Source organism: Sphingobacterium paludis (genome assembly GCF_004364125.1).
GTDB classification, from domain to species: domain Bacteria; phylum Bacteroidota; class Bacteroidia; order Sphingobacteriales; family Sphingobacteriaceae; genus Sphingobacterium; species Sphingobacterium paludis.
In genome coordinates, this window is sequence record NZ_SNZV01000011.1 from 1 (window position 1) to 110,375 (window position 110,375).

The 110,375-nt window shown below is 41.7% G+C and carries 77 protein-coding genes and 2 pseudogenes; 19 read left to right on the forward strand and 60 right to left on the reverse strand.

Features of this window, described 5'->3' with window-relative positions; genetic code table 11:
• The 3 genes and pseudogenes from B0I21_RS20210 to B0I21_RS17775 form a co-directional block, all read left to right on the forward strand.
• On the forward strand, positions 1–305 hold a 305-nt coding region (locus B0I21_RS20210), incomplete at its 5' end, for a hypothetical protein (protein ID WP_166637894.1).
• A 10-nt stretch (positions 306–315) separates the two neighbouring features.
• Positions 316–975: a hypothetical protein gene (locus B0I21_RS17770; RefSeq protein ID WP_133641843.1), complete on the forward strand. Its 660-nt coding sequence runs from the start codon at positions 316–318 to the stop codon at positions 973–975.
• Positions 976–1,603: 628 nt separating this feature from the next.
• Positions 1,604–2,857: pseudogene (locus B0I21_RS17775) on the forward strand (IS3 family transposase).
• A 390-nt stretch (positions 2,858–3,247) separates the two neighbouring features.
• Here B0I21_RS17775 and B0I21_RS17780 read toward each other — a convergent pair.
• From B0I21_RS17780 to B0I21_RS17805, 6 genes are all read right to left on the reverse strand, one after another.
• The gene (locus tag B0I21_RS17780) at positions 3,248–3,628 is read right to left on the reverse strand and encodes a hypothetical protein (RefSeq protein ID WP_133641844.1); all 381 of its coding nucleotides are present in this window, start codon (positions 3,626–3,628) and stop codon (positions 3,248–3,250) included.
• Positions 3,625–4,473 carry a thiol-activated cytolysin family protein gene (locus B0I21_RS17785; RefSeq protein ID WP_133641845.1) on the reverse strand — a complete coding sequence of 283 codons (849 nt, stop codon included), beginning with the start codon at positions 4,471–4,473 and terminating at the stop codon, positions 3,625–3,627. Before B0I21_RS17785 ends, B0I21_RS17780 begins: the two co-directional genes overlap by 4 nt.
• A gap of 102 nt (positions 4,474–4,575) precedes the next feature.
• Positions 4,576–4,770 (reverse strand): hypothetical protein, encoded by a 195-nt coding sequence (locus B0I21_RS17790; protein WP_133641846.1) that lies wholly within the window; start codon positions 4,768–4,770, stop codon positions 4,576–4,578.
• Positions 4,770–5,780, reverse strand: a complete 1,011-nt coding sequence (locus tag B0I21_RS17795; RefSeq protein WP_133641847.1) for a thiol-activated cytolysin family protein — start codon at positions 5,778–5,780, stop codon at positions 4,770–4,772. The genes B0I21_RS17790 and B0I21_RS17795 overlap by 1 nt, the downstream gene beginning before the upstream one ends.
• Positions 5,767–6,894: a thiol-activated cytolysin family protein gene (locus B0I21_RS17800; protein ID WP_133641848.1), complete on the reverse strand. Its 1,128-nt coding sequence runs from the start codon at positions 6,892–6,894 to the stop codon at positions 5,767–5,769. Before B0I21_RS17800 ends, B0I21_RS17795 begins: the two co-directional genes overlap by 14 nt.
• Positions 6,891–7,847 (reverse strand): hypothetical protein, encoded by a 957-nt coding sequence (locus tag B0I21_RS17805; RefSeq protein ID WP_133641849.1) that lies wholly within the window; start codon positions 7,845–7,847, stop codon positions 6,891–6,893. Before B0I21_RS17805 ends, B0I21_RS17800 begins: the two co-directional genes overlap by 4 nt.
• A 1,208-nt stretch (positions 7,848–9,055) precedes the next feature.
• On the opposite strand from B0I21_RS17805, the gene B0I21_RS17810 reads away from it, so the two are divergent.
• Together B0I21_RS17810 and B0I21_RS17815 are read left to right on the forward strand one after the other, a co-directional pair.
• Positions 9,056–12,292: a SusC/RagA family TonB-linked outer membrane protein gene (locus tag B0I21_RS17810; protein ID WP_133641850.1), complete on the forward strand. Its 3,237-nt coding sequence runs from the start codon at positions 9,056–9,058 to the stop codon at positions 12,290–12,292.
• A 16-nt stretch (positions 12,293–12,308) separates the two neighbouring features.
• Positions 12,309–13,844, forward strand: a complete 1,536-nt coding sequence (locus B0I21_RS17815) for a RagB/SusD family nutrient uptake outer membrane protein (protein WP_133641851.1) — start codon at positions 12,309–12,311, stop codon at positions 13,842–13,844.
• A gap of 195 nt (positions 13,845–14,039) precedes the next feature.
• On the opposite strand, the gene B0I21_RS17820 is transcribed toward B0I21_RS17815, so the two are convergent.
• From B0I21_RS17820 to endOF3, 8 genes are all read right to left on the reverse strand, one after another.
• Complete coding sequence (locus B0I21_RS17820; RefSeq protein ID WP_133641852.1) at positions 14,040–14,483, reverse strand: DUF3347 domain-containing protein; 444 nt, start codon at positions 14,481–14,483, stop codon at positions 14,040–14,042.
• Between the two features lie 11 nt (positions 14,484–14,494).
• Positions 14,495–15,247 carry a hypothetical protein gene (locus B0I21_RS17825; RefSeq protein WP_133641853.1) on the reverse strand — a complete coding sequence of 251 codons (753 nt, stop codon included), beginning with the start codon at positions 15,245–15,247 and terminating at the stop codon, positions 14,495–14,497.
• Between the two features lie 58 nt (positions 15,248–15,305).
• The gene (locus B0I21_RS17830; protein ID WP_133641854.1) at positions 15,306–15,524 is read right to left on the reverse strand and encodes a heavy-metal-associated domain-containing protein; all 219 of its coding nucleotides are present in this window, start codon (positions 15,522–15,524) and stop codon (positions 15,306–15,308) included.
• Positions 15,525–15,685: 161 nt separating this feature from the next.
• The gene (locus B0I21_RS17835) at positions 15,686–16,030 is read right to left on the reverse strand and encodes a four-helix bundle copper-binding protein (RefSeq protein ID WP_133641855.1); all 345 of its coding nucleotides are present in this window, start codon (positions 16,028–16,030) and stop codon (positions 15,686–15,688) included.
• A gap of 115 nt (positions 16,031–16,145) precedes the next feature.
• Positions 16,146–18,563, reverse strand: a complete 2,418-nt coding sequence (locus B0I21_RS17840; RefSeq protein ID WP_133641856.1) for a heavy metal translocating P-type ATPase — start codon at positions 18,561–18,563, stop codon at positions 16,146–16,148.
• An 85-nt stretch (positions 18,564–18,648) separates the two neighbouring features.
• On the reverse strand, positions 18,649–19,212 hold the full coding sequence (locus B0I21_RS17845) for a helix-turn-helix domain-containing protein (protein WP_133641857.1): 564 nt from the start codon (positions 19,210–19,212) through the stop codon (positions 18,649–18,651).
• 348 nt (positions 19,213–19,560) lie between these two features.
• Positions 19,561–19,998 carry a toxin-antitoxin system YwqK family antitoxin gene (locus tag B0I21_RS17850; protein ID WP_133641858.1) on the reverse strand — a complete coding sequence of 146 codons (438 nt, stop codon included), beginning with the start codon at positions 19,996–19,998 and terminating at the stop codon, positions 19,561–19,563.
• Between the two features lie 277 nt (positions 19,999–20,275).
• Entirely contained in the window at positions 20,276–21,253 is a 978-nt protein-coding gene (endOF3, locus tag B0I21_RS17855) for an endo-beta-N-acetylglucosaminidase F3 (RefSeq protein ID WP_133641859.1), read from the reverse strand.
• A gap of 568 nt (positions 21,254–21,821) precedes the next feature.
• Between endOF3 and B0I21_RS17860 the strand changes: the two genes are divergently transcribed.
• On the forward strand, positions 21,822–23,600 hold the full coding sequence (locus tag B0I21_RS17860) for a hypothetical protein (RefSeq protein ID WP_133641860.1): 1,779 nt from the start codon (positions 21,822–21,824) through the stop codon (positions 23,598–23,600).
• Positions 23,601–24,030: 430 nt separating this feature from the next.
• On the opposite strand, the gene B0I21_RS20610 is transcribed toward B0I21_RS17860, so the two are convergent.
• The 25 genes and pseudogenes from B0I21_RS20610 to B0I21_RS17985 form a co-directional block, all read right to left on the reverse strand.
• Positions 24,031–24,414 (reverse strand): DoxX family protein, encoded by a 384-nt coding sequence (locus B0I21_RS20610; protein WP_166637895.1) that lies wholly within the window; start codon positions 24,412–24,414, stop codon positions 24,031–24,033.
• A gap of 1,033 nt (positions 24,415–25,447) precedes the next feature.
• Positions 25,448–25,552, reverse strand: a pseudogene (locus B0I21_RS20615) (transposase); the annotation flags it as partial.
• Positions 25,553–25,577: 25 nt separating this feature from the next.
• A complete protein-coding gene (locus B0I21_RS17875) occupies positions 25,578–26,702 on the reverse strand; it encodes a DUF1735 and LamG domain-containing protein (RefSeq protein ID WP_133641861.1) in 1,125 nt (374 codons plus the stop codon).
• Positions 26,703–26,726: 24 nt separating this feature from the next.
• Positions 26,727–27,737 carry a glycoside hydrolase family 18 gene (locus tag B0I21_RS17880; RefSeq protein WP_133641862.1) on the reverse strand — a complete coding sequence of 337 codons (1,011 nt, stop codon included), beginning with the start codon at positions 27,735–27,737 and terminating at the stop codon, positions 26,727–26,729.
• Between the two features lie 68 nt (positions 27,738–27,805).
• Complete coding sequence (locus B0I21_RS17885) at positions 27,806–29,419, reverse strand: SusD/RagB family nutrient-binding outer membrane lipoprotein (protein ID WP_133641863.1); 1,614 nt, start codon at positions 29,417–29,419, stop codon at positions 27,806–27,808.
• Positions 29,420–29,436: 17 nt separating this feature from the next.
• Entirely contained in the window at positions 29,437–32,664 is a 3,228-nt protein-coding gene (locus B0I21_RS17890) for a SusC/RagA family TonB-linked outer membrane protein (protein ID WP_243836231.1), read from the reverse strand.
• A 768-nt stretch (positions 32,665–33,432) separates the two neighbouring features.
• A complete protein-coding gene (locus tag B0I21_RS17895) occupies positions 33,433–34,017 on the reverse strand; it encodes a hypothetical protein (protein WP_133641865.1) in 585 nt (194 codons plus the stop codon).
• Between the two features lie 222 nt (positions 34,018–34,239).
• Entirely contained in the window at positions 34,240–35,949 is a 1,710-nt protein-coding gene (locus B0I21_RS17900; RefSeq protein WP_133641866.1) for a hypothetical protein, read from the reverse strand.
• A 58-nt stretch (positions 35,950–36,007) separates the two neighbouring features.
• Complete coding sequence (locus B0I21_RS17905; RefSeq protein ID WP_133641867.1) at positions 36,008–36,193, reverse strand: hypothetical protein; 186 nt, start codon at positions 36,191–36,193, stop codon at positions 36,008–36,010.
• A gap of 772 nt (positions 36,194–36,965) precedes the next feature.
• Positions 36,966–38,453, reverse strand: coding sequence for a hypothetical protein (locus B0I21_RS17910; RefSeq protein WP_133641868.1), 1,488 nt, complete (start codon positions 38,451–38,453; stop codon positions 36,966–36,968).
• Positions 38,450–39,220, reverse strand: coding sequence for a DUF4843 domain-containing protein (locus B0I21_RS17915; RefSeq protein ID WP_133641869.1), 771 nt, complete (start codon positions 39,218–39,220; stop codon positions 38,450–38,452). Before B0I21_RS17915 ends, B0I21_RS17910 begins: the two co-directional genes overlap by 4 nt.
• A 9-nt stretch (positions 39,221–39,229) precedes the next feature.
• Complete coding sequence (locus tag B0I21_RS17920) at positions 39,230–40,678, reverse strand: RagB/SusD family nutrient uptake outer membrane protein (RefSeq protein ID WP_133641870.1); 1,449 nt, start codon at positions 40,676–40,678, stop codon at positions 39,230–39,232.
• Positions 40,679–40,685: 7 nt separating this feature from the next.
• On the reverse strand, positions 40,686–43,994 hold the full coding sequence (locus tag B0I21_RS17925) for a SusC/RagA family TonB-linked outer membrane protein (RefSeq protein WP_133641871.1): 3,309 nt from the start codon (positions 43,992–43,994) through the stop codon (positions 40,686–40,688).
• A 63-nt stretch (positions 43,995–44,057) separates the two neighbouring features.
• Positions 44,058–45,188, reverse strand: coding sequence for a FecR family protein (locus tag B0I21_RS17930; protein WP_133641872.1), 1,131 nt, complete (start codon positions 45,186–45,188; stop codon positions 44,058–44,060).
• A 9-nt stretch (positions 45,189–45,197) separates the two neighbouring features.
• The gene (locus B0I21_RS17935; protein ID WP_133641873.1) at positions 45,198–45,821 is read right to left on the reverse strand and encodes an RNA polymerase sigma factor; all 624 of its coding nucleotides are present in this window, start codon (positions 45,819–45,821) and stop codon (positions 45,198–45,200) included.
• Positions 45,822–46,667: 846 nt separating this feature from the next.
• A complete protein-coding gene (locus B0I21_RS17940) occupies positions 46,668–47,426 on the reverse strand; it encodes an SDR family oxidoreductase (RefSeq protein WP_243836233.1) in 759 nt (252 codons plus the stop codon).
• Between the two features lie 345 nt (positions 47,427–47,771).
• Positions 47,772–48,593: a DUF4302 domain-containing protein gene (locus B0I21_RS17945; protein WP_133641874.1), complete on the reverse strand. Its 822-nt coding sequence runs from the start codon at positions 48,591–48,593 to the stop codon at positions 47,772–47,774.
• A gap of 7 nt (positions 48,594–48,600) precedes the next feature.
• The gene (locus B0I21_RS17950) at positions 48,601–49,485 is read right to left on the reverse strand and encodes a zinc-binding metallopeptidase (protein WP_133641875.1); all 885 of its coding nucleotides are present in this window, start codon (positions 49,483–49,485) and stop codon (positions 48,601–48,603) included.
• Between the two features lies 1 nt (position 49,486).
• Positions 49,487–51,076: a RagB/SusD family nutrient uptake outer membrane protein gene (locus B0I21_RS17955; RefSeq protein ID WP_133641876.1), complete on the reverse strand. Its 1,590-nt coding sequence runs from the start codon at positions 51,074–51,076 to the stop codon at positions 49,487–49,489.
• A 22-nt stretch (positions 51,077–51,098) separates the two neighbouring features.
• Positions 51,099–54,674 carry a SusC/RagA family TonB-linked outer membrane protein gene (locus B0I21_RS17960; protein WP_243836235.1) on the reverse strand — a complete coding sequence of 1,192 codons (3,576 nt, stop codon included), beginning with the start codon at positions 54,672–54,674 and terminating at the stop codon, positions 51,099–51,101.
• A gap of 496 nt (positions 54,675–55,170) precedes the next feature.
• A complete protein-coding gene (locus B0I21_RS17965) occupies positions 55,171–55,554 on the reverse strand; it encodes a hypothetical protein (RefSeq protein ID WP_133641878.1) in 384 nt (127 codons plus the stop codon).
• A 362-nt stretch (positions 55,555–55,916) separates the two neighbouring features.
• Complete coding sequence (locus B0I21_RS17970; RefSeq protein WP_133641879.1) at positions 55,917–56,294, reverse strand: hypothetical protein; 378 nt, start codon at positions 56,292–56,294, stop codon at positions 55,917–55,919.
• Between the two features lie 219 nt (positions 56,295–56,513).
• Positions 56,514–57,017, reverse strand: a complete 504-nt coding sequence (locus B0I21_RS17975; RefSeq protein WP_133641911.1) for a DinB family protein — start codon at positions 57,015–57,017, stop codon at positions 56,514–56,516.
• Positions 57,018–58,238: 1,221 nt separating this feature from the next.
• Complete coding sequence (locus B0I21_RS17980; RefSeq protein WP_133641880.1) at positions 58,239–58,580, reverse strand: hypothetical protein; 342 nt, start codon at positions 58,578–58,580, stop codon at positions 58,239–58,241.
• A 408-nt stretch (positions 58,581–58,988) separates the two neighbouring features.
• On the reverse strand, positions 58,989–60,095 hold the full coding sequence (locus B0I21_RS17985; protein ID WP_133641881.1) for a TlpA disulfide reductase family protein: 1,107 nt from the start codon (positions 60,093–60,095) through the stop codon (positions 58,989–58,991).
• 1,309 nt (positions 60,096–61,404) lie between these two features.
• Between B0I21_RS17985 and B0I21_RS17990 the strand changes: the two genes are divergently transcribed.
• The 3 genes from B0I21_RS17990 to B0I21_RS18000 are packed head-to-tail and all read left to right on the forward strand — an operon-like array spanning position 61,405 to position 67,978.
• Positions 61,405–62,868 carry an alpha-L-fucosidase gene (locus B0I21_RS17990; RefSeq protein ID WP_133641912.1) on the forward strand — a complete coding sequence of 488 codons (1,464 nt, stop codon included), beginning with the start codon at positions 61,405–61,407 and terminating at the stop codon, positions 62,866–62,868.
• 38 nt (positions 62,869–62,906) lie between these two features.
• Positions 62,907–65,378, forward strand: coding sequence for a glycoside hydrolase family 2 TIM barrel-domain containing protein (locus B0I21_RS17995; RefSeq protein WP_133641882.1), 2,472 nt, complete (start codon positions 62,907–62,909; stop codon positions 65,376–65,378).
• Between the two features lie 5 nt (positions 65,379–65,383).
• On the forward strand, positions 65,384–67,978 hold the full coding sequence (locus B0I21_RS18000; RefSeq protein WP_133641883.1) for a glycoside hydrolase family 95 protein: 2,595 nt from the start codon (positions 65,384–65,386) through the stop codon (positions 67,976–67,978).
• Between the two features lie 434 nt (positions 67,979–68,412).
• On the opposite strand, the gene B0I21_RS18005 is transcribed toward B0I21_RS18000, so the two are convergent.
• The 5 genes from B0I21_RS18005 to B0I21_RS18025 all read right to left on the reverse strand — a co-directional run bounded on the left by B0I21_RS18005 (position 68,413) and on the right by B0I21_RS18025 (position 77,855).
• Entirely contained in the window at positions 68,413–70,134 is a 1,722-nt protein-coding gene (locus B0I21_RS18005) for a RagB/SusD family nutrient uptake outer membrane protein (RefSeq protein WP_243836237.1), read from the reverse strand.
• A 16-nt stretch (positions 70,135–70,150) separates the two neighbouring features.
• Entirely contained in the window at positions 70,151–73,297 is a 3,147-nt protein-coding gene (locus B0I21_RS18010; protein ID WP_166637897.1) for a SusC/RagA family TonB-linked outer membrane protein, read from the reverse strand.
• Between the two features lie 607 nt (positions 73,298–73,904).
• The gene (locus tag B0I21_RS18015; protein ID WP_133641885.1) at positions 73,905–75,512 is read right to left on the reverse strand and encodes a pectate lyase family protein; all 1,608 of its coding nucleotides are present in this window, start codon (positions 75,510–75,512) and stop codon (positions 73,905–73,907) included.
• 386 nt (positions 75,513–75,898) lie between these two features.
• Positions 75,899–77,611, reverse strand: coding sequence for a hypothetical protein (locus tag B0I21_RS18020; RefSeq protein WP_133641886.1), 1,713 nt, complete (start codon positions 77,609–77,611; stop codon positions 75,899–75,901).
• Between the two features lie 58 nt (positions 77,612–77,669).
• On the reverse strand, positions 77,670–77,855 hold the full coding sequence (locus B0I21_RS18025) for a hypothetical protein (protein WP_133641887.1): 186 nt from the start codon (positions 77,853–77,855) through the stop codon (positions 77,670–77,672).
• Between the two features lie 651 nt (positions 77,856–78,506).
• Here B0I21_RS18025 and B0I21_RS18030 point away from each other — a divergent pair.
• On the forward strand, positions 78,507–80,090 hold the full coding sequence (locus B0I21_RS18030; protein WP_133641888.1) for a Na+/H+ antiporter: 1,584 nt from the start codon (positions 78,507–78,509) through the stop codon (positions 80,088–80,090).
• A 160-nt stretch (positions 80,091–80,250) separates the two neighbouring features.
• Here B0I21_RS18030 and B0I21_RS18035 read toward each other — a convergent pair whose 3' ends face one another.
• The 11 genes from B0I21_RS18035 to B0I21_RS18085 form a co-directional block, all read right to left on the reverse strand.
• The gene (locus tag B0I21_RS18035; protein WP_133641889.1) at positions 80,251–82,524 is read right to left on the reverse strand and encodes a multicopper oxidase family protein; all 2,274 of its coding nucleotides are present in this window, start codon (positions 82,522–82,524) and stop codon (positions 80,251–80,253) included.
• A gap of 12 nt (positions 82,525–82,536) precedes the next feature.
• Positions 82,537–82,992: a heme-binding domain-containing protein gene (locus B0I21_RS18040; RefSeq protein WP_133641890.1), complete on the reverse strand. Its 456-nt coding sequence runs from the start codon at positions 82,990–82,992 to the stop codon at positions 82,537–82,539.
• Positions 82,993–83,042: 50 nt separating this feature from the next.
• Positions 83,043–83,294 (reverse strand): hypothetical protein, encoded by a 252-nt coding sequence (locus B0I21_RS18045; protein WP_133641891.1) that lies wholly within the window; start codon positions 83,292–83,294, stop codon positions 83,043–83,045.
• A gap of 11 nt (positions 83,295–83,305) precedes the next feature.
• Complete coding sequence (locus tag B0I21_RS18050) at positions 83,306–83,962, reverse strand: DUF3347 domain-containing protein (protein WP_133641892.1); 657 nt, start codon at positions 83,960–83,962, stop codon at positions 83,306–83,308.
• 272 nt (positions 83,963–84,234) lie between these two features.
• Positions 84,235–84,387, reverse strand: a complete 153-nt coding sequence (locus B0I21_RS20215) for a hypothetical protein (protein ID WP_166637898.1) — start codon at positions 84,385–84,387, stop codon at positions 84,235–84,237.
• A 36-nt stretch (positions 84,388–84,423) separates the two neighbouring features.
• Positions 84,424–85,344 (reverse strand): DUF3347 domain-containing protein, encoded by a 921-nt coding sequence (locus tag B0I21_RS18055; RefSeq protein ID WP_133641893.1) that lies wholly within the window; start codon positions 85,342–85,344, stop codon positions 84,424–84,426.
• 984 nt (positions 85,345–86,328) lie between these two features.
• A complete protein-coding gene (locus B0I21_RS18065) occupies positions 86,329–87,837 on the reverse strand; it encodes an alpha-L-fucosidase (RefSeq protein ID WP_243836239.1) in 1,509 nt (502 codons plus the stop codon).
• Positions 87,838–88,031: 194 nt separating this feature from the next.
• Complete coding sequence (locus B0I21_RS18070) at positions 88,032–88,733, reverse strand: ABC transporter ATP-binding protein (protein ID WP_208292389.1); 702 nt, start codon at positions 88,731–88,733, stop codon at positions 88,032–88,034.
• A gap of 5 nt (positions 88,734–88,738) precedes the next feature.
• Positions 88,739–90,910: a TonB-dependent siderophore receptor gene (locus B0I21_RS18075; protein ID WP_166637899.1), complete on the reverse strand. Its 2,172-nt coding sequence runs from the start codon at positions 90,908–90,910 to the stop codon at positions 88,739–88,741.
• A 27-nt stretch (positions 90,911–90,937) separates the two neighbouring features.
• Entirely contained in the window at positions 90,938–92,371 is a 1,434-nt protein-coding gene (locus tag B0I21_RS18080; protein ID WP_133641896.1) for a DUF3526 domain-containing protein, read from the reverse strand.
• Positions 92,368–93,798: an ABC transporter permease subunit gene (locus B0I21_RS18085; protein WP_133641897.1), complete on the reverse strand. Its 1,431-nt coding sequence runs from the start codon at positions 93,796–93,798 to the stop codon at positions 92,368–92,370. Before B0I21_RS18085 ends, B0I21_RS18080 begins: the two co-directional genes overlap by 4 nt.
• Positions 93,799–93,884: 86 nt before the next feature.
• Here B0I21_RS18085 and B0I21_RS18090 point away from each other — a divergent pair, with 86 nt between their 5' ends.
• The 4 genes from B0I21_RS18090 (at position 93,885) to B0I21_RS18105 (ending at position 101,594) form a co-directional block, all read left to right on the forward strand.
• The gene (locus B0I21_RS18090) at positions 93,885–96,089 is read left to right on the forward strand and encodes a peptidase domain-containing ABC transporter (protein WP_133641898.1); all 2,205 of its coding nucleotides are present in this window, start codon (positions 93,885–93,887) and stop codon (positions 96,087–96,089) included.
• 74 nt (positions 96,090–96,163) lie between these two features.
• Positions 96,164–98,797: a lantibiotic dehydratase gene (locus tag B0I21_RS18095; protein WP_166637900.1), complete on the forward strand. Its 2,634-nt coding sequence runs from the start codon at positions 96,164–96,166 to the stop codon at positions 98,795–98,797.
• Between the two features lie 8 nt (positions 98,798–98,805).
• A complete protein-coding gene (locus tag B0I21_RS18100) occupies positions 98,806–99,651 on the forward strand; it encodes a thiopeptide-type bacteriocin biosynthesis protein (RefSeq protein ID WP_166637901.1) in 846 nt (281 codons plus the stop codon).
• A complete protein-coding gene (locus tag B0I21_RS18105; RefSeq protein WP_133641901.1) occupies positions 99,648–101,594 on the forward strand; it encodes a lanthionine synthetase LanC family protein in 1,947 nt (648 codons plus the stop codon). Before B0I21_RS18100 ends, B0I21_RS18105 begins: the two co-directional genes overlap by 4 nt.
• 48 nt (positions 101,595–101,642) lie before the next feature.
• Here B0I21_RS18105 and B0I21_RS18110 read toward each other — a convergent pair whose 3' ends face one another.
• Positions 101,643–101,834, reverse strand: a complete 192-nt coding sequence (locus B0I21_RS18110; protein WP_120258748.1) for a pinensin family lanthipeptide — start codon at positions 101,832–101,834, stop codon at positions 101,643–101,645.
• A 2,730-nt stretch (positions 101,835–104,564) separates the two neighbouring features.
• On the opposite strand from B0I21_RS18110, the gene B0I21_RS18125 reads away from it, so the two are divergent.
• Positions 104,565–104,984: a DUF1810 domain-containing protein gene (locus B0I21_RS18125; RefSeq protein ID WP_133641902.1), complete on the forward strand. Its 420-nt coding sequence runs from the start codon at positions 104,565–104,567 to the stop codon at positions 104,982–104,984.
• Positions 104,985–105,080: 96 nt separating this feature from the next.
• Positions 105,081–105,833: a hypothetical protein gene (locus tag B0I21_RS18130; RefSeq protein ID WP_133641903.1), complete on the forward strand. Its 753-nt coding sequence runs from the start codon at positions 105,081–105,083 to the stop codon at positions 105,831–105,833.
• Positions 105,834–105,990: 157 nt separating this feature from the next.
• On the opposite strand, the gene B0I21_RS18135 is transcribed toward B0I21_RS18130, so the two are convergent.
• The 4 genes from B0I21_RS18135 to B0I21_RS20625 form a co-directional block, all read right to left on the reverse strand.
• Positions 105,991–107,259, reverse strand: a complete 1,269-nt coding sequence (locus B0I21_RS18135; RefSeq protein ID WP_133641904.1) for a type II toxin-antitoxin system HipA family toxin — start codon at positions 107,257–107,259, stop codon at positions 105,991–105,993.
• Positions 107,260–107,261: 2 nt separating this feature from the next.
• On the reverse strand, positions 107,262–107,528 hold the full coding sequence (locus B0I21_RS18140; protein ID WP_166637902.1) for a helix-turn-helix domain-containing protein: 267 nt from the start codon (positions 107,526–107,528) through the stop codon (positions 107,262–107,264).
• A 403-nt stretch (positions 107,529–107,931) separates the two neighbouring features.
• Complete coding sequence (locus tag B0I21_RS20620; protein ID WP_394346369.1) at positions 107,932–108,105, reverse strand: integrase core domain-containing protein; 174 nt, start codon at positions 108,103–108,105, stop codon at positions 107,932–107,934.
• The gene (locus B0I21_RS20625; RefSeq protein ID WP_208292390.1) at positions 108,024–108,302 is read right to left on the reverse strand and encodes an integrase catalytic domain-containing protein; all 279 of its coding nucleotides are present in this window, start codon (positions 108,300–108,302) and stop codon (positions 108,024–108,026) included. The genes B0I21_RS20620 and B0I21_RS20625 overlap by 82 nt, the downstream gene beginning before the upstream one ends.
• Positions 108,303–108,348: 46 nt before the next feature.
• On the opposite strand from B0I21_RS20625, the gene B0I21_RS20485 reads away from it, so the two are divergent.
• The 3 genes from B0I21_RS20485 to B0I21_RS18160 form a co-directional block, all read left to right on the forward strand.
• Positions 108,349–108,483 carry a hypothetical protein gene (locus B0I21_RS20485; protein WP_262708496.1) on the forward strand — a complete coding sequence of 45 codons (135 nt, stop codon included), beginning with the start codon at positions 108,349–108,351 and terminating at the stop codon, positions 108,481–108,483.
• A 108-nt stretch (positions 108,484–108,591) separates the two neighbouring features.
• A complete protein-coding gene (locus tag B0I21_RS18155) occupies positions 108,592–108,837 on the forward strand; it encodes a hypothetical protein (protein WP_133641906.1) in 246 nt (81 codons plus the stop codon).
• Between the two features lie 1,157 nt (positions 108,838–109,994).
• Positions 109,995–110,375 (forward strand): hypothetical protein (locus tag B0I21_RS18160; RefSeq protein ID WP_133641907.1); only part of this gene is annotated, 381 nt, incomplete at its 3' end.

Genomic DNA, 110,375 nt, shown 5'->3' on the forward strand with positions numbered 1-110,375 from the left:
ATATTTACACCATTACGATAAAGGATGCACAGCTATTCGCATATATGACAAAAGAACTTTACGGGGAAAGGCAAATTGCTGAAAATATTCGATATACCGATTATTCACTCGAAGCTTTTGACAATTTGCATGGTGACCCGAACAGTAACTTGGATATTCAAAGAAGTCAAGAATCGGCACTACTTCAGTTGTTTGGAAAAATGTTCAATTTAAATAAGCAGAAACTCGGAGATACGGATCAGAACGAAGCGGTAAAACGTGATTCAGAAGGAAATATACTCGTAGAAGACCCGTGCAAACCTTAAATACAAATTGATGAAAAAGATTGCAACAAGCTTGTTACTACTATTGTTAAATTTGGCAAATTCATTTGCACAACAGGACATCTTAAAACATGTAAACAGCTATCACATAAAGCCGGAAGGCTACCTTACCGATCTTGATACGATCATCGCATTAGATAATACTATAGCAAGGCAAATTTATGCTCCTGGCTACGAAAGCATGATTGAAAAGTTAAATCCAGGGCGTGCTTATTTTCGCACGCAATATCCTTCGACAGGGTTGGTTCAGCCTTATGGGTTGGCTCAACCTTGTCTAATATCCATATCATGGTATCCTCAATCTTCGCGATTATCGACAACCACCATCGAGGAACAGACCACGAAACTTTTTAATGCATTTACTGTACCAGAATTTATGGATACACGGGTCATACGGTACATTAAAAATGATACTAAACATGCCGGCTATATGTACAATACCAAACACCATATTGTATTTTTTGTCATCCTTTCGATGGAAAAGCGGGAGCTGGTTCGGGGGACGATAAAGATCAATCCAACCAGTGAGCAAATGAGGGAAACATTTGTTAATGCATTCATCAATAACCTACAGTTTGAGCCTTATTCTCCTACTGTAGCCAACCCAGAACCTCCAATAAGTTCAGGGGTAAACAGCCGTAAAAAAAGGTAGAGATCTGCAAATATTAATACGTTACATCGGTCATTTTTATACGTATCTGATATTGGATGTTAGTTATCAGCTGTATTCACAAATAAGAGATAAAGCTGATGATGGGCTAAAGAATAATCTAAATAACGTTTTTAAGGGACAAACGGAATATATGAACGTCCTAACTAGGAGTGCAATTACATGTTCAAAACAAAATAGTAGAAAAAAACCTCCTATATGGGAGATCATTTGGTTGATTGAGAAAGGGTGCGGATTTATTTTCGCCCCTTTTTTTTGTCGCATACTTCCTATTCTTTGCGCGTGACTATCCCGAGCTCAAAGCATCCTTCGAAAGCAAAACATTCACCTCTCCGATACAACTAACTATTACCAGATTGTTTAAATATTCAGAAAATTGGAGATATAGATCAGAATGAAGCGGTAAAACGTGATTTCTAAGTAAATATAAATGCATAAGACCCCTGCAAACCATAAATACAAAATGATGAAAAAGATTACAACAAGCTTCTTACTATTATTATCTACTGTGGCAATTACATTTGCGCAACACTGTAAATCGTCAGCAAAAAGTGGACACGTTATTTTAAAAACATAAGGAGTGTTTTCATCAAAAACATTAGATTTAAATATGGGAACATCAAAGAAAAATAGCACAGAATCCTTTGTAAAAGATATTCGTAAAAATACGCGCAGTATCTTTACCGCTAAACAGAAGATTTTGATCTTTATGGAGGGTCTTAGAGCCGAGACCTCTGTGGCAGAACTATGCAGAAAGCACAGTATTGCCCAGTCTCAGTTCTACGCCTGGAACAAAGAGTTTATGGAAGCAGGCAAGAAGCGTCTGAACGGGGATGTGACCAGAGAAACATGCTAGATTAATCCATAAATACGGAAAATATATGAGATTATCAGCGGCAGAAAAATACGAGATCATACAAACCGCCACCAGTAGTGAGATCGGTGTGAAGCGGACACTGGAAAGCTTCGGCATCCATAGAAGTACATTCTACAAATGGTATCAGAAGTATCTTCAGAACGGTTATGACGGCCTAGAACAAGGCCATAGAGTATCTAGAAGACAATGGAACAGCATTCCGGAAGAACAGAAAGATCTAGTTGTTGAAGTTGCTTTGGACCATACGGAGTTATCCTCCCGGGAACTGGCCCACAAAATCACCGATGAACAAGGTGTGTTCATATCAGAATCCAGTTTCTATCGGATATTGAAGCAGCGGGATCTGATCCCTGCGCCGAATCATATCCTTATCTCAGCAGCAAATGAGTTCAAGGATAAAACCAGCTTTGTGCACCAAATGTGGCAGACCGACTTTACGTATTTTAAGATTATCGCTGGGGATGGTACTATCTGAGCACGGTTTTAGACGATTACAGCCGCTACATTATCCATTGGGAGTTATGCGATTCAATGAATGCAGAAGATGTGAAAAGAACAGTAAATACCGCTATCGAGAAGGCAAAATTAAAATCTAAAGCAAAGCCAAAGTTACTTTCTGACAACGGCCCCTGTTATGTCTCAAACGAGCTCAAAACATACATGAAAGAGGATCTGAAGATGAAACAGGTTCACGGAAGACCGATGCATCCGCAAACGCAGGGGAAAATTGAACGGTACCACAGAACGATGAAAAACGTAGTGAAATTAAACCATTTTTATCATCCAGAAGAACTTGTCGAAGCCTTGGGAAAGTTTGTGGACAACTATAACAACCGACGTTATCACGAATCGCTCAATAACCTGACACCAGCGGATGTTTATTATGGACGATCTGGGCAGATCATCGAAAAAAGAAAACGTATAAAAGCCGAGTCAATACAGCAAAGAAGAAAATTGTACAATCAACAAAAATTAATAAATTTATAACGCAAAATACTCCTTAAGGAATTCGACTTATGTGTCTAATTTAGTTTGAAGACATACAGATATAATCAGTCGGAATGTCAAGCCACTCCGTGTGAATTCTGGGTTTGATATAATGCTGATAGGTTTCTTGCTCTATTTTGTCTAAAAATCTATTTCCATTCCCTTTGCCTGGATGTTAATAAATAATCCTATTTGATCTTCAAATTCATCGGCTTGGGTCAATAAAAGCTGACCTGATTCAATTTTTAAGTCAATTTCTTGACCATTATACTTTATTCAAAAATAGTTACTTTCCATATTCAAACTTCAAATTTTAAAAATTTATACAAAAATCTGTAACTTTCAGAGCAGATCATTAGGGTCAATCTCGCTACTTGCCACATATTTATATTACAAGCCCTTTTTATAACTTCCATCTGCTGGTATGCTTAAATTATTAATTAACAATACCGGTTTTCGAACCATTGTATGGCTAGGCACAGTATTATAAAAGGGCTTGGGGGCAGTCACTGGAACCATGGTAAACCCCGTACGATTGGAGCCATCCCTTTCATGCCGGATTACTTGATTAATAAAAATTGGCGTTGCGACAGGCAATTGAATAGGAATGCGTGCTCTAGCGTCTGCAAAGAATGTCAAATGTAACTCATGTCTTGGAGCACTTGGAATTTCCGGATCTAGTCTAAACTCTTCTTTTACAAAGAAAGGCTTAAACGGAATTTGAATTGAAAAATTGTTAGTTATTGCTTGGTTCGTATTGGCAGACCTCATCTTAAATGAAATCGGCCCCCCCGGTGTTGATGGGGAAAATGTGTTCCCGTTTTGATTAGGCTGATAAGTTCATCGAAAGACCCTATTTTCCTTCTAACACTTTCACCAGTTATACCTGTAAAGAAAATTTGCAAATCAGCGTTCTGGATGATATTTTTTTCATCGGAAGCTAATGATTGACTTCCACTTACCAGCCCTCCCATTACAGAGAAGGCTTTATTAAAAGTTGTTTGCAAAACTTCTGCATCCTGTTCACTTTCTATCAGTAATACGCCTTTTGAACCATACGCCACTGAATTGATATAAGCGGGATATACATTTCCCAACAGATCCAAATTTAAATTTTGATACAGTTCGCCTGATTCTGGAATGTCCATATCGACGGTAAAATTTGTTTGCGTAAAGGAAGCTATGAGCCCATTTGTTTTTTGGATACGTCCAGAAAAGGCAGTTGCACTACTATTCGAAGCATAAAATAGTGCTCTTACATCTACGTTAGATCCGAATACAGTTTTTACTTCATTATAATAACTGAATTCTTTAATTTCGTAACGGAAAGTGCTGTTTTGCATATCGGAGAGATTATTTTCCTGCATGATATTACTGAAAAATTTAGTAGTAGCCATAATGTCCGGCAAATAGCTGCCGGACACAGTCTTGGCAGGAAAAGATACAGAGGCAAATATCGGCCTGCTTTCGTAGTGGCCTTCCCGTTCCGATAATGGCGTAAAGGAAAGATTCTGCAATGTGTTCCCCTGTATCAGACTTCCTAAATGAAAAACATCTCGTCTACCTAACCATTCGGGAATAATTACGAACTCGTCAGCATAGCCTTCAATTGTCATCCCAGGTTGAATTCCTTCTGCCCAGAATTGACTATCCGTAATATAGACTGCCCCATTCCTGTCGGATCTCCTGGCTGCTAGTAGTCCTCCGTTTGAAAAAAGTTATTGTGGCGCCTTATACTGATTTCCTATATTTTGATGAACCATACCGGTAGAACCAGTTAGCAATACATTATCGAACTCCGGCTCTGTACTTGTTTGGTTTGACAGCTGTTGTTCAATTTCTTTCGTGCAGGAGAATGTCGCGAATACAAACATACAAGCTATAAACGACTGCATTTGATGTCTTTTTTTCATTAATATTCAAATTTAAAGAATGAATAATCGGGTAGATGGCGACATCTAAAAGATATCGGGAAGCCGGGATTTTCAGCGCTGAATGTTCCTAGATCTTTAATGTAATTAATGAAGCTATCATAACCTTCCACACGCGTGACGGATCCTGAATTGCTTCCGCCGACTAAGTAGACTTGGATAGTCGAATTGTTGATAATATGTATTTCCCGCTCCGTTAAGCTTTCCGTTGTTTTTTTGAAGATCTTCCTTGTTACCTTTTCGAAAGCCTTATTTGTTTCCTCTGTAGTGTAATCAGACTCTATTGCAAGAATTCCTTTTTGACCATACGATATAGAACTGATATATACAGGAGTTGTCGTCTCGGCAATCAGCTTTTCAGCCGAATTCAGTGCAATCAATTCATTCGCGCGCGGCAATGACATGTCGATAGTAAAATTAATAAGCTCGAAGCCCATAACGATGTCATATGTTTTTTCGATGACAGTCAATCGGTTTATAACAGAGGTATTGCTAGTTGAGAATAGACTACGCGTATTCACTTCATAACCAAATTCTTTTTTGATCTCGTTATAATCAAAAAAAGGTCTCTGAAAAAATAAAAAAGACGATACTTCGGTTCCGGCTGTAGAGCTCTCCCGCAAAATGTCCTGAACGGCTTGTCTGAAAGTGGATAACCTAGGTACGGGAATTTCTTTTGACAATGTACCTGCTATGGAAGTGCTAACAGTTATTGGTAGCTTCGGATATCCGGTGAGCGGTGCAAATATGCCGTTATTGATAATTTGTTGCCCATTCAGCATAGAGCCCAGATAGACCAATTCATAATTGTGATCCATAACCGTCATTTCGGAAGAAGAATAGGTCGTAACATCTTCCACAGATGCTTGTGACAAACCTTCGGTAAATGAAGTTGGATCTAAATCAATCTGACTACAGCTTTGAAGTAAAAAAAGTAGCATCGTTGCTTTTAGGAAAAATAGGCCGAAAGCAACATTTTTAGTTGCTAACATCGATCTTAAAGACTGACTTGAACAAAGAAAAATCTTTTAAGTTCCTCATACGAAAAGAAATGGGGCCACCATAGGAATTAGAAGCGACAGCTGCTCCTTCCAGTATCGCCGCTTTAAACGCCTCGTATCCTTCGACCGTTCGTGCGTACGCAGGACCCGGACCAAATTTCATATAAATTGTGATCTTAGCTCGGTCTAAAATTGCTTTTTGCTCGGTCGTAACATGGGCGTCAGCTTTGACAACGCCAATATTTACACCAGCTTTGAAAGCAAGATTGAATTCTTCGTACGATACGTCAGTCTCTGCCATAAATACCCCCATCCGTCCATAAGTAACAGAGCTGATGTAGGTGGGAACATATTCATCTTGCAAGGCATTGGCATCATCTATTCCGATAAGCTCCGTTTTCTTGGGCAGAGACATATCCAAGGTGAAGTTTTCTTGTACAAATTTAGCAATGACCCCCGTTCTATTACTAATCTTTGTCCCTCCGCCAGTAAGCGCTGCATTTGCAATTTTGGCAACATCAACATTCGCACCGAATGAATACTTCAATTCATTATAATCTTTAAATTCGCTCGATGTATAGGAAAAGCTATTTATCTGCTCGATGTTTCCTTGACGTCCCAATACCTCCCCTAAAAAATTCCGTGTTTCATCAAGGCTGGGATAGTCGTTCGTTCCGGAAACGTTCGATCCAGGTATCGATAGGCTTGCCCGTATAGGTAAAGGATCATAGTCTCTAGCCGATAGTGGGACGAACGGATATTCATCGATGATGTCGTTACTCCTCAATATTGCACCAGGATAGATGATGTCGGCAGTTTCGTCAGAAACCATAATATTGCTCGATTCCACAAAATAGGTTTTTCCTTGCTGATTGGCCCATGCGCTATCCCGTACAGTGCTATTTGATTTTAAAGACTTAGAAGTTTGCTTGTTCGATATACCGGATAGGTCTATCATCGGGTGATCTGCAATTTTTCGGTTCTGAAAAACCTGCAAGAGATCGTCTTGATCGCTTTTATCAAAACCGGAATAGGAATCTTTTTGACAGGATGCTATACCCAATCCGAGTATAACTAAAGACAGCATTTGAATTTTCATTTTCATTGGGAGAATTTTAAACTATTTAAATATTTGGTTTTTCTGAATTGATCATTATTTGCGCTATGTGTACTTAATTCGAATTGGATGGGTCTACCGTAGGAATTTTCATCAAATTTAAGCTTCTCAACGTCGATGGAAAGCTGTATATATACTACTATTTTGTTGTAATTATCCTCAGCCTTATTAAATTTTTCCAGTTCGAGATCGGAATGCCCATAGAAATAGAAATGTACAATAGCCTTGCTTATCGCGTCACGCTCTGGGAAAGACAAATCAATATTTTTTGATATTTTCAAAACAGCCAATTTCACCATTGCAGCCTCACCGTCCACTGCCATCAGCGCTATTTTGCCGTAGTCGACAAAATTTATTCGAGAAAAATTTTCTGCCAAAACATTCTCCAAAGGCACGTAATCTGTATAATCCCGTTCCATAAACGTAGACCTGAATCTAAGTGTCCAATTAAAGGCATAGTAAAGCAATCCTTCTCCACTTAAATTTGGATAATTAGACGATTTGATCTGGAAAAGCTTTTTAATATCCACGTCCCTGCCAAAAAGTAGCTTTAGATTTTCGTAGTCGTAAAAGGAGTAGATATAGTCCCGGTGGCTGTAGTATCGAAGATCTCCTGCTCGCTGCAGAAATGTATGGATATGCTGTTCCTGAGTTTTAAAATCAGGCAATAGGAAATCTTGAAGTACATAACTTTGATCATAGGCATTTAGCGCAAATCGCGGTATCCGGCGACTATTGACCGGTAATAGGTTTTTTTCTGCATACAGACTATCGAGAGATTTTGACGAAACCAACGCACCCGTAATAGGGTAGACATCGCCTTGCTGATGCGGATACAAAAACCAACGATCTGCAGCGTGGCTAAGATTGAATCCTGTAATCCTTGTCCTATCCGTATTCCATAGCGTATCTTCGATTGCGTAACTACCTATAGCTGCCATTTGCCCAAAATCAAATTTCTTGTAGTCGACCGACACTGGGACAGTATTTACTTTTCGGGAAACTTGAGATATGGGATCATCTTTTGCACACGAGCATAGAAGGCAATTTACACACACAAAAGCGATGCTAAGCGATATAATGACTAAGATCTTCATACTCTATCATACAATATATTCCAAGGTGTATCTTTTAAAAAAATTTATTACATATCAATCGATTGCATAACGCCACCGGGAGAATAACTTTGTAAAAATCTATATATCAAATGGTTAAATAAACGAAGTCGTGCTTCGAAAATTAGCATCATAATAGTCAAGCTTGGATTTTCCTGCCACCACCTACAGGAAATCTTCGTGCTCTAGTCTACCAAGTGATTTCTTATAAGACGGTAAGTTCTGACTTTGTCCTGACATTTCATTTTAACGTATTATATCTATGAGCCGTTATTAATTGCTACATCAATATTTGCTTTGTAAGTAGACCACTTTTCCAAAAGCTGTGATTGGATGGAGGATTATCTGTTGGTATTTCCCGGATCTGGAGTGTACCGTTTCCACCTGATATTCGTAAGGCCATCTATTGACCTACTTGGAGATAAACTCCGATCCTGTATCCACTTGGATTTCCCTACACATGGCGGCAAACTTTATAAATCGAACATCAATAATATAAAATCACTTTTCCGTAATCTCTCTGGCCACCAGACCTTTTACCCCAGCGAATATGAAATGCCAGAACAAAGGCCGTGACAACAAAGTTAATTTATAATTATCTCAATATCAATCTTTTAATATATTCATATAAATGAATTTAATAATTATTAGGGACATTTAATATTTTGAATCGTCCTAGATACAAGAGTTCTGAATAGAATAAGAAGAGGTTAAAGCATTCTTGGAAGAAGGTTGGTGTAACGTTCATTTTTCCTTTAGCTGTGATTCTTAAAAATTATGAATGAAATAACTAATCTACTATCGGATGGACACAATTTTAGCGGGGATTTTCAGCCTTATGTTGGAGATAAATTCATATTCCTGAACACAAGAACCGTATTGCTCGTTTAGAATATCCCAGCGAAGATGTTGCCCGGAAATGGACAACTCCATACAGAGGAAACCAAGAAATAAGTTGATTGTCCGATACTGTTCTATCGCCTGACTACATTCCAATAATTTTTTGACGTCTTATATAATAGCAAAATCAAATAATGAGAAATAGTAGAATTTTCCTACGTTACTTTTGCACACTGGCTTTTGTTTTTTTGATTGCAAACAGTCTCTTTTGTCAACAAGATGAATCGGATTTACAATTCTCGTTGAAAGGTAGGGCTGTTAATGCGGCCGGTGATCCACTCAAGGGAGCATCCATCTTCGTTATAGACAAAGCTGGAAAGCGGACGGGCATGCAAACGGTAAGCAAAGAGAATGGTGAATTCGGTATTGCAAAAGTGGCCGAAGGGGCCGTTATCGAAATATCATATGTCGGATATCTCGTCCAACGTCTCAGGGCTAAGCCTGATCTGGGCACGATCACCTTAATACCCAAAGCAAATCAACTGGATTCTGTTGAAGTCGTAAGTACGGGATATCAGCAGATTTCCCGAGAACGCGCAACCGGCGCATTTGGAATTATTAAACCGGAGGCATTGGAGAGTAAGCTTTCCTTAACGACGCAGAATCTTATAGAAGGCCAAGTTGCCGGCCTAGTGGTCGATAAAGATGGTGGCATGGAGGTGCGTGGTATTGCAACATTTCGTGCTGAGCGCAAGCCACTGCTGGTCGTGGATGGATTTCCTTTCGAAGGAGATATCAATAATATAAATCCCAACAATATTTCGCAGGTAACGGTTCTCAAGGACGGCGTGGCAGCATCGATCTATGGTTCCAGGGCGGCAAATGGTGTCATTGTAATCACCACGAAAAAGGGATCAGGCGCCAAGCCGAGACTATCCTATAACGGCCTGGTCAACATTGTGTCCAAGCCGAACCTCAATGGTTTGAACAGAGCCTCTTCGAGCGATTACATTGATGCGGAACTAGATCTATACCGACAGGATATCAATGCTCCCTCAACCGTTTCTTTATCCAATATGAGCCGGGTGACCTATCTGATGATGCAGCTACGCGAAGGGAAAATATCGGAAGAAGAAGTCTCGAGGGAGATTGAGTCTTTGAAAAGTGTAAACGGAGTGAAACAAATCGAGGATCATTTTTTTCGGAATGAAATTAACCATCAGCACAATTTTCGTTTGGATGGTGGGGCAGAACGTTACAACTACAACATTGCCATGAATTTACAAAACGGGAGGGATAATTTTATAGAAAGCAGCAAGGATAGATTGTTACTTGACATCAAGAACCAGATTCATTTAACTTCTTTTCTATCGACCGAACTATATGCAAATGTCGTCTACAACCGATCAAAAAGCCCCCTTCTACAGTATGGTGATTTGATGAGCTACTCGAGGTCTTCTAATTTGCAGCCTTACACCTCCTTGGTCGATGCACAGGGAAATCCTGCAGCGGTTTGGGGCATAAGCCAGTATAAAGCGGGAATATATGCCAATACACCCGGTATGAAGGATTGGTCTTACGTACCGTTGGATGATATTGGAAAAGAAACCGTGAACACGGGAAATTTCCAGACTAGAGTGGGAGGAACAGTTCGTGCACAACTTATCGAAGGATTATCTTTAGAGATTGGTGGAACTTGGCAACGAGGAAATTACAACAGCGTCCAACTCCGAAGTGCAGAAGCCTATATCTTGAGAACAGGCTACAACGATGGCACATCTATTTCAAATAACGCTTATCACTATCTACCTGACGGCGATGTTATTAATGAAAGCAGAAACATCAATGAAGATTGGACGATCCGTACGCAGGCGTCATATATCCGGAATTTTCACGGGACAAGGCACCGAATCAATATGATGTTCGGTAACGAGGTGCGTAAGGCCACATTCAATAACAATGCTATCGGTACCAGGGTAGGATATAATGCAATAGCAGGATCTTTCATTCCCATGAACAATCGTGACTATAATGCGGGGGTTTACGATTCGGATATGCTCGTTGGACGTGTGCTAAATTTGTCTTCAGGCAAATATTCATTTAGGGACGATCGCTTTGCTTCCTGGTATGGCAACGGCTCCTACGAGTATGATAACAGATTTATAGTCAGTGGAAGCATCCGTTTGGATTTGACCAATTTCTTTGGGACCGATGATCGATACAGGTATCGTCCTTTATGGTCCGTAGGTGGAACCTATAAGCTTTCTGATGAAAAGTTTTTCGATACATCTTGGATAAATAAGCTGTATTTAAGGTCATCATATGGTATCAATGGGAACATAGCCCTGACGGAAGGACCCTTCCTCATTCTTTCTGTATATGATTTTGACAAGGTCACAGGAGGTGTACCGTACGACGTAGAATCTCCCCCAAATAACCAGTTGAGATGGGAGAAAACCGAAAACATAAATTTCGCTGCCGATTTTTCTTTCTTTGGCAATAGACTGAATGGCAGCGTTGATTATTATCTTAAAAATAGTTCCGAGCTGTTGGCGCCGGACGCAAACGATCCTACATCCGGTTTTTCTTCGATGACCCGAAATGTAGGCGCGATGTTGAATCGGGGAATCGAGCTAAGCCTGGATATTGCGGCGATAGGGAAAGAAGATTTCCGTTGGAACATACTTCCCAATATTACCTACAATTATAACCAAGTAAAGTCATACAACGTCCGTCGTGATTATGCGGGCAGCTACGTTAGATCTTATGGTATATTGGTAGAGGGCTATCCCGCCGACGGGCTATGGGGATATCGATTTGCAGGTCTGAACGAGCTCGGGGAAACGCAGGTATATTCCGCCGATGGAAGGGTCATAAGACCTGGAAATGCGACACCTGCCGATGTCGTTTACCAGGGAACACTGCGGCCGAAATTTGATTTATCGCTAACCAACAGGATTCACTACAGGGGGTGGGACTTGAGCATGATGTGGATTGCAAAATTCGGAAACAAATATCGTAGAGATGCATTTTCGGGTACGAACTATATAAATAGACACGTCTCGGAGAGATGGCGGAATCCTGGCGATGAGCTGCATACGATCTATCCCGTATTACGAAATTCCAATTCAGATAATTCATACTTCCCTTACATTGATAAGCTTATTGGCAATGCCAATTATGCCAAGCTCAGAGATATAACGCTATCCTATAATCTGGGCAGATATTTTAAAAGGATCGGATTAGGCGATGCAAAAGTTTTTGTCCAGGGAAGAAACCTGGTCACCATCACAGCAAAGGGAGTCGACATAGATCCGGAGACAGCTCAAGTTAACGAGAGTGGTGCTACAAGTCAAATGCGCGAGCAGGGGTTTACCTCCCTGCCCTTGCCCCGTTCTTATTTTATGGGGATTTCTGTATCATTTAATTAAACAGTAAGTATTAGTCATGAAAAATATATTCATATTTGCCCTCGTTTTTCTCCATGTTTCCTGTAAGGAATTTCTGGATGTAAAGCCAGTTGGACGTCTTATTCCCTCCCAGGTCGAAGATTTTGAAAATATCCTGAACAGCAGCACTACATTGGACTATCATTTTTTTGACAATAACAGGGGCAGCTCTTATGCATTTTTAGGAGATAATTTCACAATCAGTGATAACCAGGCTCGATTTCTTTATGTCAGTACGCATCCAAATATTGACCGTTATGCTGCATTTACATTCTATCGGCCTTATTTGGATCCCAATAAGCCACAATACACTTGGGAATGGGGTATATATAGTGCAGTAGGTCTATTCAATACCGTGATTTCCGGTGTAGCTGAGCTAAAAGCTACAGAAACTGAGCTGGGTAAGACCGTCGTAGCCCAGGCCAAAGCTGGAAGAGCTTGGTCATATATGGTCGCTACAATGGGATATGGACCTATTTACGATCCCAATGGTGATAACAGCGCAAAGGTGCTTCCATTTAGGGTCTCTGCGGATCCATCCAGCGCAAATCCCCAGCTATCGACCACCCGGGAGCTATTTGATCTTATCGAGGAAGATCTCCAGGCAGCGCTGGACGCCCCCGCTCAGGTTTCTAATCCTAGCCGTGCCGACAAGACAGCTGTTTACGGGTTAAGGGCAATGTTTTACATGTATAAACGTGATTGGGCTGCGGTGGTCCAAAATGCAAACGAAGCTTGGGAACTGGCCATAGCACAAAAAGGAGGACCGGACGGACTGATCTATGACTACAACACCTTTTCCTACAACGTGCGTACGGGGGCATCTCCCCCACCTGGGGTCGATGTGGAGGTCAGCTCAGAACTGGTCGGTCCCGACCAGAACCTGCAACAGACTTACCATAGGGAAAATTTATTTTACAGAATAGCTCCCCAAGGAACGGAAGCATATCCTTCTGATGATTTTTTGGACAATTTTGATAAAGAAAACGATCGTAGATATCAACTTTTTGCACTTAAATCGTTGGGCTACAATACCAAACAAGGTGTTAACACATACAGTGACGGCGTGGTAATAAAGTACTATAAAGGCGCCAAGATGAATATCAACCAGGGCCTAACTTACCCCGAGCTGATTTTGATGCGGGCGGAAGCAAATGCGAGGCTAAACAATCTTCCTGAAGCGCTTGCCGACATCAATCTATTGCGAAAGTATAGGTATTCCGGGAACAACAGAGAATTGGCCAATGGGACAGAACTAAACCAAGACCAGCTGCTGCAGGAGATCCTAAACGAGCGTCGTCGCGAGTTACCAATAGAATCCTTTCAACGTACTTTTGATATAAAGCGGCTTGCTTTGGACACGGGTAAACCTTGGTGCAAGAGCACAGTCGTGCATAGGATTGGCGACAGGGAATATACCGCGCCGGTCAACAACGAATTTTTCAGTCTGCCAATTTCCAACATTATCATACAATTTAATCCGCAATGGGGCCTGCCCTTGGACAACAGGCCCTACTTGCCAAAAGATCAATAAATATGAGAAAATTGCCATTCCCTACGCGCCGGGTTTGGTGCTTGTTTTTATACGGAACAGTAGAGCTTAGCAAAAATTAACACGCATGACAGCAAACAAACTCCGTATATCGGTGCTCTATCTCCGATTCATAGAGATCAGGTGCGGTAAACCCCGACTTCAGGTATTCAGGTTGCTAGGCAATGCCGGTTCCAATTATTTTTTCGTTTCTGATACTTTGCCGCAGGTAAGCATCGATGCACCGTAATAAGGGTTTTTGATTTCTTTTTCGTTGCTCAACCAATAAGCGTTCTTCATCGGACAGTATTGGTAGTAAATGGTGTGATTTACCTTATCGGAGTTTTTTAACCATTTCCACATTATCATCGAAACATTCTTGAATTCGGCTCTTTGTTTTTCTATGCCATTGGCTTCGTTTAGCCTCTCTGCTGCTTCCAGCAATTCGGCTTTTTGTGTGAAGTTTTCCTCGCTTTTTAAGGACTGGTACAGTGTATGAACAGCTTCAGAGGCTGCTTTACCGTCACCGTTTACCAACGCATTTTTTACGCCGATGTAATTGCCTAATAATTTGTCTGTATTTTGGGAAAACGCTGAAAATACTAACAGCGACATTGCCAATGCTAAAAATGACTTTTTCATATTTTTTAATTTTAATGATCATGTGCGTGATGCGGATTTTTTCCATCGTCTTTTGGTTTACCCTCTGTTACTTCAACGGTAAAATCAGCGATATGTACCTGTTGCGCTACTTTGAACTGGATCCACATCCTATATATACCTGATTTCTCAATATGCGTTTCTGCATAAATTGGATAATTTCTTTCTGAAATGGAGTGGATATGCAAAAACTCCTTGCCAACTTTGCGAATCATCACAATATGAGCAAATGCACCCAAAAACTGTTGCAGGTCACTTTGGTGCATTTTTTTTCCATTCTCTTCAACTGATACTTCCAAAGGCTGTGTTCTGTTCGTTTTAAAATTGCTTCCGTTTTCGAGGGTTATTATGTAACCGCTTACTTCCGACACCAACTTACTTGAAATTTCTTCATGATTTGACATCGTTTTCCCTTTTACTAGAATTTCGAGCTTCTTCACGGTCTGCTCAGCTCCAGATGGCTTGAAATCAGCAAACAGAAAGAACTTCCCGCCGTGAGGAAATACTTGTGTTAAGGTAAATATTCCATCCTTCTGTTCCACGGGGTGCGCGTGGCAGAACCAAGTTAAATCCTCATCGACAGCCAATAGGTGTATTTTCATTTCGTGGAAAACATCCAAAGGAACGACTTGACCATCTTGTTCAATAGAAAATTTAAGGTTTACGCTCTTTCCCGCTTCAACTGTTTGTGGCGAATTAGTTAGCTTTACCTGAAATTCAGCTGAAATATGCTGTTGGTTTCCCATATCTGATGATTTGTTTTTGATTGTCTTTTAAACAGTTTATCTCTATCGGAAATAGTTGTTAGTTTAAAGGCTCCGCTTTAAAGCCTTTACTGTTAATAATACTTATTACTTCATCTTCAGTAATGCCCTCCGATTTTACGGTTAGGATCTTATCTGCATTGGTGGTATCTACGTCCCACTCGCAAATGCCGTCCGCATGATCCAAATCCGCCTGCACTTTAGATACACATCCACCGCAATTGAGGTTGGTCTTAAATTGAAATTTTTTATTTTCCATTTTCTTGATATTTTATTTAATTAAAAAGTTATTTTGGATTTTATTTCTGACTTTTACTGATTTCTATTTCAACTAATAAAGCCACTTTTACCTTTTTTATCAAAACGGTTTAAAAGATAAAAGTGGCGCCGTTAGCGATTTTTTCCTACAGGATTTTTTTGCTATACGGTTGCAAGCATTTCTTCACAAGCCTTTGCACATTCACGGCAGGCATCAGCACACTGCTTACAATGTTCCATACCCATTGCTACGTGTTTTTCGCATTCATTGGCACAGGCATTGCAGATTTCTATACATGCCTTGCAAAGCTCTTTACTGAATTTTCCGTCAAGGCTCAATACATTTACTGCTGCCGAACAAATGGCTGCACATTCCAAGTTGAGCTGAATACACTTTTTCAAATGTTCAATATCTTTTTCGTTTAAACAGGCTACTGCACATTGATTACAGATGACCACGCACTGTTGGCAAGCCTCAATACAATTTTGAAATTTTGTCTGTATCATAATACTTATTATTTTGTGATATGTAAAGTTCCCTATTCTTACAGCGATAGGCATTGTGTTATTTTGGATTTAATTTGTGATTTTTACGGATTGTATTCTACAGGTTGCTACAAGTTTACTTTTTCCACTTCAACCTCAAACTATTACTTACTACACTGATGCTGCTCAATGCCATTGCCGCACCTGCTATCATCGGATTTAATAGAAAGCCGTTTATTGGATACAGAATACCTGCGGCAATGGGGATACCAATCAGGTTATAGATAAATGCCCAGAACAGGTTTTGCTTAATAGTGATTACGGTCTGCTTTGACAATCTTATCGCCTGCGGTATCTTGGTCAGGTCTGATGAAATAATGGTCATTTTAGCCACGTCCATTGCAATATCCGACCCCTTTCCCATAGCGATACTTACATCGGCTGTTGCCAAAGCTGTACTATCGTTGATGCCATCGCCTACCATGGCTACGACTTTACCTTTGCTTTGCAACTCCTTCACAAAGTCGGCTTTGTGCTGTGGCAATACTTCCGCTTTGTAGTGGTTGATGCCGGTCTGTTCTGCAATGGCTTTGGCTGTCGCCTCATTATCGCCCGTGAGCATATACAAATCAATTCCCATCGCCTGTATTTCCGTTATAGCTGCTACTGATGTTTCTTTAATCTTGTCAGCTATAGCTATTACGGAAAGCGCGTGCTTGCTGTCTGCAAACCAAATAACGGTTTTCGACAAATGTTCCCATTCATCGGCTTGCTGCTGCAATTCCTCTGCAATATTGATGTTGTTTTCAGCCAATAGATTTTTATTGCCTACATAATAGGTTTCGTTGTTGTGATTGGCTGTGGCTCCCTTACCTGTAATGCTGTCGAAGTTTGATAAAGCGATGGCCGATATTCTATCCAAATGTTTTACCACCGCTTCTGCTAATGGATGTTCGGATTGTTTTTCTATACTGTACAGAATTTGTTTTTCCGCATCATTTTCATTCAACCATTTTTCGCCTGAGACTTCCGGTCTGCCCGCTGTTATCGTTCCAGTTTTATCGAGGATAATGGCATCTACTTTTTTGGCTAATTCCAAACTTTCGGCATCTTTTATCAAAATCCCTTTTTCTGCACCTTTGCCTACCCCCACCATTATAGCCGTTGGAGTAGCCAGTCCCAACGCACAGGGACAAGCTATAACCAATACGGTAACCGCAGCTAATAATCCCTGTACTATGCCCTTATCGCCGCCAAGCACAAACCATAAAATAAAAGTAAGAAGAGCAATGCCTATCACGACAGGAACAAAAATCCCAGCAATCTTATCTACTAATTTTTGTACCGGAGCTTTGCTTCCCTGTGCATCCTGTACCATTTTGATAATGTTGGCAAGCATTGTTTCTTTACCTACCTTGACAGCTTTAAATTGAAAGCTGCCTTTTTGGTTAATTGTTCCTGCGAAAACTTTTTCATTTTCTTTTTTCAATACCGGAACAGGCTCTCCGCTTAACATACTTTCATCCACGTAAGAGCTGCCCGATGTAACCATCCCGTCCACCGCAATTTTTTCGCCTGGCTTTACGAGGATAACATTGCCCGCATTTACATCTTCAATAGGAGTTATTTTTTCCGCCCCGTCCGCCTGTACCACGATCACGGTTTTTGGCTGCAAGCCCATCAGCTTTTTAATGGCTGATGAGGTATTGCCTTTGGCTTTTTCTTCCAATAATTTGCCCAACAGGATGAATGCGATAACAACGGCTGCTGCTTCAAAATAAACGTGAGCATGTAAATCTCTCCGATGCCAAAAATCAGCAAACAACATATTGAACACGCTGAAACCATAGGCGATGCCTGTACTCAACGCAACCAGTGTATCCATATTGGCAGAACGGTGCTTTGCCTGTTTCCACGCATTTACAAAGAAATCCCTGCCCAACCATAATACCACAGGTGTGGAGAATGCCCACATTATTTCATTGCCGTAGGGCATATCCATAAAGAACATACCAATGACAACTACAGGCAAAGACAGGATAGTTGCCCATAAGGTTTTAGTTTTTAGCTTTTGAAATTTCTGGGCGTGAATTGCTTCTAATGTTTCCTGCTGTTTGGTTTCATCTTCCAGCAATAAATCATAACCTACGGACTGCACGGCTTTTTGTAGTTTAGCAGCATCGGTCATAGTGGGCAAATATTCCACCGTAAGATTTCCGGTAGCAAAATTTACCGATGCGTTTACTACGCCGGGTTGATGCTTTACAATGCTTTCCGCACTGCCTGCACAGGATGCACAGGTCATACCCAATACAGGAAAGGAATTTTTTACGGTGGAAATTCCATAGCCTAAATCTTTAACTGCTTTAACCGCTTGGCCTACTGCTTTGTTGTTTTTTACGGTGATAACCGCTCTGCGGTTATTCAGCTCCACACTGTGGGTGTCTATACTTTCTATCTGCGCTAACCCCCTGTCAACGATTAACGCGCAATGCTCGCTTTCGACATCTTCCAACGGAAGATAAATGATTTCTTTATTATTATTCGTTGCCATATGCTGTATCCTTTGTTAAGTACTGCAAAATTGACAATTATATCAGGGGCGTTTATTGTGGAATTTTGGATTTGATTTGTAACATTTACAATTTGTCCAATGGTTTTCTTTTATCCTCTTTTATTTGCTTGAAATGGCTAGGTGTCAGTCCTGTTATTTTTTTGAACTGATTACTCAAATAGGCTACACTCGAATAGTTCAGGCGAAAAGCAATCTCACTTAATGAAAGTTCATCATATACCAATAGTTCTTTTACCTTTTCAATCTTTTGAGCGATGAAATATTTCTCGATGGTTGTTCCCTCTACTTCAGAAAACAGATTGGACAAATAATTATAATCATGATGTAACTGCCTGCCTAATATATCAGAGAGATTGGTTTTGGTGTCAGTTTCCTGATAATGTACAAGGTCAATGATGATGTTCTTTATTTTTTCAATAATGCGGCCTTTTTTGTCGTCTATAAGCTCAAAGCCCAAGGAAAGCAACACATCTTGCATTTGTTTCTTTTCTTGGTCTGTAAGCTCCTTGTCTACTATGACTTCGCCGAGACGGATATTTTTAATATCTATACTTAGTTTGTCGAATTCATTTTGCACCACCATAATACAGCGGCCGCAAACCATGTTTTTGATGAAAAGTGTTATCATAGCTGTTGTATGCTCGCACCGTATATTGAAAGAATTTTAATATTCAAATTTACGATTTTCAAATTGCCAAAATAGCGACAAAAAGAAAATTGGTATTGCAGTATTTTGGAAATGATTTGTAAAATTTACGGCTTGCCACTACTTTCTTTCTGTATTATAGCTATTTGGCCATCATTATAAGCCAATACTGTAGATTCCCGATCAACTGACAATACGTTTCGGCCGATAATTCGGCCAGAAAAAAAAGGATCAAAGTTTCCGTTATGCGAGATTTCGTGTGTAGGTTTAACTTCAGAAAACAATAAAAAAAGTGATACCAACAAGGTTAGGGATATCTGCTTTGAAAAATTAAATTGTTTTGATATTATCTACATAATACTCTACCAGCAACATGTGTCCATTCAGGTCATAGATAATGAAGTTCCCATTTTTTTTTCCATTTCTGTAGGTCATTGTTACTCTGTGCACACCACCTATGAAAACTTTCGTAACACCGTCCAGCTTGCCGTTTTTTAAGTTATTTATCACACTGATGTTTCCTTCATCATCAAAAAGGCTGACGTTTTCGCTTCCATCGGATCTATAAACGACGTCACTGACCAGACGATTTTCTTCGTAAATCTTTTGGTTTAAACGGATTCCATTTTCGTAAATAGACACGACGTCACAGTTACCTTCGGACCAGTTAAAAGTTCCGGAAAACGGCTCCTTCAAGTTATCTTTTCTGTAGCTTAAACCGTTCAGAACAATCAATTCGAGTGGAGCGTTCGTTAATCGATCGGACATATGTGAATAAGATATTTTATAAAAGGGATTCATAGTCGTTCATCTAATGACTGATGCAAGAGCCGTGTCCCTATAGATTATATCCAACCAAGCGAAGTTATATCCAACCAAGCGAAGACTTCTATAAAAAGAAATCAATTAGAACTCATATAAAGCTCTCAGAAGTTAGACAATTCTTTATCGCTTCATAAAAAAATTATCTCTAAATCTGTGCGAACGTGTAAGACAGTGGTTTTTTATATATTTCTTTGAGTAAAATGTCCAACCTTTCGTTATCTTATCGGTTCGCCGAAATAGCGTTTAACACCAGTTTGGCATCTTGAGGTTTAGAATTGTAAGTATAAACCATCATTCCACCTTTTTTTCCTTGTGTTGGCGTCCATTCGGCAATCTTTAAATCCTCTTTAAGGGACCTGCCCCCTTCGATATAGGAACCAAAAACTATTTTGGAAGCAGGTATTTTATTGACACTGGTCACATAGTTCATCATAAGTTGACATTGCTCTAAGGTGCGATCATACGATTGTATTTGAAAATAATTGAATGCATCTCCAAATTGTTCTGCAATCTTATTCCACGAATAGATATCCAGTCCGCTGGCCGTATGCAATTGCTTATTGCCAGGGGCTTTGAGCCCAAAATATTTGGTCAAAGCTGCTACACAGGACATAAATTCAGGATTGGCATCCATCGCACTACTATACCAACCACGATAACCAATTTCTTCATATTTTGGAAATGGCGGAACAGGGTTAGGTCTTCTTCCACTATGTTCGATATCAAGACTGATTCCATCCAATTTGTGTTTGTCCAGTAATAACGTCTTCAAGTTGTTTGCCCAAATCTCTGGTGTAGCATAACCATCGGGTTTTGCGTCTTGCCAACTAGCGTCATCGTCCACGTTCTGCAGTACTTTTATGCCTCTTTTTTGGAGTGTTTTGATATCGTCAAAATAAGCTCCATATGATTTATAGCTACTCATCATCCCCGTGCCGGCAGGATACTTTAAGGTATCTTGATATTGCCAATATTTAACACCAAAAAGGATAACCATGTCGACACCATCAGGTATATCCTTTAGTTTAAAATCTGGATTACGGCCATCAGTTATATAGTAGGCAATAAACTTTTGCTCGTTGTTTATCACCGCGGTATTCGCTTCTTGAAGTTGAATAACTTCACTCTTGCAGCCATAAAATATGGAAAGAAACACGATAGCCGTAGCAATAATTTGACTTTTTTTTATATTTTTCATATCATTTTGTTGTTTGTGAAAAACCGAGTAGCTTGTATTATAGACGGCCGAAATAACAAATTGTCCCGATATAATTTGAACCTCTCCGTATATTTTGCAATTTCGGCTTCCCTCCTAGATATGTAGGGCTAAATGCGTAGGTCTGTTGCAAATACCAAAGCCCGTTTTTCGGGATTACAAGTTTTAACTACCTACCCTTTTTTGGCGCATCTCCATAAGAAAGGGCAACGAGCGACTCCAAAACATGATAATAAAATAATTTATAAAAAATTACAGTGGCGGATGTCGCTTACCAAACTAATCCCGTTGCGCACCAAAACAATACATCAAGAAGTTATAATAAAAAATTTAAGGACAATTTCACCTTTCAACCGACCTATTTAAAGTAGGTAATCTAGGAACAGTTAATCTGGCGTCATACAACAGCTCCAAGTCATAAAGCTGCTCGGAGATTTTAGAAATGAAAACTTAATCGAAAAATCCATCTAAACGCGGAGTATCCTAATTTAGAAAACTTACCAATCAATTATACTTATATAAAAGTAACAATCAAATTAAGCACAAACAAATGGAGAGAAGTACCCCGATCATCTTATGCCTTCTGACAGGCTTGTTCGTATTAATATCATGCAGAAAAGAACATCTACAAACGCTGAGTGAACGTCAGGAAAAGTCCATTCAGATATTAAGTTTTTCTAATGCAGAATTAAGGAACTATTTAGACCAGGCCGAATACCCAAAGCCGGCAAAAATAGAGTTGAAGTCCTCGACCGCAGATTCGGGCTTACCGAATGTTCCAGACGACTTTAATTCACTGAGTTCTGTAGCAAATGTTGACCCGTATGCCGAGTTGCTTACTTCTGTAATTGATAATAATTACGTAGAAGCGATATTAAATGCTAATGGTGAGATTATTGTAAGTGACGTATTGTATAAAGTTACGCCGTATGGAACCTTCTTTGCTGGTAAAGATAATGCTGAAAATCTTACGAAACTTTACGAATCAATAAATAAATCCTATCCTATCAAAACAGATGAGGATTCTTATAAACGAATAGATCTATCCGCATTTATAGATGTTAACGCAGACCTGGGACTTGGGGAAGATATGGTTTTTTTGAAAGATAATATTGGGTTCATACCGACCTTCGTGGATGACAAATCGCTCAATCTACCAACGAGACCATCAAGATTAGACGATTTTATGACGGAGGATGACCAACATACCGGACGCCCAAGTCGCGAAGGAAGAGAGCCCATAGATAGCACCAGTCGTGGCGATGATGGTTCGATAGTTACGAACGGACCCCGCCCCAGCCGTGGAGGTGATGGTTCCACAATTACGAATGGACCTCGTCCCAGTCGTGGAGGTGATGGTACATCTCGACCTTCTCGTACCGGCGAAAACCTTATCACCTCAGGATCAGAGCTTGATCCGGCAATGTTTGAAAACCTCTTGGTACGACAGATGAACAATCCAGAAGGAAAACTACTAAAAACCATTTTTGAAAATAGTACCGAGTACAACTACTTTGATGACAGTGATTATAGAACGAGTGTTTTACTGTATAATCGAAATTACGGCTTCGCAAGAAGTGTTGGAATTAAAGTGAAGCAACAAAAAGCCGGCGGCTTTTTTCAGCTAGGCATCTGGGGAAAGGTTAATGCCGAGGAAATCGTTGCTGGCTGGACTGCGGTAGAATTTGAGACATTAGATCTTATACCTCCAATGAGTTTAACGTCTGATGCTTGGCGTAGCTTCACAGATCCGACATGGAATAAGCCTGATTATATTCCGGTATATAAAGCTGGTGATATCTTTCAAATTCTTGTCCCTTACGATATTCCAAATATCTTCCCAATCGGTCCAGATAATTTCTCGGGAGAGTTTAAGATCAATGAAAAGACTGTAAAGCCACTTTTAAAGCAAGGATGGGATGCGCTTAAGAAAAAATTAGAAACACCCATTGGAACGAAAGTAAAAACCATCAACGTTAAAGATGGGACTATTGAAGAAATTTCGTTGGCAGAACTGGATAAGGCTCAGTTAGGCTTAATATACAAAAAGGTAGAAACAGCGGGTTCGGACGGTAAAGTGAGATGTGTGTTGATGCCTTATGTGACAAGAGAGTTTAATCAAGATAAGATCGAAAAAGAGTTTGCTTTCGCTATTCAGGATTTTGAAATTAAAGTCTCCACCGATTTTAAAAGTATAAATTTCGATCCAAAAACACTTGATAATCTTAAAAAATCAATCAAAAATGGGTTTCGGTTTACTCGAGCCGACGTTTTCGGTGCATCAAAGAGAAACGGCATCTGGCGAGGTGTTCGAGTCTATACAAAGTAATATACCTACATTTAGTCACTATCGATATATATGGTGAAAGACCCTGCTGGATATGACCGTTGGTTGTCTTTAAAAACGTCAATTCGCCTATTTCCGTATAATAAGGTATCGGCAGAATCTATAGATGCAACTTGTTACTTATTCTCATATGTTGGATAAGTAACAAGTTGATCTTCATAATAAATCATCCGCTGATCTGTATAAGTTGCAGCCCCTGAACTGTACGATATGCCTTCTTTCTGAAAGCACTGCACAAGACCCACCTTAAATAGTTCGATGAAAAAGTTCACAGATACCGTTTGCGTGAGCGCTTTTTAATTTATTTTAGGAGGTAAAGGCTGCCTTGGAATAAGTAGCTATGAGAGTCTGTTGGCTTCTAGATCCAAATCCCTCTGATAGTATTCCATCAATCTGCTATTTTCTTGGTATATCAACAGCTCATCTTATCAATACTCCAATCCCCTTCACCGTATTGGACGAAAGAAAAAAGTATTATAGTATACGGAAACTTCGGAAGATAAAAAAAATAACTATACCATGATAGAAGAAAGTCAAGATTACTTGGCATAGTATGCATATCGACCGCTGCAAGTGCAGCAAAGAGCATACAAATTAACACCGAAGCACATATACGAGTAAGAAATCCCACACAGAATAACAAACCGAATATCAATTCATCTGTAGCCAAAAAACCTGAAACAAAAATGGGATGAGGTACCCCTATTGCTTTCATAGCTGTATCCATTGATTCAATAAATACAGGATCAAAAAGCTTTTTGTAGCCACTTATTGCAAAAAAATGCTGCGATGGCAATTCGCATAAAAGTTGGCATGATATTGAACTTGCATAACGAAAAACTTAAAAATGGATTATTTCTGTTTGATTTCATTGAATAATATTCGTATAACAGTGGACGATTTCGGATGCTATTTGTCCCATTGAAATAATAGGAAATAAGAATATGACCAATTCAGTTTGGTATTTGTGAAATTATTTATGTTTCAAACTATCAAGCGTTCAAGATTTGCAGGTCCAAAAAGTTGACGGTATAATCAAATAATATGCGAGCTATAGAATCAATCCTTGACCATTCCTTTTGAGCTGCGAATGAAGCGGCCTGCGAAGCAGAATGAAAAAGAAAATTATGGATGTAATTAGTTTTTCCAGTTGCCGGGTTACCCGTTGTGCGTGAACGCTGGTATCCAATGTAATGGAAAGCGTCTCTCACTGAAATCGTCCATGACGTTCAATGTACATATCGTTTTTCCACTGGCCAGCGTGTCTTGCATGAAATCAAGACTACGGGTGATGTTCGGTGCTTTAGGACAGCGTAATGGTGCTTCTAAGCGTGCCAAAAAACGTTTCTTGCGTTTGTTCCTCAGATTGGCCCCCATAGTTGTACAAATACGGTAGACACGCTTATGTTTCCAGACATGGTGCAACTTTTTGAGCCGGTGATGCATCATCCACAAACCCCACGCCCGGTGGAGTTCTGACAGTTTGGAAAGCCTAACGATGACTTCCGTGTCATTGTTAGGCTTTGCTCGGTAGTAAAAAACAGATGTAATTAGGCAGAATATTGCAAGGGTCTACCGTAGGCTCATCCCGAAATCTTCGCGCGGCAACCTACGAGCTCACGCTTTTGGTCAGACCCTAGAGCTTTTTATTCGTTTGTGTTTGTATTAGTGGCACGATGAACTCACTCCGATCGGTCTTCGATAACGTCTTTTAAAACGGCGATCCGTAAAGTCTGCGCGGCAACAATCTTTTTGTACCGGGCCAACCACTTTTCCATTTCATTGAGCTACTTGAGTTGTGAGACCTCCATGTCCGAACATTTGCTCTTTCAGGAATAGAACGTTCCTTGACTGATGCCGCGCTCACGGCAGATCTCCGAAAACGAATGACCCGACTCCTGGCGTGATAAAATTTTGATGATCTGTGATTCGCTAAACGTGCTTTTTACAAATTAATTCCTACTCGCAGCGTATGCTTGGTGTCCATTGTATATTGCTTGCCGCAACTGCATCTCTGTTATGTCCACTTATATCCTTTATTGAACGACCTTCTGCTGCATTAAACTTCCAGTAACCAACAAGTCCAGCACTTGAGGGATCGACACCACATATACCATTGGTTATCTCAGCCTGAGATAAAGCCCTTGACCAAATTCGAGCCTCGCTTATAGCGCCATTTAAACCACGCCCTTGCGCTGATCGACCGAAATAAAAGCCGTCCTTGGTATTGGTCAAATCAAATACTCTATTAGCAGTAGTAGTTGCTAATAGCTGTCCATCGACATAAACGCGAAGCTTGCCGGCATCATAAACTGCAGCGATATGATACCATGTTCCAGTGTTGAATGCGAAATTCACATTGGTAGCCGTTACCCCACCTGCAGCTTGAAGTTGATTAGGCTGTACCGTAACATCACCGAAACGCAATAAAAATGCTTCTTCAATCCCCATTATACTACTAATAAAAGGAGAGCTTGTCTGAAAGCTATTCGCCATCACGCGCGTCTCCATGGTAATATTTGACATAGCCCGAAGAGATTCGTTATTTTTTGAAAAATCGACTTTAAAGTAATTATTGGTCAGCACGGCAGCGTTAGTTATAATAACCTGCTTGATGATCAAATAGAAGGTTTTAGATGCCTCAATAAGTGGCAGACCAGATACCTCACGTATGGTGATCGGCATCATGTATGCTTTACCGACTTCAAATTTATCGGTGCCGGTGATTCGGAATGTTACTGAGTTAGACAATGTGGTTCCTGGCTGTATTGAAACCATGCCTGAGGAAAAAGTATATGCACCATCGGGAACCGCCTCATATGAGGTTCCAAAACGTTCATTATAGGATGCGATCAAAGAAGGGTCGGCAACAATCTCAGCGCTTACTGAACTTTCGGCAGGTTGCGTAGCTGTAATGTTAAATGCTTGTTCTCCGCCACTATTATCAACTGTCAGCTGGCCGGTATTACTAACCTCAGCTGATGTTAAGTAAACACTGCTTGCATTGAGGCTTTCATTTTTGCAACTGCAAATAGAGCACACAATAAAAACAGCATACAACAAACTATATATTTTATTTTTCATACTTCTAAAAGTTATAGAACAGTACTACTGTACTGCCGGATTCAAAATTTGTATCGCCTCCCTAGTCCATTTGTAATCTGGGTTTAGCGGATACTCGTATTCGGTATGATAGCTTCCGATACCGCCCTTGGGGCCCTCGATGGGATTCCAGTATGCGAATCCCAATAAAGATGGAATTCTTCCATAACGAGGGTCAGAAAAAGTGACCCCGCCATTTCGCCAGTTTGCCTCAAAATTCTCGCATGGAACAAATTTGTGCGGTGGACATTCACCAAGCCCATAAGTGCGAAGGCGATTTTGAAGCACTGTTGGAGAACTTGAGTTATAGGCCTGTTGCATGAAATAATTATAATAGGGCTCAATTTCGGTATGGCTGTAGCCGTCAATAATCAATAGCTTATCCGTGCCCGATTTTGGCCCCAAATATTTGCCCAAAGCTTCAAACAAACGCAAAACGTGAGGGTTTCGACCGTTAACTGCATATCGGCTACCGAATATTGAATTGAACTCTGCTGATTCCGAGGGTTCGTAGTCCAAGTCAAATCCATCAATATTGTATAATGCGATGGTATCAGCAATCGCCCTGGCCACATCGTCTATAGCCTTCATGACATCTGTTTCCACTAACTGTGGATCATTTCGTCGCATAATCTGCTCTACGCCACTACCAAAACTCGTTATTACGAATCTAGTACCCTTCGTTTTACGTATCTGTTGCATCGTCTCCCAGTTGTGCGATCCCAAAGGCGGCATCCCACCCCAGAAAGCGACTATATCGACACTGTCAGGAATTTGGTCTATTACGCTCATAGTTTCCGGACTTCCAGGTGTGTTTAATCCTCCCCACCATCCAAAATAGATTTGATGGTCGCTACGTTTGTAAGCTCGAAGATTTTCGTAGTACACATCATCTCGCTGGGGAGTTAATCTCTCTACCGCTTCGGCGAGAGGATCATTATGCTTTTTGCAAGCTGCTGAAAAACATAATGACGTTATTAAAATTATAACGTACAATTGAAATTTGATTGCATTCATGTTATATCTAATTTTCTAATATCTGGTTGACTGTATTAATAATCTGATTTTCATATTAATCTTTAACACTATAAGGGACGTGCATCCCACCAAAGGCGCGTTCCTCCGTTATCTGGGCCACCAAGTAGAGATATCGCTTGTTCCACCTGAGCGCCATTCTCTTGATATTGCTGAAGTGGATATGGCAATCGACGAACCTGAACAGCTTGGTCAACTGTGCCGCCACTGCGGTTCAGTGCAACAGGAAACAGCCTAGGGTATCCTGTACGCCTAAATTCTGTCCAAGCTTCCTGACCGTTTGGATATGTCGCTATCCATTTTTGAGTAATTATACGTTCTAGATTTACTTGGAAAGTATCTGAGTTTCTCCATCTGATAGACACACCTCCCATAGACGTACGGCTGTAGGCACCGCCTGACGTGTAATCCGTGTAATCGGCGGGCCGCAATATTTCATCGTTAAGGTATCCGGTTGGCATATTAACACCAAGTTCCGCAAAAGAAAGCTGTACACCAGCCTCATATAGTTGTTGAGCATTACCATTCATATTCCAGCCACGTAATGCACCTTCAGCACGTAGAAAATATACTTCAGATGCACGCATCCAAGGAATCCCGGTATCGTCTGATACATTGAGTCGAGAGAATGGTTGATACAGTGCCGGTACGACATTAATTCCTGTACGAACACCGACATATTCATCGGGTCGAATAACAGAAGGTAGAAAGAAGCTGGCGATCCGAGGGTCTTTGTACCCTCTAAGATAGGAATCCATCGATGCTCCCATTCTAGCCTCATTATAGTCTTGGGTTAATGTTCTCAAAGGATTTTTGAAGTTCAGTCCTGCTGCAGGTTTCTGGAGAGCTCCATCTGCAACGATGTCCAGCAGTCCGGCAGGATGTCTTACAGCTTCTTCCGCTAAAAGGCGTGCGTTGGCAGGATCAACATAGACCATACGTATAGCTAGCCGAAGTTTTAAGGAATTAGCGTACTTCGCCCACTGCATATAGTCACCGGCATAAATCTGGTCATAAGGTGCCAAAGTTTTACCTGCCGAAGCACCCTTTTTATGAAGCACATCAGCTGCCTCCCCTAACTCCTTAATAAACGTCCGATATAGACTCTCTTGGCTGTCATAGGCCGGTGTAAAGGTACCTGTTGGAATCTGAGAATAGGGCACAGGACCATAACTATCCGTCATCCGGATCATACCGGTAATTTTAATAAGCTGTGCAACAGAAAATTGCAGTGAATCGCCCGAAAGGGCTGTCGCTTCCTCCACCTGCTTCCAGGCATTCATCAACCGCCCAGACAGACTGAATTGCTCATTGACCCACTGAAGATTAAACCCATACGTCAGGTTGTTCGTATTTCCATTCCAGTTGTTGGCTTGGCCCATATAACCTGAATAGCAATCTGCAGCAAGGTTAAAAGCAACTTGATAGCTATTTACGAAAGTCGTGCCCGCTCCAGCATCTGCAGCCGGAATTACCGCATTGATCATGATCGGAAAATTCCGACCGATTAAATAGCCATCTGCTTCCATTTGCTCACGCGTAGCGTTGTAAGGGTTGGTGTTGTATTCAGCATAGTTTTTAGTACAACTGGCTAAAAAGAAGCTGACCATTCCAGTACCGAGGGTAAAAAACCAAAGTCGGCATATTATATTTTTACTTTTCATGAGTGTACACGTTGAATTTAAAATTGGGCTCTGATACTAAATCCAAGACTCCTATAACTGGGTTGGCGGAAGTAATCGACACCTTGATCGTAGGTGCCGGTGGAGGATGTAGATTCAGGATCGAAAGGTGATTTATTGTAAAACATAAATAGGTTTCTGCCGGTTAACGACAGCCGTATGGCAGGACCTTTGTCATCAAACCAAGCGGTTGGAAGATTATATCCTAGCGCCACCTCTCGCAGACGTACGTTGGTTGCACTGTAAATGTAATAACCAGCCATACCACTCGTTCCAAGGCCAAGCGTATTGTAATAGCCTTGCACATCGGGATACAAGCTGCCGTAAACCATTACACCACCATTATCTCGATCCAGCGCAGATTGTTCAGAAACACCGAATGCATCCATCATCGACTGCGTATAGGATACTCCAATTCCTCCAACACGCGCATCAATAAGAAAGGACAAATCGACGCCCTTGTAGGAAAACTGGTTATTCCACCCTAAATTAAAGTCGGGCATCGCACTCCCCACATAGCGACGAGGAATCGTCACTTGCGCAATGGATCGATCCATCGGATTAACCCATAAGTTACCTTGATTATCTTCTCTCAAAACTTGAGAGATATAGAAATCAGCCATCGTTCCTCCTACGGTTAAAACGTTCTGGAAATCACCCAAGCCGCCAACAAGACGTTGTTCATTCTCATAAGGCTCACTGGTAGCTGGGTTTATAAAACCATCCGAAAGACGCATCACACGGTTTCTATTCAGAGAGAATACGAGTCCCGATGTCCAATCCAACTGATTGAACTTACCATGATGCGACAAGCTTGCTTCAATACCGCGGTTGCGGATGTCACCAGCGTTGTAAAAGAAAACCGTATAGATACTACTGCCCAAAAGTGGCTGTTCTAAGAGCTGGTTCGTGGTGTTCGATTGGTAGGCCGTAGCATTCAGTGTTAAGCGATCTTGCAAGAAGCGAAGTTCGATACCTGCCTCATAAGACCGCGTACGCTCGGGTCTGTAATCAGCGAAAGGTGCTGGACGAAAAGAATCGTCTACTAAAGAGAACACCGGATTGGCGATTCCAAAGCGTGGAGGATTTCCTACTTCAGCATAAGAAAAGCGCACTTTAGCAAAGGAGATTGCTTCCTTTGAAATATTCCACTTATCGCTAATCACACCGGACACACCTATTGATGGGTAAAAATAAGACGAGCTTGTCGCAAATTCCTTTGGCAATTGAGAGGGCCACTCATATCGTCCTGTCAGATCCATAAACAACCAATTTTCATACCCGAATTGGGTCGTAGCAAATGTAGATTGTAGTTGTGTACGACTGTAGTTTTGTGTCGCTGGATTATCTGTATTCTCCTCAACAGAATAGAAATTGGCTAGCCGAAGAAGATTTCCCCCTGCACCCAATCCATCCACAAGGTCATCTTGATAGCTCGCTCCAACATTAGCACGCAATGAAAACCTATCAGAAAACTGGTGCTGCGCACTAGCTATCAAATCGAGGTAAGTATTCTTACTGCTTGTTTTGCCGGTGAGGTAATACCCGAATTCAGAGGCAAATAATCCCCAAGTTCCTGCTGGTCTTTTTGTTTCGTTATGCGCAATGCTGTTATCAATACGAACACGTCCAGTAATGTTTAACCAACTAGACAATTTATAATTTGCTGTGGCGCTCATCATGTAGCGATCGATCGTATTGACACGCGTTTGTGCATCGGAAATCCAATAGGGGTTCTGCATACCAAGTCCTTGATCTTGATATGGCCAAAATTGGGTAGAAATCAATCTATTCGGATCATACCTCGAAAACACCCGATACTTCCTAAAGTCATCTCCTGGAGGAAAAAGATATACCGGCACTATCGGATTCTGGTATTGTCCCTGTGCCACCATATTGTTATCGTCTAGTCTCACATACATGGCGCTAAAGTCTGCTGTCAACCGGTCAGTAAGCTGGCTATTATGCCGTAGATAAAAGTTATAGCGGTTAAATGTATTGTTCCGGATAAGTCCCTCTGCATTGTTTGCTCCTGCCGAAAACAGTGTTTGGCTCCGTTCTGTACCTCCCGAGATACTGGCAGAATTAAAAACGTTGAATCCTGTTTGGAAAAATTCGCGCGGACTATAGTTCGAAGCCTGGGGTAGTCTTGCTCCCCAACTCGCATATTCCTGTGGATTTGCCTGTCCATATGTATTCTGGAACCTTGGCATGACAAAAGGTGAGAAGAAATCAGAGCTGTGTGAAAGACTGACTTTTATCTTGCCACTGGTACCTTTTTTTGTATTCACCAATAATACCCCATTTGCTCCCTGATTACCATAAAGCGCAGTAGCAGAGGGCCCAGTGAGCGCAGTAATGCTTTCAATATCTTCAGGGTTGAAACTGGATATTCCCTCTCCACTTACCACGCCTTCAAATGGGCCATTCGCGGCGCCTGCATTTGTGTTCGGGATTGGAATTCCATCAACGACATACAATGCATTATTATTACCAGCAATCGATTTGGTCCCCCGCATCACGACGCGGGTAGCGCCCCCAATGCCGGACGAACTTGAATTAATGGTAACGCCGGCAATTTTTCCTGTTAGGCTGTTGACAAAATTGGCATCTTTGTTTCGGGTAATCTCTTCAGCTTTAAATTCCTGCACATTGTAGGTCAATGCTTTTACGGATTGCTTAATCCCCAAGGCCGTTACCACGATAGCCTCCAATTGTGCTTGCTCCGCCAGCAACACGATATCAAGCTGGGTTTGTTGGCCTAATCGCAGTTCTTGGCGAAGGTATCCCATAGATGAAAGTACGAGAGTGTCTCCGAATTCGGCCTCCAGTCGGAAGCGTCCGCTGATGTCAGTGGACGTACTTCCTCCTCTGCTGCGATTGACAACAGAAACGCCTGCCAGCGCCCGCCCCAAACTGTCTCGCACAACTCCCTCAATAGGTTGTATACTAATGTTTTCCGACTTAGTTTTCTCTAGTTCATGATGCAGTACGTTGTACGAAGCTAGTGCCTGAGCAACAGGTGCATTGCTAAGATTGGCCATCACTTTTGGGCTTCTGGATACTAAATTGCCATCGTGAAAGAGATCATATCCACTTTGCTGTCGGATTTCCTTTAACATGGATCCTAACGGTGCATTACCCTGATCAATAGTGATCCGGTGTGCCATCGTAACAGCACGAACTTGTATAAATGATACGAAAAGTAATAAGACAGTTAGTCGCATAACCACTAATGCTTTTGGGTATAGGGATCCCACCAGATCCATTTTAATTAGATATTTTATATACATTTGCTTAATGTAGTGTGTGATACAGTCTGCCTAAATATTCCAAAGTACAGACATCTAGAGTAATAATATTCATTTTTAGAGCGTGTCCGCCAAATTTTAAACAGCGTCATAAGCTATCTACGTATAACTGTTTTTTAATCATTTATCTGTTTGATTTTCTTTCATATTACAGGTTGTTTTGGGTTTATATTATGTTAATTTCATCAAGCTCATTATTCCGATTGACATAAACTTTTCGTCCACGAACCTCAAAATTTACGAGGTCGAATAGTTTGATCAGGCTTAATAGTTCGAATAGCCTTTTATTCCGGAAAACCCGGTCCCTCTTTGCACGCTATCGTAAAAAGACGAGAAGTAGATCACTTCTATGTCGTATCATCGGATTATTTCCTTCATCACTGTTCGGAAATACAATTGGTTAAGGGAAAAATCACCTTCAGTTTAAAACTTTAGCACGTTCATATCATATACAAGTTAGACGACTGAAATTTCAAATTGTCCCTAATTTTAAAAAAAAGCTAAATCGATCAGCTATTTAATTTATCCGTTAAAGTTCGCTGGTCTTGTGACAAATAATGGTTAGCCATTCAGCAGCGAGTATGTAAGCTTCCCTTAAAACAGCTATGGATATTAATGGAGCCTACTATTCTTGGACGAGTAAATACTCGGGCATGGAGGTTCTAATTTCAAGTCTACCAAGTTTTAGTAACTCTTATATTCCATCAAAATCCTTTTTAAAGTTAATCCGGAAAATATCAGAGATAAAGTTCCATCGGTACTCTCGCCAGCATAATTTAAAGCTTTATCGACGTAAACTTGATTCACATTGCTCCCTTCATACTTTAAATATTTAGTAAGATTCGCGCCATTAATTGACCTGGTTGCAACGCGCCCAAAAAGAGGGTGATTTTTAGGATATCTAGTATCGGTTACGGTCTGCCCAGTCGTGATAACATAAACGTTCTTTTGACCAAATCCTATTGTCGCATCTTGAATATCAAAGCTCTCTAAATGGTAATCATCTTCATTATCAGGTTTGATAAAGTTGATCACGCAATTGTTATATCTTAGAGATTGTACTGTCTCTCCCGAAAATTCATCATATCGAGAAGATTTACTCGTAGGTAGTCCAAAGACATTTTGGAAATCGACAGGCTTGCCCCCAATTTTAACTCCTACTGTATTATCGCTGGGTTTAAGTAGGTACATTTTGCTGGCATCCGTTAAATCCTGCGCCGTAGCCCATGCACTGCAAAATAACACAAGAGCTGTTAAAACTGTTTTCATATTTATCTCTGTCTATTTATTACGAGGATTGATTGGTTTTCCGGTGGAATCACACTTGGTTTTTAATTTTTTTCGGGGTCAACTAGGTTTGCACGTTCAATTTTTACTGGTATTAAATCTGTATCTATCTATTCAGTCGAGAAAAACTGGAAGTAAGCTCGCTATAAGGACGATGGAAATTATTAAATTGCAGCATTCTCCATTAGTCCGAAACATATGATTCTAATTCGCTCGGACACATCGAACAGAATACCTGACATCGTTGATTTCGTCAATTATCGACGTTTTCCAGTCGCTGATGGTCGCGCCGTTCTTCGATACATCGATCGAAAGGGCCTTCACCCTGCCGTCTGCATCACGCGCCCAATACCTCCCCCGAGGTGATACTACTGTGCTCTCCGTAATTGCGTAGCCATAGCCCAGTAAGGCGTCCGAACGGGTATAGCCCGCCAAAGGGAAGAATAGTTTTTGGGAGTACCGGGGATAATTTAACTGAACCACCGTACCGGCATCCAAAGGGTATTCAAGGCCAAAAAGTCCGACATCGTTTTTTTCGACCGTAGCGAACCGTACCACCTTAGCGGTTTCGTTAAAGTATCTTGCCTGTGTCAACAATGTCACTTCGTTCACCGTGGGCAGCCGCCAGGTGCCTTTCGGAACTAACCCAAGGCAGGGATCGGAGCCCGAAGGATTGCTAATAGAGAACACGGTTGAAAAAGCGGCAGCGCCAGCATTTGGATATTCACTTGAAGACTCCGGATTGGCTTTTAACCTACTACCAGAAAGTAAAAAAACGACGTTCGTCCTTGCCCAGCGCACACCGGCAACTGTCACGGGCGACTCAATCATCTGAATGGAGAGCTTATAGGAACTTCCGATCGTGCTCTTGAATGCCACATGTGAAAATGGCAATGTGGAGGCCGGAAAGTCTACCGTGGCTTCGCTCGAAAAAGCACTCGATTTGTTTATCCTTATTTTTGCTGACTGTAGTGCAAGCGTATTTGCCCCCAGGTTGGTCGTATTGTCCACGGAGTAGAGGTTGTACGTCCATGTCTGAGGGCTTGTGGATGTCGGAAGCACACCTGTAAGGTCGTAGTTCTTGATGTTCGAGTAGTTGCCCGTAAATATATTGAGGTCGCCGTACTTGAGCACTCCGGCCCCCGAGGTGTTGACAACGTTCCTTATCGTTGTGCTCACATCGATCCCCCCGAACATTCCCGAGGCATCGAGCACCACCTCATATCTGGCGGTCTTCCGCTGGAAAGTTATGTTCAGCAGGTTTTCTCCGAAAACCGTGTTGATCGTGCCGGAGCTCAGCAGCACGTCCCTAGCTTTGGTGTCATTCCCGGACACTACTCCTCGCACAATTTGCGGAACAACATTCGCATCGTTAACCGAAAAAGCAAACCAGTCGTACGACTTGCCCGCATCGATGTTGATCTGGGTGGCTGAACCAACGCTCGCAACAATATCCACAACGGGCGTGCTCCTGCTTTTATCAGCGGTATTGTAGATCTGCAGCCTGTACTTGACACCGGACGGCAAGGGTGAGCTCGAGGCCGATTGCAGCGTCTTCTGCGGACTGGACATAGCCACTTCCTTTCGAAGTGCTCCACCGCCATGCACTCCCGAAGGCATGTCCCGGATTTCCACCAAGCCCCGGTATTCCAGACCAGATGCCCTATCTTCCAGCACGGGCGCTGACGGTTGGGGGAAAGAACCGGAAGAAGGTACGACATCGCTGCGCAGCAAACCCTGCCCACTACCCGTATGCATGCCCTGCATCTGAACGTCATCACCGTCTACGCCGTTGACCTGTACACTGAGCAACGTACCACCAACCGCTGTACCCTCTGCACCATCACGCGTGCACGACTGCAGCAGCAACGCAAAAAATGCCGCGCAGAAAAACAAATTTATCTTCGAAATCATAAAAAAATCAAAATTAAAGCATTGCAAAGCAATCGTCCGTCCCGGATGATCTTTCGAATTAAAAATCGATCTTCGAGGTACCCCCGATCTGTTGATCGTCCCAATCTTCGACCTGTGGAACATCCTGTGAATCTGCAGATCCCACCTTAACCATCGCTGAACCGACAGGGACTCCATCTTCCATCTCGACCAACGTCATTTTGATAACCGGTGGCACATAAAGTTTTTTGATTTTTTTATCCATTTTTTTAGTATTACTCGATACGCTACAGATCAAGCTGTAACTTTTGCGATCATTTAACGCTTAAGGATAATTAGCTATCAATAACTAAATGTCTTCCCTATCGCGTTCACATTATAGACGATCGTTAACCGCTATTGTCCCTTAAAAAAATTTAATCTGCATTGAAATTTATTTGCCTATCTTTTTTTCCTAAAATACCCAAACAAACCTCTTTTAGAAGTAGATTGTATGGAACATCGTATTTCCTTGCAGCGTTATAAGTTTCTGAATAGCTGAACTATCACGATAACCAATTTACCTTGTCGGTTATGCAATTAAGCTCGGCAGGTGTATTACATTTTATCATCACACGATTAACCATAAATTTTATTCACATCTTTTGTAAACAACAAGGTCAAACCTTGTTTTAAAAAAATATACCGCCCCATTTGAGGCGGCACACAAACAACTACGGTAAAAGGAAACATCTTAACTTATTGCGTTACAACAAGAACAATGTAATAGACGACTTGAAAGCACTATTGTCCCATACTTTTTTGAAAATTGCTGGTCATAAGTATTTTTAATACACCCGCCGAAATCAGTGTAAGAATTACTGGGACAATATAGATAGATGGCCGTCATTAAATACAGGATCATGACATTCTGTGTTCAAATTTTCAGCAGGAGCCGCCGGCGGCGGCTCCTAAATTTTAGTTACGCGACCAAAAAATTAGCTGATCAAGTATGTATCCTATTGAAGATGGACAGTAGGATACAAAACTAAGATTTCTTATTCGCCGTTAGATTCATTTGAAATCGCAAATTCGATCTTAGTCGCGCGGTTTAGTTGATAAAGGTATTTCTTTTCCAACACATTTCCCTTTAGGTTATAGAGATAGTAGGATCCTTTCCTATCGGTTTTCGCATTTGGGTTGAATGTTGCAATGCCTATTTTATCATCCAAATCATGACTGAAGTTCCATGTTACAATATCACCGGAATCGTCATTGGGAAGAGTTAAGAAGGTTTCAAATACTCCGTTTTTGGAAGAGAGCCTGTACAAGGACCGATCAATAGCAAAGAACCAACTACCTTGACGATATAAAAAATGCACGGATCTGCGCATAATCCCGAACGGATCAATGATATTGACCGGTTCAGCTTTGTATGGCGAAAGAATAGCATCATTGGATTTAACCACTGAAAAACTATCTTGATCTCTTGTGATAACTTCAACATCCGAATAGTCATTCTCACCTGCTAAAGCGACGAATTCCCTATCTTTGAAGTACAACGAGTCAAATCTGAGAAAAACTTGATTCGGAAAGCCATTCACTGTATTGAAATAAATCTCCTCGAAGACCCGAAAACCTAGCCCTTTTTCAAACCCTACGATAGGAGTTGAATTATTCTCAGAGACGATTAAACCCGATTTACCAAAATTATATTTATCTTGTTCGTATATATTACCACTTACAACGCCATTGGTTACCATATGTGCCTGCCCGTCTATCAAAATGATATTGTACAGATTACCGTTCAAGAATTTGTCTGAGCTGGACCAGCTATACGTTGGCACTAATGGTTCTCCGGTAATCACTGCTGTATATTTTGCGTAAAGGCTTTGTATATTCAGACTTTTGTAGTCAACATCAATTATCGGATAGTCTCCAAATTTACTTACCACACGCATGGTTATAAAATTCTTCGCTTTGTTTTCAGTATTTAAGTAACTTAGGTGTAGATTGATTGGTTCACGGCCTAAGGCGAGACCTGCAAAATTTCTGTAACGTATAACTTTATCATCATCGACACTTTTGTATCCGAAAACTTCAATTTGTGTGCATTTTTTTTCATCACTACTCAAAATAAAAGAACCTTCTTTAACGCCGGCTAGCGCGTAAATTTTGAAATCGGACGTGTACACAACATCTCGGGTGACATCCTTGATAACCAGTCTACAGTCTGATATGCCTGTAGGCAATTTACTCACCTCATAGCTAAAATCTTTCTGTCGTCCTAAGGTATCTCCGCTCACTGTCCAAAAATACGACAATGAATTAGGCAAAGAACTTCCATTTTCAATATCGATAAAAGCTTCAATCCTTACGGTATCGAATAAGCTATAATAGAATACTCGATTTTGCAAAAGCTCACCGTTGGCCATCTTGATAATTGGAACCATTCCCAAGCCCCGCCCATCTTGCTCTAAACTGTCTTTGCATCCAAATAGCAATAAAACAGTTCCTATAAATATAAGCTTGATCGTTTGCTTCATAATCTGGGCAGTAATATTCTTTGCTCATTAATATTTCCGTCAGGATAAACGATATTTTGCTCAAAATATGCACGTAGCCTTTGTATATAATAAAAAGTCACCGGTACCTCATTAAATGCTGTAGTGCTTGGCATATTATACCAACAGTATCCACGCTTATCCTTACCAACAGGATCTGAAGGATCAGATCCTGGATAATATATTTCGATCCACTTCCTATATACTTCCTGATGAAATTGACCAAATTTACTTCTCCAACTAAACCACCAATCTGGTTCTAAAAGTTTCTCTGTAAATTTACAGCGAAAGTGCCGAGAAATAACCGACTCATTGGTAAATCCCTCGCTATTATCAAGATATAAATCTATGTTAACGAAATCTTCTTTATGTACAAGCGATCGGGAAACTGTTAGAAAAAGTGTATCGGAGGAACTATTTGATCGTAGGATCGTTTCTGAAATTCTTATTCCATCTTCCAAACCATTTTCGCAGCAATGTTGAACACGAACATTGTACCTTCTATCCTGTGATTGGGGCTGTCCGATTAATTTGATAGGAATAGCAACAACCGCTTCGTCTATATGATTTGGTACAGCGCCGAAAGAATATATCATACTATCTAAATACACCTCAGCTATATCAGTAGATTTCAGGGAATCCCGGAAGGCAAACTGTAGATAAGCGTTGTTTGTGATAAAAACCAAAGGATCAGGCTTGCAACAGCTGAACGCTATTAATATGTATATATAGTTAATTTTCAACATCATTATAAACCGTTACTTTCTCAAAACAGACTCTTGTTCGGGTTGTGGAAAAACATACACAGATTGACTGGGTTGTAGATTTCCATTTAACCGAAACAAAGGCAAGTTACGGCGTTTATTGAAGAAAAATAAATATCCTTCCCCAATATACTCTTGCTGTACCTCCAATGCAATTTGATCTTCTAAAGCGGCGCTACTGGTAAGATCTTCGTGGTTGAGATTGCGTGATTTTAAAAGGATGTTAAAATAATGAAGTGACTTAGCTTTATCGTATGCGAGAAATGCCTCTGCAGCGATTAAGTATAATTCCGGCAAATTTATCAGTTGGATCTCAAAAAATCTTGACCTGTCCAGTTGCGAAAGTGTATCTAATCTGCTTTCTTCAGGGATATCAAATTTTATAAACAGACCACTTGGATTAGCATACCAGTGCTGATTTCTAACATTAAGCTTAAGTAAATATTCAAATGCGTCACGTTCATTCGATCGTAACACTTGGAAAATTGCGTTTGGTTGATTGACAGTGCCGAAATATCCGGATACATATTTCCGGTGGTCAGGGACATAAAGTCCAAAAATATTTTCAGTAGAAAACCTAGGGTCATTAAACCCAGGTGAATAAATATCCCAGAAGGATATCAATTTAAATACCGCCCTACTTTCTATTTTGCGAATCAAGGACTCGGCTCGACTTCCCGCTTGCACTGCATCACCTTCCCATTGTGATTTCCGGGCGAGAAGCGCTAATACCGCATAGTAATTCATTCGAACGCTTCTATGATCCAAAAGTGTGGTATAATTTTCTTTGCTCTGAACTTCATACTTCGCATGGAGATTGCTAATTAGCGGATCGTTCTCCAACAATGCACCGGCCTCCAAGAGATCTAGCTCAATCAAATCAAGCACTTCACCGCTAAGTAACGGGTTTTGTGGCACTTTGCTAGCCTGTTTGTAATAAGGTATGGAGGGAGATTGCAATCCGTCCTTTACAACTATAGGTCCGAAGAGCTTAAATAACTCGAAATGCAGATATCCTCTCAAACCGATTGCCTCCCCTTCAATCAAATCGCGATAAGCATCTTTTTCAAGCTTATCGATATTTTCAAGAATGACGTTGCATTTACGTATTGCGCCATACAACCCCGACCATATGGCGTTAATTTGATTAAGAACATTAGGATTTTCATAATCCACATTATATACGGATTGATAAAAACCTACATCAGGGACCTGCCAATAGCCAGCTATCGCGTCCAACATGCCAAATTTTAATTCGCGACCGTAAAGCTCAGGTTTTCCTAAATCTAAATATATTGAAGATAATAGTTTTTCAAATCCCTCCCTATCTTGTAACAGCTCTTCCTGGGTGACAAAACCGCTTTCGTTAACATTCAGCCATTTTTTACAGCTAGAAAAGACAATAAGCAAGAGCGAAGAACAGATTATTAACGCTGTTTTCATAGTAGTTTTAAATTTTTATCGTTGCCCCAAGCACAAAAGTTCTAGCGAATGGATACGCTATTCCGCGCTCCATACGTAAATTGCTATATCTATATAAGTTGCTCATGGTGAAATTTATCCTCAATTGTTTCATCCTGTATTTGTACAGTTTGTCAACTTTGAAGTCGTAGTGGAATATCAAATGAGAAAGACTAGCACAATTTTCCGTTTCGACAAAGCGGTTAGATAATAATGTCGGAGGGGAACCGATTTGCTTAAATGCTGCTAAATCCCCCACCTGTTCCCAATGAACTCCGTCAGCCTTTTTGTCTGTATTTGTCCTCGGATCAATATTATCGATCCGATCTACCAAAAAACTGTTATATACGTCCGCTCCTAAGCTATAATCAAAAAAAACTTGAACTGTCCAACGTCCGATACGTATCTCGGAGTTCAATCCGCCAAAAATTAGCGGTTCCAGGTTACCAACAACGCCAAGATCATTATAATTCCAAAAACTTCCAATCTTGCCTTCTTTATTTAAGAACATCTCTCTTCCCGAAGATGGATCGATCCCGATAGACCTAACCCCTTTTATATTTCTTAGTGGTTTGCCTTCTTCATAAAAGACTGTCTGCAAATATTCACCGTTTATATTTTTTTTTAAATTTGCAAAATTAATATGTGATAGTTCGCTGTTTATTCCTGAAAGTTTACCCTGGTTACTGTTTACGAAGATTGTAGTGGACCAATATCGATGCCGAGTGGGATTATCTACTGCTCTAACGGTCATAGAAAATTCAATACCTTTGTTAATTGCAGTCCCGATATTCTCAAAATAGGCGTTCTGAGCTAAGCCCACAGACGGTGGCGTGCTCATTAGGGTAATCATTCTCTCGGTTCTCCGGCGATACATAGAAACATTCAATTGCAAAAAGTCCTTCCAAAGACTACTTCTAAAACCATAGCTATACGAAAAAATTTCAGGCCATTTCAGATTACTGTTCCCTTCTCTAATGTAAACAACGCCAGGGCCTTGATAGTACCCTCTATTGAAATCGTTCATAAACAAGGTGTTTTTCATCTCCGTCGTGTAATTTGTGATACTATTTTTGCCTACATTAAAGAAGAACTGCAATCGTTCGATAGCATCAGAATGGAAGAAATTTTCTTGATGTAAATTGTATCCCATTCCAACTGTCCAAAAGAGGCCATAAGGATCAGCGTTTCCAAATCGTGATGAACCATCATTTCTTATTGAAAAATCAGCAAAGTATTTTGCATTATATATATAGTTTAGTGTACCGAGCAACGAAAGTAACCTTTTATGCTGAACCAAGTTGATGGCATTATTGACAGCGCCGTCAGAGGCTCTGAAAGAGTTGATATCGGCCCTAACATCGTCGATTCCCAGTCGCTTCACAGTATCCAATCTACCTTTCATGTCCATAGCCTCCAATACAACCCCGCCGTTAACAAGATGTTTTCCCATCTTTCTTTTATATGACACATTCAGATGTGCAAACTGCGTGGTCTGGTTGGTTGTACTCTTTATATATTCACCTTTAAGCCCCTCCCCTAAGTTTTGGTAATTGCTGTGCATAGGCGATCTTAAAATTATCGCTTCGGCATTTTCCGTTTCCATCACCAACCTTGCCCTTACTTTCAAAAAGGAATTCGCTTTCCATTCCAAAAATATATTCGGATTGAAAGTCTGATATTTTTCACGATCGACATATGGAAGGGAAGCGTTATATAGAGGATTGTAAATTAAAGAATCCGCGCCATCGAAACGATAAGTTTTCTTTAATTCACCAAAATTGTCGTAAAGAGGCCAGTAGGGATTTAGTTTAGTATAGGTGTCAAAGGAGCCAAAGGGCGAGTTCTCCGCTAACGATATTTGATAAAATATATTGCCGGAAATCAGGATTTTTTCATTAAATCTATGGGATACCATGGCCGAAAGGTTCAAACGCTCCCTACTGGATTTTTTTAACACACCTTGCTCGTTGTTATCGCTTGCAAATATGCTGTAGGATCCTTTTTTTAATTTGCCAGACAGCTCCAAATCATTGGAGATTGAAATTTCTTGACTCAAGGCCTTACCTAACCAATCCGTATTGACGCCATCTTTCACGAGCATCTCTTTTTCCAAAAACCAAGAATTTAATAGGTCCTGAGAGAGATTCGGAACAGGGTTTTTGGTGTAAAAAGGAGATCTAATATCGTTCAAACCCACATTTTTTTCGAATTGTAATTTTTCGTGCGCGTCCATCAAATTGTAACTACTAAGATCTGAAACGGACAATTTAGTTCTCATTTCGTAGCTTAGAGAGAATTTTTCTTTCGGTTCTTCGACAGTTTCGATCACAACCACCCCATTTCCTCCCCGAGATCCGTATAATACCGTGGCACTCGCATCTTTCAAAAGAGATAGGCGTTTAATTTGGTTAGCTGGCAGATCATAGATCCTACTCAAGGGAACCTCAAAACCATTCAAAATAAATATCGGATTATTTGCTACGTATCCGCCAATGTTCGATACACCTCTTACACTAATATCTGGTAAAATATTGGGATTGGAACCATTGATATTGTTTTCAGTTATACGAAATGCAGGATCCAAGTTTTGCAAAGTAGACAAAATATTGCCTCCACTCAAATCACGTAAATCTTTAACAGATATGGAAGAATAGCTTCCTGTAAAGGACTCCAAATCTTTTTGGAAATATCCGGTGTTAACAACAGCTGCGGGCAAATTTGTTTGTATTGGATGAAGCTTAATGTCTATTTTGCTTCTTTTAAGAATCGGTAGTGTTAATGGCTCGTAACCCAACAGTCTGACGTGGAGATATCCGGTTCCATACCCTTGGATAGTGAAATTACCAGAGGCATCAGAAGCGGTATGAAAATTAAATAGATCGCTTCTAGATTCAATAGTTGCTCCCTGTAAAAAGTTGCCTCCGCTGTCACGCACGTTGCCTTTTATAAGGTATTGTACGTTATTGATTCCCGACCGCGAGGGCGTTACCTTCGGATAACTTGTGTTTGGGTTTCTGCTAATTATTATCGTACTATCAACCAATTTGATACTGATATCCTGCGTTGATTCCAAAATTTTCAACACCTCGGACAATGGCTTATTTTCTGCAACTATTTGAAGAGGTTTCATTTGTTTTAGAATGGAAAGATCTCCCATATAGCCGAAACCGGTCTGCTTCTTTATCTCGTTTAACAGGTCAATAACTTTGACCTGCTTGCGCTTTAAATTGACGACCTGGGCTAAGGTTATCTGGCCGCCAATAATAAAACAAACTACTAAAATAAAACAGCGCATACATTACAAACTTACACTCTACCAAGCTTTATATTTTAGCCGCACAAAGAATTGGCTTTTCCCTTATCTCTGCTTCGAAATCCAGATCACGTCATCACGAAGCTCATAATGAATAGGTATTATTTGTCCAACCATCTTTAAGATGCTAGCTAAATCTTTCCGCCGATCTACTTTTCCCACCAGTTTTGTAGCAGGGACATCCTGCTCCAAACGAATCGATATACCATACCAAGTTGACAAAATCTTTGAAAATTCCTGCAAATTCAAATCGGTTAAATCAAATTCATCATCCTTCCAACTGATGTAGCGATTAACGTCACTGTCTGTGAAGACATTCTTACCATCATAAACCTGATTATCACTCAAAATAATTGAGCTATCTCGATTTTTTGCCGTATTGGATCCCGCGCGGTGGTCGACTAAAGATATCTTTCCCTCGAGTAGAGCAGAGCTTATTCCATCCATAAATTTGGCATTGAATTTAGTACCCAATACATTTATTTCCCCGGCTTCACCGATTACTTGAAATGGAACCCTTCTTTCGCCTAATAGCAATGAATTTACTTCGAAATACGCTTCACCATTTAAATGAATTTTCCGGTTTAAGTCTTGATTTCTTACGTAATATTGCAGTTCGCTGTCCGAATTTATCCAAACCGAAGATCCGTCCATCAACTTGACGTAAAAGACGCCACCCCTCGGGACGGTGATGGAATGATAATAGTCGACATCATTACGTATATGACTGTCTTTCAAATAAGCAATCTTATTCTGTCCTATTTTGGTGATCAGAATTCCGTCTACCGTAACAGTATCATATAATTTCCAACCATCGAAATTGATATGCGTAGATGGACCAACCCTTAACATCGCACCTGTCAAATCAGGTGCCTTTATTTGCGCTATGTTATCGTAATGAACATTCGCCCCCGCATTCCTTTGATAAAAAAAGATGGCGAAGAAAGATGATAAAATTATCACAATTGCCGCCGCCCCCCATTGATAAATAGTTCTATTTAAAGTTTTCTGGGGCTTTATTCGTCGATCAAGGCTTTTTAAGCGTTTTTCAAGCTCGTTATCATCTGGAACATTTTCCTCTCCGAGCCTATTGAACCAATCCTCTACTAAATTGGTTTCGTTGTCGGTTGTCTCGCCACGATTATATCGGTTTAGTATGTCTCTATCAATATTCATATTTGCAATTTAACACGATGTAATAATTAAGGGGTAAAAGGCTAGCGCACAGAACAGCGGAAGCCAAAATAAAAAGATTCGTAGGATCGACAACTTCGAACGTAGGTATTTAATGATAGCTGATTGTTGATTTCTTATTGTCTTTTCCGACAAATTCAACTTTTCAGCGATTTCGTGGTTATTAAATCCTTGCATACGCAACCTAATGATACTGTTAGCCTTTGGTCCGTAATGATCAAGAAGAGCTTCGATTTGAAGCCAAAAGAGCTGTTCTCTTATTTGGTGATCTGCCCCGTCACTATGTTGATATATTGAACTATAGCTTTTCAAATGGTCAACGTACTTGTCAGCATGATCAACCTTGGACATATGGTCTAAAATTCGGTTTTTCAATCCTCCAAATATATAACTGACGAAGCTGCGTTCAAGCTTTATCGACGACCTGTTATGCCATAACTTTATCCACAAATCGTGCACCAGATCCTCTGCCTCGTCCATGCCAACCTTCTTGTATGCGAATACAAGTAAAGGCTTTTTGAATCGATCGTAAAGTTCCGTGTACGCGTCTCTATCATCATCTTTTACAAGCTCATAAAGTTCCTCATCGGATTTTGTTTTATAAAAGTTGGACATGCTATTTCAAATTTATCAGTCAAATATACCACCATTTTCCAAAAATTTAGCTATGGGTGAGTTTTTTAGGCTGACAATCAACCAAATGGCTTTAGAACAAAAATTAATATATTGTGATGATCTTTTTACTATTTGTTACCTACTAACCATAATAAAAAAATGAAAAACTAAAAAACGTTTGGAAATTACCTATTAAAAATTCAATTAACATTTGGAGTTTATTTATTTTATCTATTAAAAAAATTAAACGTGTGTTGAATACATATACATACCTCGGTAAGACATGATGCCGGAACTATGATGCACAAAAAAATTGATTCGTAAATAGACACGGTTCTGAGTAAAGTGACCACTGCGAAGGATAATAAATTGAGTTTACAATATTCATCTTCGCTTTCTTTGCAGCATAGCCTCCTTGGATGGATCTACACAATTTTCCAAGTTCTGATGGTAACTACATCAAACGAGAATACGAACCCGTACTTTTCATCTGATATTATTTTTTTTGACACCGAACCTCCAGATACGTACACTTGAATGTATTCTGCCGCTTAGTCTGATGAAAAGGGAATTGGAAAGGAATCTAGTAAACGGATAAATAATTAAAAATAATGAATATAAATTCCCTGCTGATATTTGCGCCATATTGTGAATACGACAAGCAATAGATGCTCTTTAAATCCCAAAGCTCTTTTACACAAAGCAAATTTGTTGTCGTTAATGAACAGTTGGTGAAAACCTTGTTACCACTAAAGTTTTGACCAACTGTTCAACCGACCGGACCGTAAGCTTTAACAGCTCTACAACCAATCCATAAAAAACTAGTCTGAAGCACACTGATTATCGTTATCTGGTCGTGTATCCTCCATTGGCAAAAATAGTCTGTCCCGTTATCCACCATCCTTTACTTACCAAAAAGAGCACTAACGGAGCAATATCTTCAATATTGGTCAAACCTCCCAAGGCAGATGCGGTTTTGTGAAACGACACTGCATCCGGGCTTTCCTGTCCGTAAAAAAACGGTGTATCCATCGGCCCGGGAGCTACCGCTGTAACAGAAACGCGGCGATGTCCAAATTCTTTTGAGGCGGCTCTTGTGAAGTGCTCAACTGGAGCCTTCATACCTTCATAAGTAGAGTACAACCCTGTGTAAGCAGCGAGCAACGAAGTAACGATCGTACAGATTTTCCCGTTATCATTTATCTTTTTACCAGCTTCTTGAATAAAAAAATAAGCGATTTTGGCATTTATATTACTCATCACATCATATTCCTGTTCGGTAGTTTCTATAATAGGCTTCTTCAATACCTTTCCAACCGTATTGATCGCGATATCAATGCCTCCAAATTTGTCTATAGCGCGATCGAAAAGTTCAGCGATATTTGCTATTCGTGAAAGATCGCCTTGCACCAAAATCGCCTCAGCACCGAATTCGCGAACAGCTTGCAACGTAGCCTCCGATTCAGCTCTGGAATCATCGCTATTATAATGTATAACCAATTTTGCACCGCATTGCGCAAAATTTCTACTCAATAGACCGCCCAAATTCTTTCCGCCCCCAGCAATCAAGACTACTTTGTCTTTTAATTCGTCATTTGAAATCATATTTTTATTTTTATTGGTAAAACTTGTCAAATAAATTACGTGATATCAGTCCGCTCCTAGCCTCGGAACTTATTTAACTTTAAAACGCCCGACAATATCCATTTGTCCCTGATGTCCACGGAATATTTTGTTGTAACGTAGAAACACCAAGAGAATACAGAGCCGATATCCGCTTCCACTAATCAACGGAAGAAGTTCGAGTTTCGATTCCAGATCGAAATCTAATAAACTTTATTGCCCCAACAATATCTACACCCCACACATAAAAGTAATCGGTAGTACGTATCTTAGTAGGCCTTAGTTTAGATGGCCTAGAAGATATGTACTAAACCGAACTACTACCTATTAGAAAATTTTAAATGTACGTTCATCGTCGGAATAGTAACCATTCGGATAATTAGGCGCGGGTTGATTGAAGGTCAAAAAATCCACCGTCACACCTTCAATCTCATAAGGCTTTTGAAATTCTAGCCCAATGGGCGTTATGCGAAAAGATAGCAATTGCCCGCTATTATCTTTAGGATTCTGAAAAACACGCATTTTTGGATTGTATATCAAGGATTGGGTTTTTCCGTCCTTGCCTTCCAATTTCAACACTCTCAATTTACTAAATTGACGCGCCGCATCCCGGTATTCTGTCGCCACAGATTCAAAATTTTTATCTTTCAATGGCAACATGATCACTTTCGACTTGCTTTGCCGGCCTTTTAAAACTATAGAATCCGCGCTAGCCGTTAATACGATAAATTCAAAATCGCCACGCATTCCTGTATCATCAGCACCTATGCCGCCGTTATCCTTTCCGGGTTCCGAAAACCAATGTATATTCTTGTTAAATCCATTGAATGTCAACACTGGTCCGGATTCCTGAATTACAGCGTAGTCACTTGTTTGTATCCCATCGAAAGGATCCGAAGCAATAGACACTTGTGCATTCGATATAAATTTGGTAAAAACTGTATAGCCACCAAATTCTTGATTCAATCCTGGATATACTTTCATCATCCATCCTACTTTATTCTCCATTAATACGGAATAGGCATTTTCAATAGCGTCCTTCAGTCTAATGGTAGCATTCTCTTCAAATACACGATCAGTTTCTCTTTTACAAGAATGCAGGAGTAGTACCGGAATAGCTAGAAAACATATTGCTTTTTTAATTTTCATACAAATTTTAGTTTAGGGATAATTGATCGAATTTTGATAAATCAGCTTGTCTAGCTAAGATTTCTTCTCTTAACTGATCCAAATCAATATTCCAAGCATTTTTAAAGTAGTTGCGCACAATATCAAGTTTGGCATCAATTTTATTTTTCCCAACAGTTCCCGCATCACGAAGTCGCTGATCCCAGGCCTCCGGGGAGAGCGTGATGTAGAAACTATAGGTCTCCACAAAATCTTCATTCGCCTCCTTAGAGGCATATGAAGAAATAAAACCCTCTTCAAGTGCCGATATATCATTATAGATATCACTCCAAGAATCTCCAACATATCCTGATCCTGTTATCTGATCAAAGGACGAAGGGTAGTCTTTTGTTTGATGCAATATATGGGCAAACTCGTGGTGTATGGTATGAAAATAAAATGAATTTAAAAATTCGACGTCTTTCCCCGTGTTGGCGTTAAGACTATTTAGTGCATACATCGTAATTTTTGTACCACCTTCTGCAGTACCCAACACAAACGTGCCATTATTTTTATAGGCAGGTGACCCGATATAGTTCAAAAGCTTTGGAAAATAAGATCGGATAAACATCTTGCTGCCGGTAATTTTATCATAGGGTTCGACACCGAGATAATGCAATAGTTTCGTCATCCTTACCGAGCTTTCATAAGTGGCTGGACTGAGGTTATAATCGAGATCGGATTCAGCTTCAACAAATTTATAAACGACAGCAATATTATAGTCCTTCGTAAATTGCCTTTCTATGTAGCTATCCAACTCATTTTGTTCAATATTTCCATCAATGAGCACACTCTTTGGATCAAGATCTTGCTCCGAACAAGAGAACACAAGGAATAAAGATAATAAAAGTGTGAAATTTAATCTTCTTTTCATTTTATCTAGGATTAGGGGTTAAGCCAGCCGTTATGACGTCCGATGGCAATTGCAATGCTTGTCTATTATCTCGGGCCTTTAATTTTGTAGCAGTCTCGACGGAGGATACGATGTTCGAGGACGTAATTAGGCGACGTTCGATTTCAATTCCGTAGCGCTTGACGTCAAACCAACGCAGGCCTGTATGCATGGTCTCAAAACGTCTTATGAAGAGCAGCGCGTGAAGCATATTTTCCTGCGTGCCTTTTTCAAAGGGAATCATATTGGGATCAAGGTTTTTCTTAGGAGTGGGATTCGAGGCCGTATAATATGCCAAGCTATTAGCCCATGCATTCACAAGGTCAACGGTGAAAGTGGTGGGCTTGCTAACTAGCGTATTGTCTACCCAACGTTTCATGTCGACAATAGCTTCATTGTACCGCTTCAAATGAATCAAGGCTTCAGCGCGCACAAGCATCGTCTCTTCGGTCGTAAAAGGAGCATATACTCCCCGACGCAAACCGGTCCGTGCAACTGGATCCGTAATTTCGAACATATAAGAAACACGAGGCACCAAACATTTATCTAAGTTTGTTCCATTATATACATATACCCTCGGTTTAAATTCATTCGATCGCTTACGACCATATGGTGCATTAGCTAGTAATGTCTCCGTATTTGCAAGATATCCACCATGCGAAAAGCGTGCACCAGCATAAAACGCACCAAAATATGTACCATGATCCGTTACTGCTGTAGACAACATTAGATTGGCATTGATCGAACTGCGGTTGTAGTAAATCGAAGCATCAGTAACTTGACCCACCGCATTTGAAGATATTTCCTCGTTATTGCGCAGTAAATTCATTGGATTTTCTCCAATGGCAGTATTTGCATAACTTACTGCCTTTTCCCAATCTTGCATATAAAGTGCAACACGTGCAGCCAGCGCATTCGTGGCACGGGTATTCATATGATATTTTGGAGTTGCGCCATACGAAGAATCATCAATCAATGGAATAGCTTCCTGTAAATCTTTCACGATATAATCGTAAACTTCCTGCACCGTTTGGCGATCATATTTTGGATTAAGCACATCTTCTGGTTTAAGCATATAAGTTACGCCGAGATCCCTTGCGGCATGATCTTTATGATAGTGCTGCGCAAATATATTTACTAAAATAAAGTGTGCATTTGCGCGAGCCGCCAAAGCCTCGCCCCGCTGTGGATTCAAGCTCGATGGGCTGCCGGCTTCGTCGATAGCCGCTAAGGCAGCGTTAGCGCTAGCAATCGCATTATAGCAAGCTTCCCAAAGACTTTTGGGACTGTCATTCGAATCCTCAGTCACATCTTCCCAGCGAAACAATTGCTCCAGATCACGTTGACTATATGGATTACTTATACCATAATCATCCACATTATCCGAGGAAAACTCGGCGGAAACCAAATAGGCATTTTGTGGATATGCCGATACCAAGAGTTTGTCAATCTTGCTTTCAGTGTTCAATGTCGCCCGATTATCGGGAAGTTCATCTAAAAATTTGTTACAAGAATGCAGGCTAAGACCACAGGCCAGTATCATTGCGATGCATAGTTTATTTGTTCTTTTCATTTTACTCAATCTTAAAATTTCGTTATAGTCCCAAACGCAATGTTAATGTGTATTGCCTAGCGATTGGCGCCGCAACTCCACCGGCGTTTATAAATTCAGGGTCTTGACCGTTAAGCTTTTTATCTGCATAAATCAAAAAAAGATTTGTAGCATTGAAACGCAAGCCTAACGAGCTAACGTTCCAAGCATTCACCCAATCTTTTGGAAATTCGTATGATAGGGAAACGTCTTTCATCCGAACAAAATCACCTTTCGCTGTGCGTACAGATGAGTAATTATAGGTATTATAAGCGAATGCCAACTTGCTGCTGTATGCTCGATTTTGCCCGACAGATGCAATAGTAGGAACGTTCGTAAATTCTTCATCACCTGGGACCATCCATCGATCCGCAAATTCTTTAGTGGATGCCGTAAGATCGGAATACTGACTGCTAAAAACCGGACTTAGGCGCACGACATTACCAAAGGAACCGGTCAAAAATACGTTCAAGCTGATGTTTTTGTAGCTGAAGGTATTTCCCCATCCCCCTGTATGTATTGGATCTATCGATCCTTCGTATTGTAAGTAATCTAGTTTGTCCCGTTCTTGGAAATCAATATCGGTAATGGTCTCATTGCCATCTGGACCTTCAAAAACCGGCAATCCCTCCTCATTCAAACCTAGAAAAGGAACAGAATACAATCCCCTTACAGGCCTCCCCTCCACGGCAAACCCGTTTCCTGTAATCAAGTCGATGACGCGACTCCGAGTGTCCAAACGTGTAACTTTCGTTTTAACATAGGAATACACCAGGTTCGAAGTCCATTTGAATGCGCGATCCCGCAGGATGTTACCGCTAAGCGTGAACTCTGTGCCGCCCGACTTCATATCTGCAACGTTTCCAAATTTGGAAATCGATCCACCTAGACCTTGTGTATTAATGACGCCGATGAGATCAAAATTATTTCGTCTAAACCAGTCAAGATCTATATTGATACGATTATCCCAGAAACCTATAGAGGCGCCAACATTGAGTTCGTGTTTCTTCTCATATGTTAATTCACTATTTGCCAGATCAAAAATTTGAAGCCCTGATTCTGCATCCGCAGCGGTAGGCCTCCAGGGTGTATAAGAACCATATACAGCAAAAGAGTTAGTGACCGTCGATGGCCCACGGTCCCCTGTCAAGCTATATGATGCTTTGAGCATCATATGAGAGAGCGCAGGTGATAATGTCTCAAAAAAACTTTCTTCGTGTGCATTCCAGGCACCCGCAATATTATAACTTGGCATCCAACGAGCAGACTTTGCCTCACCCAATTTGTTGGCCCCCTCGTAACGAAATGTACCATTTAATGTATACTTACCGGCGTACGAGTACGTTAAATTGGTAAAAAAAGCAGCCTGCTTGTAACGGATAGTGGAAGGTTCGTTAGACGAATTTCTATTTACCCCATAATATTGTGTATTTTCCTCCTGTGCACGCTTAAACACACGGTAATCGGTAAAAGGACTTTCCCCGAGATCATATTGTAAACCCCAACCTCTAAACCAAGTGCTATTCCTGTCTGAGGCGGTGATTTCCGAACCAGCGAAAGCGCTGATAATATGATTTTGGTTTAATGTTTTATTAAATTGAGCCGTAAAGCGCAACAACTGTTCAAACAAGGTATAATCCGTACGATTGTAGATTCCCCCCTCCGGCAGGATAGATATTGGTAGGGCATATGGATTATCCGGATCCTTATACAAAAACGGATTTCTGTCTCTAATTGTTGCGTTCTCTGGACTTATTCCCGCTCTATAGGCCATGGATTGGTTCGACTGATCTTTTATATAGTGATGTTGGGAAGTAGATTGATAACGTACAGATCCGAATGCTCCCAATTCCAGGCCAGGAATAACCTTCCATTTTAAGTCGCCTTGGAAACGCAAATCTGCAACATTAACATCCATGTAATTATTTTCGAGCTCGTGCAAAATATTGAACGGGGCATAGTTCCGCGTATAGAATCTATTCGGATCCAACGTCCGTGATGTGTTCATGGCATAAGCGTAGGGGTTAATATCAAAATCACGTTTTACTGCACCGTAAACAACATCGGTAGACTGCCCTAATGTACCCGGAGCTTGCTGCTTTCGATATGACCCATTTGTTATGATATTTAGTTTTATTTTATCTGAAATATTATAATTAGCATTTAAATTTCCAGTGTATCTGTTGACACCACTTCTTTTAGCCCAGCCAGGATCAACTAATGCACTTATAGAAGAATAATATTGTGACTTTTCCGTACCCGAAGACATGCTGACAGAATGATTATGTTGCAAACTAGGTTGAAATAATTCGTCGAACCAATCCGTATTTCGGTATTCCGCTTCTCTGAGAAAGTTATTTACATTTTTTCTGTCGCCAAATAAATCGTTAGAGACCTCGCCCGTTTGAATATTTCTATACAGATCTCCATATACGCCGCTATTGCTTGCTACTCTTAAATCGGCAAAACGTATATAGCCCTTTTCATACATATCCTGATAAACGGACATCTGCTCGTGGGAATTCATAATATTAAATTCTGAGTAACGTGGCGTCGCCCTTGATGTATACTCCCCTGTGTAATTTAGTGAGTTGCGTCCGGCGGCACCTTTCTTTGTCGTTATAACAATAACCCCGGCCATAGCGCGTGCACCGTAAATAGAAGTGGCGGAACCGTCCTTTAAAATTTGAAACGATTCAATATCATGTGCATTTAAACCTGCGACTGCAGAACTGATTAAGGTCAATGCGTCTCCAGAGGAAAGCGCGTCAGCATTAACATCTGCAACATCTTCTATGATTACACCATCAACGACCCATAGCGGCTTTGAGCTACCGTATATTGAAGTTGATCCACGTACGCGAATTTTGGGAGCCGTGCCAAAAGTTCCTGTCACATTCTGTACGGACACGCCGGCCACACGTCCTTCCAAACCACGACTTGGATCGATTTGTCCCCCTATCTGTGCGGCCTCGCCCGATAATTGCGATGTGGCACCGGTAAATAAGCGCTTGTCGACACGTTGGCCCATACCAGTAACAACCACCTCCTCTATCGTTTGATCGGTTAATGTCAATTGAACATCAATCCTTTTTTCCGACTTTACCGATACCTCACGAGCGATGTAGCCAATGTAACGAAAAGATAAAGTGCTTCGTTCCGGCACCCTAATCGAATAGGTACCATCATTTGCCGAGATGGTACTGACTGTCGTACCTTTCACCTCAATCGAGACGCCAGCTAAAGCAGCCCCGTCATGGCCCGTAACTTTTCCTGAAATTAAAATTTGTTGGTTTACATAAGTTTCTTCAGCAAGCTTGTTAACATCTCGAAAAGATACTGCATCATTTACTATGGGAGAAGAGGCGTTACCGTCATCTATTCGCGAACCTAACATATTCATGGATTCCCGCTCACTATTATCAATAATTTCGGAAGGTGAATCTGTAAGTACTAGATCGCTATAGGCAACCCAGCTTCTACTTTGTTTAGCCATATCGCCCGGAACAATTCCGTAAATTGCATTTTTCAAAGATAGCGTTGCATCATTCTCCATTGCGGTCGCAAAACCTAATGTCATAAAAAACAAACAAACAAAACACTTAATTTTTTTTATTAGATTAAGTGTAGCTGCCGATAATCCATGAGCTTCTGCGAGCCATTCTTTAAAAGGTAAGTTGTTCATATATTTGATTTAGTTAATTTTTCACAATTATATGAATTAGACCAAAGCATTGCTTCCAAGTTATTTTGATCTAATCAATTTAAACAAGACGATGAACTCCCGTTATTGTCCCGAATTTTTATTTTTTAGACCTTAATGGTTTCCAATACATGCATAATATAAATAAGAAAAATTATTTCATAATAAACTTCTATATATTTACTATTGAAATAAATATTTCAAATAAATATATAAATAAATTTAAAAGAAATTATGGCTTATAAATTGTTCTATACAACGGCCAATTGTAAATTATTTAAAGATTTAACAGCGTTTAAGAGAGTGGATCATCCATTATCGCTTCTGTATTGTTTGGAGACCATTCTGTAGTATTTGCTTTTTGTTGCCTCTCCTACCAAAGCTTGATAACAGTTTTTGTATTTTTAAACTCTCTATGGTTAAACAACTGATAAAAAAGGAAGAAGGTAGACACCGGACTACTTTTAAACTGTTTAATCTTTGCTTGAATCTGTTGATCCAACATCTCATTCTTCAGAACGTTATTTTTAATATCCTCCATTTCTAGAAAGGCATCTTTACCCTTTTGTAGATCTGAAGCGTCGATGTGCGCATAGTATACATTCTTGACACTATCCAGCAATCGTTGTTTCCGGGTAAAAAAGGCACTAAACAATTGCCAGTATTCATCCGCCAAATCGCAGTCCTTACAATTCACATTTTTGAACTTCATAATTTCTGCGTCCTCGGTCTCGACTTCATCCCAGTAAGCGATCATTTGTGTAAACGAACGTGTGGTCACCAAAAATCATCATCTCTAGGATAGCATACATGATCCCTAATGTTATTCGGGGAATGTAAAAGTAATCATTGCTGGTAAAGAAACTGATCAACAGAAAAAGCCATTGCCTTCGTTCTCTCAGGTTTATTGGAATGGACGCCTTGCACCTTAAGGATAGAAAATATCCGATGCACTTCATTACAGATATCGAGATCCCAATCGTCAACTAATTCGACAACAGGAGCTGAAACACTAAAGCCGCTTCATTCAATGCAAAGTTGAGGGGCTTAAGATACGTTTCTGTAAAGTCAGGGGTTCCGATTCTTGCTGTACCGCGTGGCAAAATTGTACGCTTCAACTTATCGACGCCTAAAAATCCGGGATGAGCCAACATGCCATAGATATCTTAAGAAAAAAACAGTCGTTGACAGCATATATCTAAAGAACAAAGGCAGTAAACAGATAAGAAATATTAAAATAGAGACACTTAACTTTGTCAGAAAATCAATAAAAACAAGCAAAGTTTGAGTAAATGGGGCTACAGCTACAACACCTGATCTAGCCGATGCCGCCGCACACATGGCACCTTCCATGAGTTCAGTGAAAGGAGGATCAAAAATTACATTATAAACGATTAGCGTTAAAAATGCTGAAGCAGCAACTTTTAGAACAATTAAGATCGATTCTAATTTAAAAAAATAAATATAAACAAGGCGACTTCCGTTATTTGATTCCATTGAAAAAATGATTTCAAAATAAGACGATTTGCGATCCTGTTTGTCCCGATAAAATAAAATTTATATGGACAACCAGGACCAGAAAATGTAATAGTGTACATCGGCGTCAATTACTCTTCACCAAACAAGATCCTTTTTATATAGTATTCCATTTTACATAACTAAGTATCTCGCTGGTTATCAAACCACTACTATTATTACCTCGTTAGCAAATGCATTTTACTTAGTCTGTCGATGCAACACATTCCAAAAGTTGTAATCCAACATTGGGGGATTTGGAATTCCGACATTATGTGCAATAGTTACAATTTGACCTCGATGATAGGTCGTGTGTAGAATTAAATGAAATAAATATTCGTATTTCGGAAAATTTGACGAAAACCATTCGGAGTCGATCAAATAGCGTTTGCACATATCGTCACCGTTATCCTTTACATAATCAGCCAGCAACTTCGCTTCATTTAGCAATTTATCCATTTCACTCCTCACGTCAACTTCCATAGGATTATAGTCGAAATTTGGCGTGGGCGATTCACGGATCATTGAAGACCAGTATAATTGAGTGTCACTAATGTGCTTGAGTGTCCTTGCTATACTGGTGAAGCTTGATCGGCATTCCTCATATAACATTTCATCACTCTGCTCCCAAAGCCAGTCTACCAATTGTGTTGTAACCCAGATATTATAATCTACGTAATTTACTAATGATGCTTTTATATTCACTGCTATATAATTTTTGTTTTCTCTATATCCTATCAAAAGAACACATGTTACGGCAAACAACCGAATTTTGTTGCTAAAAAGTGTTGTTAAACTTTTACAGGTTCAACATCCCAGTTAATTACTCATAAAAAATCAGCATAATATACTTGTTTCATATTTCGTGTGTATTTATTTTAAAATACGGTTGAGAAATGATTATGTCCCTAAAAAAGAGCAAATAAATTTGCTCCCTATCGCTTTCGGAGGCAGAATACCATACAGATTGGCTTTAAAGACATTGTTCTACATCCGAAAGCAGCCCGATTTATCTGCGCAGATCCGACCTCTGTATAAAAGCGGCTCGCTGATCACGGCAAAGCTATAGGCAATAGACCTGATTTTCCTATTCTTGCAATGACGTTAGCAGACGATTGTCCTGCTGCTGATCAGCGAGCCATCATGATCTTCCGTAGGCTCGCTATATCGGCCCATACACATTTCCCAAGCCGCCAAACTATCGTTTTGTTACCTCGTCAACGACATGTGTTACAAAACATTCGAATTCGATATCCTCCAGATTTAATTTGATTTTATTTACGGAATCTCTCACGATATCAAATTGAATTTTAATACCTACTATGGTAATCGGTTTTCGGCTTATCCTCGATTAAAAAATTACTAAGCCAATACTATCGCAATATAGTTGCGATAAAAAATTATGATCTTTCAATATGCAAAAATTAATATCTTAAGATTTGTACGTGACAGACCTAAATTATATTATCACTATCTCATCAAAAGAAAGGTGATTAAACATCCTACTGCAAAACTGACAACAGGAACCACCAGCACCAGCACAATCAAACGATCAGTAAAACGCTCGTTTTCCGGGTTATAATTATTCATTGACATGGTTATAAAATTTAAAAAAATGACGGTGTATGACTGCTTTTTCATCATTATTGCCAGAACCTTCGCCACACTTCTGCTCAGGCTCTTTACAATATAAAAGCACTATTACAGAAGACGGCCCGATTTGAGGTTTGTCCCTCATTCGTTAAAAGAATAATCACATCATTATTAAACTTTCAAAGTTCCATATTGCCAAAACATTGTGCCTGCGGCATAAAAATTTCTAATCAATCCTAATACCCGACAAACAATAGGAAACCGGCAACTACCCAAACGGGTAGCTGATCTGCAGCGTGCACCATATATCCATTGCTTTAATCAATTAGCAATCTAACCTACAGTGCTATGTATTTTGCGTTCACAATAGTGGCCAAGGAAGTTGATGATGTGGTCAAATAATAAGCTGTCTATAGAATCAATCCTTGTCCATTCTTTTTGAGCTGTAAATGGAGCGTCCTGCAAAGCAGCATGAAAAACAAAATTATGGGGGTAAAGCTCCAGATCCGATCTTTTTAAAAGAATGAAATTGTAGTCCGTGTCGACAACGAATATAGGTTTCAAATCCGTCGCATAGATAAAATATAATGAGTCATGGTAGGACAGCTCCTTCACCATAAAATTTGTTTTAACTTGATCCTGCAAATCCTTGATCGTGTTATTGATGATACCCATAAAGTCGTTGATCTAGTGTTAATCTCTATTTCAATTATAATAGACGTCAAAACACATCTTTTGTCCCTATCTATTTACCACAGTTACACACCTGCCTGTTCAATTTGGTAAAAAATATGATGAATGAACGGTGGACCTAAAACACGGCATATCCTCGCAGACACTTTATCGCCCGCCCCGTGGCTGAGAATTAATATAGCTTACCCTAATAGATTTCCGAAGATAACATAAAGCAGACGATCCATGTATATTCCGTTCTGAAGCGTATACCTACATGTTTAGTCGAGAAAAACAGTACCTAAGCTCGCCAAATGCACGAGGTCAGTTATCCATAAAAACGCTTTTAACAAGGATCTGTTCGCTAAAGAACGGCAACTTCCCCTCACTATCGGACTGAAGGTCGGGATTTTAAAATATTTCCTCAAGCTTCTTTATTAGATCGTCTCCGAAAAGATCCTTTGCGATAATTTTTCCGGATGGATCAATGAGATAATTCGTGGGAATACCCTTTAATCCATACATTCTTCCTGCAGCATTCTCCCATCCCTTTAAATCCGAAAGCTGCGTCCAGTCTCCCAATCCATCATCGTGTATCGCGTTCAGCCATTTGTCATGACCTTTCTCATTGTCCAACGAAACGCCCAACACGGTAAAGTCCTTATCCCTAAAGGCCTGAAACGCTTTGACCACGTTTGGGTTTTCGGCACGACAGGGTGGACACCAGCTCGCCCAAAAATCCAGCAAAACATATTTGCCGCGAAACTTTGCCAGAGAGATATCCTGACCCGTAGTATCCGGCTGTACGAAAACCGGTGCCATGGCTCCAATACGTGTTTTGCGAATGGTCTCTAAGGCCATTGCATATTTTTTTCCGGCATCGCTAATTTTCACCTTATCATCGAGGCCCTGGAAAAGAGATTCCAGAAACTCAACATCAGATTCATCAACAATGCTTTCTATAGCACGTATGCTAATAATGGAATTTGGGTGCGATTTGGCAAACGCCGAAAAGATGTTTTTTCCAACGGTGGCAACATTTTCAGTTCTGACTTTCACTTGCGCCTTAAAAGCCTCCGTGTTCCTTTCCTCTTCCCCAGCTTGTCCATACCATTCCCACATATCATTGGTAAGGTTCTGTACCTCTTGAGCGACTTTTAAAAACTCAAGGTAATCTTCGTTTACCTTACCGGCAAGCACATTTGCTTTGGACAACTCGGTTTGCTTTCCGGCGATCGTAATATTGCCGGGCTCTACATAGAATGATAAACGTGGATTACTTCTTGACTGCCCAAGCGATTCACCCACCAGGAGAACAGCGGGCGTTGGTTCGTACAAGTCAAAAGAAAAAATAAAATTACCATTTTCCAGACGCAGGGAATCCGATTTTTCCCCATAATGCAGAAATACTTTTTCATTCCCTGAAGTCCCGGCTATAGTACCCGAGATCTTAACGCTCTCCTGCGCATAAAGTGCAAGTGGCAAAATTGCAGATAATCCTGCTATTAACTTTTTCATTTCCTTTCAAATATTTATTTTATTTTTTAATAAATAGATTACACTTTACATCGGGATTTTGCTATTGATTCGTCGGTTCCATATAACGAATGCTCAACGTAAAAAACTCATTAACAATCGAATTCAGAGCCTTTGAGTGAGTCAATGATCAAAATTCACATTGCCCCCGATATAATTCGCCTTTTTAATAAAATATATGCTGAACGACGCTGATCGATATGAAAGCTTCGAAAAGTCGGAAGACAACCTATCACCTTTGCGATCATTTTATATGCTTGAGGACTATTGTTCATCGACAACCAATAAATCTTTTATCTTGCGTTAGACATAGTGACGATCGTTAACAGTAATTGTCCCATGAAAAAATCAGAAGTATCTAAATAACGCTAACGAATATGAACACATTGCCTTCCATATTTCAGTTAATAAAGGACGAACTATTGCTCACAAAAAAAATGTCAGCTTTAAAAACAGCCGATGGATCTGTTCGCTTTATTTTTTTAAACTCGATTTTCGTAGAACTCTATATAATAAATGTGCACCATCCTGATTAGGGCAGTACACATTCATATTTATTGAAACAACGAACCCCAAGGTTACAAACAGAATTTTTAATAGTTATTATTTTAGACGGTCGAGGTATTATATTGTCCCGGAATATCAAAAAAAATAGACAAACAGAATGTAGATTTATTGTACAAAATGATTTCCAGCCTTGATATCATATTGAAGGTTTCGCGGTAAATCAAAATTGATTTCATTAACTCATTCAATTTTATGATGCTATGCTGATCAAATAACGCTAGTTCTGAAAACTGCGGGAAGCCTATATCGTTAGGTTTACGAAACTATTTAATTTAAGTTGCTCCACAGCATAAAATGCCGCTTGGGATTAAAAAATTTCCTTGAATTTTGATTAAATAGTAAAACAAAGATGCCATGTACCATCGTTACAACCGTACTTTTGATATTTATATCAGATATATAGGACCGAGCCTCCTTAACTCATTAATCTCTGGGGACAATTTCCTATTTCGAACGTCTTAATACCACAGCCGCATTTAAATATAGCATATAAACCAGATATTAAGATCGGAGAAAGTTGACACGGAAGGCCTGATGGTTTATGATGCAGCTTATAGCTCGGAGCTACAAAGGAGCTAGATATAAAATATTGGTCAGTTTTCCCGTGAAGAATATTTAATAAAATGTTGATAATAACGCAATAAAAAAACCATCAATAAATATGAAAACATTCATCTCTAGCGACGAATGGGCGGAAACGCGCGTTAAGCAAAAAAAAAATCAAATGTTACACATAATGAGCTTGAAAAACTATTTAATATTATTTTTAATTGTTTGTTTTTCGTTCTCCAACGTGCATGCTCAATCCCCAACTAGCACCAACCAAGATCGCTTGCAATGGTGGAAAGAGGCCAGGTTCGGACTTTTTATCCACTGGGGCGTCTACGCCCAATGGGGAGGGGTCTATCACGGACATCAGCAAGCGAGATATGGTGCCGAATGGATCATGAACCGGTCGAAAATACCAGTGCAAGAATATCAAGACACCGCTAGATCATTTAATCCCATCAACTATAACCCAGAGTCCTGGGTACTTTTGGCTAAGAATGCCGGAATGAAATATATTATTATTACGGCCAAACACCATGATGGCTTTGCGCTGTTCAAATCACAAGCTAGCAATTTCAACGTAGTGGATTTTACCGCGTATGGGAAAGACCTGCTAAAACCGCTGGCAGAAGCCTGCCGGAAACATGGAATTAAATTGGGTTTTTACTATTCTCAAGCACAAGATTGGAACAACCCCGGCGGTACCGCTGCGCGAAAGCTTATGAGAGAAGGGTGGCCTAATCCCGACTCAGTGAAGGTAGACGCCTACACAGCTGCTCACAACGGGCATTGGGATCCCATACAGTACAGTAAGAGCTTTGAGCAATATATCGATTCGGTGGCCGTACCCCAAGTTCGCGAGATCTTGTCCAATTATGGCGATGTTGCTGTATTGTGGTGGGATACCCCGGTCGGAATGACCGATGAGGCGGCCCAGAAACTCCATGATCTGTTGAAATTGCAGCCGAACATCATCACAAATGATCGATTGAAAAGACCTAATTTTCTAGGCGATAGCAAGACTCCAGAGCAAAGTATTCCTACAAGAGAAGAGCTCGACGGCAGCAATTGGGAAACATGCATGACGATGAATGGCAGTTGGGGGTACAAAAGCTGGGACCACAACTGGAAATCCACAGAGACGCTGATCCACAACTTGATCGATATTGCGTCCAAAGGAGGCAACTACCTTTTAAACATAGGGCCGAAGCCGGACGGAACCATTCCAGAGGAAAGCATAGAAAGACTAAAGCAGATTGGCGAATGGATGGCCGTTAACGGCGAGGCGATCTACGCCACGCAACCTAGTCCTTTAAGGCCTTTAAAATGGGGTCGATGCACAGCAAAGCATAACCAAGAGAATACGATTTTGTACCTATCTGTCTTTGACTGGCCGAGTGACGGAGTATTAAGAATACCGGGGCTATCACATGAAGTCGTTTCAGCAGAATTAATCTCCGATCGAAAAAGACTGAACACGAAATTAGATGGTAATCAAACCCTTATCGATATCCCTCAAAAAGCCCCTAACGACATCGCATCCGTTATACGACTTGAAGTGAAAGGTCACGTTCAAGATGCGAACGTACAGAACCCCAAAAAAAGTATGAACAGCGGCGCGCTGGATGAGGGAAAATAGCGACACTTTAATCGAGAAAAGTATATTATATTACTCTTATGTTAAAAATTGGACTACTCCTATTCATAACATCACTGTTCCTACAGATCCATGTTGCCAACGCTCAACATACAGAACGGCTCAGCGATGACTGGTCTTTTTTACGCAGCGATCTTGGAGGGATATGGGAAGCGGTGAGACCAGTCGAATCGGGCAATCCTGAATCACTTCCAATATGGGATACGATAGATCTCCCCCATTGCTACAACGCATTCGACGCTGTAGACCCCGATTTGAACTATTATCAAGGACCAGCGTGGTACCGGAAATCTGTAAAAATCAGAAACCCTTACCAAAATGGTCGCACACTACTGCATTTTGAAGGCGTTGGACAAAAAGCTGAGGTATACGTCTACACAACCAAGGTTGGTGAGCACGTAGGTGGCTACGACGAATGGTCCGTGGACATTACGGAAGCGGTAAGGAACTTTAGTCAAACTAGGGAATATGTAGATCTTTTCAAGGGTCATATCCCCATTTCGATTCGAGTGGATAATTCAAGAGATTTAAATATGATACCCTCAAATTTATCCGATTTTAATCTCTACGGGGGGATATACCGCCCGTTGAACCTGCGCTACGTGCCGGCAATAGGCATCGATAAAATTTTTGCAACGGCAATGTTCGATCAAAATACGAAAGAAGGAAAGGTGTCGTTGAAGACCAGGATATACACGGCAAATGCTATACCTGCCAAGGCAGAGATGCAAGTAAAGCTGATCGATCCAAATGGCGAAGAGATCACTTTGCCGGCTCCTTCCATGAATCTTGTCGAAGAACAGGTTATTGGAGATTTCATCGTCAAAGAGCCTGTCTTGTGGAGCCCGTCTAAGCCTGCCCTCTACACATTGATTACGACGATCAAAGCTGGCGGGGATACCTATACCGAACGTACTAAAATCGGTTTTAGAAACATTGAATTTATTAAAAATGGACCTTTCCATTTAAACGGCGAACGTCTACTTCTTAGGGGAACCCATAGGCATGAAGACCATGCCGGGGTTGGGGCTGCTATGACCGACGAAATGATCCTCAGGGAGATGAAAATGATCAAAGATATGGGCGTCAACTTTATCCGGCTTGGTCATTACCAACAATCCAAAACCGTACTAGAAGCTTGTGACAGCCTAGGTATATTGGTTTGGGAAGAGATACCATGGTGCCGTGGCGGTATCGGAGGTGATGTTTACAAAGAGCAGGGTCGGAGAATGTTAACCAATATGATTGAGCAACACTACAATCATCCATCGATCATCATTTGGGGGATCGGCAATGAGAATGATTGGCCGGGTGATTTTTCAGAATTTGACAAGGAGAAAATCCGCATGTTTATGAAGGAGCTCCACGATCTCTCGCATCAACTGGACCCGCTTCGAAAAACCGCTATTCGACGTTGTGAGTTTTGTAAGGACATCGTCGATGTGTATTCGCCCTCTATCTGGGCCGGTTGGTACCGAGGTGTATACACAGACTACAAAAAAACGTCTGAGGATGCAATGAAAGACGTAGCACATTTTCTTCATGTGGAATGGGGTGGTGATAGCCACGCAAGAAGACATGCCGAAAATCCGGACAAAGAGCTAAGCAACATTAAAGGTGGATACGGTAACGACGAAAGAGCTGGCGATGCATCGCTGACCGGTGGCGCACCGCGCGTATCGAAAGACGGTGATTGGAGCGAAAGCTACATTTGCAATCTAATCGATTGGCATTTGAAGGAACAGGAAACGATGCCATGGCTTACCGGTACTGCATATTGGCCATTCAAGGACTTCTCGACACCTGTTCGCCCAGATAATCCCGTGCCTTATGTAAACCAAAAAGGCGTAGTTGAACGTGACTTTAAAAAGAAAGAAAGCTATTACGTATTCCAATCATATTGGGCTACGGAACCTATGATACACATATATGGACACTCTTGGCCCGTACGCTGGGGCGAAGCCAACGAAAAGAAGATGATTAAAGTGTACTCGAATGCCTCAGAAGTCGAACTTTTCGTCAATGGTCAAAGTCAAGGCACACGTAAGAGAAACTCACAGGACTTTCCCTCGGCAGGACTACGATGGATGGTTGATCTAAAAGAAGGACAGAATCATATAAAGGCTTTGGCAAAGATTGGTAACGAGACAATAGTCGATGAAATAGAGCAAAACTACCAAACAAAACGATGGAGTAGTCCAACGCAAGTTAGATTAGGTGAAATTGCCAGAGAAGGTGACTTGATTACCCTGGAAGCGACCCTTCTTGATAAAGACGGGAACATTAGTCTTGACACAAAGAAATGGTTGCATTTCGACGTGACCGGCGATGCAGAGCTTTTAGATAACTTGGGAACGTCGGATGGAGCCCGCAAGGTACAGGCATATAATGGTCGAGCTCGGATAAAGGTTCGAACGTTCTCCGATGATTGGAAGGCCTCCGTAAAATCAGCAGAGATACCTACTGCGATCCTCTCTACCCAAAACCACTAATGAGCATGGAATTCAGAAATATTTCGACAATAGTATTGGTCGCCACAGTCGTACTTTTGAGCAAGATCAGTGTGTTCGCTCAAAAAACCATGCCGGATAACTTATTTAAGTTGTGGTATGAAAAGCCAGCTGCTATTTGGGAGGAAGCGTTGCCATTAGGTAATGCAAAGTCGGGTGCAATGGTTTTCGGTGGAATAAAATCCGAACGATATCAGTTAAACGATAACACGCTGTGGTCCGGATTTCCAGACCCGGGAAACAACCCAAATGGACCCACAATCTTACCTGAGGTGCGGCAGGCTATCTTCGACGGAAGATATCTGGACGCTGAAAAACATTGGAGGAAAATGCAAGGACCATACTCTGCACGCTATTTGCCGCTCGGTGATCTATTACTGGATTTTCCTGACCACAATTCTTCGGTTTCCTCATATTACCGTGATCTGGACCTAACCAAAGCCATAAGCACTGTACGTTACACAATAGATGGGACGATATACACGCGAGAATCCTTCATAAGCCACCCCGACAAAGCGCTTATAATTCGTTTGAAATCCAATAAGAAAAAGAGGATTTCCGTTGATATATCATTAACGAGTAGGCTACGTCACAGGACAACCTCAACGAATAAAAACCACTTAGTACTTTTTGGTAAAGCACCAAAATTTGTAGCCAACCGTGCTTACGAAAGCGAACAGATTGTCTACGATGACGATAAGGGCGAAGGGATGAATTTCGAAATCCATACAACAGTAAGTCTGAAAGGTGGCAATAGCAAATACAGAAATGGAAAACTATCTATTACAAATGCTGATGAAGTCGTTATCTCGCTTACTGAAGCTACTAGTTTTAATGGATATGACAAATCTCCAGGCTTTAATGGCAAAGATCCTAGCATCGAAGCCAAAACGAATATGAGACGCCTGAAAAAATTCAACTATGATCAACTAAGGTTACGCCATATCAACGATTATGCAAAACTCTACAATCGAGTAAAAATTGATTTAGGAACCGACAACAACCTCATTAAACTACCGACAGATCAAAGGATCATCCATTTTGGTAAAAGTGGTAAAGACAATGCGCTTTTAGCCTTGTACTATCAATTTGGAAGATATCTACTCATCTCGAGCTCTAGACCCGGAAGCCTACCTACAAACCTTCAGGGTATATGGAATGACCTCATTCAACCTCCCTGGGGCAGTAATTACACCACCAATATAAACACCGAGATGAACTATTGGCTGGCAGAGAATACCAATCTTTCCGAATGTCACTATCCTTTATTTGATTTTTTAGATGATTTAGCGATCAATGGAGCGGTTACCGCGAAGGTAAACTATGGAATAAAAGAAGGTTGGACGGCCCATCACAACTCGGATATTTGGGCCAAGACATCTCCTCCCGGCGGATACGATTGGGATCCAAGAGGAATGCCCAAATGGTCGGCTTGGCCAATGGCAGGAGCTTGGCTGTGCACCCATCTGTGGGAACATTATCTTTTTACTGGGGACACCGATTTTTTAAAAAACAGAGCATATCCATTGATAAAAGGATCTGCACAGTTCATGATAAATTGGCTGATTGATGACTTGAAATCCCCTCATCTTGTAACTAACCCGTCAACTTCTCCAGAAAATACCGTTAAAATACAAGGCAAAGAATATCAGTTATCAATGGCTTCTACCATGGATATGTCTATCATCCGGTATCTATTCGACATCTATATCCGCACGGCCGATCTGCTAGATGTAGATGGGGAGTTGAAAGAAAGAATTTTGCAAGCCAAAACAAGGCTTTATCCCTATCAGATCGGACAATATGGGCAATTGCAAGAATGGTATCAAGATTGGGACGAACCTAATGATAAACACAGGCACCTATCACATCTATACGGTCTGTATCCGGGCAATCAGATCGATCCTAGGCATCAACCAGCATTAGCCGCAGCAGCCAAACAATCGCTCGTTCATCGCGGCGATATGAGTACGGGATGGTCAATGGCCTGGAAAGTAAACTGGTGGGCAAGGTTACTAGATGGCAACCACGCCTACAGCATATTGAAAACTGCAATTAATTATGTTGATCAGAGTAAGCAGGGAGAGCAACTCAGCGGTGGAGGTGTATATTTGAATCTATTGGATGCACACCCACCCTTCCAGATCGATGGCAATTTTGGGGCAACAGCAGGTATAACAGAAATGCTTTTGCAGAGCCACAATGGTGAAATTCATCTCCTCCCTGCGCTACCAGACGCATGGAGAAAGGGAAGCGTACAGGGGCTCAAGGCCAGAGGTAATTTCACGGTCGATATAGAGTGGGATAAAGGTAAATTGACTAAAGCTGTTATACGATCCAATTTGGGAGGCGATATTAAAATTAGGACAGCTGAAGTGGTAAAGGTTGTTGAAAAGACAACTCCACTGTCTGCTGGCGCAATTAAAAATCCCCTGTTGATTATTCCGGAAAAAATTACCTACAAAAATAATGCAGTTGTACCGTTAAACGAACTGGATATAGCCGTTGGTTATTCGATTGGTCTTACCACCGAGAAAGACAAAATATATACCTTGACGCCATTAGATCAAAGCCGAATGTAATTTACGATAAATCATCTATCTACATGGGCTTAATCTTGCCGTTTTGCTTCTCCAATGCCATCTAGCAAAACGAATGTATAGTGAAGAGTTCCATCACAAATCCAAACTGATAACAATCAGAATTTTCCCTATTTCAACAGGAATTATGTCGGCGTTAAATGCCGCAAAGAACAATGAGGTCTTTCATTGTTGTACATCTATGGCTACGCATCTGCATATTTCCTTGTCCCGGGCAAGCTGTCAAACATTTAGCAACTCATCATCCTAACTGAAAGTTCGGTTAGACCACTCCTATCAAATTGTTTTGGGTAGGCTTGCCCAGCTGGATAAACTCCCCTTGTATGTTGTTCTGCCCGGACCACTCCCGCGCACAATAAAGGCCACCCGAACGAGATGGCCTAAATAGATGCGATGGGAAATAAAACAATTAAATACTAATTTCGATAACCCGGATTCTGATCGATAACGGCGTCCGTATTTTGAGTTATCTCATTTTGTGGAATCGGCCAAAGGTTATGGTATTCTTTTATGGTCAATCCAGAAAGCGGATTGTATCTTGACACCCTATTATACCTCCTATTCAGCCTCCCCAAGGTGACTACTCTAAATTCCTCTGCGTATAATTCGCGGAGGCGCTCATCTAAAATAAAATCGATATCTATTTGTGCTGCCGCCACCGAACCTGCTTTCGATCTAGCTCTTATAAGATTTATGTCTTGGGCTGCTAATCCTGTATTGCCCATAGCTAGATAGGCTTCGGCCCTTAACAAATAGGTCTCGGCCAGCCGTGCCACGTATTTTGCGCGCCAGGTGAAGTTCTCGTTGCGCAATTGGCTTCCACCAAAAGGAGCCGGTGTCCCATTCAGATACGGTGCTGGAAAATCACCTCTAGATACAGTTGTTTTTCGGATAACCGGATAGAAACTACGGATCGTATCTCTGAATTCCACCGGAAGCACTTGAGCTTTATATCCATCAGCAACATACCATTTACCATAATGCGGAGAAGAGGTCGGTACTCCCTCTATGCGAAAGTCGCGCACAATATTCGCTGGAGAGTTTCGGATATCATTTTTGTCCGACCAGACTGTATATAAGAAATGTGAGGTAGGTCTTATCCAACCTACGCCTCTTAACGACACTTCGTCGTTGAACAATCCATTTAAAAATAAACGTGATGTTCTACCTGGATCGACAGAGGAAGGCAAAGCCAAACTACCTAAAGCTGGGACAATGGCCCATACCAATCGATCGCCGACAGATGCAGTATTGTTAAAAGTAGACTGAAGGGTCCAAAGCCCTTCCCTATTCCCAGAACTATAATTCTGATTGCCATATTCAAAAAGATCTCTGTATACATCGTTTTTGGGCAGATCATTGAGGCGTCTGCCGAAACGCTCCGTCATTAAGTGCAAACCGCTATGATTGATCACTTCTGTTGCTGCGGTGACCGCAGCTTCATGATCCCCTAGGGAAATCAGGGTTTCTGCAAGATAATGTTGCGCTATCTGCTTGTTGACCTCTCCATCTCGAACCTGTTCTATGTTTTTAAGCATTGATATCGCGGTTTCAAAATCTATACGGCACTGCTGGTACACTTCCGCTCTGGTAGCCCGAGTATAATCAAATCTTGGGACCGTCTGCCCGTCGAGTTCCAAAGGCACTCCGCCATACAAATTCGCCAACATGTTATACGAATATGCCCGAAAAAACAACGCCTCACCCAAGAATTTGTTCCGTTCATCGTCGGAAAGACTTTCGGACGAGCCTACCCTATTAATGACTACATTAGCATTTGTTATGATCTTGTACATCAACGTCCAAATTTCCTGTGGAACGGTATACGAGGGTAACATTGTTGCTTCGTATTCATTTAATTTTGCAGCGGGCGCGTAATCCGTTGCATTGTAAGCAAAGTCAGTTGCATAGAATAATCCGAAATAGGCGTCTAAATTTATATCATTCCCGTAGTGGATATTTCGCACACCATTGTAAAGATTGTTTATTGCCGTCTGAAATTGGCTTGCATTCTGAAGGGAGTTTTCCGGTGTGTAAATCGTGATTGCCTCTTCGTTCAGGAAATCACGATTACAGGAAGAAGTAAATACTCCAGTGGCCAAGCCTAAATAGATAATAGATTTAGATACTTTTATCATTTTAAATTTTTTTACATTAAAAACTAACATTGATACCGAAAGAATAGGTTTTCATAACAGGCGAACCATTTAGATCTAAACCAACTCCAATCGGTGTTCTCCCTGTTGAAGAACCAAAGCTCCCACGATCGATAGAACGCGTTACAGCTTGTTCGGAGCTGCTATCAAATTGATTGCTTTCGGGATCCCAACCATCCCATTTTGTCCAGGTTAAGAGGTTTTGTGCATTGACAAACACACTGGCATTGGCCAATTTTGCGCGACCGGCCCAAGACTCCGGTAAGCGATAAGTCAATGTGACATCTTGCAGACGGATAAAACTTCTGGATTGATAAGGGTGGAAGTTCTCAGCATATGCACCGTACGCCGGAGTATAATAATTAATCGCTCTATAGGTGGCATCCGGATTTTCCGGCGTCCAATAATCGAAGTCAAAAGAGTTGTTGAATCGCGAGTTGTCTGGATTCCGCAGAAGCATACCGGGAGTACCCAGATAAGAATTTTTCCCGCCTTGTATGGAATTGATGAAAAATTTGAATTCTAAATTTTTATATTTGAAATCGTTGCCCACACCGAAACTGTAAGATGGGTCCAAGCGACCTAATATCTGTAAATCGTCTGCAGTAATTCGGCCATCACCATTGACATCTTCCAATTGGTATTGTCCCGCTCTGAAGCCCTGATCGATCAGCGATTGCGGGATTACATCCGCTTCTTGATAGATGCCCAAAATGCGGTAGTCGCGCACCACCCCGAGTGGCTGTCCGACGATTAAACTTTGCGTTTGATCCGGTTTCAATACGTCATTTCCCGTTCCATCTGGATCCACTATTTTATTTCTGTTTCGAAAAAGGTTTGCACTGATACGCCAAGTAAAATTCTCCGTCTGGATAGGGATCCCCGTGATACTTAGCTCCTGACCTGTATTTTCGATCAAACCGGTATTGATCGATATGGATGAAAACCCTGTTACCGTTGGCAGTTCTCGCTCATTCAAAAGATCTCTTGTTTTGGAATTATACAGCTCAAATGATCCGGAAATCCGATTTTCCAGTAGCGCAAAATCTAACCCGACATTGAAAGATGTTGTTCTTTCCCATCTCAAGGACGTATTTGCCATCGTGCTGATAAAGGACCCTATCTGAGGAGCAGCGCCATCACCAAAGTGGTAACCCTCTTGGATGGTACTCGTTAATTGCGATAATGTAGCGTATCTGCCTACTGTCCGATTACCGGTGGTACCATAGGAAATGCGTAATTTCAAATCATCGATTACCCGGTTAGACTTCAGAAATCCTTCTTGGCTGATACGCCAAGCAACGGCCGCAACAGGAAAGACAGCCGTTTTGCTGAGTTCTGAGAAACCGGAAAACCCGTCCCTACGTATTGTTCCAGTAAAAATGTACCTATCATCGAAGTTGTACGATAATCTAGCCATTTGATAAAGCATCTGCTCTCTCCAACCGGTGTTGACCACTGTTAATAGTGCGGGGTTTCCCGCATCTAGACGATTGAAACCCAACACATCATTTTCAATACCTTCCGCATTAGTACGTGTTCCAAAATTGCTATTACGCTCCATACCATACAACAAGGTGGCGTCGATGCCGTGTTTACCAAAACGGCGGTTATATGTCAAAATGTTGTCCAAGGTCAAATAATAGTCATACGCATGGGAATTGAACGCTTTTCCCAAAGGTTCAGTGCGTTCATAATTGAACTCCTTGTATTCGGTGTAGTTATTCCCAAAGTTGATCCTGTAATTCAAACCTTCCACTTTTGGAATATTGACTGTGGCAAAGAAGTTTCCAACGAAATTTTTGTTCAAATCTTGATTTCTGTTCCTTCTCATAACTTCAAGAATTGTTGGTACTGTGGTGTTTTTATAAACTTCTAACTGGTCACCGGTTTGCGGATCAAATGGCAAATTGTAAGGATTCAATTGTACGATATCGGCAAAGCTCGGTGGATTTCCACTGAAGTCATTTGCCGTAAACGAAGTCTGACCACCTACTGTAATCCATGGTAATATCTTTGACTCCAGATTGAGTCTAAGAGTATGGCGTTTGTATTTGTCTTCTTTGATCAGGTTATTTTGATCAAAATATCCGTACGAAAGAAAATACCTACTCTGTGGCGTATTGCCGCTTATCGACAGATTGTGGGTATGAATTCGCGGGTTAGGATTGGTTAGTAGATTCCACCATCCGGCTTCATGCCCATTACGGTAGTTTTCTTGGATTATTGGATCGAATTTCAAACCTGGATCCCATTCAGGATCCAACATGGTGCGGTCGCTGGCTAGCCGACTTTCGTCCAAAAACCAATCGCCTACTTTTTTCATAAAACCTGGTCCGTCGAGCGGAATCATATGTTTGTTAGTCATTTCCTGTATCGAGAAGCCTCCAGAATAGTCAATGCTCACGCGTTCACCACCCACCGTACCACTTTTAGTCGTAACGATAATAACACCATTGGTAGATTGAGAGCCATAGACCGCCGCTGCGCTCGCATCTTTCAGCAGGTCAATGCTGGCGATATCGTTAGGATTAATAGAGGATAGGCTCCCTCGATAAATCATTCCATCAACAACGATCAATGGCGCTGTCGACCCATTTATAGAGTTGGTACCTCGGATCGATATAGCAGGGTTCTCGCCTGCTCGAGTAGTTTGCCCAATGTTTAGACCAGGGGTAGTACCCCTCAAAGAAGACATTACGTTGCCATTAGGGGCCTCTTTCTGGAGGTTAAGATCAGGAGAGGCGATGGCCCCAGTAACGTCTTTACGGCGGCGTGACCCGTATCCGACTATAACCACATCGTCAAGTTCGTGTACGGCTGAGCTTATGGTGATATCGACGATAGTCCGTCCCTCTATAGCTACAGAACTTGTTTTGTAGCCTACTGCACTTACTTCCAAGACAGCATCTTTTGGGGCTATCAACTTGTATCGTCCAAATTCGTCTGTAGAGACGCTGTTGGAAGTGCCTACTGCTGTCAATGTTGCTCCCTTCACAGGAGCTCCGTCCTGGTCCAGGACGCGGCCTGTGATCTCAACTTGCACTCGCAAATACGAACTATTTATGATTGCTCCTGGTCTATTTCCTACGCCAGCAGATCCATCTGCCATTAGATGGCCTAAGCAGGAAAAAAAACCTGCCATTATCAAGGTGGACCTGCGCAATACATGAACATTTAACAGTTTAAAATTTTCAGATCGTTTGTTTTGCATATAAATTTTCGGTAAAAAATAATTAAGTAGATAATTGTGGTGGTTATTATTAAGATGATGGACGATAGAAAGAATTACCGCCAAAGAAGCGATTTGATCCACAAGCTATTTCGCACGAATAAGACCTATACTATAGTCGTAAAAGAAATCATTCGACCTCATCATTGTATTATTACAAGCTTCAGATATGATCGACATTATCAATTCCGATTTACAAGCGTCGCTTAAAAATAGTACATCTGGAACCTGATTTTAAGAAACCCTATGCACTACCGATATTTTAAAAGTCACCTCTTGCGTGATAAATTGCTTTGCAGTCTTGACTCCAAATGCACATAGAAGATGGGATATTTATCAGTATGAACTAGCGAAATTACAATACGCAGTTTTTGTCCTAAAGATGCAATAAAAACCGATATTTCATCCAACTTAGCGGATAAGGGTCAAAAAGCTATGACAACGCTTATGAATTTTCGGATTCTAGGCAGTAACTAAGTAGTGCCCAGAATCCGAAATCTAAAAAAAAGAGTAGGTTAGCTTAAAATACCATGAAAACACCTCCGGGATATCTAGCTTTGCGATAATTGTATTGAGCTTCATACAACGATTGTGGTTCAACGGGTATGTTTTGGCTGATCCAGACACCGTCAGGCCTGCTAAAAGAGCCGCGTACCTTATTACCTTTGGTTCCGATGGAAAAGTTTGTGCCCGAAGAATCCGGACGCTGTACAACAACCTGTCTAGCGGAAACGTTCCATAAAACCTGGTTGATGCCCGCCCAACCATGCCCAGTCCCGGCATTTTGACGATCCTGTACAAATAGTGTCCCTCCATTTCCTCCCGAGAGGGTTAGTGCATCCCACAATGTCCCCATGTTCCAACGGTGGTGCGGACCAGAATCATAGTGCGATTTTTCAGCTATGGACTGTGTAAATACATTCGGCCCTGCTTGTTTTGAGCCAGTCACATAATCGTGTCTACCCTCGGTAGACCGGCAATTCTTTACCAAATTCAAGGATCCATTTACCTCAAAGTTATACCGTCGGCCACCATTGAGGGTAGACTTCGGCGTAAGGCACTCACTATCTATCACCGTAACATTTTTCGAATTGACTTTTATCGACACCAGACTGTAGCCGAAGTGTGCGCTTTGCACATTGCGCATCCAGCTATGCTCCACACAGTTAAATTGTACCGCTTCCCAACCGTGGTTTTCGTTTGCATTACTGACGTATGCAGACTGCAGCCGCATATTTTCAATGCCACATTCGCTCAGCCGCTTTTCATAACTATATTTGTAAACGGCTGCGCCTCCATAGTCCTCGGTCAAAGCCATAACATTCGGATTTTCAAAATGGAGGGTATCCCCGGAAATGTGCGTGATTACCCTTTGCTGTCGGATAATGTAATCATCTGGCTTCCAAGGATTGGTAAGCTTGTTCATTTTTATGTCATTGATCCATTTCTGGGATCCCGGCCTATGTAGAATTACATCATCGCCCACCTGAAATTCATCAGGATTTGACACCGTTACCCAAAATCGTCCCACCGGAACATATTTGTCTTTTACATTCATTCTGTTTCCGGCGGGTGAACCGTTCAATTTTGCGTCACCAGCGAACGTAATAAAATTATGCTGGGTAGTAGCCGTCGCTATCAACACCGTACCGGATGTTGAAGCTCCCTCTCCCCTTAATACTATGCCACTTTCGTTGATGATAAGTGGGCCAGAAACATTATAAGTTCCCGCTTTGAACAGGATGGCTCCGCGATGACGCCCAACCAAAGGGAATTTTGATAGCGAATCGATTGCTTTCTGAATCATCTCTTTTGCATCGACTCCACCGGCGGGTGCCTGCAAGGTTATCGCCACCGGCACTGTAGGAATCGATTCATCGCCCCAACGATATCCGACCCGGCTGAAATCTGGTATGATATCACCTCTATTGTATCCAGCAGCGGCCTCAGCTTCAATAATAGCTGCAGATTCAAAACGATCGTAAACAACAGGTTTTCCAACGCTTGGTAAAATTTCGCTGTCGGCAGCTACATTACTTTGCAAAATGGTTTTCTGACACGCATTAAGCGACAGGATAGCCAATCCGCTGACTATTACCCTCGAATAGTTGATTAATTTAATTATCATAACCGAATAAATTAATTAGCAAATAGTTTATAATAGGTATTTTAAAAAAAAAGTTTATAATTATAAAAGATCAACATCATTAAAAAGAAGAACCATTGAATCACATATTTTTACCTATGAAAAAAAATACATTTTGTTAAAACAACGTCAGCGAATACCTAGTTGATTTTTAACTGAAGTTCATTTCGTCTTTTTTATGCTATTTCAAATGTTTATTATAAATCCTTCTGTTAATCAGTTGAGGTGAGACAATATTAACCTCTTTATTTACTTCGTGTAATGATATGATGAACGATAGATATACAACAGCCACGTGAAATCCTCAAGATATGCTCGTGAAATATTTACATGATGCTATCACACCCCATTCCGAACCATTATTGATCCTACAGCGCCCGAACACATCGAACAGAATACCTGATATCGTTTATCTGGTCAATTATCGTGGCTTTCCAGTCGCTGATGATCGCGCCGTTCTTCGATACACTGATCGAAAAAGCCCTCACCCTGCCGTTTGCATCACGCGCCCAATATCTTCCTAGGGGCGCCTCATTGCTGCTCTCCCTGATTGCGTAACCATATCCTCCTATGCCTCCCGCAGTAATATAAGATACTCCTGCCAAAGGGAAGAACAGCTTTTGGGAGTACTGGGGATAATTCGACTGAACCACCGTGCCGGCATCCAACTTGTATTCAATTCCGAAAAGCCCTCCGTTGTTATTGGCCGATGTAGCAAAACGAACCACTTTAGCGGTTTCGTTAAAATATTTTGCTTCGGTCAACAACGTCACTTCGTTCACCGTGGGCAGCCGCCAAGTGCCCTGCGGAGCCAACCCAAGGCAGGGATCGGAACCCGATGGGTTTCCAACTTGAAAAACTGTTGTAAAAGCAGCAGCGCCAGTGTTCGGCCTATTGCTCGGAGATTCCGGATTGGCCATGAGTGACCGAGGACTTGAAAAAACCAAATTCGTCCTTGCCCAACGCACACCGGCAACTGTCACCGGCGACTCAATCATCTGAATGGAGAGCTTATAGGAACTTCCGATCGTGCTCTTGAATGCCACATGCGAAAATGGCAATGTGGAGGCCGGAAAGTCTACCGTGGCTTCGCTCGAAAAACCACTCGATTTGTTTATCCTTATATTTCCAGACTGCAGAGCAAGCGCATTTGCCGCCAGGTTAGTCGAATTGTCAACCGAATATAGATTGTACGTCCAGGTCCGGGCGCTCGTGGTTGTCGGAAGCACACCTGTAAGGTCGTAGTTCTTTATGTTCGAGTAGTTGCCCGTAAATATATTCAGGTCGCCGTACTTGAGCACTCCGGCCCCCGAGGCGTTGACAACATTCCTTATCGTTGTGCTCGCATCGATCCCCCCGAACATTCCCGAGGCATCGAGCACCACCTCATATCTGGAGGTCTTCCGCTGGAAAGTTATGTTCAGCAGGTTTTCTCCGAAAACGGTGTTGATCGTGCCGGAGCCCAGCAGTACGTCCTTAGCTTTGGTGTCATTCCCGGACACTACTCCCCGAACAATTTGCGGAACAACATTCGCATCGTTAATTGAAAAAGCAAACCAGTCGTACGACTTGCCCGCATCGATGTTGATCTGGGTTGCTGAACCAACGCTCGCAACAATATCCACAACGGGCGTGCTCCTGCTTTTATCAGCGGTATTGTAGATCTGCAGCCTGTACTTGACACCGGACGGCAAGGGTGAGCTCGAGGCCGATTGCAGCGTCTTCTGCGGACTGGACATAGCCACTTCCTTTCGAAGCGCTCCACCGCCATGCACTCCCGAAGGCATGTCCCGGATTTCCACCAAGCCCCGGTATTCCAGACCGGATGCCCTATCTTCCAGCACGGGTGCTGACGGCTGGGAGAAAGAACCGGAAGAAGAGCCTACATCACTACGCAGCAAACCCTGCCCGCTACCCGTATGCATGCCCTGCATCTTGCCGTCATCACCGTCTATGCCGTTGACCTGTACATTGAGCAACGTACCGCCACTCGGCGTACCATCTTCACCATCACGCGTGCACGATTGCAACAGCAACGCAAAAAATGCCGCGCAGAAAAACAAATTTATCTTCGATATCATAAAAAAGCCAAAATTAAAGCATTGCAAAGCAATCGTCCGTCCCGGATGATCTTTCGAATTAAAAGTCGATCTTCGAGGAGCCGCCAATCTGTTGATCCTCCCAATCTTCGACCTGTGGGACATCCTGTGAATTTGCAGATCCCACCTTAACGATCGCTGAACCGACAACGATACCCTGTTCCATCTCGACCAACGTCATTTCGATAACCGGTGGCACATAAAATTTTTTGATTTTTTTATCCATTTTTTTTAGTATTACTCATACGCTACAGACAAGCTGTAACTTTTGTGATCATTTATACGCATAAGGATAATCAGCAATCGATAACTACATCTCTCTCCTGTGGCGTTAACCGTAAAGACGATCGTTAACAGCAATTGTCCCTAAAAAAAATAGAAATTGATATCCAGGATCGTAACTTATCAAGAAATTACCCAATAAGGTCTCCGTAAATTTTCATTGGCAACGATCTTTCAACGCTTGATAGAAGCGCCCTTAAGCTCTACCAGCTTGGCAAAATAATCTGGGACAATACGATAACCAAAGCGTCTATTAATCGCGATATGGTATCGCATAATTAAAATTAAGTCAACCATATAAGCTATTTAAAATACGAAAGATGAAATCACTTCTTTGGCGTCGTAAAGCGATGCTTATCTGCTTACTTATGGCAAAAAAAATCAACATAAATAGCTTTATCGGCGATTGATACGGCTATTTTTATATAAAAAAACTCATTATCGAACCAATATTGTCCAAAGTCAATGAATGTAAAAATATTTTATAAAGTACTATGGACTAGCTCAGTCATTTATCAGAAATCGAATTGAAAATGCACGCGATCATAAAATTTTGCGATAGACTTGGACAGAAAAAACACCATTTATCTTAATCATGGCAGAGATCTTTACTTTTTATTTGGCTCTTGTGATAGCCATTGTATTTACCGTTATGCTTGCAAAAAAACTAAGGGTTGCTTATCCAATTCTCTTGGTAATTGCTGGCCTGCTGATTAGCGTCATACCAGAAATTCATAGGATTAAAATTAATCCGGAATTGATTTTTATTATTTTTCTCCCGCCACTGTTGTATGAGGCTGCTTTTCAGGTATCATGGAAAGAATTATGGAAGTTAAGACGTATTGTAACAAGCTTTGCTTTCATTATCGTTTTTCTTAATGCAATCGTTGTAGCCTTCATCGCTAATACCTATATACCCGGCTTTTCGCTAGCTGCTGGATTTGTTTTGGGAGGGATCGTTTCGCCACCTGATGCTGTCAGTGCAGGTGCAATTCTCAAATATGTTAAGGTCCCGAAAAATTATTCGACTATCTTAGAGGGAGAAAGTCTATTTAATGATGCCTCTTCTCTGATTATTCTTCGATTTGCAATGATATCGGTAGCAACTGGACAATTTATTTGGCAGCAAGCTGCACTAAGTTTCTGCTGGATGGTCGTTGGCGGTGTCGGAATGGGACTGGCTATAGCAGTTGTCTTCTTGAAGATTCATAAAAATTTCCCTACAGATGTTAATATGGACGTCATCCTAAGTTTGATCACACCTTATGTTATGTACATCACCGCCGAGGAAGTTCATTCTTCAGGTGTATTGTCTGTAGTAAGTGGAGGTCTATATCTTTCCGTAAGGAGGCACGAATTTCTGAAAACACCTGAATCACGCTTGAAAGGATTTAATGTTTGGGAAAGTTTTACGTTTTTGATAAATGGAATCGTATTTCTTATAATCGGTTTAGATTTACCAGAAATTACAGAAGGATTAAAGAACGAGGGTACTAAAATATCAACGGCTATCGGATATGGATTACTTGTCACGGCTATCTTGATAATTTTACGATTTGTTGCTTCCTATGCAGCTGTACTGGTAACATTGATCATGAGAAACTTTATTGCGGTTGCCGATCCGAATCCGGATCGAAAATCGCCCTTGCTTTTCGGCTGGACGGGAATGCGGGGCGTAGTGTCATTGGCTGCTGCGTTGTCAATTCCTGTAGCGCTTGATAACGGTTTGCCATTTCCGCATAGAGACCTGATATTGTTTATAACCTTTGTTGTGATTCTTGTTACATTAATCCTTCAAGGACTAACACTCCCAGCGTTAATAAAATGGCTAAATATCCCCGTCCAAACGACCTATCATTTATCTGAAAAAGAAGCCGCATTATTATTGCAAAACGGAATAAAAAACACTGCGTTAAGTTATTTAAATAAAGAAATTAGAGATGATAACGACAAAAAAAAATATATCAAGAATATATTAGCGAGATGGCAAAAGGAAAAATATGAAGAGTCCATATTGGGACTTTCTGACGATGGAAAGGATGTCTATTTTGCAACGATTGAAAAGCAACGTTCGTGGCTTAGACTGGAAAATCAAAACAATCCGCTCATCGACGAAGAATTTATCAGACGTCATCTTCATAAATTAGATTTAGAAGAAGAACGATTACGTGTGGAATAGGGCCCTCAAGTTGGTAATGCCACGATAGATAGATCTTTCGGCGGCCTTAATAGGTTGTGGTATGATGCAGGTTAATCACTACGTATCATACCCGCATCACCCACTGCTTCAAAAGTAATTCCTACGATTTTGCAGGTTACAACCCTATTAATTAATTAGTTTAATACGTTAGGGCAAGACCTACCCCAAACCCCATATCACTATCGTAATGGGATCTAATACCTATATTCTTGTTGATAATGTATCTGAGTTCGCCCATATATTCAAAATCTGTATTGACCATAAAGCCGCCCCTTAGCCTCTTGGAGATAGGAATATCCTCACGCATTAACGACAGACGCACAATACCATCGTGATATACTTCTGCTTGAAAATTGACCAGCATCGGTAAAGTGTACATAAAACCTAAGCTAAAGGCTCGACGTGTATCTTTTTCATTTTTTTGCCCGAACAAATTTGCTTCGTGTTCGTCCATTCCCATTTTACGGTATCGCCAATCAAATCCGATAAAGGGCTTAAACCATTGCATTTTACCTATAAATCTCCCTAAATGTGTTTCTACCTCATAACCGTGCATATCATTATATCCTAAACGCCATTCTGTACCTAATGACCATCTTGTGTTTTGATACATTGCCTCTCCGTCATTTCCATTTGTTGCAAAATCATTCTGCGCCATGAAATGGGGCATATTACTTTCCCGCTTTAGCGCATTATAGGCTTTCGCCTTGTCGGGCAAGTATGGATTTTGGTAATCGCCCACGGAAAAAACCCTGTTCATCCCCGACATCATATGGTATAGAATATGGCAATGAAAGAACCAGTCGCCCTCTTCATTGGCGGCAAACTCAATGGTGTCTGTTTCCATCGGCATGATATCAATGATATTTTTAAGCGGCGCATTTTCAGCATTGCCGTTCAATACCCTAAAATCGAACCCGTGCAGATGTATCGGGTGGCGCATCATGGAATTATTGTAAATGGTGATACGCAATATCTCGCCCTTTTCGACAGGTATTTTATCCGTTTCGGAGAGCACCTTGTTGTCCATGCTCCAAACATAACGGTTCATATTTCCAGTAAGCGTAACTTTCATTTCCCTTATAGGCGCATCTTTGGAAAGCGATGTATTGTAAGGAGATTTGAGCATGGCATAATTTAGGGTAACAATATCAGCCAAAGCATTTGCATTGTAACGGTTGGATTCGCTATCGGTATTCATATCCTGATGTTGGCTGTGATCTGCTTTCTTTCCTTCTTCTCCTGTGATTTCGGGATACATGACCACGTTCATGTCCATTTGGTTTAGGCTCATATTCATGCCCATATCGTCTAAATCACCATTCATCTTCATCATATCATTCATCATCTTCATACCCTCGAAATACTTCAATCGTGGCATCGGAGAGATAAGCTGCTTGACACCGTTACCGATAAAGTAGCTTGCAGATTGTGTCCTGTCTTCGGTTGTAGCTAAAAATTCGTAAGCCAAGCCATTTTTGGGGATGGTGACTACCACATCATAAGTTTCAGATACCGCAATGATCAACCTGTCCACTTCAACAGGTTCCACATCATTGCCATCGCTTGCAACCACGGTCATTTTGCCTCCGGCGTAGCGAAGCCAAAAATACGAAGATGCGCCGCCGTTTGATATGCGAAGTCGTACTTTATCTCCTGCCTTTATGGTCTTGCCATCGATTGTTTTCAGTTCGGGAGAATTGCTGCCATTCATAAGGATTTTATCATAATACACATCGCTCACATCCATCGCGAGCATCCGTTTCCACTCATTAGTTACTTTTACACCGAACTTCCCCTGTTTAATGGCTTCAAGGTACGATTGGGTTGCATTTTTCTTTATAGCAGCCCAATCGTTGGCGTTGTGCAACATCCGGTTGATATTGTTGGGGTTGTAGTTTGTCCACTCGCTTAGGATAATAGGTACGGTTGGCAAATCGTCAATCCCCTTTCTATAGCTTTTATCATTTTCCCGTTTTTTCATAACGAAATTGCCGTACATACCTATCTGTTCCTGTAAACCTGAATGGGAATGATACCAGTGCGTACCATGCTGAATAATAGGGAAACGGTATATATAGGTAGTACCGGGCTTAATGGGCTGTTGCGTAAGGTGGGGCACACCATCTTCTTTATTGGGTAAAAAAACACCATGCCAATGTAATGATGTACTTTCTTTCAACTGGTTGTGTACCACAATCTCAGCAGTGTCACCTTGGGTAAAGGTAAGGGTTGGCATCGGGATTTGCCCGTTTACGGCAATCGCCCTTTTTTGCTTACCTGCATAGTTGACAAGTGTATCCTTCACGTACAAATCGTAGTGCACTACTTTTTGTGCAAACAGCGTTTGTGTGCAAAGCAGTATGAACGCTGCTTGCCATATCCTTTTGGGTATATTTTTATATCTATCCATTAGTTGAAAATTTTATTTTATACTATCTTCCATTCTACCAAACCAATCCATCAAAATGTGTTTATCCTCTGTTGATAACACTGCATGGTGATGCATTAGTGTATATGACCACAAAGGCATCTCTCCATTCTTAATCTGTCCAGACATAGCCCTGAACTTACTTCGTCGCCTGCGGACAGAATATTCTCCGAAGTCGCTGAAGTTGACTTCCGCTTTGCCATGCTGGATATGCTTGGCCATAAACCACGCTCCGGGCTGTATACGGCTGTACCACGGATATCTGGTATTGTTGCTGTGGCAGTCATAACAGGACTGGACCAGGATAGCCTTCACATTTTCGGGTAGGACGTAAACATTTTCAATATGAGCGGCTGATAATTCATCCGACCGGTTAAGTGACGGCTGAAAGAACTGTAAAATTAAAAGGGCGATAGCCAACCCCGTCATGATTTTCTTTTTTATTGACATACATTTTTCATTGTAGCTTGATTTTTCAGGAAATTACTGTTTTCCCTTTTTTAATTCATGACCCTCGCTATCCTTGCATACGTAGTGTACTTCATGGTTGTTCCCTGTAAAGGCAACCGCTGCAAGAGTCTGGTACTTAGGCCAGCGGCTTGCAGGAATTTCGCTTTTAAGTTTTTTTTTTGCAGCTCTTTTAATTCCCGGATCGTCAAATGCGTCTTTCCGATTTCATAATGGCTAGCGCGCAACAAGATATCATAGATATAAGGATGCCGAATGTTGCCGCTGTTTCGTTTATTTTCCATAACCCTAAAATTTATTTACCGTTAATTGTTCTTTCCACTTTACCACACGTCATCATTTTAGATCCGTAGTAAGGGTTTTTGACGGCCTTGTTTTCGCTGAACCACACAGCACCCTCTCCGTCATTGAACATCGGACAGTAGTCTTGATAAAGGATTTGTGATGTACCAAATAAATCAATGAGATCTTGCAAATCATTGCTTAATACAGCTAAATGTTCTCTTTGATGATGGATGTTACCGGCATTTTCGCTAATATGTTCTGCATGTTCTTTGGCATCTTCTGCTATGTCCATATATTTTTTGTGTTTATCGGCATGGATGACCGTCATGTCAACGTTATCCAAAGTAGCGAACAGCTTTTTCCCTGCGCTGGCAGCGGCTTTGTCATCGTCCGAAACCAAAGCATTCTTTAACGATAGATAATCGGTAATAATGGCCGCGATAGAAAAGCTTTTTACCGGTTGCTTTACTGTTGATTCCGGACCGTTAGCTGTTTCACGCACAGCTTTCTCTCCTGTTGTACCGACCTCTTTTGGCTGTGACACCGTCTGATCTTGTGGTAAAACGGCAGTATTATTTGAAGACTGTTCGTTTTTCGATCCATGATTGCATGATATTGTTAAAAATGCCATAGTAAAGGCTATAATGGATAATATTAAGTTTTTCATTTCTATTTATTTTTTTATTTCTAATAAGTTTGCATGAATAGCCACTACAGCGGCGCTTTCTGCAGGTCTGCACAGCCTCCATAGCTGGGATAAAAATAGTTTTTTGATCAAGTACGTCTAAGGCAAGCAGCATCCGCTACAACGTAGTGGCCGAATTGCCCATATCAGGTTTTTTACCACCTTTTTATAAGCGAGTTTGCCGAAGTCCATCAATTTGACGAAGTAACCAAGTTTGACAGAGCAATACGATGCATGCAGTTTCAGCTACATTTCTACCGCCACCACGCGGCAATCATGTCGATTAGTCGGTTACCGACAAAGGCAACGTTGACCGCGGTATTGTTAATAACGCTGCTGTCAACACTTTCAAGCCCATGTGCTTCGCGTAACCGTAAACCCTCTGCCTCAGCTTCAAGCTCCTTCATGTACCTTACCGGCAGTCAGAAAAACCAACTATAATCCTACAGTTCCCTGCTGGTCTTACCATTGTTTTCAGAACTGTTATTAATGATTTCTACCGTACTGCCACAGGTGAGCATCTGTGAGCCATAATATGGATTTTTAACGGAATTCTCTTTACTTAGCCAATTGGCTCCTTCGCCTTCATTGTACATAGGGCAGTGCTGGTAATAAATTGGGGCGTCCAGTTTAGTCACCTTAGCCAAGGTGTAGATGTTTACCGAAAGTGCCGCAAAACCAGCTCTTTGTTTTGCAACATCTGCTGCTTTTAAAATGCTTTCTGCATTGGCCGTCAAGTCTCGCATTAACTTCATCCAAACCTTATGTTCCTCTGCCGATAACTTATTCATATCAACTGCTTTAATGGATGCCGCCAATTCAGCAACTTTGGCCGATGCGGTCGCCGCATCGGCTTTTATCAAAGCGTCTTTCAGTAAAAAGTAACTGTCAAATACAGCTTTCAGCTGTGACTGCTTTTGGCCGGCATCTTTATGAGCGGGTTCTGCCATTTCGCTATAATCGGTATTGTTATGTCCGGCATCCATGTGTACTTTTGCGTCTTTATTTCCAGACACCGTCTTCAGCGGTCTATCGTATTGACAGCATCCGGCCAGTTTCGCATAAACGTCGTCAGGTGCACGGAACTTGTCACTGTCATAACCAACCAAAGCGATACGTTTGAGGATTTCATCCATGTTTGTTTTCTCGCCGTCATATCTGAGTATAGCAACCTTCGTATCTTTGTTCCAATCCACACTGACTTCATTTTTGATGTTACCTACTTTTTCGATAGCGCTTTTGCACATACCACAATTGCCGTAAATCTTGACGCTTTCAATTTTCGCATTCTTAATTTGTGCGATTCCGTTTATTGATGATAGTAACACGGTGATTACCATCATTACTTTTGATAATGATTTCATTATAATAAATTTGAGAAACAGGTGAATTATAAACCTATTTCTGTTCTAAACCTTAAATAAACAATACTGATAGGAGATTTGCGAAAGCCTTGGCAGCTTCAACAGGACGCACCTATGGCTATCAAGCCATAGATTAGCTTATTTTAGGCGGTAGCCAAATGGAGAAAAAGCCCGAAGAACAGTAGACTTTTTTGAAACCGAATTTTTGATTTTCAGCTGCTGCAAAGTTGCTTCTTTCCTCTAATTCGATTACAGTGGCGACATTTAGGTGAGCGACTGAAGCAACGCATCTGCAAGAGCTATGTTTGCACTTGCCCCCGCAATTGTCCTCTTTGCATTTTTTACAGGACTTGACCTTGCAAACCTTTTTATGCGTAGATTTCTTGGATTCCTTCGTTGAACAGGAAGAATGCTCAGACTTTGTTGATTTTTTGGAACAGGCATAGCCCTGACTCGGCATGGTCGAGAACACCAAACAGAACAATGTAAAAAGGCTTATATGTATTCTAAAATTTTTCAACCCACTAAAGCTACAAATTAGATTTGTTCTTATATTTTTTTGTTTTACTTGTTATAAAGCCCATTAGACCATTTATTTGTCACACTATATGGATGCCCTACTATATACTGTTCGAAAAAACCTATATTATATATTCAAGCAAAATCTCTTTAAACCTATTCTTTATAATTTGCCATCTATTTCATTAAAGACGGCCAATAAGAAGAAATGTCTCTAAAATTTAATTTATTTACTCCTGTTCCGGATTCGAAGCTATTGTCAAAATGGAAGGTGGTTTGATAAAGCAACGCCGAATTAAGCCCTCTCCTGCTTTTGGAATCCAATACGGATCGTCACTTCCTGCAGTGCTGTCAGACAGAAGCTGTACATAACTGTAAAAAATTCAATTCTTGATATTTAAGATCATATTGATTGACAGTCATGTTTGTTTCTGGATCTGCATATGCCGGAAGTTTCATTCCCTGCTACATATGCGCGTCCGCTTGTTGCTTTTTAGAGCCCTTAACCGCATCCAAATTGATTTTGACAACAAAAGGCCTATTCGTTTTCAGGTTTTCCGGTAGTTTGATATCAAAATAATTGTCCTTATCACCATCAAAACCGATGTCGGCACGCCTAATATCCAATATCCTCCCATCAATCAACAATTTGGCCGTTGCCGGGACCGTCTTGGCATCTTTAGACACAACTAGTCTAATAAGATCATCGATCGGTCTATTGAAAACTGTCAGGTACAACGTGTTCCCCTTTTGCGTATAGTATCCATAGTCTGTATCGGGAAATTCGGAGGCATTTCTTACACCATAGACTGCCTCCCGATTGACCTCCATCCATTCACCAAGTTCCCGTGCAATCTTATCCTCTCCGGGATGCATATTACCAAGCGCATCCGGTCCAAAGTTCAGTACAAAATTACCGTTCATTGATACCGATTTCATCATTAGACCAATGATATCATTGCTGGTCTTGATATACATATTATTCCAGTTCTTGGTATAGCCCCAGTCCCCCGGGGTAATTGTCATCACCGATTCCCAATCATTTCCTCCTAGCCAACCAACATGTTTTGGCAGTTTTCTCTCCCATACCTGTTCATAATCGCCCATGAGCTGTTCGTTACTATCAAAATGCCTTTTCCCAAACTCATCATTTCGAAAGCGTGACCCCATAATTAGCCGTGGATACTTATCACGAATTTCCTTTTCAAGATTATAAGTGTAGTCATAGGAGGAAACCCAAGATTCATCCCAAGTACCATCAAACCATAAGCCCCTAACCTGTGGATAATTGTTGAGCAATTCGAAAATCTGGTTCCTAGTATATTCCAAAAAACGGCCGAACTTCTGCCTTTCATCGTCGGTCTTCGGCTTGCTGCCCATATAATTTGCATTGTTCCATTCCATAACGGAGAAATACAAAAACACATCAATGCCCTCTGCGGTATAAGCATCAACGATCTCCTTGACGATATCTTTTTTGTAAGGTGTTTTTGAGACGTTATAGTCCGAAAATTTGGTTGGCCATAATGCAAATCCATCGTGATGCTTTGTTGTGAAGATGACATATTTCGCCCCCATTTTTTTCGCCTGTTTGGCCCATCTTTTCGCATCAAAATCCGTAGGATCAAACTTCTTATACAAATTATCATAGATTGTCGCCCAGCCTTCGGGTTTTGATGGTCCGCCCCAGCTCCTTATCCATTCGGATGCTCCCGTATAAATATGGCCCTCCCATTCATTCCCAGGAATCGCATATAGCCCCCAGTGTATAAATTGACCAAGCCCATAGCTGCGAAAAGCTTCCATGGCTGCATCTGAGCGGTACGCTTTGACAAGCGAACCATATTTAAGATCAATTATTTTTTCAGGTTTTACCTTCGGCCGTGCGTAATTCTTCTGTCCATATAGACCTATTGTGCCGCAGCTCATTGCTATCAAAAATAATAATCGCGATTGGATTGCAGTTATTTTCATCCGTTATAAATTTAGTATATCAAGAATAATTTATTTTTAAAAAAATCAATCGTTTTCAGCATGTTGGTTATCCCTATTGCAAATCATCCAAATAAAAATGAAAGAACAAACAAACATCTTAAAAGCGATAAACACACTGTTAAAAGCCAATCAAACTATTGCGCAATGCACGAAAACCTTTTCTTTAAAAAATCCTATTTTGAAGACATAACCGTTAAATAGATATTTTCAAGTTGGGCGGCTGGCATCCCTTCTGCGCGAAGCGTTTTCACCAGAGATCCCTGTTTCATGATCCCGATACGTGTACCGCAGTGGATAGCACTATAAATATCGTGCGTAGCCATTAAGATTGCCTTTCCAGCCTCCCTCATCGCGCGCACATTTTCATTAAACTCATACATCGCCTGTGGGTCCAGCCCGCTGGTAGGCTCATCCATCAATATCACTTTCGCATTTTTAGCCATGGCAATTGCAATCCCGATCTTTTGTCGCATGCCTTTGCTCTGCTGTCCCACTCTTTTTTCAAATGCTTCCGGCTGCAGTCCCACCTGACTCAGGTAGTCGCAGAGTTTATCTTTTGGATACCTGTATCCCGCGAGCCGGCTAAAAAAATCCAGATTTTCCAGGCTGCTCAAATACGGGTAGAGCATCACCACTTCAGGTATATAGGCGATATTCGATGACTGTTGTCCAGGAGATACCAGCTTTCCGTCCACCCAGGCCTGACCGGAGCTAGCGGCAATAAAACCAAGAAATAAATTGAGGGTTGTCGTTTTTCCAGCACCATTCTGCCCCATCAGGCAGAATACCTCGCCCGATTTCACCTGCAAGTTTAGGTGATCCAGCACGATATGGCTGCCATAGAGTTTCGTCAATTCAACTGCTTCTAACATCATATCTGCTAAAATTTAAAAGCTACTATTGCCCTAATGTTAAAGGGATCGCCATCGATGTAGTAATAATTACGTCCTTCATAAGGGTACGATGAAATGATATCGCCAGAGGCCATATAACGCCGGTTGGTCAGGTTATCTGCGATAAGCTGTACAGAAAGCCTGTTGTGCGTGTAATTTAGCCCAGCATCAAATTTGGTAAAATCAGGAATAAACAGATCTTTTTCGGAGGTACTACGTTTTATCCATGTACTTTGACCAACGCTGAGCTTCAGTACCGCCTTATTTTTCAAGGGAAAACCATATTGTAACCAGGCATTTACGATCTGTTGTGGCGTCTGGGGCGTTTGTTTCCCGATCAGGCTTTCATCACTATTTTTAGTAATTACAGCATCTACAAAAGTATAATTTGCAACCAGGGATAACGCATCTGTAACATTACCGATGACATCCAGTTCGATCCCTTTGCTGATCACCTGACCAAGTTCTTTGACAAAGCCCTCATGTTCGAGGTCGGTGATAATACCATTTCGCTTGACCGTCCGAAACGCGCTCAGCCCTGTATACAAACGGGAACCGAAAAAATTCCGCTTGATTCCCAGCTCCATATTAGTACCGTATTCAGGGTTGACAGCTTCAGAGCCCACCACTTCATTCCCCTCATTTACAATCGCTTTCTGCCCTGTCTGCGGAATAAACGTCTCATCATAGAGCAAGTAAAAGGTTGTAGCCCTATCCATCAGATAAGTCAGTGCCGCACGTGGCGAAATAGCCTTCTGATGGTATGTATTTGTGCGAACAACGCCTTTGGCGTTGACGGACTGTTGATCACTTGTGTACCAGGTATATCGGGCACCCAGTGTGAGTCGCAATTTTTCCAGCAGATCAATATTATCGTAGGCATAAACCGATTGGAGGAAAGTATTTCGATCGAGCCGCGAAGCTCTTACCGTCTTGCTCACCGCTGCATCGACCTGATTATCCGGGTTGCTTCGGAGGTAGACAAATTGCGCTGTTCCATTGTTGAGCGATAGAGAGTCCTTACTATTGATGTAATCGGCTCCAAGTACAAGCTGATGTTTTATTTCACCTGTTGTGACCGTTCCATTGGCAAATAACTGGGTGGAGAAGGTCTTCCCCGCACCCATCGTCAGCGAACTACGCCGGCGTGTGGTATCGCCATCCCTAAAATTAACCAGACTTCCTGCAGATGTCATATTCCAGGAGCGGTAAGGTGACCAGAGGAATGAAGACTGGGAAGTCAACTGCCAGGATTTATTGAATTTATGGACTCCATACAATCGTGCGGTCTGATTCTGGGCATAACTTCGTGGCAGACCAAGCCCCGCACTGTAATTCACAGCAATCGGTCCTTTGAGTTTATCGGCTTCATTGCGCACTTTAACAATTGCTGTTCCATTTTTTGTTTCACCACGCACCAGATTATATTCCGCCAGCATATAGGTATTGGGACTGAAATTGTATTGGATTACCGGAGCTAGGGCATATTTATCTGTTTTTAAATAGTCGAGGGAAGAATTACGGTGCTGATAAGCCAGGTTTAAACGATATGAAAACCCTTTATCTTTTACCGCAGACCCCAGATCGGCCGTAGTACGGAAGAAATTAAAGCTGCCCAGTGACTGAGTCACATTCAGCAGTTTATGCTTGGGTGTTTTAGTCACAATATTGACCGAACCACCAGGTTCACCAAAAGAATTCAAAAAACCGGCGGGCCCTTTGACGATTTCAATGTTTTCGATCAGCGCTTCATCGTCTATTACAGCACCGTAGTTAAAACGTCGGGACATCCCATTCAGGGTCGTATATCCCATAAAACCCCGCATCTGCACTATAGCCGAATTATCGAATGGTGTACTGTTGTAACCAAAGTAAACACCACTTACATTTCGTGCGGCATCCTTCAATTCGAGCGCCCCCTGGCTCTGTAGTAATCCCGAGGAGATGCTGATGATATTTTGAGGGATTTCCAAAAGTGGCAACTGCAGCTTCATCGTATTGGACAAGGTATCTGATTTTACCTTCGTATTTCGCAATTGCTGCACACGGACTTCCTTGAGATTGTAGGTACGGTAGATGGTATCCTGCTTTGTCGCTTGCGCATGACTGGCAAGTTGGTATAAAGATAAAAATACCATGAGGGAATGCTTTATTTTCATGCTTTTCATTTTTGATATGATTCGTTGTTAGTATTTCTTTTCCATCGGTCGCATTTTCTCTGCTACAGCCCAGACAGCTAATGTCAGGAACAGTATGCCAGCTATTTTCCAGGCAATGGAGCTTATTCTTCCCGGATCAGTAGATGGAGAAAATTGTGGAAGGTGCTTTAGATCTTCTTTCGAAAGTTTGGCATCCCGCAGCAAAAAGCCATTCATATACAGCACCCAGCGGTGCTGAAATCGAGCGACATCCCCCTGATAATGCAGGTAGTCGGCCAATCCCGTTTGGGCAATTTCATTGAGCAGGGACTGCATCTGGGTGACAGGATTGAGCCAGCTGGTCCTATCCAGCCAGCGCTGGTGCAGCTGTGCTTCTTGCTGGTATGCACGGATATTTTTATCCATTCTTCGCCCCAGCAGATCATAGTAAGCTACAAATCTTTTATTTCCATATTGTGCGGTATCTGTGGGTCGCCGCAACGGCACATATTGCAGATTATTGTTATAAAATTCCTCAACAATCTGCGGTATAGGCATCTCCCAAGTATCGAGCATCGCCTTCCGTTGTTTGGACACCAATTCCGTCCGTAGTGGCAAAGGCTGTTTTAGTGCAACCAGCCGATTGCAGAGCGCAGGCAGCACAATCGTCAGTTGCAGCCAGATGCCCATTAGTAGTAGTACACTTTTGCGGGATGAGCTTCCACGGAGGACGACCATCCAGGCCAGCACAAACCAAAACAACAGATAAATTAGGGTCGCCAGGTTCCAGAGCAGAAAATCAACGCCATCTTTTGGTATAGCCGGCGGCGCTATCATCAAACCGATACCATTGAATGCCGATAGCAGCAGCCAAAGCAACCCGAGCCTAAAGAGTAATTTATATAAAAGAATGCGTCGCAGACTACCTCCATGTAGGCGCAGCAAGCGATCCGTCTGTTGTTCTTTCTCTCGGGCGAATAAGTCATAGGACAGCACAATAATCAGCAGCGGGATCAAGTAGACCAGTACAAAAGATAAATCAAAATTGCCTGCAGCCAATTTTTCGGGGTTGGCTATAGCGGTATTTGGAGGCGTAAAAAAGTCCCTTTTGCTATTGACTACATCATAGGATGGCAGGATATCCCGTTGTCCGATTGCCATCAGCGCCAGTGCTGCCGGGGGATTTGTGGCGATTGGCGATGCCCGGTATTCGATAACCTGCGGCAGTCCCGCCTGAATAGCCAAATTTTTCCCTTCTATGGTGCTGGTATCACTGTCAAACCGCTGTATCAACTCTGCGAATTGCCGCTGCTGATTCCTTTGGAGGGTATCGAGCCCCCTAAGCTGCTGCTCGACAAAATGCCCTCCCGTGTACAGACTGTATCCCCCAAGCAAAATGAAGAAAAGTAGTAGAGCAAGTTGCAGGGGCTGTGCAATAAACTGCTTCCATTCGAATCGAAATATAAGTTTAAGGAGATTCATAGCCTAGTTTTAATAAATTTCAGACGGAAGCCTAACACAAGGGCCAGGACACATGGCCAGATCAGGAGCCCAAAAAGAGGGATACCCTCCCGCCACAGCAGAACGGCAAGCTTCGGAAGAGGATAGTGAAAAGCAGGGAACAGTGCGGCGGGCGCCTCTGTCGAGACCTTATGCAGTTCCTCTTGTTTCGTTTTTTTAGCAACTTCATTGTTGAGTCGGCGAATAAAGGTATTTCGATAATCCTTAGCCTGATGGAAGAACAGCTGATGGTGAAAAAAATCCGTTCCAGACAGGGTCATGGATAATCTTTTCAATGCCGTAAAGGGGTTCAACAGTCCCATAGCAGATAAGCTTTGTTGCTGTTGATCAATTATTTTTTCCACGTTAGCATAGTAATAGTCAAATACTTTTTGCTGATAATCCTCATTATACTGCAAGACTAGACCATCGACGTTCAGAGGCAGTTCCGCTAATTTTTTGACTCCATATTGGCTACAAACCTGTTCGAGATATTTCTCTACACGGGATCTACTGTCACCTTCCCCATGGATCCCTTTAAGATAGCCCTGTCGGACCTGATTATTAAATTCAGCCCTTGAGGACAAAGGGTAGCGCTGATCAATCCATGTCGTCCCGATTTTTGGCAGCACAATCGCTCCCAACAGCCACATTCCCATCGCGAGCTGTATCGACGAACGCGACGAACGACTGTACAAAGAAATTAGCGCAGCAATTAGGGTCAGGGAAAAATAAAAGACCAGATAAGCCAGCATCATAAAGCCAAATCTGCCCAGCAACAGATGCTCAGGGTCAAATAAACATAATAATACCAGCATACCCATAAAGACAGGTAGCAACCAGAGTATTGCAAATATATAATAGGCGATGATTTTCGACCACAGTAGTCTGGAAAGACTGGAACCATGCGTCAGTAGCATCTTTAGGGTGCCCTGCTCGCGCTCCTGTGTCAGCATCGTGCAGCACATCGTCAGGTAGAGAAAGGGGAGCAATACCTGCAAGATCAAGGTCAATGTCAGGCTTCCGAAACGCAATTGTGCATCTGCACCCTCCGCATTGCTGTAATCGACTTCATGCTGCACATGCGCCTCCACCCGATAGCTCGTCCCGAAATAATCATTTAGCCCAGGATCAAAAACCGTCAGTGGACTCAAAGGCTTGAAAAGGTAAGTACCATAATGGGCCACATCATGCGCATCTGCGTGGAATGTCCGCAGCTCGCTGCTAAATTTTTTGTTGCTCTCCCGTCGGTCCTGCGCATCCTGCCGATATTGCAATATCCCCAAAAGACCACTTAAAGTCAGCAATACAAATACGATACAGGAAAAAATAAAGATCGTCCGGTCGCGGTAAGCAACTTGAAATTCTTTTTTGATCAAGCTAAAGCTAAGGGATAAGGACTTATTCATCGTAAATTAAGTAATGCATCAAAGTTGCAAATAAATAATAATATTTGCAACTTTGATGCATTAACACTCATTCAAACTGTTGGTATATGATCCTGTCCTTTCGACCAAAGCGAAGATTTCCATTTTACAAGCAGCCCGACGCCATGGATTGTGGTCCTACCTGCCTCAAGATCATCACAAAATATTTCGGAAAAACATTTCCACTGTCCCATTTTCGAAGTTTTTGCCGCATCGGCAAGCAGGGTACCAGTTTTCATCAGCTGGCTGAGGCTGCACAGCAGCTTGGTTTCAAAACATTGTCGGCATCATTATCCTATCAGGTACTGAGCAGGCAGGCTCCTCTACCCTGCATCCTGCACTGGGAGCGTGAGCATTATGTGGTACTTTATCGGATCACAACCAAGTATGCCTACCTTGCAGATCCGGCAATGAACGGTAAAGTGAAGATCAAAACAATGGATTTCCTACGCTCCTGGGAGACTGCCGTAGGTACAGGTGTCGGCCGGGCATTGTTGCTTGAAACGAGCCCTGATTTTGAATCCCAAGCCAGCATCGCTGATCCGTCTGCATCTGTTTGGTCCTTGCTGCCCCTGCTCAAAGGCCACCGCAAAAAGCTGATCCCAATCGGTATCAGCTTACTGATTACCAGTCTGATATCCCTTTCAGTTCCCTTTTTGACACAGCTCACGGTAGACAAAGGCATCGCCTATAAAAACACCCATCTGCTGCTGCTGATCTGTCTGGGGCAGCTGATGTTATTCTGCGCCAAAATGCTCATGGATTACCTTCGGGCGAGACTCCTGTTTGCTATCGGCGCCCGGACGAGCATCAAGATGCTCAAGGAGTTTCTCGCCAAACTGATGGAACTTCCGTTTTCTTTTTTTGACAACAGGCAGGCTGGCGACAATATGCAACGTATCAATGACAATCAGCGTATCGAAGATTTTCTGACCAATTCTCTGATCAATTTTATGCTTTCGGCCATCACACTGCTGGTTTTTGGTGCAGTTCTCTTTTACTACAACTGGCAGATTTTTGCCATCTTTCTCATCGGTGCGCTGCTGAGTGTGCTCTGGTCCAATTCCTTCCAGCACAAAAGAAAGGTGATCGACCAGCGAAAGTTTAAAGTACTATCTGCCAATCAGCAGCTATTGCTGGAAATCTTTTATGCGATGCAGGAGATCAAACTGACGGGTAGCGAGCAGGAGAAACAGCGACTCTGGGCCGGCATCCAAGATCAATCCTACGGTTTGAAAATGGAGTCCCTGCAGTTGGATCAACTTATGCAGGGTGTTGGCTTTTTTCTAAATGAAATCAAAAATGTCCTGATCACCTATGCAGCTGCAATGCTGGTTATCCAAGGACATGTAACCCTGGGCGGTATGCTGGCCATCACCTATATCTGTGGACAGTTAAATGGCCCCGTGACCCAATTGATTGAATTTGCCCGTGTCTCTCAGAACACCAAATTCAGCCTGCAGCGCATGGCGGAGGTACATCAGGAGACTGCTGAAGATCAGGATATCCCCAGCCAGCCTATCGCCGCCAGTCCGCAGTCTATCCATGTCAACAATTTAACTTTTCGGTACGATATGGCCAACACCGAAGCAGTCCTCAAGGATATCAACCTACATATTCCAGCCGGCAAGATCACAGCCATTGTGGGTACTAGCGGCAGCGGCAAAACAACACTGATCAAGCTACTGCTCAAATTTTATCGGACCAATCCGGGATCAATCATGATCGGCAATACCCCACTCGACCAACTGCATGCCAAGGCCTGGCGTGCCCGTTGTGGTGTTGTCATGCAAGATGGCTACATCTTTATGGATACCATCGCCAACAATATTTACGCCGGTGCATTAGTCAAGGACGAAAGACGCTTGCAGGAGGTCGCACAACTGGTCAATATGCACCATTTCATCCAAACCATGCCCTTCGGCTACCAAACCATTATAGGACGGGACGGCTATGGGCTGAGCAGTGGTCAAAAACAACGCCTCCTGATCGCAAGGATGATCTATCGCAATCCACCTTATATTTTTCTCGATGAAGCCACAAATTCGCTTGACGCCCACAATGAGCTAACGATTGTCAATAACCTAAACAGTTTTTTTGAGGAAAAGACTGTCTTGATCGTTGCCCACCGCCTCAGCACCGTGAAAAATGCCCATCAGATTATTGTGCTCGATCAGGGCACCCTTGTCGAACAAGGCACGCACCAAGAGCTGATCAAAAAAAAAGGCAGTTATTACGAACTGATCAAAAATCAGCTTGAGTTAACAAATTGATTGCTATTCCAACTTTATTAAATCCATGCATCATGATTGAAATCCTTCCCTATTCCCTCGTCCGCTATGCGAGTTTGCCCGTCGCTACTTTTGCCCCATTTCACCTTGCAGGTCTAGAGCAGCGGCTACAGCGTCTACATAAAATGCATGATGAGCGTTCGCTGCTGCAGACGGCCATCTGCGATAGCCTGTACGAATTGGTGCAAACTGCGCCAGGTGATACCGAACGTATCAATCTGATTCGGCTCAAACGGGTCATCCACAACAACAAAACCATCAGTGGTCAATTACTGACCGACTGTAGCCCGCTGTTGCCGCCCGCATTACAGGCACAACTGCGCAAACTATTTGAGCTGATAACTGCCATAAATATTGCCGAAAGCAATCAGGAAACAGATTACCAGCAACATCTGAGCAATAGCCATCGCCACCTTCAACAGCTCGCGGGCAATCCCTTATTACAAAATGGACTCCTATTGTCCAGTCCAGTGCTGTACAGCCAGCTCCCCGACTATATCAGCAAAGATCCTAAAGATTTTGGTCCAAAGGAATGGCGGCTGATCTTTAGCCTGCTCCGTTACCTGACGCGAATGACCTTCAAGACATCGCCATTCAGCAGCTTCACCTATACTGGACAAGCAGAGTTTATCGGCAACGATAATGCTATTTTCGACAGCGCAAAACCGTCGATCCGAAGTGGCATCCGCCTCCATAACGGATTATTTGAATACATTAAATCCATCCTTAATCAGCATCCTGTCCTCAACGAATATCTGCTGGTAAGGCTCAACAATACCGTCCGGCTCGAAGAGCATAAATTGTCCTTTTTATTTAACCACCACAATATCGAATCCTTCCAGAAGCTTCCCGCGGTCGGGCTGCAGCGTTATATTTTAGAACAGCTGCGTACCGCAGGCACTTCCAATATGACTTTCTCTGCGTTGATTCAAATGCTGGAACCTATAGTTGCTCCTGCAGACCGGCGCCAGTTAAAACAACATCTTATGCAATTGGTGGATACAGGTTTTCTGGAGCTAAGTACCGATATTTCTGCGATGGACCACCATTGGAGCCAGGCCTTAAGGCATTTTTTAAGCGCGACAAACTGCAACCATCCCGATATGATGCTCCTCATTCGGCTGCTCGACAGCCTTGCTACGGTTCAGGCAGCCTACCCGCAGGCCAATGTCATGCTACGGAAAGAGCTGCTGGAAGTCGCGGAAAAAGAAGTTAATAGCTCTCTTAAACAGCTCCAGGCTGAAACAGGCGCCGCAGCCCCAGCGATTACTGCCAACAGTGCAGCAGCGCCATTCAAAAAAACAACTCCCGACCCCTTGCATTTTTCAGGGCGACAGCTTATTTACGAGGATTGTTACACCGACCTAACGTACAACCTTCCAGCAGCTCCAGTCCGCCAGTTTATTGAAAAAACAGATGCCCTGCTGCAGTACCTCCGCCCTATGGAGGCCATGGCTCCCGAAAGAGAAAAAATGCTTTCCTTTTTCAAACAGCATTATCCTGTCAGGGCCAGCGTCAATATCCTGGATTTCTATTTCGACTATTATTCCAATGTCAAAAAGCAGGAAAAAGAGGCGGCTCCGCCACAGCTTACAAATTCCGGCCCATGGATTGAAAACCTTGACCGGCACTTCAAAGAAATCGTGGTTCCCGGTCAGGACATCCTCTATCTTGATGCACATTTTTTCGACGCTATGTCCCAAGCTCAAAATGGGCATCAAAAAACAGGCTACTCACGTGGAATATTCGTCCAGTTTTACGCGAAACCTGGAGATAACGCTTCCGAGAGCCCGCTTATAGGGGTTATCAATGCGGTGTTGCCCGGGATGGGAAAAGTCAGCGGCCGCTTTCTGCACCTATTCCCCCCAGCCATGAGCGATAGTATCCGTAATCATAATGAGCGACTCCATCCCGAGGTGCTGAAAGCCGAGCTGAGCGATGGCTCATTCTTTAACGCCAACATCCATCCGCCATTGCTCTTTCAGGAATGCAGCCTTTCGGACGAACATCGACATTACCCCCCAGAAAGACAGATTCCGGTACACGAGTTATCTGTTTGCCATATCGAAGGCGAAGACTTTCTGTCCTTATTTTACCGGGAGCAGGAAGTATTTGCTTATGACCTTTGTCTGGAATCCTTTTACAACCGCTCCAATTTCTATCAGCTGATGGCACATTTTAACAGCGATGACAAAGTTTACCTGCAGCCTTTTATCAACTGCATCGACCGACAATATCTCCCCCAGGATCCGGCCACCCTGCCCATGATTCTGCTACCACGTATTGTGTATGCCGAAACAGTCATTATCCGGCGCAAAACTTGGTGCATCCAGCGGCGTGTTATACCCGCGCCGCAAGGGACGGAGACCGCTGCGCAGTACTTTGTACGCCTCAACAGCTGGCGAGTGGATGCAGGCGTACCCGCTACCGTCTTTTTATTTTTACGGAAACGTTCCTTTGCTATCGAGGAAGTCGTCAAGGGTCATCAAGCACAAAAACTTTTGCCTGACGATTACAAGCCCCAGTATATCTCGTTTGAGCAGCCGATTCTGGTCGATCTCTTTGTTCGGCTACTTGCTCGTGCCGGTCAGTACCTTATCCTTGAGGAAGTACTCCCTGCCCTCGATCCTACAGCAGGGCCAGCACAGGATCAAGTCAAAGAATACCTTATCCAATGGTACAACTATTAACAAAAAAAATGAGAGACAATTGGTTATCTGTACACCTTTATAGCGCCGTGAGTTTAGATCTGATTCTGCTCCATATAGTCAGGCCTTTTCTCGCAGACCATTTTATACCATCCGCTGATTCTTTTTTCTTTATCCGTTATTGGGATGAAGGAAGCCATATACGTTTACGTATGCAGGTACCACCTGTTAGGGAGCCCGATCTACTGGATGCGCTCGACCAAAAGATCCGATCGGTACCATCACTGGGATGCAAGCTTAAGGTTGTTGCTTACGAACGCGAAATAGACCGCTATGGCAATGCCCACACGATCCATTTGGCCGAGCATTATTTTTCCCTTTCCTCCCGCTATATTTTGGCCCATGTTGTCCCAAAACCGCAGCGTGGGTCGCCCTTGACTGAAGCCATACACCTGCAGCTGATCCTGCTCAAGGCACTCGGCTGGGAGATTCCCCGCCTGTGCCAATTGCTCGATTATTTTATCGGTGGTTGGATACGCCGCCTGTTCGATCCTTTGCAGGATCCCGAGGCGGAGCACCAGTTTTGGTCAGACCAGTTCGAGAAAAACTTCAATAGCAAGGCAGCAACTTTCATACCTGCTATTGCTCAGCTCTGGAGCGATCTCGACAACAAAGAAAAGTCTGATGACAGGATGGTCTTCTTAACAACAAGTGCACAACTGCTCCGCAGCTACTTAGCAGCCGTGGATCATCCCAAAAAAAAGATTGCTATATGTGGGAGCCTGATCCACATGAACAACAACAGAGTAGGCTTGTCCAATCTGGATGAAGCCTATGCATCCTATTGCCTTCGGCACTCTTTACAGGCTATTTTATCTTCCCAAAACCCCATATGACAACTCTTTTTAACAGTACCCAGCGGCAACGGCTGACCGATCATCTCGAACAGGTGACCCAACACATCCTCCAGGCCTGCCGGCAGCACCAAAGTGGGCTATATTGGTTGAGCCCGTATTATACCAGTGCAACAACCTACGATTTTAAGGTCACCGCCGACCTCTTTCAGGGCAATAGCGGTATTGCACTTTTCTTCCTTGCCCGTTATTCGTATAGCGGATCGCAAGCCGATCTGCATATCGCCCAACGGACAATGGATTTTATCACTGATCATCTGGAGCAGAACAGCCCGCAGGGTTTTGGCTTATTTACAGGACTTTCGGGAGTAATTTACACCTATATTCGGTTATTCGAACTTGGCGGCGGTCAGCAGTATCTTGACCGGGCCCATGCGCTAGCCCTGACCTATCAGGAGCAACTTGTGCGGCAGACCATTAAAGCTGATCTGCTCAGTGGCTACTCAGGGAGCCTATTTGTACTGACCCTGCTACAACATTATCACCCCGAGCCAGCGCTGATCAAACTAATCCAAGAGCTGATTGACCGCCTGGTCAGCGAAGCTCGTCCTTCCGAAAAGGGATTAAAATGGGACTACAACCAATCCAAATCCGCCTACGATAGCCTGACCGGATTTTCTCATGGTGCCTCGGGAATCGCTTATATACTATTGCAAGTAGCCGAATATTTTGACAATAAGGCCCTATTGTACCTTGCCGAAGAGGCACTGCTCTACGAAATGCAATATTTCCATGCCGATTTTGGCAACTGGCTCGATCTGCGCCTCGGAAGTCATCGTCTCCAAGCCGCCAATATACAGCATTGGGAGCTGAAAAACTTTCTGCCTCATATCCAAGAGCTCAATTCCTGGGCACATGGTGCCGCAGGGATCGGCCTGGCCCGGCTCGCAGCCTGGCGGGCAACGGGTAAAACAGTATACCTGGATCAATGCCGCCACATCGCCCAAAAATGCAGCAGTACTATCCTTCAGGCTGAACGGCATGACTATACCGTCTGCAGTGGATCTGCCGGGCTATTGCCTTTTATGCTAACCTATCCCCATACGGCACAGGAATACAATAGTGAACTGCTACTGCATGTCATTGATAAAGCGCAGCTGCAGTACCAGACTACCGGCAGTTATAACAGCTATATCTCTGCTGGCCGTGACGACTATGGGTTGCTTTCCGGTGCGGCCGGAATCGGCTACAGTATCTTGCAGCTGCTTGACAGCAATATGTCTTCTATCTTCTGCCCAAGCCTTCCGCCTCTTCATAAATCAGTACAACAAGCAATCAAGCTAAACCTTAGGGACCTGCAGCGAGGACTTTTGAAAAAGTACTACCCCTTGACCCTACAGTATCTAGAGGAGCAACCCACCATCCGCAAGATCGTTGATCAGGAGAACGGTCTCCATGATTTTGAAAACAGCTTGACCGAACAGCTCCTTCAGGCTGATCCAGCCCCTAGCTTACAGGCTGTTTTTGCACTGGAGCAGACCCAAAATAAGCTGTGGAAACAACATAAAGGCTATTTGTGTTACAGCAAGAAAAATGCCTATATCAAAAGTAAGATCCAGCAACTAACGGATGGCAAAATGTTGGACCTAACCCCGCATTCCCTTATGCTGGCCGACCACGTAAGCTTTTATCTACTTAACGAAGCGCTACGGGAAGCCCTGGCACTCCCTTCAGATAAGCTGGCAGTCCTATTTATAGCTGACGAATGGGGCGTCAGCAGCAGCTACATTGGGTTGATCAGTATGCTGATTGTACAACAGGTGGAAAATACAACGCTAACAGGAGCCTTATTGTGTGATCAGGTCAGCAACAAACTGAGATCCATGATCGGGAAACTGGATGAGGATAATTCCCTAAAGGCCCACATATACACCCAGATCCGACTGCTGTTTGAAAGCGGCATATTGACGACGGCAGAGGTATAAGCAAGAAAGTCAGGTACTCGACCTGACTTCCCTATCCTTATAATTACATTAACAGATTACCGTAGTACATCTGACCGGCGGGTTATGATGATCATCTGTAGGCTCGGTATGTGTTGGTTCGGACACATTTCCCAAACCACCAGACAGGCGTTTTGCCACCTCGCTATCGATACTTGTTACAAAACTTTCTAATTGGAGATCCTCCAGATTTAACTTGATTTTTTCTACTGAATCTTTCATAACTACTAAATTTAATTGTAATGCCTACTGTGATAACGGGTTTTTCAGCTTATCCCCGGTTGCAACAGTACTAAGTTAATATTATTGCAACATAGTTGCAATTAAAATAAATTATTTTTTAATATCAAAAGTTAATATTTTAGATTTTGTAGATTAAAGACCTAAATCTTTTTGTCACTATCGCCTCAGAAGATAGGTTATTAAACATCCTGCTGCAAAACTAATAGTGGGGACCACCGCCACCAGCGCGCTTAGGCGATCAATCAAACGCTCGCTTTCATTGTTAAGATTATTCATTTAAATGGTTATAAAATTTTAAAGAAAAAGAAGATGGCTGCTTTTTTATCATTTGCACAAGAATCTTGACGATAGTCCCTTCAGGCTCTTTCCAATATAAAAGTACTTTAACAGAAGACGCGTCAGTTTGAGGTTTGTCCCTCATCAATTTAAATGGTTATCACACTATCATTGAACTTTCAGAACTCCGTCTTGCAAAAATATTGTGCCTGTGGTATAAAAATTTCTATCCAATCCTTGTAGCGAAAAGGCAATAGGAAATTGGCAAAATACCCAAGTTCGTTGTTGATCTGTACTGTGCACTAAGTAAATCGTCAGCAAAAAGTTGACAGGTTTACACAAGATACGAAACAGCTTAAAGTATGTCGTCAGTAAGGACCAAAAGGAATTTATGAACGACCTAGAACCAGTGTACCGAGCCGACACCTTGGATCAATTTGCCGGACTGCGGATGGAATTGGGGCGACAAAAATGAAGCGCATTTATGTTCTGTTATTTTGAAGCGTTTAAAGTCCGAAAGTTGATGGCTTCGTTGAGAAAGCATTAATAGAACGGCTTTGCAGCTTTATGATTTTTTAGAAATTGAAGGATGTTCTTTAGATAATTTATATGAAAAAATACGCATACATCGGGTGCTTGGATTTTATTACCGTTATTGGTGCCGAACTCGGATTCATTGTTATTTTACTGTAAACTGCAGCACACTAAATCATCTCTATCGATAAGCCGGTATGCTATTCAAGTCATTCGCATTTGTCATTGCACTGTCCGGTCCTTTTATGACATTGTTGATGTCGGGCTTTGACGTTAAAAAAGTAATGTTTGGAGCGATTTTTATGTTTACAGACATTATCTCCTCATTTGATCCCCACACCGAAATATGCAGGCATCGTTCCATCCACCGTGTCAAAAAGAGGGTCGTAGGTCCCTTAAAAAGCTACTCCTTTTGTCATTGGCCTAAATCTGTATCCAACTTCCAAAGAAGGCACGAAATGACAATAATTGTTTTCTTGCTAACCTTTTGAAATATCATAGAGACCTAATGCTGCATTTACTCCAATAGTAATGCGCTTCTTTTTTGCCATAAACATAGTTGATACCAACAGGGATGATCTTAAAACTTTCACCGATGACGATTGACGAATTACCTATTCCTACTCTAAAGCCCAGCACTACGCGGGCATCTTTTTTAAAGCGCGTATCGGATTTGCCGTAGTAAATATCCTTGCGCCTTTACCTTCCAAATACCCCATTTTTTGAGGTTGCGAGCGAACTTTCAAAGTACAGAACATGAATGCGCCCAGTACACAAAATCTTGATTTCATATAATTATTCGCTTATTTCAATTATTCTACCTCCGTTTTCGACAGTGCTTTTTCAAGGATTCGGTTGAATAGCAATATCGATGACCCGTATCCAAAAAAGATAAATGTTTTCCTGATGAACGGGAGCCAGGGCAAGGAGGATCTGATAAGTGCTTGCGAAAACGCACTACACTATTTTGGCGGTGTACCTTTGGCGACTGTTCCAGACAATCTAAAAGCGGCCGTAACCAAGAGTAATCGGTATGAACCACTCTGAACGAAACTTTTGCCTACTTCGCTGATCACTACCAGACCAGTGTTCTGCCTACCAGAGCCTATCGCCCACGGGACAAGGCTCTAGTGGAGGGAGCGGTGAAGATGGTCTACAGTAGAATATATGCTCCGCTGCACAAAAATACATAGCATAGCCTAAAGGATCTCAATGCTGCGATACAGGAGCATCAGGAACATCATAACAATGGGATGCTGAAAGGGTCGTAACTACAGCCTTAGGCAGCAGTTTGAAGACGTTGAGCGGGCTGTACTCGGCGGACTGCCAGTATCCCGTTACAAGTTTAAAAAAACTCCATTACGCTACGGTAATGAAGAACGGACACGTGTGCTTAGACGAATACCGACACTATTGCAGCGTACCTTACCGTTTCATCGTTAAAAAAAAATGCTTTATTCCAGAAATGTTCTAGAGGTCTTTTATAACTATGAGCGCATCTCATCTGCGGGAACGGGCAGCCTATTAATGGGTTGACTATTATCTAAGTCAAGCAGTGTCATTTCGCGGTTTATTTCCGTTACAATTTCTATTAAATTATTATTCATCTTATATATATTTTTTCTATTGCACACAGGATCTAAACTACTCCTAGTCCACCTATGCTTCTCTAAAAAGATATAAACTAATACCAGTTTTGTAAATACTATTTAAATATTTATTTTCAGAATTATAACTCAAGTCAGTGACCACGGATAGGCAATGGATATCGACACCAATGAGACACCGGATTTTTTTGAACCGTTTTTCCAAGGATAATTTAACCTTTATTTATGCTAATATTCGGCATGAAAAAACCCGAAAATATCTACATTTGCAACGTTCAACTGGACAAGAGAAATGGAATACGACCTGCAACGTTTTCTGAATGCGCAAAATCAAGCGTATCTGACGGCGTTATACGAGATTAAGAACGGAAAAAAAGAATCGCACTGGATATGGTTTATTTTCCCGCAGATTCAAGGATTGGGACAAAGCGAAAACGCACAGTTCTACATTATGAAGAATTTAGAAGAAGCAGAGCAATACCTTGCGCATCCCATCTTGGGAGAAAACCTGATCGAAATCACCAGAGAACTCTTGCTTATTGAAGGAAAAACTGCACTCGAGGTGTTGGGCTGGCCAGATAACCTTAAATTACAGTCAAGCATGACACTTTTTGCTAAAGCAAGCGGTAATCATCCTATTTTCCAGCAGGTGCTGGATCGCTATTTCGAAGGTAAAATGGATATGCAAACACTAAAATTGATCGAATCGTAATACCTGCTAAACAACCGAACGTTTCAGGGATACATTTGTCCAGCATAAAGTTATCCATCCAAACATATTAATACAACATTTTAACCAAACCATCACATGGATACCGTTTCCATCGTTTTATTCAACGCAGCAATCACTTCAATCGTTCATCTGGCATTCAGGAGCTATTTTACAGGTTACTTGCAAAAAAAGGCCGAAAACCAAGCGTCCAAGGAGGATATTGCCGAGCTGACCTCCAAGGTCGAACAGGCTAAATCAAGCTTTCAAAAAAATCTAGAAATCTTTAAAAGCGAGGTCAATTTACAAGCCAATCTCCGGGGTAGCCATCGTGGAGAAGAGAAAAACGCACTTATAGATTTTCACGGAAAGCTCAACGACTGGATCCAGCGGCTCTTCGCAATCGATATCCATCAGGCCAAGCTGATGACATCGATCGAAATACAACAACTGCGGCGGGAGATCGATTCCTTTCCGCATCTCTCCGTAGCGCTATCCAAGGTTAGATTGCTCGTCCTTGATACAGAGATTGTGCAGGAAAGCAGAAATATACTCCAGATTGCCGTAGATTATAAAAGTCAGGTGGAAAAAGTACTGATGGGATTGCAGTTTGCAGTGGATGAGAAAAACAACCTCTATCAACAGTCATTACGTTATGAGCCTAAAGATTTCTCAACCGACCTACATCCAGAATTTGAAAGACTTGGTCTGGAAACCGATCGTATGATCAAAAAGATCAACGCACTTTGCGATGATTATTGGCAGCAGGGACGTATCGTCTTCTTCCTGCCTGTCCGTGATATGGATAACCAGTACGTGGATAAAGTTAAAAAATACTTGAGCCGAGCCTAGTATGCTTCACGCAAAGATGAGCAAATAGGCTTCTCCTGCCGAGCAACAGAAATGACCATTAAACGGGAGGAATCTAGCGGCGACTCCATGACGCAATAGCATGTGTTCTGGATCGCACAAAGATCACCAAAATATAACGAACAGTATCGAAAGAACATCAAATCAGCCTTACAAAGTCGTTATGAATCCGTTCTATAATCTTTTCTGGAATGCCGAGCTGCTTTGCCTTCTCGATCCAAAAGGGAATCACCCCCTGTACTTTTTGGATCATGCCCTTCACATTTTTAATGGTAAACCTTTCGGCTATATATTCCAAGTCTGCAAGGGTTATCTCGGTACGCTTTCCGTTAATGGAAAGTGCACGGCTAACTTTCGAAAAGTTGATAAGTGGATTTAGGGAATATGTAAGATCATATGCCGGCGCTAGGCTCCAGCGATCCTGCGCGGGATCGTAAATAAAGCTGTGATTTTTCAAGTGATCGTCAGCATTACAGAAAACAACGTTAAATACCATACGCAGATAGAGCTGCTCGATCTGTACGTGTGGAAGCTTCAAATGCAGCGCAAGCTCGAATAGATTTTCGTAACTTGAAACCGCTAAATCTTTGAAATCCCAACCCGTCATACCCGAGGCTGTAAGCACCGGTTGCTTTTCACCATCCTGACGATCAAAGCGTAGCGTTGCAAAATGCTTATCATCCACCAACTTGGAAAACATCATCTGCACACCAACCTCACATGCCGCTAAGTAATAACTATACTCTATCACCTCCCTATCGTAAGATACGTCGCCCAGATTCAGCTTAATCAAATATGAATCATACTCCTGCCCATAAAACACATCGCCCGGATAGATCTTTCCGGAAGCCTTGTGCTCGGCAATCAGAATTTTTGGTCGCGCCCCTCCTGCGGAAGATCCAATTTTGAATACATTAAGCAGCGATCGGTGATCCAGCCCTTCAGCGAAAGCGCTCTCCTTGCTTTGCAGAACTTGTTTAACGACCTCCAAGATTTCATTAATATCTATAGTCGTACCTTTTGGAATGCTAATCTCGGGATGATACTCCAATGCGCCCATCCCACGGTTTGACACGTATGCAAGCTGCTGGAGAACTGTAATTTTTGTATAATCTCTGTTTCTACTCTCTAACCATTCCTTGAAGATGATGTTACCAAACATATCTGGAAGGGAATCCGCTATCATTGGCGGAAGCGATCGGAATGTATCTCCAGCGTATCTCCGCATCACCTGCACCTGTGGTATACGTCTCAAGATTCCGGTATCGGGAAATAAATTGGCCATGACCCCACTGTTCAAGAAGTCTGGACTATATTGAAAATAAGATTCATCTCTATTCTCATCATAACCAATTTTAGCGATCTCCGTTCCAAGACAGCTTACCGTTATCAAACTGTTCTTAGCCATATTTAATATAGCGATTTTATAGGGCCAAACTTATTATTATGATTCTTAAAGAAATCGTTCAATGTGGCGAGTTCATCAAAATACTGAAAGATCAACAGTAAGGTATCAATCTTAAAATTCGCGCCACTCTCCACTTTAAGAATTGTCAACCGAGAAAGTCCCAGCTGACTAGCCAAATCATCTTGTGTAAGCCCCCGTTGCTTGCGCAGGTTACGCGTGAATTCACCAATAGAATTTTTGACATCTATTATTTTAACAGCATTAAACATAAAAGTGTGTGTTTTAAAATACATTTAAACTTAATAAGAACAATTTGTATGGATTAATATACAAATATAAATAAAATCGAATAAGCAAAAAAAGTATATTAAACCACACATAAACTATTCAAAGTCCACAAAAGTATATCTAACTATACATAAAATCCTATTAACTAGGATTTACTTCAATTTTGGTATTTTATCCAGCTTTATTAATGTACATATAACAATAATCGGCAAATAGTAGTAATCTGGTAGACTTACCTATTTTTGAAGCCTTCGAGTTTTTCAAACATGAATAAATACTAAAAATACGAGTTAATGACCTCTCCCCGAATTTAGGAGTGTTTTAAAGTAGAAAATTCCGCCGTTTTTACCTGTTTTTCGATAAACATTTCAGGCGTCATATCCCCTAAACACCTGTGGGGTCTGAAGGTATTGTACTCTTCCCTCCAGATTTCAATTTTTCCTTCGCATCTTCCAATAACAGAAACCAATGCGCATTTAGGCACTCGTCCCGAAAACGTCCATAGAATGACTCAATATACGGATTATCTGTTGGTTTCCCGGTCTGGAGAATACTAATTCCACCTGATGTTCATATGCCCACCTATCGAGATCCTTGGAAATAATCTCCGATCCGTTATCCACTTGGATTTTCTTGGGCATTGCCTGCTGGAATAGCCTGAGTCCTTCCAAAACAGAAACGTATAAAAAAATGAAGGCGATCACTGTCAAATATTTGTTCAAAAGATCAAGCCTATTCATACTGTTTTTGCTCATTTATTTCTCAACGAGCGCTCAAAAAATAAATAAAAAGAAATTTTATTTGAAGTTAGCTGTTGCTGCACAACCTGCTTGGGGAGATGTGAACATAAAGGATAGCGGTAAAACTTTTTATGGCAATGTATATGTTGATGCAACCGACTTGCGTCAAAACCAAACAAACCACGAAAGCAACTAATGGAGACCGTTGAGTCTGTCCTTTGGAAAGAACCTCTCAGAGAGCTATAGCTTGGGTATTGGTATGGATATGGATTTGTATACACTAGGGGATCGTAACAGATTTTCCATGCCAATTTTCGCTGATGCGAGCTATAGCTTCGGTGTATCACGTACGAGAACCTTCTTTATAAATCTAAAACCTGGCTATTCCATTAGTGTCGAATCCGTCGATCATAGCGGTGTAAAGTTAGAAACTGCGATAAGCCACGAATTACGTGTCGGCAGACGAAGTGGTCTATCCTATGGATTTGCGCTCGGATATAACTATCAAGAACTAAACAATGTAGAGCAGACAGAACTGGAACATATTTAGGGTACTATAAATTCCTACACTCAAGTGGGACAGCGTTTTGTAGATATATCTTTAGGCTCCGTTCCGATAACTTTCTTCATAAAATTCTAGGAAACCTCTCTTGTGTTTTGACATAGCTGACAAACTTGCAGAAACTTATCAACCAGCATCCATATTAATTACATATTTGAATTTAACTGGTCGGCTATAATTCTGTACAAAATCATATTTACTAGCCGATTATTGATGCGTTTCGCCGCTCTACAGTTGAAACGCATCAAATATTGGAGAGAAAATCTTTTTCTGAATCACGTCTTGTAACAACTAATATAATCTTTCGTAACTATTCTTTTAGCGTGTCTTCGGGAAATTGACACGCGTGCTAAAGTAAAGATCAAGTGGAGCTTTGTCATTCCATTCTCTATAATTACTGTGAAGTTAAGCAGACTCGGTGATAGTTCCGCTATCTTAAACTCGCCTATTTCCGTCCTACAGTAACATTTATTAGCTTCCTAGCATGCTCGAAAGTGTATGTTTCTCGGTCATTTTTTTTCCTTCTATATCATGGGTTGTAACATCTCCATTTTCATGAAATGCAAAAAAAAGATCATCCTGGTCGTAGTCTCATTTTGAATCATTAAACTTAGCTCCACCATCAATTCGGAATTCGTATAATTCACTCATCTTCCATATCCCTATAAGCTTGTTTACAGCCATGTCTGGTTTGCTTGTATCATCCTTAGTACATGAAAAATTGAAAACGACTAAAGAAACAAAAAAATGAGCTTAAATTTACCAATAATATAAATATAAAATTTTAAACACAATTAAACAAAATATTAATATAATTTCATTATAAAGCTAAGTATGTTAAACTTAAAATTGATATTATAAAATATCTATCAAATGGGTTTATGAAGAAGCTAAATATCTAGCCATTGTCTGGAAGCCATCTTTCACAGCATTAGTTGTATTTGAATATGATTGAGAATTTGTCTGAAAACTTTGCTGCTCGTTTCAGGGTTTAATTATAAGAGTTTCAGTAGACATATTCATAGGTTCGTTTTGGAGGCAGGTCGCCAAATAGTCAATCTATTTTTCCTTCTACCATTGTCTGTTTAATGGGACAATTTACTCACAAGATCGTCCTCACATAAAATAACATTCGATTATAAAATATGAAGTTAAGAAAATCATTGATCTTCTCCTGTTTCATTTTCACGTTTGTCAGCTGCAAGGTCGAAAATGAACTATCGGAACTCAATTCGAAGAAGGAACTCACCGTTCAGGAGGCAAAAAAAACAGCGCGAATTCTCTCGCAACAAAGCGAGGTTCGTCGCAAGACAAAGTCTTCAAGCCCAAAATCTGGTCGCGCCGTGCTCGAAACCGATATACCAATCTATGACTTTGACTGGGATAACCAATACTTCAATAATAAAGTACCGGGCTTCCCTGTGATCATGGTACCGTTAAAGAATAATTACGTAAACAGAAGTGTATTTCCCGACATGAACCCCAGAGGCTATCGCATCGTAGCCTTTCAACACAGTCCTAATTAC

Excerpts from the sequence above, each read along its gene's own strand:
- B0I21_RS17770 (WP_133641843.1), top strand. The coding sequence starts at position 316 with ATGAAAAAGATTGCAACAAGCTTGTTACTACTATTGTTAAATTTGGCA.
- B0I21_RS17780 (WP_133641844.1), bottom strand. The coding sequence starts at position 3,628 with ATGAGGTCTGCCAATACGAACCAAGCAATAACTAACAATTTTTCAATT.
- B0I21_RS17785 (WP_133641845.1), bottom strand. The coding sequence starts at position 4,473 with ATGACAATTGAAGGCTATGCTGACGAGTTCGTAATTATTCCCGAATGG.
- B0I21_RS17790 (WP_133641846.1), bottom strand. The coding sequence starts at position 4,770 with ATGAAAAAAAGACATCAAATGCAGTCGTTTATAGCTTGTATGTTTGTA.
- B0I21_RS17795 (WP_133641847.1), bottom strand. The coding sequence starts at position 5,780 with ATGTTAGCAACTAAAAATGTTGCTTTCGGCCTATTTTTCCTAAAAGCA.
- B0I21_RS17800 (WP_133641848.1), bottom strand. The coding sequence starts at position 6,894 with ATGAAAATGAAAATTCAAATGCTGTCTTTAGTTATACTCGGATTGGGT.
- B0I21_RS17805 (WP_133641849.1), bottom strand. The coding sequence starts at position 7,847 with ATGGCAGCTATAGGTAGTTACGCAATCGAAGATACGCTATGGAATACG.
- B0I21_RS17810 (WP_133641850.1), top strand. The coding sequence starts at position 9,056 with ATGAGAAATAGTAGAATTTTCCTACGTTACTTTTGCACACTGGCTTTT.
- B0I21_RS17815 (WP_133641851.1), top strand. The coding sequence starts at position 12,309 with ATGAAAAATATATTCATATTTGCCCTCGTTTTTCTCCATGTTTCCTGT.
- B0I21_RS17820 (WP_133641852.1), bottom strand. The coding sequence starts at position 14,483 with ATGAAAAAGTCATTTTTAGCATTGGCAATGTCGCTGTTAGTATTTTCA.
- B0I21_RS17825 (WP_133641853.1), bottom strand. The coding sequence starts at position 15,247 with ATGGGAAACCAACAGCATATTTCAGCTGAATTTCAGGTAAAGCTAACT.
- B0I21_RS17830 (WP_133641854.1), bottom strand. The coding sequence starts at position 15,524 with ATGGAAAATAAAAAATTTCAATTTAAGACCAACCTCAATTGCGGTGGA.
- B0I21_RS17835 (WP_133641855.1), bottom strand. The coding sequence starts at position 16,030 with ATGATACAGACAAAATTTCAAAATTGTATTGAGGCTTGCCAACAGTGC.
- B0I21_RS17840 (WP_133641856.1), bottom strand. The coding sequence starts at position 18,563 with ATGGCAACGAATAATAATAAAGAAATCATTTATCTTCCGTTGGAAGAT.
- B0I21_RS17845 (WP_133641857.1), bottom strand. The coding sequence starts at position 19,212 with ATGATAACACTTTTCATCAAAAACATGGTTTGCGGCCGCTGTATTATG.
- B0I21_RS17850 (WP_133641858.1), bottom strand. The coding sequence starts at position 19,998 with ATGTCCGATCGATTAACGAACGCTCCACTCGAATTGATTGTTCTGAAC.
- endOF3 (WP_133641859.1), bottom strand. The coding sequence starts at position 21,253 with ATGAAAAATATAAAAAAAAGTCAAATTATTGCTACGGCTATCGTGTTT.
- B0I21_RS17860 (WP_133641860.1), top strand. The coding sequence starts at position 21,822 with ATGGAGAGAAGTACCCCGATCATCTTATGCCTTCTGACAGGCTTGTTC.
- B0I21_RS17875 (WP_133641861.1), bottom strand. The coding sequence starts at position 26,702 with ATGAAAAATAAAATATATAGTTTGTTGTATGCTGTTTTTATTGTGTGC.
- B0I21_RS17880 (WP_133641862.1), bottom strand. The coding sequence starts at position 27,737 with ATGAATGCAATCAAATTTCAATTGTACGTTATAATTTTAATAACGTCA.
- B0I21_RS17885 (WP_133641863.1), bottom strand. The coding sequence starts at position 29,419 with ATGAAAAGTAAAAATATAATATGCCGACTTTGGTTTTTTACCCTCGGT.
- B0I21_RS17890 (WP_243836231.1), bottom strand. The coding sequence starts at position 32,664 with ATGCGACTAACTGTCTTATTACTTTTCGTATCATTTATACAAGTTCGT.
- B0I21_RS17895 (WP_133641865.1), bottom strand. The coding sequence starts at position 34,017 with ATGAAAACAGTTTTAACAGCTCTTGTGTTATTTTGCAGTGCATGGGCT.
- B0I21_RS17900 (WP_133641866.1), bottom strand. The coding sequence starts at position 35,949 with ATGATTTCGAAGATAAATTTGTTTTTCTGCGCGGCATTTTTTGCGTTG.
- B0I21_RS17905 (WP_133641867.1), bottom strand. The coding sequence starts at position 36,193 with ATGGATAAAAAAATCAAAAAACTTTATGTGCCACCGGTTATCAAAATG.
- B0I21_RS17910 (WP_133641868.1), bottom strand. The coding sequence starts at position 38,453 with ATGAAGCAAACGATCAAGCTTATATTTATAGGAACTGTTTTATTGCTA.
- B0I21_RS17915 (WP_133641869.1), bottom strand. The coding sequence starts at position 39,220 with ATGATGTTGAAAATTAACTATATATACATATTAATAGCGTTCAGCTGT.
- B0I21_RS17920 (WP_133641870.1), bottom strand. The coding sequence starts at position 40,678 with ATGAAAACAGCGTTAATAATCTGTTCTTCGCTCTTGCTTATTGTCTTT.
- B0I21_RS17925 (WP_133641871.1), bottom strand. The coding sequence starts at position 43,994 with ATGCGCTGTTTTATTTTAGTAGTTTGTTTTATTATTGGCGGCCAGATA.
- B0I21_RS17930 (WP_133641872.1), bottom strand. The coding sequence starts at position 45,188 with ATGAATATTGATAGAGACATACTAAACCGATATAATCGTGGCGAGACA.
- B0I21_RS17935 (WP_133641873.1), bottom strand. The coding sequence starts at position 45,821 with ATGTCCAACTTTTATAAAACAAAATCCGATGAGGAACTTTATGAGCTT.
- B0I21_RS17940 (WP_243836233.1), bottom strand. The coding sequence starts at position 47,426 with ATGATTTCAAATGACGAATTAAAAGACAAAGTAGTCTTGATTGCTGGG.
- B0I21_RS17945 (WP_133641874.1), bottom strand. The coding sequence starts at position 48,593 with ATGAAAATTAAAAAAGCAATATGTTTTCTAGCTATTCCGGTACTACTC.
- B0I21_RS17950 (WP_133641875.1), bottom strand. The coding sequence starts at position 49,485 with ATGAAAAGAAGATTAAATTTCACACTTTTATTATCTTTATTCCTTGTG.
- B0I21_RS17955 (WP_133641876.1), bottom strand. The coding sequence starts at position 51,076 with ATGAAAAGAACAAATAAACTATGCATCGCAATGATACTGGCCTGTGGT.
- B0I21_RS17960 (WP_243836235.1), bottom strand. The coding sequence starts at position 54,674 with ATGACATTAGGTTTTGCGACCGCAATGGAGAATGATGCAACGCTATCT.
- B0I21_RS17965 (WP_133641878.1), bottom strand. The coding sequence starts at position 55,554 with ATGATCGCTTACTGGGATGAAGTCGAGACCGAGGACGCAGAAATTATG.
- B0I21_RS17970 (WP_133641879.1), bottom strand. The coding sequence starts at position 56,294 with ATGGAATCAAATAACGGAAGTCGCCTTGTTTATATTTATTTTTTTAAA.
- B0I21_RS17980 (WP_133641880.1), bottom strand. The coding sequence starts at position 58,580 with ATGGGTATCATCAATAACACGATCAAGGATTTGCAGGATCAAGTTAAA.
- B0I21_RS17985 (WP_133641881.1), bottom strand. The coding sequence starts at position 60,095 with ATGAAAAAGTTAATAGCAGGATTATCTGCAATTTTGCCACTTGCACTT.
- B0I21_RS17990 (WP_133641912.1), top strand. The coding sequence starts at position 61,405 with ATGTTACACATAATGAGCTTGAAAAACTATTTAATATTATTTTTAATT.
- B0I21_RS17995 (WP_133641882.1), top strand. The coding sequence starts at position 62,907 with ATGTTAAAAATTGGACTACTCCTATTCATAACATCACTGTTCCTACAG.
- B0I21_RS18000 (WP_133641883.1), top strand. The coding sequence starts at position 65,384 with ATGGAATTCAGAAATATTTCGACAATAGTATTGGTCGCCACAGTCGTA.
- B0I21_RS18005 (WP_243836237.1), bottom strand. The coding sequence starts at position 70,134 with ATGATAAAAGTATCTAAATCTATTATCTATTTAGGCTTGGCCACTGGA.
- B0I21_RS18010 (WP_166637897.1), bottom strand. The coding sequence starts at position 73,297 with ATGGCAGGTTTTTTTTCCTGCTTAGGCCATCTAATGGCAGATGGATCT.
- B0I21_RS18015 (WP_133641885.1), bottom strand. The coding sequence starts at position 75,512 with ATGATAATTAAATTAATCAACTATTCGAGGGTAATAGTCAGCGGATTG.
- B0I21_RS18020 (WP_133641886.1), bottom strand. The coding sequence starts at position 77,611 with ATGATATCGAAGATAAATTTGTTTTTCTGCGCGGCATTTTTTGCGTTG.
- B0I21_RS18025 (WP_133641887.1), bottom strand. The coding sequence starts at position 77,855 with ATGGATAAAAAAATCAAAAAATTTTATGTGCCACCGGTTATCGAAATG.
- B0I21_RS18030 (WP_133641888.1), top strand. The coding sequence starts at position 78,507 with ATGGCAGAGATCTTTACTTTTTATTTGGCTCTTGTGATAGCCATTGTA.
- B0I21_RS18035 (WP_133641889.1), bottom strand. The coding sequence starts at position 82,524 with ATGGATAGATATAAAAATATACCCAAAAGGATATGGCAAGCAGCGTTC.
- B0I21_RS18040 (WP_133641890.1), bottom strand. The coding sequence starts at position 82,992 with ATGTCAATAAAAAAGAAAATCATGACGGGGTTGGCTATCGCCCTTTTA.
- B0I21_RS18045 (WP_133641891.1), bottom strand. The coding sequence starts at position 83,294 with ATGGAAAATAAACGAAACAGCGGCAACATTCGGCATCCTTATATCTAT.
- B0I21_RS18050 (WP_133641892.1), bottom strand. The coding sequence starts at position 83,962 with ATGAAAAACTTAATATTATCCATTATAGCCTTTACTATGGCATTTTTA.
- B0I21_RS20215 (WP_166637898.1), bottom strand. The coding sequence starts at position 84,387 with ATGAAGGAGCTTGAAGCTGAGGCAGAGGGTTTACGGTTACGCGAAGCA.
- B0I21_RS18055 (WP_133641893.1), bottom strand. The coding sequence starts at position 85,344 with ATGAAATCATTATCAAAAGTAATGATGGTAATCACCGTGTTACTATCA.
- B0I21_RS18065 (WP_243836239.1), bottom strand. The coding sequence starts at position 87,837 with ATGAAAATAACTGCAATCCAATCGCGATTATTATTTTTGATAGCAATG.
- B0I21_RS18070 (WP_208292389.1), bottom strand. The coding sequence starts at position 88,733 with ATGATGTTAGAAGCAGTTGAATTGACGAAACTCTATGGCAGCCATATC.
- B0I21_RS18075 (WP_166637899.1), bottom strand. The coding sequence starts at position 90,910 with ATGAAAATAAAGCATTCCCTCATGGTATTTTTATCTTTATACCAACTT.
- B0I21_RS18080 (WP_133641896.1), bottom strand. The coding sequence starts at position 92,371 with ATGAATCTCCTTAAACTTATATTTCGATTCGAATGGAAGCAGTTTATT.
- B0I21_RS18085 (WP_133641897.1), bottom strand. The coding sequence starts at position 93,798 with ATGAATAAGTCCTTATCCCTTAGCTTTAGCTTGATCAAAAAAGAATTT.
- B0I21_RS18090 (WP_133641898.1), top strand. The coding sequence starts at position 93,885 with ATGATCCTGTCCTTTCGACCAAAGCGAAGATTTCCATTTTACAAGCAG.
- B0I21_RS18100 (WP_166637901.1), top strand. The coding sequence starts at position 98,806 with ATGAGAGACAATTGGTTATCTGTACACCTTTATAGCGCCGTGAGTTTA.
- B0I21_RS18105 (WP_133641901.1), top strand. The coding sequence starts at position 99,648 with ATGACAACTCTTTTTAACAGTACCCAGCGGCAACGGCTGACCGATCAT.
- B0I21_RS18110 (WP_120258748.1), bottom strand. The coding sequence starts at position 101,834 with ATGAAAGATTCAGTAGAAAAAATCAAGTTAAATCTGGAGGATCTCCAA.
- B0I21_RS18125 (WP_133641902.1), top strand. The coding sequence starts at position 104,565 with ATGGAATACGACCTGCAACGTTTTCTGAATGCGCAAAATCAAGCGTAT.
- B0I21_RS18130 (WP_133641903.1), top strand. The coding sequence starts at position 105,081 with ATGGATACCGTTTCCATCGTTTTATTCAACGCAGCAATCACTTCAATC.
- B0I21_RS18135 (WP_133641904.1), bottom strand. The coding sequence starts at position 107,259 with ATGGCTAAGAACAGTTTGATAACGGTAAGCTGTCTTGGAACGGAGATC.
- B0I21_RS18140 (WP_166637902.1), bottom strand. The coding sequence starts at position 107,528 with ATGTTTAATGCTGTTAAAATAATAGATGTCAAAAATTCTATTGGTGAA.
- B0I21_RS20625 (WP_208292390.1), bottom strand. The coding sequence starts at position 108,302 with ATGAGCAAAAACAGTATGAATAGGCTTGATCTTTTGAACAAATATTTG.
- B0I21_RS18155 (WP_133641906.1), top strand. The coding sequence starts at position 108,592 with ATGCCAATTTTCGCTGATGCGAGCTATAGCTTCGGTGTATCACGTACG.